This window comes from Pseudarthrobacter sp. fls2-241-R2A-127 (assembly GCF_030209355.1).
Classification (GTDB): domain Bacteria; phylum Actinomycetota; class Actinomycetes; order Actinomycetales; family Micrococcaceae; genus Arthrobacter.
In genome coordinates this window covers 1-115,343 of sequence record NZ_JARVSF010000004.1, presented here as the reverse complement: position 1 = coordinate 115,343, position 115,343 = coordinate 1, and the positions used below count along the sequence as shown (strand labels likewise).

General features: G+C 65.1%; 97 protein-coding genes, 1 tRNA gene, 1 other RNA gene and 1 riboswitch (1 of these 100 running past the window's edge). Of the genes, 40 read left to right on the top strand and 59 right to left on the bottom strand.

Features of this window, described 5'->3' with window-relative positions:
* The 6 genes from rho to argS all read right to left on the bottom strand — a co-directional run.
* A protein-coding gene (gene rho / locus QRN53_RS02330) for a transcription termination factor Rho (protein WP_285242416.1) crosses the window boundary here: on the bottom strand, nt 1–962 show its 5' end (the start). It extends 1,171 nt beyond the left edge of the window; 962 of the gene's 2,133 nt are visible here — the first part of the coding sequence; its start codon is at nt 960–962; its stop codon lies off the left edge, out of view.
* 297 nt (nt 963–1,259) lie between these two features.
* Entirely contained in the window at nt 1,260–2,234 is a 975-nt protein-coding gene (gene thrB / locus QRN53_RS02325; RefSeq protein WP_285242415.1) for a homoserine kinase, read from the bottom strand.
* A 2-nt stretch (nt 2,235–2,236) separates the two neighbouring features.
* Nucleotides 2,237–3,343: a threonine synthase gene (gene thrC / locus QRN53_RS02320; protein ID WP_285242414.1), complete on the bottom strand. Its 1,107-nt coding sequence runs from the start codon at nt 3,341–3,343 to the stop codon at nt 2,237–2,239.
* Nucleotides 3,344–4,660, bottom strand: coding sequence for a homoserine dehydrogenase (locus QRN53_RS02315; RefSeq protein WP_285242413.1), 1,317 nt, complete (start codon nt 4,658–4,660; stop codon nt 3,344–3,346). It abuts the gene before it with no gap.
* Nucleotides 4,661–6,139: a diaminopimelate decarboxylase gene (gene lysA / locus QRN53_RS02310; RefSeq protein WP_285242412.1), complete on the bottom strand. Its 1,479-nt coding sequence runs from the start codon at nt 6,137–6,139 to the stop codon at nt 4,661–4,663. It lies immediately after the preceding gene.
* A 5-nt stretch (nt 6,140–6,144) separates the two neighbouring features.
* Complete coding sequence (gene argS, locus QRN53_RS02305) at nt 6,145–7,809, bottom strand: arginine--tRNA ligase (protein ID WP_285242411.1); 1,665 nt, start codon at nt 7,807–7,809, stop codon at nt 6,145–6,147.
* Between the two features lie 143 nt (nt 7,810–7,952).
* Between argS and QRN53_RS02300 the strand changes: the two genes are divergently transcribed.
* From QRN53_RS02300 to QRN53_RS02285, 4 genes are all read left to right on the top strand, one after another.
* Nucleotides 7,953–8,474: an FMN-binding protein gene (locus QRN53_RS02300; RefSeq protein ID WP_285242410.1), complete on the top strand. Its 522-nt coding sequence runs from the start codon at nt 7,953–7,955 to the stop codon at nt 8,472–8,474.
* 3 nt (nt 8,475–8,477) lie between these two features.
* Nucleotides 8,478–9,350 carry an FAD:protein FMN transferase gene (locus QRN53_RS02295; protein WP_285242409.1) on the top strand — a complete coding sequence of 291 codons (873 nt, stop codon included), beginning with the start codon at nt 8,478–8,480 and terminating at the stop codon, nt 9,348–9,350.
* Nucleotides 9,347–10,918 (top strand): ferredoxin--NADP reductase, encoded by a 1,572-nt coding sequence (locus QRN53_RS02290; RefSeq protein ID WP_285242408.1) that lies wholly within the window; start codon nt 9,347–9,349, stop codon nt 10,916–10,918. Before QRN53_RS02295 ends, QRN53_RS02290 begins: the two co-directional genes overlap by 4 nt.
* Nucleotides 10,919–11,027: 109 nt before the next feature.
* A tRNA-Arg gene (locus tag QRN53_RS02285) sits at nt 11,028–11,103 on the top strand.
* Between the two features lie 53 nt (nt 11,104–11,156).
* On the opposite strand, the gene QRN53_RS02280 is transcribed toward QRN53_RS02285, so the two are convergent.
* Complete coding sequence (locus tag QRN53_RS02280) at nt 11,157–12,107, bottom strand: cation diffusion facilitator family transporter (protein WP_285242407.1); 951 nt, start codon at nt 12,105–12,107, stop codon at nt 11,157–11,159.
* 126 nt (nt 12,108–12,233) lie between these two features.
* Between QRN53_RS02280 and QRN53_RS02275 the strand changes: the two genes are divergently transcribed.
* The 4 genes from QRN53_RS02275 to QRN53_RS02260 all read left to right on the top strand — a co-directional run bounded on the left by QRN53_RS02275 (nt 12,234) and on the right by QRN53_RS02260 (nt 18,739).
* Nucleotides 12,234–13,286 (top strand): M4 family metallopeptidase, encoded by a 1,053-nt coding sequence (locus tag QRN53_RS02275; protein WP_285242406.1) that lies wholly within the window; start codon nt 12,234–12,236, stop codon nt 13,284–13,286.
* A gap of 61 nt (nt 13,287–13,347) precedes the next feature.
* Nucleotides 13,348–13,686 carry a protealysin inhibitor emfourin gene (locus tag QRN53_RS02270; RefSeq protein WP_285242405.1) on the top strand — a complete coding sequence of 113 codons (339 nt, stop codon included), beginning with the start codon at nt 13,348–13,350 and terminating at the stop codon, nt 13,684–13,686.
* Nucleotides 13,687–13,740: 54 nt separating this feature from the next.
* The gene (gene hrpA, locus QRN53_RS02265) at nt 13,741–17,727 is read left to right on the top strand and encodes an ATP-dependent RNA helicase HrpA (protein ID WP_285242404.1); all 3,987 of its coding nucleotides are present in this window, start codon (nt 13,741–13,743) and stop codon (nt 17,725–17,727) included.
* A gap of 28 nt (nt 17,728–17,755) precedes the next feature.
* Nucleotides 17,756–18,739 (top strand): beta-ketoacyl-ACP synthase III, encoded by a 984-nt coding sequence (locus QRN53_RS02260; protein WP_285242403.1) that lies wholly within the window; start codon nt 17,756–17,758, stop codon nt 18,737–18,739.
* A gap of 40 nt (nt 18,740–18,779) precedes the next feature.
* Here the strand turns inward: QRN53_RS02260 and QRN53_RS02255 are convergent, their stop codons facing one another.
* Genes QRN53_RS02255 through QRN53_RS02245 form a run of 3 tightly spaced genes read right to left on the bottom strand, consistent with a single transcriptional unit; the run spans nt 18,780 to nt 21,252 of the window.
* Entirely contained in the window at nt 18,780–19,208 is a 429-nt protein-coding gene (locus QRN53_RS02255) for an HIT family protein (protein ID WP_285242402.1), read from the bottom strand.
* A complete protein-coding gene (locus tag QRN53_RS02250; protein WP_285242401.1) occupies nt 19,205–20,362 on the bottom strand; it encodes an NAD(P)-dependent alcohol dehydrogenase in 1,158 nt (385 codons plus the stop codon). The genes QRN53_RS02255 and QRN53_RS02250 overlap by 4 nt, the downstream gene beginning before the upstream one ends.
* Nucleotides 20,359–21,252 carry a sulfurtransferase gene (locus QRN53_RS02245; protein ID WP_285242400.1) on the bottom strand — a complete coding sequence of 298 codons (894 nt, stop codon included), beginning with the start codon at nt 21,250–21,252 and terminating at the stop codon, nt 20,359–20,361. The genes QRN53_RS02250 and QRN53_RS02245 overlap by 4 nt, the downstream gene beginning before the upstream one ends.
* A gap of 110 nt (nt 21,253–21,362) precedes the next feature.
* Between QRN53_RS02245 and QRN53_RS02240 the strand changes: the two genes are divergently transcribed.
* Nucleotides 21,363–22,478, top strand: a complete 1,116-nt coding sequence (locus QRN53_RS02240) for a PLP-dependent cysteine synthase family protein (RefSeq protein WP_285242399.1) — start codon at nt 21,363–21,365, stop codon at nt 22,476–22,478.
* Here QRN53_RS02240 and QRN53_RS02235 read toward each other — a convergent pair.
* The gene (locus QRN53_RS02235; RefSeq protein ID WP_285242398.1) at nt 22,475–23,131 is read right to left on the bottom strand and encodes an MBL fold metallo-hydrolase; all 657 of its coding nucleotides are present in this window, start codon (nt 23,129–23,131) and stop codon (nt 22,475–22,477) included. The two genes, QRN53_RS02240 and QRN53_RS02235, sit on opposite strands and share 4 nt — an antisense overlap.
* Before the next feature lie 90 nt (nt 23,132–23,221).
* Here QRN53_RS02235 and QRN53_RS02230 point away from each other — a divergent pair, with 90 nt between their 5' ends.
* Nucleotides 23,222–23,683 (top strand): Fur family transcriptional regulator, encoded by a 462-nt coding sequence (locus tag QRN53_RS02230; protein ID WP_285242397.1) that lies wholly within the window; start codon nt 23,222–23,224, stop codon nt 23,681–23,683.
* Here the strand turns inward: QRN53_RS02230 and QRN53_RS02225 are convergent.
* The 5 genes from QRN53_RS02225 to QRN53_RS02205 all read right to left on the bottom strand — a co-directional run bounded on the left by QRN53_RS02225 (nt 23,661) and on the right by QRN53_RS02205 (nt 28,818).
* Entirely contained in the window at nt 23,661–24,545 is an 885-nt protein-coding gene (locus tag QRN53_RS02225) for a metal ABC transporter permease (RefSeq protein WP_285242396.1), read from the bottom strand. The genes QRN53_RS02230 and QRN53_RS02225 overlap by 23 nt on opposite strands.
* On the bottom strand, nt 24,545–25,363 hold the full coding sequence (locus QRN53_RS02220; protein ID WP_285242395.1) for a metal ABC transporter ATP-binding protein: 819 nt from the start codon (nt 25,361–25,363) through the stop codon (nt 24,545–24,547). Before QRN53_RS02220 ends, QRN53_RS02225 begins: the two co-directional genes overlap by 1 nt.
* Nucleotides 25,360–26,337, bottom strand: coding sequence for a metal ABC transporter solute-binding protein, Zn/Mn family (locus tag QRN53_RS02215; RefSeq protein WP_285242394.1), 978 nt, complete (start codon nt 26,335–26,337; stop codon nt 25,360–25,362). Before QRN53_RS02215 ends, QRN53_RS02220 begins: the two co-directional genes overlap by 4 nt.
* 67 nt (nt 26,338–26,404) lie before the next feature.
* On the bottom strand, nt 26,405–27,487 hold the full coding sequence (locus QRN53_RS02210; RefSeq protein WP_285242393.1) for a hemolysin family protein: 1,083 nt from the start codon (nt 27,485–27,487) through the stop codon (nt 26,405–26,407).
* Nucleotides 27,484–28,818 (bottom strand): hemolysin family protein, encoded by a 1,335-nt coding sequence (locus QRN53_RS02205; protein ID WP_285242392.1) that lies wholly within the window; start codon nt 28,816–28,818, stop codon nt 27,484–27,486. Before QRN53_RS02205 ends, QRN53_RS02210 begins: the two co-directional genes overlap by 4 nt.
* 551 nt (nt 28,819–29,369) lie before the next feature.
* On the opposite strand from QRN53_RS02205, the gene QRN53_RS02200 reads away from it, so the two are divergent.
* The 5 genes from QRN53_RS02200 to QRN53_RS21840 all read left to right on the top strand — a co-directional run bounded on the left by QRN53_RS02200 (nt 29,370) and on the right by QRN53_RS21840 (nt 35,485).
* Nucleotides 29,370–33,179: a multifunctional oxoglutarate decarboxylase/oxoglutarate dehydrogenase thiamine pyrophosphate-binding subunit/dihydrolipoyllysine-residue succinyltransferase subunit gene (locus tag QRN53_RS02200; RefSeq protein ID WP_285242391.1), complete on the top strand. Its 3,810-nt coding sequence runs from the start codon at nt 29,370–29,372 to the stop codon at nt 33,177–33,179.
* Between the two features lie 142 nt (nt 33,180–33,321).
* A complete protein-coding gene (locus QRN53_RS02195) occupies nt 33,322–33,921 on the top strand; it encodes a GDSL-type esterase/lipase family protein (protein ID WP_285242390.1) in 600 nt (199 codons plus the stop codon).
* 82 nt (nt 33,922–34,003) lie between these two features.
* Nucleotides 34,004–34,831 (top strand): DUF4097 family beta strand repeat-containing protein, encoded by an 828-nt coding sequence (locus QRN53_RS02190; RefSeq protein ID WP_285242389.1) that lies wholly within the window; start codon nt 34,004–34,006, stop codon nt 34,829–34,831.
* A complete protein-coding gene (locus QRN53_RS02185) occupies nt 34,831–35,292 on the top strand; it encodes a PadR family transcriptional regulator (RefSeq protein ID WP_285242388.1) in 462 nt (153 codons plus the stop codon). Before QRN53_RS02190 ends, QRN53_RS02185 begins: the two co-directional genes overlap by 1 nt.
* A gap of 118 nt (nt 35,293–35,410) precedes the next feature.
* Nucleotides 35,411–35,485 (top strand): 50S ribosomal protein bL37, encoded by a 75-nt coding sequence (locus QRN53_RS21840; RefSeq protein ID WP_369299106.1) that lies wholly within the window; start codon nt 35,411–35,413, stop codon nt 35,483–35,485.
* A 102-nt stretch (nt 35,486–35,587) separates the two neighbouring features.
* Here QRN53_RS21840 and rsrA read toward each other — a convergent pair whose 3' ends face one another.
* Nucleotides 35,588–35,848, bottom strand: a complete 261-nt coding sequence (gene rsrA / locus QRN53_RS02180) for a mycothiol system anti-sigma-R factor (protein WP_018760161.1) — start codon at nt 35,846–35,848, stop codon at nt 35,588–35,590.
* Nucleotides 35,845–36,657 carry a sigma-70 family RNA polymerase sigma factor gene (locus tag QRN53_RS02175; protein ID WP_502934813.1) on the bottom strand — a complete coding sequence of 271 codons (813 nt, stop codon included), beginning with the start codon at nt 36,655–36,657 and terminating at the stop codon, nt 35,845–35,847. The genes rsrA and QRN53_RS02175 overlap by 4 nt, the downstream gene beginning before the upstream one ends.
* Before the next feature lie 237 nt (nt 36,658–36,894).
* Here QRN53_RS02175 and QRN53_RS02170 point away from each other — a divergent pair, with 237 nt between their 5' ends.
* From QRN53_RS02170 to QRN53_RS02120, 11 genes are all read left to right on the top strand, one after another.
* Nucleotides 36,895–37,443, top strand: a complete 549-nt coding sequence (locus QRN53_RS02170; protein WP_285242386.1) for a DoxX family protein — start codon at nt 36,895–36,897, stop codon at nt 37,441–37,443.
* Between the two features lie 6 nt (nt 37,444–37,449).
* Nucleotides 37,450–38,838 (top strand): 3-phosphoshikimate 1-carboxyvinyltransferase, encoded by a 1,389-nt coding sequence (aroA, locus tag QRN53_RS02165; protein ID WP_285242385.1) that lies wholly within the window; start codon nt 37,450–37,452, stop codon nt 38,836–38,838.
* Nucleotides 38,822–39,937 carry a ribosome small subunit-dependent GTPase A gene (gene rsgA / locus QRN53_RS02160; protein WP_285242384.1) on the top strand — a complete coding sequence of 372 codons (1,116 nt, stop codon included), beginning with the start codon at nt 38,822–38,824 and terminating at the stop codon, nt 39,935–39,937. Before aroA ends, rsgA begins: the two co-directional genes overlap by 17 nt.
* Before the next feature lie 44 nt (nt 39,938–39,981).
* Nucleotides 39,982–40,806: a histidinol-phosphatase gene (gene hisN, locus QRN53_RS02155; RefSeq protein ID WP_285242383.1), complete on the top strand. Its 825-nt coding sequence runs from the start codon at nt 39,982–39,984 to the stop codon at nt 40,804–40,806.
* Between the two features lie 141 nt (nt 40,807–40,947).
* A riboswitch (SAM riboswitch) is annotated at nt 40,948–41,061 on the top strand.
* 35 nt (nt 41,062–41,096) lie between these two features.
* Nucleotides 41,097–42,515, top strand: a complete 1,419-nt coding sequence (locus QRN53_RS02150) for an aminotransferase class V-fold PLP-dependent enzyme (protein WP_285242382.1) — start codon at nt 41,097–41,099, stop codon at nt 42,513–42,515.
* Nucleotides 42,516–42,614: 99 nt separating this feature from the next.
* Entirely contained in the window at nt 42,615–43,373 is a 759-nt protein-coding gene (locus QRN53_RS02145; RefSeq protein WP_285242381.1) for a class I SAM-dependent methyltransferase, read from the top strand.
* Nucleotides 43,374–43,445: 72 nt separating this feature from the next.
* Nucleotides 43,446–44,150 carry a metal-dependent transcriptional regulator gene (locus tag QRN53_RS02140; protein WP_285242380.1) on the top strand — a complete coding sequence of 235 codons (705 nt, stop codon included), beginning with the start codon at nt 43,446–43,448 and terminating at the stop codon, nt 44,148–44,150.
* 81 nt (nt 44,151–44,231) lie between these two features.
* A complete protein-coding gene (locus QRN53_RS02135; protein WP_285242379.1) occupies nt 44,232–44,609 on the top strand; it encodes a hypothetical protein in 378 nt (125 codons plus the stop codon).
* Nucleotides 44,610–44,716: 107 nt separating this feature from the next.
* A complete protein-coding gene (locus QRN53_RS02130) occupies nt 44,717–45,181 on the top strand; it encodes a pyridoxamine 5'-phosphate oxidase family protein (RefSeq protein ID WP_285242378.1) in 465 nt (154 codons plus the stop codon).
* 77 nt (nt 45,182–45,258) lie between these two features.
* Complete coding sequence (locus QRN53_RS02125; protein WP_285242377.1) at nt 45,259–45,729, top strand: pyridoxamine 5'-phosphate oxidase family protein; 471 nt, start codon at nt 45,259–45,261, stop codon at nt 45,727–45,729.
* Between the two features lie 22 nt (nt 45,730–45,751).
* A complete protein-coding gene (locus tag QRN53_RS02120; protein ID WP_285242376.1) occupies nt 45,752–46,768 on the top strand; it encodes a zinc-dependent alcohol dehydrogenase family protein in 1,017 nt (338 codons plus the stop codon).
* Nucleotides 46,769–46,816: 48 nt separating this feature from the next.
* Here QRN53_RS02120 and QRN53_RS02115 read toward each other — a convergent pair whose 3' ends face one another.
* The 4 genes from QRN53_RS02115 to QRN53_RS02100 all read right to left on the bottom strand — a co-directional run bounded on the left by QRN53_RS02115 (nt 46,817) and on the right by QRN53_RS02100 (nt 51,559).
* Nucleotides 46,817–47,842, bottom strand: coding sequence for an ATP-dependent 6-phosphofructokinase (locus QRN53_RS02115; RefSeq protein WP_285242375.1), 1,026 nt, complete (start codon nt 47,840–47,842; stop codon nt 46,817–46,819).
* The gene (locus QRN53_RS02110) at nt 47,839–48,033 is read right to left on the bottom strand and encodes a glycosyl hydrolase family 65 domain-containing protein (RefSeq protein ID WP_285242374.1); all 195 of its coding nucleotides are present in this window, start codon (nt 48,031–48,033) and stop codon (nt 47,839–47,841) included. The genes QRN53_RS02115 and QRN53_RS02110 overlap by 4 nt, the downstream gene beginning before the upstream one ends.
* Nucleotides 47,948–51,025: an HAD-IA family hydrolase gene (locus QRN53_RS02105; RefSeq protein ID WP_285242373.1), complete on the bottom strand. Its 3,078-nt coding sequence runs from the start codon at nt 51,023–51,025 to the stop codon at nt 47,948–47,950. The genes QRN53_RS02110 and QRN53_RS02105 overlap by 86 nt, the downstream gene beginning before the upstream one ends.
* Nucleotides 51,026–51,094: 69 nt before the next feature.
* Nucleotides 51,095–51,559 carry a pyridoxamine 5'-phosphate oxidase family protein gene (locus tag QRN53_RS02100; RefSeq protein WP_285242372.1) on the bottom strand — a complete coding sequence of 155 codons (465 nt, stop codon included), beginning with the start codon at nt 51,557–51,559 and terminating at the stop codon, nt 51,095–51,097.
* A 412-nt stretch (nt 51,560–51,971) separates the two neighbouring features.
* On the opposite strand from QRN53_RS02100, the gene QRN53_RS02095 reads away from it, so the two are divergent.
* Nucleotides 51,972–54,122, top strand: coding sequence for an acyltransferase family protein (locus QRN53_RS02095; protein ID WP_285242371.1), 2,151 nt, complete (start codon nt 51,972–51,974; stop codon nt 54,120–54,122).
* 122 nt (nt 54,123–54,244) lie between these two features.
* Here the strand turns inward: QRN53_RS02095 and ssrA are convergent.
* From ssrA to QRN53_RS02025, 14 genes are all read right to left on the bottom strand, one after another.
* Nucleotides 54,245–54,613, bottom strand: a transfer-messenger RNA (tmRNA) gene (gene ssrA / locus QRN53_RS02090).
* A gap of 73 nt (nt 54,614–54,686) precedes the next feature.
* Entirely contained in the window at nt 54,687–55,160 is a 474-nt protein-coding gene (gene smpB, locus QRN53_RS02085) for an SsrA-binding protein SmpB (protein WP_285242370.1), read from the bottom strand.
* Nucleotides 55,161–55,241: 81 nt separating this feature from the next.
* Complete coding sequence (locus QRN53_RS02080; RefSeq protein WP_285242369.1) at nt 55,242–56,672, bottom strand: M23 family metallopeptidase; 1,431 nt, start codon at nt 56,670–56,672, stop codon at nt 55,242–55,244.
* 27 nt (nt 56,673–56,699) lie between these two features.
* A complete protein-coding gene (gene ftsX, locus QRN53_RS02075; RefSeq protein WP_285242368.1) occupies nt 56,700–57,614 on the bottom strand; it encodes a permease-like cell division protein FtsX in 915 nt (304 codons plus the stop codon).
* Nucleotides 57,611–58,399: a cell division ATP-binding protein FtsE gene (ftsE, locus tag QRN53_RS02070; protein WP_285242367.1), complete on the bottom strand. Its 789-nt coding sequence runs from the start codon at nt 58,397–58,399 to the stop codon at nt 57,611–57,613. The genes ftsX and ftsE overlap by 4 nt, the downstream gene beginning before the upstream one ends.
* A 184-nt stretch (nt 58,400–58,583) precedes the next feature.
* Nucleotides 58,584–59,699, bottom strand: coding sequence for a peptide chain release factor 2 (prfB, locus tag QRN53_RS02065; RefSeq protein ID WP_285242366.1), 1,116 nt, complete (start codon nt 59,697–59,699; stop codon nt 58,584–58,586).
* A gap of 76 nt (nt 59,700–59,775) precedes the next feature.
* Nucleotides 59,776–60,180 (bottom strand): pilus assembly protein TadG-related protein, encoded by a 405-nt coding sequence (locus QRN53_RS02060; protein WP_502934812.1) that lies wholly within the window; start codon nt 60,178–60,180, stop codon nt 59,776–59,778.
* A gap of 41 nt (nt 60,181–60,221) precedes the next feature.
* Nucleotides 60,222–60,608: a hypothetical protein gene (locus tag QRN53_RS02055; RefSeq protein ID WP_285242364.1), complete on the bottom strand. Its 387-nt coding sequence runs from the start codon at nt 60,606–60,608 to the stop codon at nt 60,222–60,224.
* Between the two features lie 187 nt (nt 60,609–60,795).
* Complete coding sequence (locus tag QRN53_RS02050) at nt 60,796–61,212, bottom strand: TadE/TadG family type IV pilus assembly protein (RefSeq protein WP_285242363.1); 417 nt, start codon at nt 61,210–61,212, stop codon at nt 60,796–60,798.
* Nucleotides 61,213–61,215: 3 nt separating this feature from the next.
* Nucleotides 61,216–61,467 carry a hypothetical protein gene (locus tag QRN53_RS02045; protein ID WP_285242362.1) on the bottom strand — a complete coding sequence of 84 codons (252 nt, stop codon included), beginning with the start codon at nt 61,465–61,467 and terminating at the stop codon, nt 61,216–61,218.
* Nucleotides 61,468–61,535: 68 nt separating this feature from the next.
* On the bottom strand, nt 61,536–62,477 hold the full coding sequence (locus QRN53_RS02040; protein ID WP_285242361.1) for a type II secretion system F family protein: 942 nt from the start codon (nt 62,475–62,477) through the stop codon (nt 61,536–61,538).
* The gene (locus tag QRN53_RS02035) at nt 62,474–63,331 is read right to left on the bottom strand and encodes a type II secretion system F family protein (protein ID WP_285242360.1); all 858 of its coding nucleotides are present in this window, start codon (nt 63,329–63,331) and stop codon (nt 62,474–62,476) included. The genes QRN53_RS02040 and QRN53_RS02035 overlap by 4 nt, the downstream gene beginning before the upstream one ends.
* Nucleotides 63,328–64,551, bottom strand: a complete 1,224-nt coding sequence (locus QRN53_RS02030) for a TadA family conjugal transfer-associated ATPase (RefSeq protein WP_285242359.1) — start codon at nt 64,549–64,551, stop codon at nt 63,328–63,330. Before QRN53_RS02030 ends, QRN53_RS02035 begins: the two co-directional genes overlap by 4 nt.
* Before the next feature lie 277 nt (nt 64,552–64,828).
* Nucleotides 64,829–66,130, bottom strand: coding sequence for a hypothetical protein (locus tag QRN53_RS02025; protein ID WP_285242358.1), 1,302 nt, complete (start codon nt 66,128–66,130; stop codon nt 64,829–64,831).
* 705 nt (nt 66,131–66,835) lie between these two features.
* Here QRN53_RS02025 and QRN53_RS02020 point away from each other — a divergent pair.
* Both QRN53_RS02020 and QRN53_RS02015 read left to right on the top strand, forming a co-directional pair.
* A complete protein-coding gene (locus tag QRN53_RS02020; RefSeq protein WP_285242357.1) occupies nt 66,836–68,893 on the top strand; it encodes a lysozyme in 2,058 nt (685 codons plus the stop codon).
* A gap of 136 nt (nt 68,894–69,029) precedes the next feature.
* A complete protein-coding gene (locus QRN53_RS02015; protein ID WP_285242356.1) occupies nt 69,030–70,307 on the top strand; it encodes a lipopolysaccharide biosynthesis protein in 1,278 nt (425 codons plus the stop codon).
* 40 nt (nt 70,308–70,347) lie between these two features.
* On the opposite strand, the gene QRN53_RS02010 is transcribed toward QRN53_RS02015, so the two are convergent.
* The 4 genes from QRN53_RS02010 to QRN53_RS01995 are packed head-to-tail and all read right to left on the bottom strand — an operon-like array spanning nt 70,348 to nt 74,562.
* Entirely contained in the window at nt 70,348–71,343 is a 996-nt protein-coding gene (locus QRN53_RS02010) for a glycosyltransferase (protein ID WP_285242355.1), read from the bottom strand.
* Between the two features lie 9 nt (nt 71,344–71,352).
* Nucleotides 71,353–72,777 carry a sugar nucleotide-binding protein gene (locus tag QRN53_RS02005; RefSeq protein ID WP_285242354.1) on the bottom strand — a complete coding sequence of 475 codons (1,425 nt, stop codon included), beginning with the start codon at nt 72,775–72,777 and terminating at the stop codon, nt 71,353–71,355.
* Nucleotides 72,778–72,780: 3 nt separating this feature from the next.
* Nucleotides 72,781–73,779 carry a dTDP-glucose 4,6-dehydratase gene (gene rfbB / locus QRN53_RS02000; protein ID WP_285242353.1) on the bottom strand — a complete coding sequence of 333 codons (999 nt, stop codon included), beginning with the start codon at nt 73,777–73,779 and terminating at the stop codon, nt 72,781–72,783.
* Nucleotides 73,780–73,809: 30 nt separating this feature from the next.
* Nucleotides 73,810–74,562, bottom strand: coding sequence for a glycosyltransferase (locus QRN53_RS01995; protein ID WP_285242352.1), 753 nt, complete (start codon nt 74,560–74,562; stop codon nt 73,810–73,812).
* 252 nt (nt 74,563–74,814) lie between these two features.
* On the opposite strand from QRN53_RS01995, the gene QRN53_RS01990 reads away from it, so the two are divergent.
* From QRN53_RS01990 to QRN53_RS01965, 6 genes are all read left to right on the top strand, one after another.
* Nucleotides 74,815–75,531: a glycosyltransferase family 2 protein gene (locus QRN53_RS01990; RefSeq protein WP_502934811.1), complete on the top strand. Its 717-nt coding sequence runs from the start codon at nt 74,815–74,817 to the stop codon at nt 75,529–75,531.
* Entirely contained in the window at nt 75,531–75,920 is a 390-nt protein-coding gene (locus QRN53_RS01985; RefSeq protein WP_285242350.1) for a DUF2304 domain-containing protein, read from the top strand. Before QRN53_RS01990 ends, QRN53_RS01985 begins: the two co-directional genes overlap by 1 nt.
* Nucleotides 75,920–76,816 (top strand): glycosyltransferase family 2 protein, encoded by an 897-nt coding sequence (locus QRN53_RS01980; RefSeq protein WP_285242349.1) that lies wholly within the window; start codon nt 75,920–75,922, stop codon nt 76,814–76,816. Before QRN53_RS01985 ends, QRN53_RS01980 begins: the two co-directional genes overlap by 1 nt.
* Nucleotides 76,816–77,739, top strand: a complete 924-nt coding sequence (locus QRN53_RS01975) for a glycosyltransferase (RefSeq protein ID WP_285242348.1) — start codon at nt 76,816–76,818, stop codon at nt 77,737–77,739. The genes QRN53_RS01980 and QRN53_RS01975 overlap by 1 nt, the downstream gene beginning before the upstream one ends.
* A gap of 43 nt (nt 77,740–77,782) precedes the next feature.
* Nucleotides 77,783–78,646 carry a glucose-1-phosphate thymidylyltransferase RfbA gene (rfbA, locus tag QRN53_RS01970; RefSeq protein ID WP_285242347.1) on the top strand — a complete coding sequence of 288 codons (864 nt, stop codon included), beginning with the start codon at nt 77,783–77,785 and terminating at the stop codon, nt 78,644–78,646.
* Nucleotides 78,647–78,708: 62 nt separating this feature from the next.
* Nucleotides 78,709–80,682, top strand: a complete 1,974-nt coding sequence (locus QRN53_RS01965; protein ID WP_285242346.1) for a DUF6541 family protein — start codon at nt 78,709–78,711, stop codon at nt 80,680–80,682.
* 102 nt (nt 80,683–80,784) lie between these two features.
* Here the strand turns inward: QRN53_RS01965 and QRN53_RS01960 are convergent, their stop codons facing one another.
* The 6 genes from QRN53_RS01960 to QRN53_RS01935 all read right to left on the bottom strand — a co-directional run bounded on the left by QRN53_RS01960 (nt 80,785) and on the right by QRN53_RS01935 (nt 88,465).
* Nucleotides 80,785–82,875 carry an acyltransferase family protein gene (locus QRN53_RS01960; protein ID WP_285242448.1) on the bottom strand — a complete coding sequence of 697 codons (2,091 nt, stop codon included), beginning with the start codon at nt 82,873–82,875 and terminating at the stop codon, nt 80,785–80,787.
* Nucleotides 82,876–82,947: 72 nt separating this feature from the next.
* A complete protein-coding gene (locus QRN53_RS01955; protein ID WP_285242345.1) occupies nt 82,948–83,673 on the bottom strand; it encodes an ABC transporter ATP-binding protein in 726 nt (241 codons plus the stop codon).
* Nucleotides 83,674–84,546: an ABC transporter permease gene (locus QRN53_RS01950; RefSeq protein WP_285242447.1), complete on the bottom strand. Its 873-nt coding sequence runs from the start codon at nt 84,544–84,546 to the stop codon at nt 83,674–83,676.
* Between the two features lie 5 nt (nt 84,547–84,551).
* Entirely contained in the window at nt 84,552–86,573 is a 2,022-nt protein-coding gene (locus tag QRN53_RS01945; RefSeq protein WP_285242344.1) for a glycosyltransferase, read from the bottom strand.
* Nucleotides 86,570–87,757 (bottom strand): UDP-galactopyranose mutase, encoded by a 1,188-nt coding sequence (gene glf, locus QRN53_RS01940; RefSeq protein ID WP_285242343.1) that lies wholly within the window; start codon nt 87,755–87,757, stop codon nt 86,570–86,572. The genes QRN53_RS01945 and glf overlap by 4 nt, the downstream gene beginning before the upstream one ends.
* A gap of 123 nt (nt 87,758–87,880) precedes the next feature.
* Nucleotides 87,881–88,465 carry an acyltransferase gene (locus QRN53_RS01935; protein WP_285242342.1) on the bottom strand — a complete coding sequence of 195 codons (585 nt, stop codon included), beginning with the start codon at nt 88,463–88,465 and terminating at the stop codon, nt 87,881–87,883.
* 180 nt (nt 88,466–88,645) lie between these two features.
* Between QRN53_RS01935 and QRN53_RS01930 the strand changes: the two genes are divergently transcribed.
* Entirely contained in the window at nt 88,646–92,725 is a 4,080-nt protein-coding gene (locus QRN53_RS01930; protein WP_285242341.1) for a type VII secretion EssC family protein, read from the top strand.
* Between the two features lie 81 nt (nt 92,726–92,806).
* On the opposite strand, the gene QRN53_RS01925 is transcribed toward QRN53_RS01930, so the two are convergent.
* The gene (locus QRN53_RS01925) at nt 92,807–93,295 is read right to left on the bottom strand and encodes a hypothetical protein (protein WP_502934809.1); all 489 of its coding nucleotides are present in this window, start codon (nt 93,293–93,295) and stop codon (nt 92,807–92,809) included.
* 230 nt (nt 93,296–93,525) lie between these two features.
* On the opposite strand from QRN53_RS01925, the gene QRN53_RS01920 reads away from it, so the two are divergent.
* Nucleotides 93,526–93,774, top strand: a complete 249-nt coding sequence (locus QRN53_RS01920; protein ID WP_003804966.1) for a WhiB family transcriptional regulator — start codon at nt 93,526–93,528, stop codon at nt 93,772–93,774.
* A gap of 148 nt (nt 93,775–93,922) precedes the next feature.
* On the opposite strand, the gene QRN53_RS01915 is transcribed toward QRN53_RS01920, so the two are convergent.
* Genes QRN53_RS01915 through QRN53_RS01900 form a run of 4 tightly spaced genes read right to left on the bottom strand, consistent with a single transcriptional unit; the run spans nt 93,923 to nt 102,268 of the window.
* Nucleotides 93,923–95,389: a sensor histidine kinase gene (locus QRN53_RS01915; protein ID WP_285242340.1), complete on the bottom strand. Its 1,467-nt coding sequence runs from the start codon at nt 95,387–95,389 to the stop codon at nt 93,923–93,925.
* A 27-nt stretch (nt 95,390–95,416) separates the two neighbouring features.
* Nucleotides 95,417–100,270 (bottom strand): NAD-glutamate dehydrogenase, encoded by a 4,854-nt coding sequence (locus QRN53_RS01910; protein ID WP_285242339.1) that lies wholly within the window; start codon nt 100,268–100,270, stop codon nt 95,417–95,419.
* 55 nt (nt 100,271–100,325) lie between these two features.
* The gene (locus QRN53_RS01905) at nt 100,326–101,630 is read right to left on the bottom strand and encodes a CpaE/TadZ family protein (RefSeq protein ID WP_285242338.1); all 1,305 of its coding nucleotides are present in this window, start codon (nt 101,628–101,630) and stop codon (nt 100,326–100,328) included.
* The gene (locus QRN53_RS01900) at nt 101,627–102,268 is read right to left on the bottom strand and encodes a hypothetical protein (protein WP_285242337.1); all 642 of its coding nucleotides are present in this window, start codon (nt 102,266–102,268) and stop codon (nt 101,627–101,629) included. Before QRN53_RS01900 ends, QRN53_RS01905 begins: the two co-directional genes overlap by 4 nt.
* Before the next feature lie 152 nt (nt 102,269–102,420).
* Here QRN53_RS01900 and QRN53_RS01895 point away from each other — a divergent pair, with 152 nt between their 5' ends.
* Complete coding sequence (locus QRN53_RS01895) at nt 102,421–102,636, top strand: helix-turn-helix domain-containing protein (protein ID WP_285242336.1); 216 nt, start codon at nt 102,421–102,423, stop codon at nt 102,634–102,636.
* A gap of 41 nt (nt 102,637–102,677) precedes the next feature.
* Here the strand turns inward: QRN53_RS01895 and QRN53_RS01890 are convergent, their stop codons facing one another.
* Entirely contained in the window at nt 102,678–103,247 is a 570-nt protein-coding gene (locus tag QRN53_RS01890) for a hypothetical protein (protein ID WP_285242335.1), read from the bottom strand.
* A gap of 140 nt (nt 103,248–103,387) precedes the next feature.
* Between QRN53_RS01890 and QRN53_RS01885 the strand changes: the two genes are divergently transcribed.
* Together QRN53_RS01885 and QRN53_RS01880 are read left to right on the top strand one after the other, a co-directional pair.
* The gene (locus tag QRN53_RS01885; protein WP_285242334.1) at nt 103,388–104,236 is read left to right on the top strand and encodes a LysM peptidoglycan-binding domain-containing protein; all 849 of its coding nucleotides are present in this window, start codon (nt 103,388–103,390) and stop codon (nt 104,234–104,236) included.
* A 54-nt stretch (nt 104,237–104,290) separates the two neighbouring features.
* A complete protein-coding gene (locus QRN53_RS01880; RefSeq protein ID WP_285242333.1) occupies nt 104,291–104,788 on the top strand; it encodes an Rv3235 family protein in 498 nt (165 codons plus the stop codon).
* Between the two features lie 99 nt (nt 104,789–104,887).
* On the opposite strand, the gene secA is transcribed toward QRN53_RS01880, so the two are convergent.
* The 7 genes from secA to mtrA form a co-directional block, all read right to left on the bottom strand.
* Entirely contained in the window at nt 104,888–107,626 is a 2,739-nt protein-coding gene (gene secA / locus QRN53_RS01875; protein ID WP_285242332.1) for a preprotein translocase subunit SecA, read from the bottom strand.
* A 42-nt stretch (nt 107,627–107,668) separates the two neighbouring features.
* Nucleotides 107,669–108,934, bottom strand: a complete 1,266-nt coding sequence (locus QRN53_RS01870; protein WP_285242331.1) for a winged helix-turn-helix domain-containing protein — start codon at nt 108,932–108,934, stop codon at nt 107,669–107,671.
* Between the two features lie 31 nt (nt 108,935–108,965).
* Entirely contained in the window at nt 108,966–109,691 is a 726-nt protein-coding gene (gene hpf, locus QRN53_RS01865; protein ID WP_285242330.1) for a ribosome hibernation-promoting factor, HPF/YfiA family, read from the bottom strand.
* A 178-nt stretch (nt 109,692–109,869) separates the two neighbouring features.
* Nucleotides 109,870–110,787: a ComF family protein gene (locus QRN53_RS01860; protein WP_285242329.1), complete on the bottom strand. Its 918-nt coding sequence runs from the start codon at nt 110,785–110,787 to the stop codon at nt 109,870–109,872.
* Between the two features lie 86 nt (nt 110,788–110,873).
* A complete protein-coding gene (locus tag QRN53_RS01855; protein WP_285242328.1) occupies nt 110,874–112,586 on the bottom strand; it encodes an LpqB family beta-propeller domain-containing protein in 1,713 nt (570 codons plus the stop codon).
* Nucleotides 112,583–114,355 (bottom strand): MtrAB system histidine kinase MtrB, encoded by a 1,773-nt coding sequence (gene mtrB, locus QRN53_RS01850; protein WP_285242445.1) that lies wholly within the window; start codon nt 114,353–114,355, stop codon nt 112,583–112,585. Before mtrB ends, QRN53_RS01855 begins: the two co-directional genes overlap by 4 nt.
* 142 nt (nt 114,356–114,497) lie before the next feature.
* Nucleotides 114,498–115,172 (bottom strand): MtrAB system response regulator MtrA, encoded by a 675-nt coding sequence (gene mtrA, locus QRN53_RS01845; protein WP_285242327.1) that lies wholly within the window; start codon nt 115,170–115,172, stop codon nt 114,498–114,500.
* Between the last annotated feature and the right edge of the window lie 171 nt (nt 115,173–115,343).

Genomic DNA, 115,343 nt, shown 5'->3' with positions numbered 1-115,343 from the left:
TCGGTGACCTCGACGTCGTCGACGTCCGGTCCCTGGGTGCGCCCGCGGCGGCGGTCGTTGCGGTCGCGGAAGCGGTCGTTGCGCGAGTTGTCCCGGTCCTGGCCGCCGGAGCGGTCGTTGCGGTCGTTCCGGTCGCGGCGGTTCCGGCGGTTGCGGCGGCTGCCGCCGTCGGTGTCGTCGTTGTTGTCACGGCCGCTGTCGCGGTTGCCGTCACGCTGGCCGGCGTCGCGGCTGCCGGCGTTGTCCCGGCCGCCGTCGGAATCCCGGGAGGTGGTGTCGCGGCCGCCGCGGGTGCGGCCGCCGTCACGGCGATCGCTGCGCTGGCCGGCGTCACCGGAGTCGGCTGCGGGAGCTTCAGTGCGCTGCTCGCCCGCACGCTGCTCCGTGGCCGGCTGCTCTGCCGGGGTTTCCACCGGAGCTTCCTGGACGGAGGCGGCAGCGGCCTCGCTGCGGCGGCGGTTGCGGGTGCGGGGCTGGCGGCGCTCGGTGGCGCCTTCCGCGCCTTCGGTGGTTTCGGAAGAAACGGCCGACGGCGCTTCGGCGGCAGGCGCAGCAGCAGCCGTTTCGACAACGGAAGCCGTGGCTGCCGGCGCAACCACGCCGTCGCTGACGGCGCGGCGGCTACGGCCACGCCCACGGGCCCGGCTGCCTTCTGCGGCGGGGGCCTCTGCGGCGGAAGCTTCCGGAGCGGCCGCCGGGGCGGCTGCGGTCTCGGGGGCCTTGACGGTTGCCTTGGCCGGGGCCTTGGCGGTGAGGGTTCCGGCGCGGTGGGCGGAAATGGCCGAGACCAAGTCCCCCTTACGCATGCGGGAGCCGCCGGAGATACCGAGCTGGCTGGCGAGGGCCTGCAGCTGGGCGAGCTTCAGGCCTGCAAGGCCGCTGCTCTTGGCGGGTGCAGCCGATGATTCGGCAGCAGAAGTTGTGTGTTCCACAGCTGGTGACAGCTCAGTGGTTTCGGTCACGAAGGATCCTTCCCCCTCGACGGCGCCCAGACGAGGAGCTGGACGCGATGATTTGATCTGGGCTGCAGTTCAGATCTGCAGCCGGGATTTTTCGGCCTTGCCGGTTGGATTTCGGCCAGCAGGGCCGGATACTGATTCACCTTGCGCTGCACTCATGGAGCAACACCGGGCTGACGGTTCAGGGGCAGTTGGATGCTGCAATTTCCTGCGACAGACCAAGCAGGCGGCACCGGAATACATTCACAGTCGGTAGATCAAAACAGCAACTGAATGCACGAGCAGATCAGATAGGCGGAATTACCGCCGGTGCAAGTCCACCTTAGCACCTTCAACGTCCACTGCGAGCTTCAGTACCCGCCAGCCGATATCCGGCGTGTTGTTTGCCGTGAAGGACTCAATGAAAGCCACCGCGTCCCCTGCTTGGGCCGCGCCGTTCGCCAGAACCAGGACGGTGGGGCCGGCCCCGGAGACCACTGCGGCGAAGCCGGATTTGCGCAGGGCCCCGATCAGGGCCGCACTGGGCCGCATGGCCTCTGCCCGGTAGCTCTGGTGCAGGTAGTCTTCGGTGCCCGGGAGCAGGTATTCCGGCTTTTGGGTAAGAGCATGGATCAGCAAGGCCGCCCGCCCGGAGTTCATTGCGGCGGCGTGGTGTCCCACTGACACAGGGAGGAGGGCGCGGGCGGCTTCCGTGGACAGTTCGAAGTCCGGCACGGCGACGACGGGGATGACGTCACCGGCCACGGTGGCACTGGTGCTGCTGTACTGCTCACTGTCCTGCCATGACAGCGCCAGTCCGCCGAATATGGCGGGTGCGACGTTGTCCGGATGGCCTTCGATTTCACTGGTGAGCTGGAGGATCCAGTCCTTTCCGCGCCGGCTGCCGGCGGGCACCATGGCGTTGGCAGCGGAGACGGCGGCCACCACGGCAGAGGCGGAGGAACCAAGCCCCCGCCCGTGCGGGTTCACGTTCTGGGCAGTCACCTTCAGGCCGCCGTGGCGGTATCCCAGCCGACCAAACGCTGCGTCCATGGCACGGATGACCAGGTGGCTGGCATCGCGGGGCAGCGTTTCGGCACCCTCGCCGTGCAGCTCGAACAAGAGTTCGTCCGTGTCCAGGCTTTCCACGGTGAGGGTGTCGTGCAGGGCCAGGGCAAGCCCCAGGCTGTCGTAGCCGGGGCCAAGATTGGCCGACGTCGCAGGGACGCGGACGGTGACGCGCTGGCCCGGCTCGATGAGGTGCAGTCCGACGGCGGCCTGCGAGGTGGTGTCCAAGGCTACTTTTCTTCCAGTCCCAGCTCAGCGGCAACGGTGACGACGTCGTTGGGCACCTTGACAGGCTGCACGTCGCTGCCGTCCTCGGTGCGAAGGGCCCACTGCGGGTCCTTGAGGCCGTGCCCGGTGACGGTGATGACGATGGTCTTCCCGCCGGGGACTTCACCTGCGGCATGCTTCTTGAGCAGGCCAGCCACGCCTGCTGCGGAGCCGGGCTCCACGAAGACGCCTTCTTTTGCGGACAGCCAGCGGTGTGCGTGCAGGATTTCCTCGTCCGTGACGGCGTCTATGAGTCCGCCGGACTCGTCACGCGCGCCGACGGCGCCGTCCCAGGATGCGGGGTTTCCGATGCGGATGGCGGTGGCAATGGTGTCCGGCTCGGTGATCGGGTGGCCGGCGACGAAGGGGGCCGCGCCGGCTGCCTGGAAGCCCCACATGGCAGGCGTCTTGGTGGAGACCGCCGGCAGCGTCCCGGCAGTTTCCGATTCAAAGGGCGCGGAGTACTCCTTGTAGCCCTTCCAGTAGGCGGTGATGTTGCCGGCGTTGCCCACCGGCAGGACGTGGATGTCCGGTGCGTCGCCCAGGGCGTCCACCACTTCGAATGCTCCGGTCTTCTGGCCCTGGATACGGGCAGGGTTGACCGAGTTGACCAGGAAGACCGGGTAGGACTCCCCCAGCTTGCGGGCGATGTCCAGGCAGTTGTCGAAGTTGCCGTCAACCTGCAGCAAGGTGGCGCCGTGCGCGATGGCCTGGCTGAGCTTGCCCATGGAGATCTTGCCTTCGGGCACCAGGACGGCGCACTGCAGGCCGGCGGCCGTGGCGTAGGCGGCCGCGGAGGCGGAGGTGTTGCCGGTGGAGGCGCACACCACGGCCTTGGCACCGGAAGCCACGGCGGCCGTCATGGCCATGGTCATGCCGCGGTCCTTGAAGGATCCGGTGGGGTTCATCCCCTCCACCTTCAGGTAGACCTGGGAGCCGGTGAGTTCGGAGAGTTTCTGCGCGTGCACCAGCGGGGTGCCGCCCTCGCCCAGGGTGATGACCCTGGTGGACTCCGTCACGGGCAGACGGTCAGCGTATTCGCGGATGACGCCGCGCCATTGGTGAGCCACTTAGACTCCTTCTACCCGCAGAACGGATGTAACTGAATTGATGACGTCCAGGCCTTTCACGGCCTCGACGGTGGCTGCAAGGGCAGCCTCGGACGCGCGGTGGGTGACGATCCGCAGCTCGGCCGACTCCACGTTGGATTCGGCGTCGCGGTGGATGGTCTGCCGCATGATTTCGATGGACACGCCGTGCTCGGCGAAAAGCTGGGCGATCCGCGCCAGCACACCGGGCTGGTCGGCGACGTCCAGGCCGATGTAGTAGCTGGTGGTTGCCGCCTCGATGGGCAGCGCCGGGACGTGGCCGGTGGTGGTCTCGGTGCGCTGCGGGCCGCCCAGGACCAGGCGTCGGGCAGCGGACACGAGGTCGCCCATCACGGCGGAGGCGGTGGGCGTGCCGCCGGCGCCTTGGCCGTAGAACATCAGCTCGCCGGCGTTTTCCGCCTCGATGAAGACGGCGTTGAAGGCGCCCCGGACAGCGGCCAGTGGGTGTTCCCGCGGCAGGAGGGTGGGGTGGACGCGGACGGACACGCCTTCCTTACCGTGGGAACCGGTCAGCTTCTCCGCGATGGCCAGCAGCTTGATGACAAAGCCGGCGTCTTTTGCCGCGGCGATGTCCGAGGCAGTGACGGCGGAAATGCCTTCGCAGTGGACGTTTTCCAGCGCGAACCGGGTGTGGAAGGAGAGCGACGCCAGGATGGCGGCCTTCGCCGCCGCGTCGTACCCTTCGACGTCGGCAGTGGGGTCCGCTTCGGCGTAGCCGAGGCGCTGGGCTTCGGCGAGGGCGTCGGCGAACTGGGCGCCGGTGCTGTCCATCTGGTCGAGGATGAAGTTCGTGGTGCCGTTCACGATGCCCAAGACCCGGGTGATCCGGTCGCCGGAGAGGCTGTCGCGGATGGGGCGGAGGATCGGGATGGCTCCGGCGACGGCGGCCTCGTAGGAGAGCTGGACGCCGGCTTTGTCTGCCGCTTCGTACAGGGTTGGGCCGTCCTGCGCCAAGAGTGCCTTGTTGCCGGTGACCACGCAGGCGCCGTTGCGCAGCGCGGTGAGGATCAGGGTGCGGGCCGGTTCGATGCCGCCCATCAGTTCAATCACCAGGTCCGCGTCCTTGACCAGGGTCTCGGCGTCGGTGGTGAACAGTTCCTGCGGCAGCTCGACGTCGCGCTTGGAGTTCACGTTGCGCACGGCGATGCCGCTGAGCTGCAGGCGCGCTCCGGCGCGGGCGGCGAGGGCGTCGGCGTCCTCCAGCAGGATCCGCGCAACCTGGGCCCCGACGTTGCCACAGCCCAGGAGGGCCACTTTCAGGGTTCGCATTTCCGTCATTCAGGCTCCCATGTCGCGGTTCAAAAGATCTTCTTCGGTTTCCCCGCGGACAATCAGCCGGGCAGATCCGTCGCGCACCGCGACAACGCCCGGCCGGGCCAGATAGTTGTAGTTGCTCGAGAGGGCCCAGCAGTAGGCGCCGGTCCCCGGTACGGCAAGCAGATCACCGGCTGCCACGTCCTCGGGCAGATATACATCTCTAACAACTATGTCGCCGCTCTCGCAATGTTTGCCCACCACGCGGGACAGCTGCGGGGCCGCGGCCGAGGTGCGGGAGGCCAGGACGGCAGAATAATCCGCGTCGTACAGCACCGGGCGGGCGTTGTCGCTCATCCCGCCGTCCACCGAAACATACCGGCGCGGATACGTAACGTTGTTGCCGCCGTCACCGTCACCGCCGGACCCCGCCGGAGCGTCCACGCGGACGGTCTTGAGCGTGCCAACCTCGTACAGGGTGAAGGTGGTGCTGCCTACGATGGCACGGCCGGGCTCGATCGAGATGCGCGGGGCGTCAATGCCCAGCTCGGCGCAGGTGGACCGCACGACGGCGGCCATCGCCGCCGCGATGTCCGCCGCGGGGCGCGGGGTGTCCACCGGCGTGTAGGCGATCCCGTAGCCGCCGCCGAGGTCAAGTTCCGGCATGGTGATGGCGTATTTTTCCTGCATGGCGGCCAGGAAACGGAGTAGCTTCTCGGCGGCCAGCGCGAAGCCGTCCGGTTCGAAGATCTGCGAGCCGATATGGCAGTGCAGGCCCAGCAACTCGATGCCGGGGTGCGCCGCGGCTGCTGCCACGGCTTCCTCGGCAGCGGAGAGGCCGGCTTCGTCGGTGGTATCCGTCGCCATGGACAGGCCGAACTTCTGGTCCTCGTGTGCGGTGGCGATGAACTCGTGGGTGTGGGCGTGCACGCCCGGGGTGAGCCGCAGCATCACCTTGGCCTGCTCACCGCGGGCCTGGGCCAGGGCGCCCACCCGGACCAGCTCGTCCAGGCTGTCCACCACGATGCGGCCCAGCTTCATGTCCAGGGCCCGGTTGATCTCGGCGTCGGACTTGTTGTTGCCGTGCAGCGCCACCCGCTCGCCCGCAATGCCGGCCCGGGCTGCCACTGCCAGCTCGCCGCCGGAGGCAGTGTCCAGGCGCAGCCCTTCCTCCTCCACCCACTTCACGACGGCGGTGCAGAGGAACGATTTCCCGGCGTAGTAGACGTCCACGCCGCCGCAGATGTCCGCGAAGGCTGCATCGAAGGAGTCCTTGAAGGCCCGGGCACGGGAGCGGAAGTCAGCCTCGTCCATGACGAACAGCGGCGTCCCGAACTGCTCCTTCAGGGCCTGGACATCCATTCCCCCGACCGTGAGGGCGCCGGCGCCGTTCCGGACCACGCTGCCGGCCCACATGGGCTCGTGCAGCGCATTGAGATCGGCCGGGACCTGCAGCCAATCAGGGGCGAGCGGGGACGCGGCGGTATTTGACGCTACAGACATGGCGGTTACATCCGTTCCGGCGCCGAAACGCCCAGCAGGTCAAGTCCGTTGGCGAGCACCTGGCTGGTGGCGTCGTTGAGCCACAGCCGCGTGCGGTTCAGGTCGGTGACCGGTTCCTCGCCCATGGGGGCGATCCGGCAGGCGTCGTACCAGCGGTGGTAGGCCCCGGCAATGGCTTCAAGGTGCCGTGCCACGCGGTGCGGTTCACGCAGTTCCGCCGCCTTCGCAACGATCGACGGGTAGCTGCCCAAGTAGGACAGCAGCTCGTTCTCCGTGGCGTGGTCCAGCAGTGACGCCTCGAAGCTGTCCTGGCCGTCCACCTGGCGTTCGACGCCGGCGGCCACCGCGTTGCGGGCAGCGCCGCGGGAACGGGCGTGGGCGTACTGGACATAGAACACGGGATTCTCGTTGCTGTTCTTCTTCAGCAGCTCGGGGTCCAGGGTCAGCGGTGAATCGGCCGGGAACCGGGCCAGCGAGTACCGGACCGCGTCCTTGCCCAGCCAGTCGATCAGGTCCTTGAGCTCGATGATGTTGCCGGCGCGCTTGGACAGCTTGGCTCCGTTGACGGAGACCAGCTGGCCAATCAGGACCTCGATGTTCACGTCGGGATCATCGCCCGCGGCAGCGGCGATCGCCTTGAGCCGGTTGATGTAACCGTGGTGGTCGGCACCCAGCAGGTAGATCTTCTCGGTGAAGCCGCGGTCCTTCTTGGACAGGTAGTAGGCGGCGTCGGCGGCGAAGTAGGTGGGCTCGCCGTTGGCGCGGACCATCACCCGGTCCTTGTCGTCGCCAAAGTCCGTGGTCCGCAGCCAGACCGCGCCGCCGTCGTCGAACACGTGGCCCTGTTCGCGCAGGCGCGCCACGGCACTTTCGATCGCGCCGGCGTCGTGCAGCTCCTGCTCGGAAAAGAAGACGTCGAACTCGACGCCGAAGTCAGCCAGCGTGGCCTTGATGTCCTTCATCTGGGCTTCATAGGCAGCGGCGCGGATGACGGGCAGCGCAGCCACCTCCGTCAGCTCGCGGATGTCCGGGTGGGCCGAGATGACCTCGTGGCCAAGATCGGCGATGTACTGCCCCGGGTAGCCGCCGTCCGGCACCGGAAGGCCGTGCAACCGGTTGTAGACGGAATGCGCAAAAGTGTTCATCTGCGACCCGGCGTCGTTGATGTAGTACTCGGCCGTGACATCGGCACCCGAAGCCCGCAGCACCCGTGCTATGGCATCCCCGAGCGCTGCCCAGCGCGTGTGGCCGATGTGCAGCGGCCCGGTGGGGTTGGCGGAGACGAACTCCATGTTGACGGTGTGCCCGGCGAGCGCGGTATTGGTGCCGTAGCTCCGGCCGGCCTCAACAATGGCCTTGGCCAGGGCTCCGGCGGCAGCGGCGTCAACGGTGATGTTCAGGAATCCCGGGCCCGCGATGTCCACCGCGGAAACACCGTTGATGGACTGCAGCCGGGTGCTGAGGATGGTGGCGAACGCGCGCGGGTTGGTTCCGGCCGGCTTGGCCAGCTGGAGGGCGATGTTGGTGGCCCAGTCGCCGTGGTCCCTGTTCTTGGGTCGCTCCACGCGCACCTCAGCAGGAATTGCTGATTCCGCAAGGGCGATTTCGCCGGCGGTGACGGCGTCCTTGAGGCAGGCGGATATGGCGAGGGAAAGTTCTTCGGGAGTCACCCCCCTAGCCTACCGGGGGCCGGTGACAGCAAAGAATTTGACGCCGGCCCGCCGCCGCGGCTGAACCTTTCGGGCGCATCCGGCGTTGTCCAAAGCGTAGCCACTGCCGCACGGCATGACCCCCGAGTGAAACGAGAGCCTTCATGAGACCCTCCACCCGCAAGAGCCCGTCCGTACCCGCAGGCCCGCCGGCAAACAACAGCGCCCTCCGCCGGACCCTCTATGCCGGAATCGCCGGGTTGTCACTGGCCGGAACCGTAGCCGGCTGCGCACCCTCGGCGGCCGACGCCCCGCCGGCGGGCAACGGCGCCGCCGGACGCACGTCCGCCGCACCATCGGGCGGGTCCACGGCACTGGCCGGCAGTGGTGGCAGCTACAAGGACGGCACGTACAGCGCGGACGGCAACTATGTCTCGCCCAACGGCACGGAGACCGTCGGCGTGCAGTTGACGCTGGCCGCCGGAAGAGTCACCGACGTGCAGATCACCCAGCACCCGTCCAACCCCAATACCCGCAAGTTCCAGGGCGAATTCGCCGGCGGCATCGCGGCGCATGTAGTGGGCAGGAACCTTGATGAGCTCAACGTTTCCAAGGTTGCCGGCTCATCGCTGACCAGCGGAGGTTTCAACCAGGCCGTGGGGAAGATCAAGTCGGAGGCGCAGTAGGCGGTGTCCGTCACGGACTGGGAGGGCTTTCCGTTCCAAGGGATTGGCACCGACTGGGAGATCTCCACTCCCCTGCTGTTGACGGCGCCGCTGCGGGCGCGGCTCCTGGACCGCGTTGAAAGATTCGACGCCGCATGGTCCCGGTTCAGGGCCGACTCCCTGATCGCCGGGATGGCGCGCAAGCCCGGGCGTTACCGGTTTCCCGACGAGGCCGCAGCGCTCGGCCGGCTGTATTCCACGCTGTACGGGTTGACCGGTGGCGCCATGACGCCGTTGATCGGCGGCAGCCTGGAGCAACTTGGATACGGTCCTGGCTACGCACTCCAACCGGCAGGTCCGCCGCTCCCCGCGCCCGCCTGGGAATCGGTGCTCAGCTGGTCAGGTGCCGACGTTGCCGCCCGCGAGCCGGTGGTGCTGGACATCGGCGCCGCAGGCAAGGGCCTGCTGGTTGACCTGCTGGCTGCCGAGCTGGAGGCTGCCGGCGCCGGCTCCTTCATCATCGACGCCAGCGGCGACCTGCTGGCCCACGGCCCCGAGCCCATCAGCGTTGCCCTCGAACACCCTTACAACCCGGAGCAGGCCATCGGCGTCGTGGAGCTGGCCGGGCGCGCCCTGTGCGCTTCCGCAGCCAACCGGCGCTCCTGGGGCGACGGACTGCACCATGTGCTTGACGGAACAACCGGGTGGCCGGTCCGGACCGCCGTCGCCACCTGGGCAGTGGCGGACACCGCGATGCTGGCCGACACCCTGGCGACGGCCCTCTTCTTCGTGCCGGGCACCGCTCTCCAGGAGGAATTCGACTTTTCCTGGCTGACCGTCTTTTCCGACGGCAGCGCCGCCTACTCAGCCGCTTTCGAAGGGACACTCTTCTCATGAACCCCGTGGAAACACCGCCGGCCGGTCCGCGTCCGGCACTGGCCGGCAGGGTGGGCACAGCCGTGGGCAAACTCACCATGTACCGCCTGATCCTGCTGGTCCTGGCCGTCCTTGCCGCCTACAGCCTGCTCCTGGACGTGCTGGGCCGGCTGGAGTTCGGCATTCCGGAGATGCTGGCGCACCTGGTACTGTGCCTGATGCTGACCTATGCCACCAACCGGGGGCTGGCAGCGCTTTTCCGCGTGAATCCCCATTCGGAATCGTCGCTGATCACGGGACTCCTGCTGTATTTCCTGTTCTGGCCGTCCGTGCAGCCGCTGGACGTTGCGGGGGTGGCGCTGGCGTGCGTCCTGGCTTCGGCGTCGAAATATGCCCTGGCGTGGCGGGGGCGGCACATTTTCAATCCGGCCGCGGCGGGGGCTTTCGTCACCGGGCTCACCGGGCTGAACATCGCCACCTGGTGGGCCGCCACTCCTGCCATGCTGTGGCTGGTGGTTCCGGGCGTGGTGTTGGTCCTGTACCGGACCCGCAAGATCCTGATGGCGTCTGTATTCACGGCGGTGGCCACGGCCATCATCACCGTTGAACTGCTCCGTGCGGGCATGACAGCCGGCATGGGCGTCTACCAGGCCCTGGCCCAGCGGCCGGTGCTGTTCTTCGTGGGATTCATGCTCACCGAACCCCTGACCCTGCCTCCGCGGCGTTGGCAGCAACTGTCCCTGGCCGCCGTGGTGGGAATCCTGTTTGCCGCCCCTTACAATCTGGGAGCCTTTGCGAATTCGCCAGAGGCGGCACTGTTGGCCGGCAACCTCCTGGCCTTCATGGCCGGCCAGCGCGGCGCGGTCAAGTTGCGGCTCGCCGGCACCCGGCCGTTGACGCCCAGCACCACTGAGTTCTCGTTTGAACCGTCCAGGCCGGTCCGGTTCGTTCCAGGACAATACATGGAACTGGATCTACCGCACCGGAAACGTGACGGCAGGGGGCGGCGCCGGGTGTTCAGCCTGACGGGCTCCCCGCGCGACCGGCTGCTCCGGTTCGGGGTCCAGACAGCCGGCCCGGTGTCCGGGGCCAAGAAGGTGCTGCTGGACCTGAGCCCGGGCGATGAAGTCACTGCCACGTCGGTGGGCGGCGACTTCGTCCTTCCCCGCGATCCCCGACGGCCCGTCCTCCTGATCGCGGCAGGAATCGGCATCACCCCGTTCGTCTCGCACCTGTCCTCCGGGGGGCTGCGGGACCGGGATGCCGTCCTCCTGCTGCTGGCCCGCAGCGGCGACGAAGTGGCGTATGCCGACGAGCTGCGGGCCTCGGGCATCCGGGTCCTGGTGCGGGTGGCGGATGGCTCCGGGCCGCCGTCGGGGCTGGCTCCCGCACCTGCCGGATCCAAAGGTGTCGGCCAGGGCACTCCGGGTCAACGGCTGGACGGAGCCACGCTCACCGCACTGGTCCCGGATATTGCCGCCCGGGAGGTCTATGTGTCCGGTTCCCCGGCGAGCGTTGCCGCCCTGCGGCGCGCAGCCCGCAGGGCCGGCGCCCGGCGTGTCCACACCGATTCCTTTTCCGGCTACTGAGGGCCCCGCCGCCAGCGCAAAGTGTGCCGCCGAGGACGGTTTTCCCTTGCGGGCCACCTTCCTGCTAAGCTCTAGGACGTCCCGCCGGCAACGGCAGGACATCCGGATTGCCCTCGTAGCTCAGGGGATAGAGCGTCTGCCTCCGGAGCAGAAGGTCGTAGGTTCGAATCCTATCGAGGGCACCACAGGAAACCCCGCCGCTTCAGTGAAGCGGCGGGGTTTTCCGTTTTTTGCCGGTTCAGAAATGCAGGGCGGCCTCGTCAGGTGTGGCCAAGGTCAGCACGGCTTCCTCCACGGTTGCGTGGTCCTCAAGTTCGCGCTCGATCCGGCGCAGGGCCACGGCCACTTCGTGCTCAGGGTGGTCGCCCTGCAAGTCCACGGCGGCAACGAGGTAGAGCTTGCGGGGCCCGACGAATTCAAGGTGCAGATACGTGAGCCTGGCGATGTCCTGGTGCTCCAGGATCCGCCGTGCCATGGACCGTTCGATGTCCGGGGTGACGCCCTGGCCGACGAGGAAGCGACGGTTGCGGTCGATCAGGAGGACGGCGACGACGGCGAGCAGCACCCCCACGAAGATGGAACCGATGGCATCGGGCAGCGGCGAGCCGGTGACCTGGTGCAGGAACACGCCAATAAAGGCCACGACAAGTCCGATCAGCGCGGCCGCATCCTCCGCGAACACGGCCCGCAGGGTGGGGTCGGAGCTGATAAGGACCTGCTCCAGGGTGTGCCGTTCCAGCTCGTGGGCCGCCTTCCGGGTTTCCCGGAAGGCCTGGATGAAGGAAATCCCTTCGAAAACGAAAGCGACGGCCAAGACCACGTAGGCCACCATGAAGTCGGCCGCGGGCTCGGGCTTAATGATCTCCTGGATCCCGTGCATGATCGAAACCACCGCACCGGCGGTGAATAGCCCAAAAGCCGCGAACATCGACCATACATACGCTTCGCGTCCGTAGCCCATGGGATGGCCCTTGTCGCGGGGCCGGGCGGACCGCCGCTCCGCGAAAAACAGGAACACCTGGTTTCCGGTGTCCGCCCAGGAATGCGCTGCCTCCGCGGCCATCGAGGCCGATCCGGACAGGACAGCCGCCACCGATTTGGCGGCCGCCACGAGGATGTTGGCCGCGAACGCGATAATAACCGTCAGCAACGTGGAACTGGACTTGGATCGCTTTTCGGTTTGCGCCATGCGCCTACCGTACCCAACCGCCGGGCTTCCGGACGCCGGCGCGGCCCATCAGGTCCGGTTCCGTGCCTGCAGCCGATTGTCACTGCCCGCTCTTAGGCTGAAGAGACCTGACTGAGGGGGTACACCATGCATGTTCCGTTCTGTTCCATCGTTCCGCCCTACCTGTTGCGGCGGCTGGCCGGGGAGGACGCCCCGGAATACTCTTCCGCGGCGAGCGCGGCCAGGAAGGCCCTGGGGCACGTCGAATCGTTCCAGGCTGCACGTGCCCAAGGGGTGCCGGCCGTCCCGGCCGGTTTACGCCAGGCAACGCCGGAACCGGTGAAGCGCAGCGTATACGACGCCGAAGGCGCCGAAACGCTGCCGGGCACCCTGGTCCGCGCGGAAGGCGCCGCTCCCTCCGGCGACGCCGCGACGGATGAGGCCTACGACGCGCTGGGCCATACGCACCGCTTATATGCCGAGGCCTTCGGACGGGACTCAGTGGATGGACGCGGCCTGAAGCTCGATGCCACGGTGCACTTCGGCAAGCTGTATGACAATGCCTTTTGGAACGGCAGCCAGATGGTGTTCGGTGATGGCGACGGCGAGGTCTTCGAACGCTTCACCAAGTCCGTCAGCGTCATCGGGCACGAACTTGCCCACGGCGTCACCCAGTATTCTGCCGGGCTCGCCTACCGGAACCAGGCGGGCGCCCTGAACGAATCGATGTCAGACGTCTTCGGCGCGCTCGTTGAACAGTTCGTCAGGAAACAGTCCGCCGCCGAGGCAAGCTGGCTGATCGGTGAGGGCCTCTTTACACCCCAGGTGCAGGGTGCCGCACTCCGCTCAATGAAAGCGCCCGGGACAGCGTACGACGACGACGTGCTCGGCAAGGACCCACAGCCGGACTCGATGGACTCCTACGTCCGGACCAGCGCGGACAACGGTGGCGTCCACATCAACTCCGGCATCCCCAACCGCGCCTTCTACCTGGTGGCCGGCGCACTCGGCGGTAATGCCTGGGAGGCGCCCGGCCGCATCTGGTACGAGACACTGACCAACGGCTCGCTGCCCGCCGCCGCCACGTTCACCATCTTTGCCCGTGCCACGGTGCGCGCTGCAGCGGACCTGTTTGGTTCCGGAACCAAGGAGCATGACGCCGTCCGTGGTGCGTGGGAAACTGTGAGGGTCAAGGTTTAGCCACTGTTCCGGCGTGCCGGCCTCCGGCCGCCGGGATATCCGAAGAGCCCGGGGGCGTGCAATGAAGATCACGGTGGAGCGCAGCGGCGGGATCGCGGCCGTCACCAGGGTGTGGACTGTTGATGCCCGGACGGACAGCGACCTTAGCCAGTGGCAGCCCCTCCTTGAGGCCTGCCCGTGGGATGCGGTTCCGCGTACCACCCGGGCGGCGGCAGCCGCCATGGATTCGCCGCAACCGGACCGCTTCTTCTACGCCATCACCGCCGGGCGGCGCAGGGCGGCCCTTCCGGAACAGGCCCTCACCGGTCCCTGGCGGATCTTGGTGGACACCGCGCGGGCCGCCGCGGAGGAGTCCGCCGGCGGCGCACATGCCGCCGGCGGGCAGGGAGACCCAGCTTGACGGCCGGGCTTCCTGCGGGTTGGTCCGCCGGCCCGCAGTAGACTGTCTGCAGCCATGACTCTTCATATTTCCTATCCCGCCGAGCTGCCGGTTTCCGAGCGCCGCGAGGACCTGATGGCAGCGATCGCCGCCAACCAGGTGACCATCATCGCCGGTGAGACCGGCTCCGGAAAGACCACCCAGATCCCCAAGATGTGCCTGGAACTGGGCTTGGGCGAGAAGGGCCTGATCGGACACACCCAGCCCCGCCGGCTGGCCGCCCGCACCGTGGCCGAGCGCATCGCCGAGGAATTGGGCGTGGAGATCGGCCAGGAGGTGGGTTTCCAGGTGCGGTTCACCGGCGAGGTCAGCAAGGAGACCAAGGTCAAGCTGATGACCGACGGCATCCTGCTCGCCGAGATCCAGCGCGATAAGCTGCTGCGCAAGTACAGCACCATCATCATTGATGAGGCCCACGAGCGAAGCCTGAACATCGACTTCATCCTGGGCTACCTGAAGCGGATCCTCCCGCAGCGTCCGGACCTGAAGGTCATCATCACCTCGGCCACCATCGATCCCGAACGGTTTGCCAACCACTTCGGCAGTCCGGACGCGCCGGCTCCCATTATCGAAGTTTCCGGCCGCACGTACCCCGTTGAAGTGCGTTACCGCCCGTTGTCGCAGCCGCGGTCGGATGAGGACGACGCCTCGGACGACGAACTCGAGGAAGACCGCGATCCCTTGGACGCAGTGTGCGACGCCGTCGACGAACTGGCGGCGGAGGCGCCCGGGGACATCCTGGTGTTCTTTTCCGGCGAGCGCGAGATCCGCGACGCGGCAGAGGCGCTCCAGCCGCGCATCCAGGCCAACCGCAAGCTGGCCAACACCGAGATCCTCCCCCTGTTCGCCCGCCTGAGCCTGCAGGAACAGCACAAAGTGTTCCACCCGGGCAGCAAGCGCCGGATCATCCTTGCCACCAACGTAGCCGAAACATCCCTGACGGTCCCGGGCATTAAGTACGTCGTCGATACCGGCACCGCCCGTATCTCCCGGTACTCGCACCGCACCAAGGTCCAGCGCCTTCCCATCGAGCGGGTCTCGCAAGCGTCAGCCAACCAGCGCTCCGGACGTTGCGGACGCGTGTCCGATGGCATCGCCATCCGCCTCTACTCCGAGGAAGACTTCGAGTCCCGGCCAAAGTTCACGGATCCGGAGATCCTGCGGACCAACCTTGCCGCCGTGATCCTACAAATGACTGCCATGGGCGTAGCCAAAAGCCCCAAGGACGTCGAGGACTTCCCATTCGTCGAACCGCCGGAAACGCGGGCCATCAACGACGGCGTCACCCTGCTCCGGGAACTGGGCGCCTTGGCCCCGCCCCGGGCGCCGCACGCCGCCGGCACCCCGGAAGCCGGCGCCAAGGGCGGGACGAAGGGCAGCGGCCTGACCGCCGTCGGGCAACAACTCGCCCAACTGCCGGTGGACCCGCGCCTGGGCCGGATGATCGTGGAGGCAGGTAAACGCGGCTGTGTCCGCGAGGTCATGGTCCTGGCCGCCGCCCTCACCATCCAGGACCCCCGCGAACGGCCCACGGACAAGCAGCAGCTGGCAGCGGAAAAGCACAACCGTTTCCGCGATGAGAACTCCGATTTCACCGGCTTCCTGAACCTCTGGAACTACCTGCAGGAGAAGCAGCAGGAACTGTCGTCGTCGGCGTTCCGCCGCCTTTGCCGTGCCGAATTCATCAACTACCTCCGCGTCAGGGAGTGGCAGGATCTCTTCGCCCAGCTTCGCCAGCTGGCCAGGCCGCTGGGTATCCCCCTGGACAACAAGCGCATCACGGATCCGGTGGGCAACCACGAGGGAATCCATATCAGCCTGCTCTCCGGGCTCCTGAGCCACATAGGAATCCTGGACGAACGCAAACGCGAGTACGCCGGCGCCCGCGGCAGCCGCTTTGCCATTTTCCCTGGCTCCGCGCTCTTCAAGAAGTCCCCCACGTTCGTGATGGCAGCGGAACTGGTGGAGACCAGCAGGCTGTGGGCGCGGGTGGCCGCGAAGTTCGATCCGGTCTGGGCTGAGCAGGTGGCCCCGGACTTGGTGAAGCGCAGCTACAGCGAACCGCACTGGTCCACGCGGCAGGGCGCAGTTATGGCGTATGAAAAGGTCACCCTCTACGGTGTGCCCATCATTGCCCAGCGCCGGATCAACTACGGCCGGGTGGACCCGGTGGTGGCGAGGGAGCTGTTCATCCGGCATGCGCTGGTTGAGGGCGACTGGCGCACACATCACAAGTTCTTCCACCGCAACCGTGCCCTGCTGCACGAGGTCGAAGAACTCGAGGCGCGCATGCGGCGCCGCGACCTGATGGTGGACGACGAGACACTGTTCGATTTCTATGACGCCCGGATCGGCTCCGAGGTGGTGTCCGAGCGGCATTTCGACAAGTGGTGGAAGGAGGCCCGGCGCGATAACCCGGACCTCCTGGACTACGACAAGTCGCTGCTGCTCAGCGATGACGCCGACGACCTTGATGAATCCGCCTATCCGAAGACCTGGCTGCACAAGGGTTTTGAACTGCCGTTGACGTACGAGTTCCATCCGGTGGCTCCGGGCGCGTTGCCCGACCCTTCCGACGGAGTCACGGCCGAAGTGCCTGTCCTGTTCCTAAACCAGCTGGACGACGCCCCGTTCCGCTGGCTGATCCCGGGCCAGCGGGTGGAACTGGTGACAGCCCTGATCAAGTCGCTGCCCAAGCAGGTCCGGAAGAATTTCGTTCCGGCCCCGGACGTTGCCCGCCAGGCCGTGGCGCTGCTCGAAACCGACTTCGACCCCGCAACGGATGAGCTGGAGCCGTCACTGGAGCTGGCGCTGCGGCGCCTCCGCGGCGCGATCATCCCGCCCGGCTCCTGGAACTGGGATTCCGTGCCCGCGCACTTGCGCGTCAGTTTCAAGGTGGTGGACAGCAAGGGAAAGGTCCTGGGCGAGGGCAAGGATCTTGCCGACCTGCAGGAGCAGCTGGCACCCGCAACGCGGCGCGCCATCGCCGAATCCCTCGGCGCCACGCCGGCGTCCACCGCGCCCGGCGGCAAAGGCCAGGCGCAGCGCCGGGGCGGCAACGCGTCCGACGACGGCCGGGCGGCCCGGCAGCAGTCCTCCGCAGTGCCGGGCCGGCAGGCGGCATCCGGGTTCGTGGAGCAGGACGGCCTGACGGAGTGGAGCTTCGGCGCGATCGAGCGCCAGGTCAGCAGCATGGTCAAGGGACACACCGTCACCGGCTACCCGGCGCTGGTGGACCACGGGCAATCAGTTTCCCTTCGCGTCTTCCAAACCCAGGAGGAGCAGCTTGAGGCGATGCGCGGCGGCGTCATCAGGTTGCTGGCACTGCGCGTGCCGGCACCGGACCGCTACGTCCTGGAGCACCTGAGCAACACGGAGAAGCTCACCTTCAGCCAGAACCCGCACGGCTCGGTCTCGGCCCTGATCGCTGACTGCGCGCTGGCAGCCATTGACAAGCTCACGCCGGCGGAGCTGCCGTGGGACCGCGCGGCATTCGATGCGCTTTACGAGGTGGTCCGCGCCGAACTGATCGACACCGTGTTCACCGTCACCGCGGTTGTCGAACGCATCCTGGCCAGCACCCGGCGGATTGAAAAGCAGCTCAAAGGTACCACCAGCCTGGCCCTGATCAGTGCGTTGAACGACGTCAGGAGCCAGCTGGAACAGCTGGTCTATCCGGGGTTTGTAGCACGCACGGGCTACGCCCAGCTCAGCCAGCTGCCGCGGTACCTCGCGGCGATCGAAAAGCGGCTCGAACGGCTGCCGGGGAACGTCCAGCGGGACGCCGTCAACATGTCCGCGGTCCAGCGGCTCGAAGACGACTACGACGACGCCGTTTCGGCCCTGATGCCCGGCCGCCGTGCCGGCCGGGAGTTAACCCAGGTGCGCTGGATGCTCGAAGAGCTTCGGGTCAGCCTCTTCGCCGTTGAGCTGGGAACGGCGTATTCGGTGTCCGAGAAACGCATCCGCACCGTGCTCAACAAAGCCCTGGCCCCGGCCTGACAGCCCCCGTTCAGAGGAGAGGAACCGAATGAAGATCACGCTTGCCCGGGGTGCTGCCGGGACGGAACTCGCCGGCCTGGGCCACGCCCAACCGGCGCATGTCATGGACAACCATGAACTTGAAGGCATGATGGAAACGAGCGACGAGTGGATCCGCCAGCGCACGGGCATCGTGACGAGGCATATTGCGGCCGAAGGTGAAACCGTGGTGGACCTTGCGGTTCCGGCTGCACGAATGGCCCTCGCTGATTCCGGGGTTGCCGCAACGGACATCGACCTGGTGGTGGTGGCCACTACCACCGCGGCGGAGCGGTCCCCCAACACCGCCGGCCGCGTCGCCGACGCCCTTGGACTTGGACGTGACGGCCGCGGCCCGGCCATCATGGACATCAACACGGCCTGCTCGGGCTTCGAGTACGCGCTCGGCGTGGCCGACCAGGCCATCCGCACCGGAAGCGCCACCCACGCCATCGTGGTCGGCGCGGAAACCCTTTCGGCCGTCACGGACTGGACGGACCGCGCGACGGCGGTCCTGACCGCCGACGGTGCCGGTGCCGCCGTCGTCCGTCCGTCCGGCACCCCGCGCATTGGCCCGGTGGTCTGGGGTTCGGAGGCCGGCATGGCCGATGCCGTCCGGATCTCCCCGCCGTTGGGCAGGTTTTCGCAGAACGGCCGGGAAGTCCTCCGGTGGGCGTTGACCAAGGCCCCTGAGCGCGCCCGCGAGGTGGTGGCCCGCGCCGGCCTGGAAATGGACGACATCCAGGTCCTCGCCGCGCACCAGGCCAACCTGCGCATCATCGAACCCCTCGCGGAGGCGTTGGGCCTGACGGACCGGATCGTGATCACCGACGTCACGGAGTCGGGGAACACCTCCGCGGCCAGTGTGCCGCTCGGATTGAGCAAGTGGTGGCATGCCGGGCGCATCCCGGAGGATGTCCCGGCCTTGTTGTTCGGGTTCGGCGGCGGTTTCACTTACGCCGGCATGGTGGCGATGACGCCGCGCCGGGGCTGAGCCTGGCGCCCGCCGCTGCAGCGGCGGGCGTTTTCGGCAGCTACTGCCCGGGCACGAACTTCCCGTGACCCGCCGCGCGGAGGCCTTCACGGAGTTTTTCTGCGTTGGCGTCCAGGACTGCCGGGTCCGGGTTCTGGTCGGCCGACCCGAAGTCGAAGTCGGCCATGCTGTTGGACGGCCATACGTGAACGTGCAGGTGGTTGACCTCGTAGCCGGCCACGATCAGGCCGGCCCGCCGGGCATTGAACGTTTCCACCTGTACGGCCCCAATGCGCCGGGCCACTTCCATGACCCGGGCCAGGGTTTCCGGCGAGGCGTCCGTCCAGCGGTCCACTTCCTCGGTCGGAACCACCAGCGTGTGGCCATCGGCGAGCGGTCCGGTGGTGAGGAACGCGGACACGTCGTCCTCGCGCCAGACGAACCTGCCGGGGATCTCGCCGTTCAGGATCCTGCTGAATAGGGTGCTCATGCGTCTGCCTCCTCGGCGGCTGCCTGCAACGTGCCGGTGTCCAGCACGAACCGGTATTTTACGTCTCCCGCAACCATTCGGTCGTAGGCGTCATTCAGTTCTCCGGCGGCCACCAGCTCGATGTCGGCCACCACACCGTGCTCGGCGCAGAAGTCCAGCATCTCCTGGGTTTCGGCGATGCCGCCGATCAGGGACCCTGCGTAGCTGATCCGGCGCCGGATCAGTGCGCCCGGGTTGACCGGGGGCATGGCTTCGGACGGCAAACCGAGCTGGAAGAGTGCCCCGTCGACGCGCAGGGTCCGGAAGTACGGGTTGAGGTCGTGCGGGGCGGCAACGGTATCGATAATGAGGTCGATGCTCCGGTCGGCACCGGCCATTGCGGCGTCGTCCCGGGAGAAGACAACCCGGTCCGCACCCAGTTCCAGGGCGGCAGCAGTCTTCGCCTCGGACGTGGTGAACACCACCACGGTGGCGCCCATAGCCTTGGCGAGCTTAACGGCCATGTGGCCCAGTCCGCCGAGGCCCACCACGCCCACGACGTCGCCTTCCTCCACACCGAAGTGCCGCAGCGGGGAGAAAGTGGTGACGCCTGCGCAGAGCAGTGGCGCGACGGCGGCGGGGTCCAGGGTTGCAGGGACCCGAAGGACGTACCGCCGGTCCACCACGATGGAGGAGGAGTATCCGCCCTGGGTGATGGCGTCGCCATTCCGCCGGTCCTTGGCGCCGTAGGTTCCGGTCATCCCGTTCTCGCAGTACTGTTCCAGGCCGTCCAGGCAGCTCTCGCATTCGCGGCAGGAGTCCACCATGCAGCCAACTCCCACGCGGTCGCCGATGGCGAAGTCGGTGACGTCGGCACCAATCCGGCTGACCGTTCCCACGATCTCGTGCCCGGGGACCAGGGGGTAGGCCTGCGTGCCCCATTCTCCGCGGGTGGCGTGCACATCCGAGTGGCAGAGGCCGCAGAATTCAATCGCGATTTCGACGTCGTCCGGCTTGGGAGCGCGCCGGGCCACGGTCAGCGGCACCAGCCCGCTGTCGCCAGAGGTTGCACCGTAGGCCGCGGCCAGACGGCCGCCGTCCTTTCCCGGCGTTTCGTCGGCGGCGGGGTCAATGGCGTGGGCAAGGGGCGGCGGCACAGGGCGTCCAGGTGTCATGGTTCGACGCTACCCTCGCCGTCGGCGAAGTTTCCAGCCCGGGTGCCGGTGCCTCCGGGTTCCGGGCCGGTTGCCACCGGCAAGTCGGGGCGGTTGGACCATTCGGAGAAGGAACCCGGGTACAGCGCGGCGGTGAAGCCTGCTAGTTCCAGCGCAGCCACCTGGTGGGCGGCGGTGACGCCGGACCCGCAGTACACGGCCACGGGCAGGCCACCGCCGGCTCCAAGGGATTCGAACCGCCGGCGCAGCTCGGCCGGCGGCAGGAAGCGCCCGGACGCGTCCACGTTGTCCGCCGTGGGCGCGCTGACCGCTCCCGGAATGTGCCCGGCACGCGGATCGACAGGTTCCACCTCGCCCCGGTATCTCTCCCCCGCCCGGGCATCAAGCAACAACCCGCGTCCGGACCAGGTGGCGGCAGCACCGGCGTCGATCACCGGCATCCCGCCGCCGCCCAGGTCAACGTCGCCGGGTACGGGTTGGACGGGACCTGATTCAACGGGCAGGCCGGCCTTTCGCCAGGCGGACAGGCCGCCGTCGAGCAGGTACGCCTCGGCAAACCCTGCGTTGCGCAGCATCCACCAAAGCCTGGCGGCCGCCATGTTGGCGCTGTCATCGTAGGCGACCACGACGTCGCCGTTCCGGATCCCCCACCGCCGTGCCGCTTCCTGGAACCGCGCGGCGTCAGGCAACGGGTGCCTCCCGCGGTCCGGGATGGCCGGATCCGCAAGCTCGGCGGCCAGGTTAACGAAAACCGCTCCCGGCAGGTGCTCCCGCAGGTAATGCTCGTGGCCGCGCGGATCCCCGAGCACCCAGCGGACGTCCAGCAGGACCGTGCGGTGGCCGGCGGCACGCCGTGACTCGAGGCCGGACACGTCCATCAGCGGTTTCATGTGAACTCCTTCAGCGGATCCGGGCCGCGGGCTCAGGATGGGTTTGTGGGTCTTGCCAACGGATTCCACTCTACGGGCGACGCGGCTGCGGGCCCGGGTAGGCTGGTCCGGTGAAGATCGAGGGCAGCGGAAACGCGGACGGCGGCCGCCACAGCGGGGCGGACCGGGACTGGGCGGACAACGCCATCCGGACCATCAGGGCGGAAAACAACAGGTCGGCTGACACCCACCTCTATGCGGTGCCGCTGCCGGAGCACTGGGGCATCGAGCTCTACCTCAAGGACGAATCGACCCACCGTTCCGGCAGCCTCAAGCACCGGCTGGCGCGGTCCCTGTTCCTGTTCGGCCTGGTCAACGGCTGGATCCGGGAGGACACCACCATCGTGGAGGCCTCCAGCGGCAGCACGGCAGTATCCGAGGCCTACTTCGCCCGGCTGCTGGGGCTTCCCTTCATCGCGGTCATGGCACGGACCACCAGCCAGGAAAAGATCGCGTTGATCGAACAATTCGGCGGCACCTGCCTCCTCGTGGAGAACGCCTCGGATGTCTATGCCGTGGCCGAAGACGTGGCTGCCACCTGCAACGGGCACTACATGGACCAGTTCACCTATGCGGAGCGGGCCACCGACTGGCGGGGCAACAACAACATCGCCGAATCGATCTTTGGCCAGCTCAGCCTGGAAGGGCACCCGGTGCCGGACTGGATCGTGGTGGGGGCGGGCACCGGCGGAACCAGTGCCACGATCGGCCGCTACCTGCGGTACCACAGCCACCCCACACGCCTGCTGGTGGTCGACCCTGAAAATTCGGCCTTCTACCCCGGCTGGATGGCGGAAACGGCCGGGCAGCCCACCGGCCTGCCATCCAGGATCGAAGGCATCGGCCGGGCGCGGATGGAGCCAAGCTTCGTCCCCACGGTGATCGACCGGATGGTCCAGGTACCGGACGCGGCGTCCGTCGCCGCCATGCGGCACCTGGACTCCTACGCCGGCCTGCACGCCGGCCCGTCCACCGGCACCAATCTGTGGGGCGTCTGGCAAACAGTGGCAAACATGCTGTCCGAGGGCCGGCGGGGCAGCATTGTGTCGTTGATGTGCGACGGCGGCGAACGCTATGCGGGCAACTATTACAACCCGGAGTGGCTGGCCTCGCAGGGGCTGGACCCGGCACCATACGAGGCCGTGATCTCGAGGTTCCTCGATACCGGCGAGTGGACGGCGGACTAGACCTCTACGGACTCGCGGGCCGCCAGATGCCTGTATTCGGTACCGTATTTCGCGCCGATTCGCTGCACGTGCCCTTCAATGAGGCCCAGCCCGATCTCGTTAAGCAAACCGTCGTGGATCTGGAACGCCCGCGGTGCCCGCACTCCAATAACGAAGTCCACTACCTCGGCAGACTTGCTCCACGGTGCATGTAACGGCACCAGCAGGGTTTTCACGCTGAGTCCGTCCGGGATGATGAACGAGTCGCCCGGGTGGTAGACATTCTGGTCCACCAGGTACGCGATATTTGCCACCATGGGGATCTGCGGATGGATCAGGGCGTGCTGTCCGCCGAAGCTGCGGATCTCGAAGCCTGCAACCTGGAACGAGGAGCCCGGTTCAACGGTATGGATCCTCGCGGCGGCGCCGGCGGCTTCGCCGAGCAGCTGTGCGGTCACGGACCCGGGCGCATAGAGTGCCAGGTCCTGGTTGCTGGTGAGGGCATCCACCACGGCCTTGGTGTCCAGGTGGTCCTGGTGCTCATGGGTCACCAGGATGGCCTGGGCCCCGGCAAGGGCCTCGGCTGATTCGGAGAAGGTGCCCGGGTCCAGGACCAGGACCCCGGATTCCTTCTCGAGCCGGACACAGGCATGGGTGTATTTGGTCAGCTTCATGGCGCCAGCCTAGGGCGCGTCCCGGAACCGTGTCCACGAGGCGCCGGCTGGTAATCTTGGTGTTTGCCCCCCACGGAAGCGAGATAGTCCATGCCGATCGGCGTCAAGGCTGATTCCGCCGCCCCATCCCCGGCAGGAGGCGGCAAGGAACAGCGCGTCACCAAGCAGCGCAAGGCGGTCAGCGCAGCCCTGGACGACCTTGATGACTTCGTCAGCACGCAGGAGCTCTACCGGATCCTGCACAACCAGGGCGTGTCCGTCTCCCTCGCCACGGCCTACCGGATCCTCCAGTCCCTCGCCGATGAGGGCCTGGTGGATGTGCTGCGCAACGGCGACGGCGAAGCCGTGTACCGGCGCTGCAACGTGACCGTGCACCACCATCACCTGCTCTGCAGGAACTGCGGCAAGGCTGTGGAGGTGGAAGCGCCCGCCGTCGAAACCTGGGCAGCGCGGACTGCAGCAGACCATGGCTTCACCGAGGTGGACCACACGGTGGAAATCTTCGGGCTGTGCCCGGACTGCACCGCCCTTAAGGCTGCCGGGCGGCTGTAAGGACCCTGCCGTTGAGTCCTCGGGAGGTGCGCACGGAACCGATGACGCGGCACACCACGTAAATCAGGAAAGACAACGTGGTGACATAGGGGCTGATCGGGATCCGTCCGCCCAGGGCCAGCAGGATCCCGCCCACCGTGGCGGTGACGGCGAAGACGACACTCAGGATTACCACCAGAACCGGCGACGAGGTCACGCGCAGTGCAGCAGCCGCGGGCGTGATCAGCAGTGCCAGCACCAGGAGGGCCCCCACCACTTGGATGGACAAGGCCACACTGACTCCCAGCAGGATCATGAACACGATGGCCAGGGTGCGGACGGGAACTCCCCGGGCCTCCGCCAGCTCCGGGTCGATGCTGGCGAAATTCAGGGGACGCCAGATGGCCATCAGGGCGAGCATCACCACCAGTGCGGCGCCGGCCAATGCCTGGAGCTGGACGGTGTCCACGGAGACGATTTGTCCCGTGAGCAGGCCGAACTTGTTCGCTGCACGGCCCTGGTAGAGGGACAGGAACAGGATGCCCAGGCCCAGGCCGAACGGCATGATCACCCCGATGATGGAGTTCTTGTCCCGGGCCCTTACCCCCATCAGGCCCAGCAGCAGTGCTGCCGCCACGGATCCGATCAGCGAGCCGAAGACCACGTCCGCGCCGATAAGGAGGGCAAAGGCCGCGCCGGCGAAGGAGAGTTCGGAAATGCCATGGACCGCGAACGCAAGATCGCGCTTCATGACGAACGTGCCCACCAGCCCGCCCAGGAGGCCCAGGACCGCGCCGGCCCAGATCGAATTCTGGACCAGGACAAGCAGCTCGCCGTAGTTGTCGAAGTTGAAGATGGCTCCCAGGATGCTGTTGGCGTCCATCACGCCACCTCCCCAGCGAGGGCGTCCGCCCCGGCGTGATGATGGTGGGTGGTGGCATCCGGCAAGCCGACGACGACGATCCGGCCGTTGGCGTGGATCACCTCCACATGGCTGCCGTACAGGTCCGAGAGCACCTCGGTGGTCATGACCTCCTCCGGCGTTCCCACCCGGAAACGTCCACCGGCGAGGTACAGCACCCGGTCCACGTAGTCGATGATCGGGTTTATCTCATGGGTGACGAAGACGACTGCACTGTTCTTCTCATGGCTTTGTTTGTTGATCAGCGCGCTGACCGCCTGCTGATGGTGCAGGTCCAAGGACAGCAGCGGCTCGTCGCAGAGCAGCACCTGGGGATCAGTGGCCAGTGCCTGTGCCACCCGGAGCCGCTGCTGTTCGCCGCCGGAGAGCTGGCCCACGGGCACCCTGGCGTAGTCGGTGGCTCCCACGAGTTCAAGGAGCTGGTCCACGCGCCGGTTGGTTCTGCCCGCAGACAGCCGGACACCCCAGCGGTGGCCGTCCACCCCCAGGCCCACCAGGTCGCGGGCGCGCATGGGTGTGTCCACCGGAAACGATTTCTGCTGTGGGATGTAGCCGATCAGGCTGCTGCCGCGTTCCACGGGACGGCCGCCCAGCGTGGCTTGCCCGGCGTGCAGCTTCTGCAGTCCCAGGAGGACTTTCAGGAAGCTGGTCTTGCCGCTTCCGTTCGGGCCCAGCACTGCGAAGAACTCGCCCGGCCTGATCTCCAGGTCAAGGTCCGACCAAAGCGTCCGCTGGCCGAACGCAAGCCCGGCGCCCTTGAGGCTGACAACGGAATTCACCGGTTGGCCTCCACGACTTTGCTGATGTTGTTCACGTTGTCCGTCATCCACTGCAGGTAGGTCTTGCCTTCGGGCAGGGTTTCGTTGAAATCCACCACCGGAACGCCGGCAGCCTCCGCCGCCTTTTTCAGCGCCTCGGTCTGTGGCCCTTCGGTCTGGGCGTTGTACGCCAGCAGCCGCACGCCCTTGGATGCCACCAGGTCAGTGGCGTCCTTCAGGACGGCAGGCGGAACATCGCTTCCCTCTTCAATCGCAGCAGTGTATTGCTCCGGCGTGGCGTTCTCCAAGCCCGCGTCCTCCAACAGGTAAAGCGGAACCGGCTCCGTGACGGCCACCTTACCGCCCGCCGCGGCAGCCTTCACGGCGTCCAGCCGGCCGTGCAAGTCGGACAACGCCGACTTGAACGAGGCTGCGTTGGAGGTGAAGGCAGCGGCAGAGGCGGGATCCAGTGTTCCGAGCTTATTGGCGATGCTGTCGGCCATACGCTCCATGGCAGGCAGGCTGTACCAGACGTGTTCGTTGAAGTCGCCGTGATCATGCGCGTCGGTGGCGGCCGGAGCGGACGCCGTTGCCTGGGCCGTGGCGTCTTCCGGGTGGGCAAGTCCGGAGATCTCGACGGCGGTGAGCACGGCCGAGCTGTCCAGCTTGCTTCCCTCCACCAGGGTGTGGAGGAAGTCGTCATAGCCGCCGCCGTTTTCGATGACCAGCTGCGCCTTGGAAACGGCGAGCCGGTCCTGCGCGGTTGCCTCGTAGGAGTGCGGGTCCTGCGCCGTGTTGTTGATGATGGCGGTGACCTTCACCTTGTCGCCGCCGATCGTCCTGGCGATGTCTCCGTAGACGTTCGTTGACGCTACGACGTTGATGCCCGCCGCCGGGTCCGGTGCCTGTGCGGACTGCGGGCTGCATGCACTGAGCAGGAGGCCAAGCCCTGCGAGGGCGGCAACGACGGAGCTGGCAGCGGCTTTACGGCGCACGGGAGATACCTCAGTTCACAGGAAGGGAAGACAACGATGCCAGCCTATACCTAAATGCGAATGATTCCTATTTAGCATTCTGATGTCCGTTGGACTGGCCCAGCCGGCGGATCCCGGTGGCCTGCGTGGCATCCCGGATTTCCCCCACAAGCTGTTCGATTACGTCCTCGAGGAACAGCACGCCGCGCGTCCTCCCGTCCGGGCCGATCACCCGGGCAAGGTGGGATCCCGTGCGCTGCATGACGGACATGGCCTTTTCGATCTCATCGTCCAGGGCCAGGTTGGCCAGCGACCGGACACGCCCCTCGGCGATCGGCAGTTCATAGCCGGACTCCGGGATGGACAACACATCCTTGACATGGAGGTAGCCGTACAGCATGTCCTCGTCATCCAGCATGGGGAACCGGGAGAACCCCGTCCGGCTGACCGCCTTCTCAAACTCCACCGGGGTGGTGGCTGCCCCCAGCATGACCAGGTTCTCCAGCGGCACCATGATGTCCTCGGCGGTGTGCTCGGAAAACTCGAGCGCGCCGTTGATAAGCCCGGCGTCGTCGTCCACCAGCCCGTGGCGGGTGGACTCCTGGACGATCGACTGGACCTCCTCCAGGGTGAACGATGACGTCACCTCGTCCTTGGGCTCGATCCGCAAAAGTTTGAGGATGTGGTTGGCGGACCAGTTCAACACTGAAATCACCGGGTGGACCAGCCGGGCCACGAAGAGCAGCGGCGGCGCCAGGAGCAGCGCGGCTTTGTCCGCCACGGAGACGGAAATGTTTTTCGGGACCATCTCGCCGAAGGTGACGTGCAGGAATGTCACCAGCAGAAGCGCCACCGCGAAGGCCGCCACACCCGCCGCCTCGGCCGGCAGGCCAACCGTCTCGAGGGGAACAGCCAGCAGGTGGTGTATGGCGGGTTCGGCCACCAGCAGGATCAGCAGGGAGCAGACGGTGATGCCCAATTGCGCGCACGCCAGCATCAACGAGACGTTCTCCATGGCGCGCAGGGTGGTCTGGGCACGTTTGGACCCGGCATCGGCCAATGGTTCTATCTGGCTGCGGCGGGCAGACATGATGGCGAACTCAGCCGCCACGAAGAAGGCATTGCCCAGCAGGAGCACGCCCAGCCACAGGATTCCGGCCCAGTCACTCATGGGTTGCTCCTGTCGCGGGCATCGGATGTTCCGGTTTCCTTCTCGGGCCGGAAGCAAATGCGATCAATCCTGCGCCCGTCCATCCTGGTCACGCTGAGTGTTCCGCCGCCGACGGGAACCGTGTCCCCCACTGCAGCGATCCTGCCAAGCTTGCTCATCACGTAACCGCCGACCGTTTCGTACGCTGCCTCGTCCGGGACGCTGAGCCCCGGGATTTGTTCGGACAGTTCGTCGGGACGGAGGAGGCCCGGGAAGTACCAGTCGCCGGAGGCGCTTTGAAGCAACCCCGGGCGGACCTTGTCATGCTCATCGGCCACTTCGCCGACAATCTCCTCCACGAGGTCCTCCAGCGTGGCGATGCCGGCGGTCCCGCCATATTCGTCCAGCACCACTGCCAGCTGGAGGTTTCCCTCCCTCAACTCGGCCAGCAGGGCATCGAGGTGGATGGTCTCGGGCACCCGCAGGACCTCGGTCATGATGGCGCCCGCTTCAAGGTTCCGCCGGCGTTCCCACGGGACGGCGACGGCCTTCTTGACGTGTACCAGCCCGCGGATGTCATCGGCCGAATCCCCGATCACGGGGAACCGGGAGTACCCGGTCCGGCGCGCGGCATCCACGACGTCGGATACCGGCTGGTCGGCATCGATCGTCTCCACCCGGATGCGGGGCGTCATCACATCCGCGGCCGTCCGGGTGGAAAAGTCCAGGGTGCGCGCAATGAAGTTGGCGGTTCCGGCGTCGAGCGTTCCCATTGCCGCGGAACGGCGGACCAGTGAGGCAAGCTCTGCCGGGGTCCGGGCGCCGGAGATTTCCTCTTTGGCTTCGAGCCCGAACACGTGCAGGACCCGGTTGGAGAATCCGTTGAGGACCAGGATGGCGGGCTTGAAGATGGCGGTGAAGACCAATTGCGGGCCGGCCAGTGCGCGGCCGACAGGGAAGGCCAGGGCGATCGCCATATTCTTGGGCACCAGCTCGCCCAGGAGCATGGACAGCAAGGTGGCCAGCACCATGGCCAGGACGAGCGACGCCGATTCCACCAGCACGGGCGGCAGTCCGACGGCGGCCAGCGGGCCCGTGAGGATATGGCCCACGGAGGGTTCCATGACGTAACCGGTCAGGAGGGTGGTCAACGTGATGCCCAGCTGGCAGCTCGAGAGCTGGGTGGACAAGGACTTCAGGCAGGTGAGCAGCGGTACCGCGCCGGCATCGCCGTCGTCAATGGCGCGTTGGACCGTGGGCTGGTCCAGCGCTATCAGGGAGAATTCGACGGCCACGAAGAAGCCCGTGCCGGCGATCAGCAGCAAACCTGCTGCGAGAAGGAGCCACTCCATTCAGCATCCCGCCCGGAGCGCAGGGAGAGCGCCAAAACCTGGAGTGGAAAAGATGTGTCGTCCCGGCGGAGGATGATCGGCCGAAACCGACCCCTGGTCCGTGCGGGTTGCGGCAAGCTGGGCCGTCTTCTGGTGATGGGCGCGTTGTCGGGGTTTGCCGGCTCTGGGGGCGGACTGCGCGGCGCTTCTCTTCAAGCTCCGCTGACAGCGCCCAGGCCGGCACCTAGATTTACTGTCCATAAGGATTTCAGTCTACAGGAGCGGCCCCGCGCAACGACGCGGCACCGGGCGGTCCCCAGCGCCCTTAATCCCGGCCGCAAGCGCTCCGTTCCGGATGTTCCGGCGGCCCCCGCCGAGCCATCCGCGGACCCCTCGATAGGGCCACCGAACGTCACTTCATGATTTGGGTCACCCTTATTGGCAGTTAACACAGGATGCTCACTAGACTTGCAAAGGTCTGGGTTCAGAGGACGCAGAGACTGGTTCGATCGAAGTGCTGAGGCACCGGGGGGCCGGAGAGAAATCAAACTCATGGAAGAGGCGTATTTCAAGTGCCAGAGCAGCCAAGCCACCGTCTACCAGAGGAATTTGGCGGAAACGAGTGGCTCGTTGACGAACTGTACGAGCAGTACCAGCAGGACAAGAACGCCGTGGACGCCAAGTGGTGGCCGCTGTTTGAATCCTTCGACTCGGGCAACGGTTCTTCTTCCAATGGAAATTCCGCACATGCAGCCCACCCCGCCACCCGGGAACTCCCGGTCGTGAAGGCGGCTCCCGCCGCGCCGGCACCGTCGCCGGCAGCAGCCCCCGCCGCTCCCCCTGCAGTACCCGCCGCTGCCGCACCCGCGGCTGCTCCGGCCCCGGTCAAGAAGGCCCCTGCCACCGAGGCCCGCGACGGCGGCACGAAGACCGGTGCAGGCACCGGCGCCCAGCCCATCCCGGCTCAGCTGCCCAAGAACGTCAAGGCCCCCACGGCTCCCGAAGAAGACGTCGTCTCGATCCTTCGCGGCCCTGCCAAGGCCATCGCCACCAACATGGTGACCAGCCTCGAGGTTCCCACCGCGACCAGCGTGCGCGCCATCCCCGCCAAGCTGCTGATCGACAACCGCGTTGTCATCAACTCCAACCTCGCCCGTGCCCGTGGCGGCAAGGTTTCCTTCACGCACCTGATCGGCTACGCCGTCATCCGCGCCCTCTCCCAGTTCCCGTCCATGAACGTGTACTACGACGAAGTGGACGGCAAGCCCGTCGCCGTCCAGCCCGCGCACGTCAACTTCGGTATCGCCATCGACATGCCCAAGCCGGACGGCACCCGCCTGCTGATGGTCCCGAACATCAAGAAGGCCGAAACCCTCAACTTCGCCGAGTTCTGGCACACCTACGAGGACCTCATCAAGCGCGCCCGCAACGGCAAGCTGACGGCTGAGGACCACCAGGGCACCACAGTGTCCCTCACCAACCCGGGCGGCATCGGTACCGTCCACTCGGTACCCCGCCTTTCGAAGGGCCAGGCCGCCATCATCGGCGTTGGCGCCCTCGACTACCCGGCCGAGTTCCAGGGCGCCAGCGAAAAGATCATTGCGCAGAACGCCATCAGCAAGGTCCTCACCTTGACCTCCACCTACGATCACCGCGTGATCCAGGGCGCAGGCAGCGGCGAGTTCCTCAAGCTGGTCCACCAGCTCCTGCTCGGCGCCCAGAACTTCTACGACGAGATCTTCGAAGCGCTCCGCATCCCGTACGAGCCCGTCCGCTGGAGCCCCGACCTCCAGGTGGACCCCGCCGACGAGATCAACAAGGTGGCCCGGATCCAGCAGCTGATCCACTCCTACCGCGTCCGCGGACACCTGATGGCGGACACCGATCCGCTGGAATACGTCCAGCGCAAGCACCCCGACCTGGACGTCCTCACCTACGGCCTGACCCTGTGGGACCTGGACCGCGAGTGGCCCACCGGCGGCTTTGGCGGCAAGCCGATGCTCAAGTTCCGCGACATCCTGGGCGTCCTGCGCGATGCCTACTGCCGCACCACCGGCATCGAGTACATGCACATCCAGGAGCCGGCCGAACGCAAATGGTTCCAGGACCAGCTTGAGCACCCCTATTCCAAGCCCAGCCGCGAAGAACAGATCCGGATCGTTTCCAAGCTCAACGCCGCCGAGGCCTTCGAGACGTTCCTCCAGACCAAGTTCGTGGGCCAGAAGCGCTTCTCGCTTGAGGGCGGCGAATCGCTGATCCCCCTGCTGGACGCCATCATGTCCGATGCTGCCGACGACGGCCTGGACGAAGTTGCCATCGGAATGGCGCACCGCGGCCGCCTTAACGTGCTGACGAACATCGCCGGCAAGACCTACGCCCAGGTGTTCCGCGAGTTCGAAGGAACCCAGGATCCGCGCTCCGTCCAGGGTTCGGGTGACGTCAAGTACCACCTGGGCACCGAGGGCACCTTCACGTCGGATAACGGCAAGGAGACCAAGGTCTACCTGGCCGCCAACCCCTCGCACCTTGAAGCCGTCGATTCCGTCCTCGAGGGCATTGTCCGTGCCAAGCAGGACCGCCTGGACCAGGGCGAGTCCTTCCCCGTGCTGCCCATCATGGTCCACGGCGACGCCGCCTTCGCCGGCCAGGGTGTCGTGGCCGAGACGCTCAACCTCTCCCAGCTGCGCGGCTACCGCACCGGTGGCACCATCCACGTGGTGGTCAACAACCAGGTGGGCTTCACCACGGCCCCGTCGTCCTCGCGTTCGTCCACGTACTCCACCGACGTCGCCAAGATGATCCAGGCACCGGTCTTCCACGTGAACGGCGACGACCCCGAGGCAGTGGTCCGCATCGGCCAGCTCGCCTACGAATTCCGGCAGCGCTTCCACAAGGACGTTGTCATCGATATGGTGTGCTACCGCCGCCGCGGCCACAACGAGGGCGATGACCCCTCGATGACCCAGCCGCTGATGTACAACCTGATCGAAGCCAAGCGCTCCGTCCGCAAGCTGTACACCGAGTCGCTGATCGGCCGCGGGGACATCACCGAGGAAGAAGCCGAGCAGTTGCTCCGCGACTACCAGGAACGGCTGGAGCGCGTCTTCGCCGAGACCCATGCCGCGCAGACCTCGCCGATCCCGATCGTGACCGCCGACTCCGCCGCCGTGTCCGATATCGAACGGCCCATGGCACAGCAGTCTGACTCCAACGTCAGCGCACCGGTCGCCACCGCCATCAGCGCTGAGACCCTTGCCCGGATTGGCAAGGCCCACGTCGAGGTCCCCGAGGGCTTCACTGTCCACGCCAAGCTCAAGCAGCTGCTCGAGAAGCGCGAGCAGATGTCCCGCGAAGGCGGCATCGACTGGGGCTTCGGCGAGATCGCAGCTTTCGGTTCCCTGATCATGGAAGGCGTTCCTGTCCGCCTCGCCGGCCAGGATTCGCGCCGCGGCACCTTCGTCCAGCGCCACGCCGTCTTCCACGACCGCGCCAACGGCAAGGAATGGCTGCCCCTGGGCAACCTCTCTGATGACCAGGCCAAGCTGTGGATCTACGACTCGCTGCTGTCCGAATACGCGGCCATGGGTTTCGAATACGGCTACTCCGTGGAGCGGCCGGACGCGCTGGTCCTGTGGGAAGCCCAGTTCGGTGACTTCGTCAACGGTGCGCAGACCATCATCGACGAGTTCATCTCCTCCGCGGAACAGAAGTGGGGCCAGCGCTCCTCGCTGGTACTGATGCTCCCGCACGGCTACGAAGGCCAGGGCCCGGACCACTCGTCGGCGAGGATCGAGCGCTTCCTGCAGCTGTGCGCGGAAGACAACATGATCGTGGCAAACCCCACCACGGCAGCCTCGCACTTCCACCTGCTGCGCCGCCAGGCGTACAGCCGCCCGCGCAAGCCGCTGATCATCTTCACGCCCAAGCAGCTGCTGCGCCTCAAGGCTGCCGCTTCGTCCGTGGAGGACTTCACCACCGGAGCCTTCCGCCCGGTCATCGGCGAGCACGAGCAGCTGCCGGCCACCGCCGTCGAACGCGTGATCCTGGTCTCCGGCCGCCTGTACTACGATCTCCTGTCCACCCGCCAGAAGACCGGTGACAAGACCACCGCGATCGTGCGCGTTGAGCAGCTCTACCCGCTGCCGCACGCCGAAATCGCGGCGGAGCTTGCCAAGTACCCGAACGCCGATGTCGTGTGGGCCCAGGACGAGCCTGCCAACCAGGGCCCGTGGCCGTTCATCGGGCTGAACCTGCCGGAAGCCCTGGACCGCCGGGTCCGCCTGGTATCCCGGCCGGCGTCCGCCTCCACGGCTGCAGGTTCGATGAAGCGGCACGCCGCGGAACAGGATCTGCTGCTGAAGCAGGCATTTGCACGGAAGTAACCCGTAAGGCTGCCCGGCCGGACGTCGAAATACCAGCGTCCGGCCGGGCAGTTCTGTTTAATGGTTGGACAGCGCCGCCCCGTACCTCCGCAGCTGCGGCGGCAACGGAGGCTGCGGCCGGTTCGGAAGTAAAGAGGAACGCGTGGAAGACAGGAAGCTGCGGATCGCAGCTGTAGGAGACGAACTGCTGGCCGGACTGGGCGACCCCCGGGCGCTGGGCTGGCTTGGCCGCGTCCTGGCCCGCACTCCCCAGGACGGCATGCTGCTGGAAAGCTATGCCCTCCCCTGTCCGCAGGAAGGTACCGAGGGGCTTGCGGCCCGGTGGTTGGACGAAGCTGGCCGGCGCTTCAGCAACCAGGCGGAGAACCGCTTGGTCATCGGCCTGTCCGGACGTGACATCGAATTCGGCCTCTCGACCGCGCGGAGCAGGCTGAACCTGGCCAACATCCTGGACTCGGCTTCGCAGAACCGCATCGAGGTCTTCGTCGTCGGACCCCCGCCCACCCTCGATCCGGCCCAGAACCGCAGGCTGGACGAACTGAACACCGCCTTCGCCGACGTCACCACCCGGCGCAAGCACCTTTACGTCGATACCTTCTCGCCACTGCTGAACCACGAACAGTGGCGCCAGGACCTCGCCGCAAACGGGGGCACCCCGGGCCAGGCCGGATATGGCCTCATGGCTTGGCTGGTGCTCCACCGCGGCTGGTTCCAGTGGCTGGGGATGGACGCCCCGCAGTAGGCATGGACAGGATGCCTTGACCGGCGCAGGGCGGCGCGGCTAGGTTGAAGGCCAACGCGATATATCGCCTCTGGAGGGGACCATGGCTGACGGAAACTGGAGTGTGCAAGGCCCGCAAACCATCGAGATCGGGGACGCCACAGCCCTGAAGCTGGGCATGGTGCGCGGCACGTTCACCGTGACGGCCCATGCCGGGCCGTATGTGCGGGTTGAGATCTCGGAGGTCCACGGGGACCCCGTGGCGGTTTCGGCCAGTGGCGGCCGGGTGGAGGTCCGGCACCAGCTGAATGGTCCGCAGGGATGGTTCAAGAATTTGATGGAAACCGTCAATCACAGCAGCGACAACTCGGCAGTGATCAGCATCTCCGTTCCACCGGGCGTCGAGGTGGAAGTTGGCACCGTCAGTGGCGAGGGAGTGGTCTCCGGCGTCGCCGCCCATGTCCGCCTCAATACGGTGTCGGGCTCCGTCGTGGCGGACGGTACCTCCGGTGACCTGCAGGTCAACACTGTCAGCGGTACGGCCGCCGTCAGGGACCACCGCGGCGTCCTCACGGTCAAGAGCGTCTCCGGGGCGGTAACCGCGTCCGGACACTTCACCAACGTGCGGACGAACACCGTCAGCGGCCACCTCAGTTTCGAACTCCTTGGCTTCACCCATGATTTCGGTTCCAACTCCGTCTCCGGAGACCTCACCATCCAGCTCCCCCACGATGTCGGCGTCGATATCGTAGCCAAGTCGGCCGGCGGAGCGGTGGTCCTTGACGGCCAGCAGTGCTTCCTGGCCAACGGAAAAGTGGAGACGATTGCCGGGCCGGACGGGCAGTTGATGCTGGTCAGGACCAACTCGGTGTCCGGCAGGACGTCCATTGTCCACGCCCCGGCCTCCGGCAGCGGGGAAGCACACGGCTGATGCCGCCCGTCTTCGCACACGGTGCGTTGCGCTTGTACCTGCTTGCCCTGCTCGAGGGCGGACCCAAGCACGGGTACGAGCTCATCAAGGCGCTCGAGGGCCGGTTCGAAGGCGCATACTCGCCCAGCGCAGGAACAATCTACCCACGGCTGGGCAAGCTTGAGGAGGAAGGACTGGTATCAACTGAGCCTTCCGGGCGACGTACCACGTACTGCATCACGGCAGCCGGAGTTGCCGAGCTGAACCGGCGCCGGGTGGACCTCGCAGCGGTGGAACGCGGCATCTCCGCGTCCGTGCAGCGGCTTGCCGTAGAGCTGATGCTGCAGCAATTCGGTGATGGCATCCGTGCGGACCTTCAAGGCCAGTCCCCGCACGGGCCCCTGAACGCGGTGGCACTTGATCAGGTCCGGCTTGTCCTTGAACAAGCCCGGTCAGCCATCAGCAGCACGCTCCACAGCTAGGCCGCGCCACTCCGCCGCACCACCGCAGGCCATCCGGCTGCTCCGGTTCGCGGGGCGCCACATCATGTGGGAGACTGGAGGGCAGCTCTTTTGAGTACCAACAGTAAGGAGGCCAGCTATGAGCAAGCGTGCACGCAAGCGTCGTGACCGTAAGCGTGGCGGCGCGAACCACGGGAAGCGCCCCAACACCTAGGCAAATGCCAGGGACTACGGTTCAAGCAAAGGACCCCGCAAGCCATTCGGCTTGCGGGGTCCTTTGCTGTCGGCGGCCAGAGTCCGCCGGTGCGTCGCTTTCCTACGCCTCCACCGGGCGGATGGCGTGGATCCGGTCCAGGATGGCGTTCTTCAGGTTGTCCGGCGCGGACTCCGTGCAGGAGCGCTTGACCATGTTGCGGATGACGCACTCCAGGTCATACTGCTGCGCACACTCAGGGCAGTCGTCCAAGTGGTTCTTGATTTCGGTCAGGTCCTCGCGGGTCAGCGCCCCGTCAAGGTATTCGTAGATGCGTTGCATCCGTGTGTCGTCGCAATCGCCCAATCCCTGGCAGTCGCTCATTTCCTGCTCTCCTGTGATTTGCTTCCTGCCGCATCCGATGCATCTGCGGCCGTTTTGAATCCGCGCTCGGCGGCGTATTCCGCGAGCATGTCCCGCAACATTCTCCGGCCGCGGTGGAGCCGGGACATCACAGTGCCGATGGGCGTATTCATGATGTCTGAGATTTCTTTGTAGGCGTAGCCCTCGACGTCGGCAAAATAGACTGCCAATCGGAATTCCTCCGGAATGTCCTGGAGCGCCCGCTTGACGTCCGAATCCGGGAGGTGGTCCAACGCCTCGGCCTCAGCCGAGCGAAGTCCGCTTGAAGTATGCGACTCCGCGCGGGCAAGCTGCCAGTCCTCGATCGTGTCCGAGTTGGACTGAAGCGGCTCGCGCTGCCTCTTGCGGTAGAGGTTGATGTAGGTGTTGGTCAGGATCCGGTACAGCCACGCTTTGAGGTTCGTGCCCGGCTTGTACTGGTGGAACGCGGAAAAAGCCTTGGTGTAGGCCTCCTGGACCAGGTCTTCGGCATCTGAGGGGTTCCGTGCCATGCGCATCGCAGCCGAGTACAGCTGGTCAACGTACTGCATGGCGTCCCGCTCGAACCGCAGGCGGCGGTCCTCGACCGTCTCCGCATCAACGTCCAGGGCGGCGTCCTCGGTGTCCGGCCCTGCGGCCGGAGCAACCACTTCCGCCGGTGCGGCAGACGCCGGCGGCGCCCCTGCCGAGCCGTTCGCTGCGCCAGGTGATGCCTCATACATGGCCGCGACGGCCGGATCCAGGGTGCTCATTGCCTTCAAGTCTACTGTCAGCCTTCCCGCCCGGGGCATGCCGTACTCAACGGGTTCGGCAGCCAGCGCTTCCACTGCCACCGGACCCGCAGGCCTCGTTCCGTCCAACACCTTCCCCAAGGGCCAACTCCGCTCTGTATCGGGTGAATGATCGTCGGGCCGCATGTCAGTGACCCGTTTGCCATAACCCCCTCCCGCAGGCAAATATTCCCCAAAAGTGCAAGACTAGGACCGACTCCGCCGCGTTCCGCGGTTCGTCCAGCCAGGAGGAAATCCATGTCCTTTGTCCGCACGCTCGCACGGCCTATGCTCGCCTCCAGTTTTGTTATTGCCGGACTGGATAAGCTCAAGAACTCCGACGACACTGCCCAGCAGCTCTCACCCCTGCTGCGCAAGGCCGCGGCTTCGCTGCCCTTCCAGGCCAGCGAAAAGACCCTTGCCCGTGTCATCGGCGGCACGCAGGTGGGCGCCGGCGTCCTGTTCGGGCTGGGCAAGTTCTCCAGGCTCTCCGCATCCCTGCTGACGGTCGTTTCCCTCTTGAACACGTTCGTTGAGTGGCGCAGCGCGGACATCAGCAGCAAGGAAGGCCGCGAGACCCGCCGGAACCAGTTGCTCAAGAACCTCTCCCTCAGCGGCGGTGCATTGCTCGCTTCGGTGGACACCGCAGGCAAGCCGGGACTGGCCTGGCGTGCCGAGCACCTGGCCGCAGGTGCCCGCCGGAACGCAACGCACCTCGCGGCAGACGCGCGCAAGACCACGAACAAGAAGCTGCACAAGGCGGACAAGGCTGTGCGCCGGGCCGTCGATCACGCCACAGGAGCATAAGCACGAATGACCGCAGCAACTGCCGCACGGGACACGTCCGGAACACCCGTCCAGCACTGGGATGCACCTTTCGCTTCCCGGCCCATCAATGCCACGGTGACGGTGCCAGGCTCGAAATCCCTGACCAACCGGTACCTTGTTCTGGCTGCGTTGGCGGACGGACCGTCCCGGTTGCGGGCGCCCCTGCATTCCAGGGATTCCGCTCTGATGATCGATGCGCTGCGGCAACTCGGCGCCACGATCACGGAGGTTCCCGGCGACGGAGCCTTCGGTCCCGACCTTGAAGTGGTTCCGCTGCCTGCACAAGCCCAGGCAACGCTGACCAGGATCGACTGCGGGCTGGCAGGCACGGTCATGCGGTTCGTGCCGCCGCTCGCTGCGCTCCGCAACGGCGCCAGCGTGTTCGACGGCGACCCGCACGCCCGCAAGCGTCCTATGGGGACCATCATCGAGGCCCTCAAGGCCCTGGGCGTAGCGGTCTCAGCCGAAGACGGGAACACCCCTGCTTCCCTCCCGTTCGTCGTGGAGGGCAGAGGCTCGGTCCGCGGCGGGCACCTGGTGATTGACGCCAGCGCCTCGTCCCAGTTTGTCTCGGCGCTCCTGCTGGTGGGGGCAAGGTTCGACGACGGCCTGCACCTTGAGCACGTCGGCAAACCGGTTCCCAGCCTGGACCACATCAACATGACGGTCGCGGTCCTGCGCGGCGCAGGCGTGTCAGTGGACGACTCCGTTCCCAACCACTGGGTGGTGGCACCCGGACCGATCCGCGCCTTCGACCAGCGGATCGAACAAGACCTTTCCAATGCAGGCCCGTTCCTGGCGGCGGCCCTCGCTTCGCGGGGAACTGTCCGGATCCCGGACTGGCCGGCGGAAACCCAGCAGGTAGGCGACCTGTGGCGCAGCATCCTCACCACCATGGGCGCCACCGTCACCCTGGCAGGCGGCGTCCTGACCGTCACCGGCGGCCCGGAGATCAAGGGTGGCAACTTCGCCGACACCAGCGAGCTCGCCCCCACCGTCGCCGCGCTGTGCGCCTTGGCTTCGGGGCCCTCCCGGCTCACCGGGATCGCGCACCTGCGCGGACACGAAACAGACAGGCTCGCCGCCTTGGTGGCGGAGATCAACCGGCTCGGCGGCGACGCCGAGGAAACCCCGGACGGACTGCTCATCCGCCCCGCCCGGCTGCACGCCGGCGTCGTGCACAGCTACGCGGACCACCGCATGGCCACTGCCGGGGCAATCCTGGGACTCGCGGTGCAAGGGGTCCAGGTGGAGGACATTGCCACCACCGCCAAGACCATGCCCGATTTTCCCCAGCTTTGGGCGGGCATGCTGGCCCAGGAAGGCACGTCCGCCACCGGACCTGAAGGGCGCGGCAGTGGCGCGCAGCACTGATTCCTGGGACGAATCGGACGTCAGGATCCGCCCAAGCAAGAAAGGCTCCCGGCCCCGCACCAAGGACCGTCCCAGCCACGACGACGCCGTAACCGGCCGGATCATCACAGTGGACCGCGGCCGGTACACCGCGGTGGTGGGCGAGGACTCGGGTGATGAGCGCGTGGTCATCGCTGCACGCGCCCGCGAGCTTCGCCGTAATCCCGTGGTGGCCGGCGACTTCGTCTCCCTGGTCGGGGACGTCTCCGGAGCGCCGGACACGCTGGCCCGACTGGTTAAGATCCAGGACCGACGCACCCTCCTGCGCCGCAGCGCCGACGACACCGATCCCGTGGAGCGCGCCGTGGTGGCAAACGCGGACCAGCTGGTCATCGTCGTGGCAGCTGCCAACCCCGAGCCCCGCACCGGCTTCATAGACCGCGCCCTGGTGGCGGCCTATGACGCCGGGATCGAGCCGATCCTCCTGGTGACCAAGGCGGACGTGAAGGACCCCGCGGAGCTCCTCTCCAATTACACGCACCTGGACTTCCCGGTCATCATCAGCAAGACCGCCGACGCGCAGGCCTCCGGAATTGACGCGCGGTCCGACGACGGCCTTTCCGCCCGGCTGGACAGCGCAGCGGTGGCGGCCCTCCGCGCCCACCTCGACGGCACAGTCACCGTCATGCTGGGTCATTCCGGGGTGGGCAAATCCACCATGGTGAACGCACTCACGGGCGCCGAGCGGGCCACCGGCGGCGTCAACGCCGTGACCGGGCGCGGCCGGCACACGTCATCTTCGGCGCTGGCACTGCGGCTGGCGGACGCGCCGCCCGGCAGCTGGATCATCGACACCCCGGGTATCCGCTCCTTTGGCCTGGCACACGTGGACCCGGACAGGATCCTGCGCTCGTTCCCGGACCTCTCCCCCGGCATCGAAAACTGCGAACGGGGCTGCAAGCACACGGCAACGGCGGTTAACTGCGGGCTGGACGAGTGGGTTAACGGCGGACACGCCGGCCCCACCGGAGCCGCCCGCCTGGCATCCCTGCGGCGGTTGCTTGGCGCCGACCCGAGGATGGAAGCACAGGAAACCAAGGAGCTCGGCAGCGTCAACTGACGCGTTCTCCCGGCAGAAACGCCCGCAGACGGTAGTTTGGAACCATGATCCAACCCGCTTCGAGTTACAACGATGACCTGCGCCTGGCCCACGTCCTGGCCGACTCCGTGGATGACCAGACGATGAGCCGGTTCAAGGCCCTGGACCTCCACGTCGAGACCAAGCCGGACCTGACGCCGGTCACCGATGCCGACAAGGCCGCCGAGGAAGCCATCCGCGGCCAGCTCTCCCGTTCCCGGCCCCGCGATGCAGTCCTGGGCGAGGAATTCGGCAGCACCGGCCACGGCTCGCGGCGCTGGATCATCGATCCCATCGACGGGACCAAGAACTTCGTCCGCGGCGTCCCGGTCTGGGCCACGCTGATCGCCCTGGTGGACGAAGGCGAGCCCGTAGTCGGCGTCGTCAGCGCACCGGCGCTCGGCAAGCGCTGGTGGGCGGCCAAAGGCATGGGTGCGTACATGGGCAGGTCCCTGGCCGCCGCCACCCGGCTCCGGGTCTCCAACGTCTCCAACCTGGCCGACGCCTCCCTCTCCTACTCCAGCCTGGGCGGCTGGAAGGAACGCGGAAACCTTGACGACTTCCTGGGCCTGACGGAGGACGTGTGGCGGACCCGGGCGTACGGGGACTTCTGGTCCTACTGCATGGTGGCCGAAGGCTCGGTGGACATCGCCTGCGAACCCGAACTGAATTTGTACGACATGGCTGCCCTGGTGCCGATCGTGGTGGAGGCCGGCGGCCGCTTCACCTCCCTCGAAGGCGAGGACGGACCGTTCGGCGGCAATGCGCTGGCCACGAACTCGATCCTGCATTCAGAGGTGCTGCACCGGCTGAACCCGGACCTCGACGACCTGCTTCAGCAGGCGCCCTGACCGCGCGAATTTCGAATAATACGACGCCGGACGCCTCTTTTTGGGGGTGTCCGGCGCCGTTTGTTCGGCAGGACGTAACAAAGGCCTTAACAATTCCCGCAGCTTTAGTCCTGGCCATTCCATGTTCTACGCTTTTATCCAGGTCACGAGTGCCAGCGCAAAACCCCGGTTTGCTGGCCGGCAACCCTCCATTCGCGGTGGGGTGCCCCGGGTGACGACCAGGCCGGTCCGGAGCGGATACGGCAAGCGCGGATTCCACTATGCCGGAGTCCTGTCCAAGTGAGGTCTCTGTGACAACTGCCACCGTCTCCCCCCAGTCCGCCATCGCCACCGCAGCCGCGGCGGATCCGCGCCAGGGCGTCGCCGGCCGGCCGCTCGCTGCGGTCACGGGCGCTGAAATCCAGGCGCCCCTCATTTCGGGCGGCCACGTCCGCTACGCGAACCTCGACTACGGTGCATCCGCCCCCGCACTGTCAGTGGTGTCCGCGTACCTGAACGAGATCCTCCCGTACTACGCGAGTGTCCACCGGGGCGCCGGGTACGCATCCCAGATCAGCACCTCCGTCTACGAAAACGCCCGCAGCATTGTCCGGGACTTCGTAGGAGGCCGCCCCGATGATTCGGTCATCTTTACCCGAAACACCACCGACTCCCTGAACCTGCTGGCCGGTTGCCTGCCGTTGGCAGACGGCCGCCCCGCCGGTGATGTGCTGTACCTGGACATCGAACACCACGCCAACCTCCTGCCGTGGCAGGGGGTCCCGCACCGCAGCATCGTCGCCGAGGACACCATCAGCGGCACGCTGGAGGCCGTCCGCGCTGAGCTGGAGCAGGGTGGCGTCAGCCTGCTGGCCATCACCGGCGCCTCGAACGTCACAGGGGAAATCCTCCCCATCCGCGCCTTCGCCGCACTGGCGCACCAGCACGGCGCCCGGATCGTGGTGGACGCCGCGCAGCTCGCGCCGCACCGCCGGGTGGACATCAGCACGGATGACGTCGACTACCTCGCTTTCTCCGGCCACAAGCTGTACGCACCGTTCGGTGCAGGCGTCCTGGTGGGACGCCCGGACTGGCTCGACGCCGGGACCCCCCACCTCGCCGGCGGCGGCGCGGTCAAGGAGGCAAGGCTCGACGGCGTCAGCTGGGCCACCGGCCCGGCCCGCCACGAGGGGGGCTCACCGAACGTCCTCGGCGCCGCCACGCTGGCCCGCGCCACGCAGGTCATCGCCGAACTGGACCAGGCCCGGTGGCACGCCCACGAAGCGGCCATCCGCTCCTTCCTGGTGGGGGGCCTGCAGGGCGTCGACGGCGTCACCGTCCACCAGATCTTCAAGGACACCAATCCGGAAACGGACACCATCGGCGTGGTCAACTTCTCGGTTGCGGGCTACGACGCCGGGCTGGTGGCCGCCTACCTCTCGGCCGAACACGGCGTGGGCCTGCGCGACGGACGCTTCTGCGCCCACCCGCTGCTGAAGCGCTTGGGCCTGCCGAACGGCTCCCTCCGGGCAAGTTTCGGCGTGGGATCACGCTTGGAGGATGCCGAACGCCTCCTGGCCGGCATCCGGGCGCTGCGCAGCGACGGACTGGGCTGGGACTATGTGGTGGACTCAGGCCGCTGGGTACCGGCCAACGATTCCCGCACCTACCCGCACTGGGCACCCAACACCCCGGGTACGGCCGGCGCTGCTCCCTGCATCGACGACTGACCCCTGGCACTTCCCTCCGCTTGTCCCTCGGCACGTTCCAAGGCGGTGCGTGCGGTAAATTCGAGGGACATCAACAGGCGGAATTGAAGGAGTCCACGCGTGGTTCGGGGTGGCCCCAAGCTTGATCACGGGCGGCGGCGGGAACTTGGCGGAAGTTTCCGCGACGGCGGACGGCATTACCAGCGCGTCCGGCCGGGATACCCCCTGGAATCTGCGCGGTGGCTGGTGCCCGCCCAGGCCCGGGACGCACTGGACGTCGGGGCTGGCACCGGAAAATTCACGGCCCTGCTGCTGGAGTTGGGGCTGGAGGTAACCGCCGTCGACCCCTCCACGGACATGCTCGCCCAACTGGCGGCGCACTGCCCCGCCGCCACGGCTGTGACGGGAACCGCGGAGGCGACGGGGCTGACCGACGCTTCCTTCGACGTCGTCACCGTGGCCCAGGCCTGGCACTGGTGCGACGCGCTGCCGGCGAGCGCCGAACTTGCCCGTGTCCTCCGTCCGCACGGAACGCTCGGCCTCATATGGAACCAACTGGATACCTCGGTGCCGTGGGTGCACAGGCTCTCCAGGATCATGCACGCCGGAGATGTATACCGGCCGGGTCACAAGCCCGTGGTGGGGCCCGAATTCACCGGACTCGAAGGGCATGTCACGCACTGGCAGGACAGGGTGACCACCACCGACCTGATGGAACTGACCAAGTCGCGCAGCTATTACCTGCGGGCCGGTGAGGCGACCCGGGCCAAAGTCCTGGCGAACCTGGACTGGTACCTCCACGACCATCTTGGCTACGGGGCGGACCAGGAACTCGACCTTCCCTACCTCACCCTGGTCTGGCGCGCCGTGAAGGCGTAACAGGATGGGATTGCCCGGCGCTGCGGGCTCCACGGACCCGGCCACGGCGCGCAACCCGGTAGGCTTGAGCCTGTGAAGACCAGCGCGCCATCCTCCTCCATTGAGGACTACGTCAAGGTCATCTATTCCTTCACTGAATGGCAGGACAAGCCCATCACGTCCTCCCAACTGGCCCAGCGGCTCGGAGTGGCGAATTCGTCCGTATCCGAGATGGTCCGCAAGCTCAAGGACCAGGGCCTGGTGGACCACAAGCCGTACAGCGCGGTAACGCTGACCGATGCAGGGCTGCGGCTTGCGCTGGCCATGGTGCGGCGCCACCGGCTGATTGAAACTTATCTTGTGCAGCGCCTGGGCTACAGCTGGGATGAAGTGCACGATGAGGCCGAACAACTGGAGCACGCGGTATCGGACACGTTCATTGAGCGCGTCGCCGCCAAACTCGGGGATCCCAGCCGGGATCCGCACGGAGACCCCATTCCCACGGCGGACGGCCAGGTGCTGATGCCGCGCGCCCACCTCCTGGCCGAGCTGGACGAGGGCCATTCCGGCAGGATCACCAGGATCAGCGACGACAACCCTGAGTTGCTCCGTTACCTGGCCTCTGAGGACATCGAGCTTGACGCCGGCGTGGAAGTGTTGGGACGGCGTCCCTTTGGCGGCGCGCTGGTGGTGCGGATCGGCGGTGCCCGGGAGTATGACCTCGCTGACGAAATCGCCGCGGCGCTGTGGGTTTCCAGCGACGCCCCGCACCCGGGCTGCGTCCTGGACCAACCCTGACCGGCGGAGCTGCCGGAACAGCAGGCTGGTGTGGCCATGGCCACCGGCGGGATTTGGCCTGCTCCCGTATCGTGGACTGTGATGATCAGCAGACGTGACGCAGCAATAGCCCTCGATGTACCCCTTGAAATGGCGCAACGCCATGGCCTGCCGAAGTGGATGTCCGAGGCCGAGCTCGGCGACATCCTGGACAATCCGCCCCCATGGCTGGTGCAGTCACGCGCCAACCGGACAGGCAAGCGGCCGGTGTGGGTCCACCTGGAATGCGCCGTGTGCGGGTATGAGGAAGCGGCACGGCCCAAGAAGTGGTGGCCGGACTTCACCTATGTGGTGTGTGATCACCACGCACCGGCCGAGGTACCACCGGTACAGCCCGGCTTCGTCCGCGGCGAGTACGACGGCGTCGGGACGCGTTTCATAGGCATCGCGGACGTCGAAGCGCCCACCCCGGGAGTTTAGCTCTTCCGGTCGCGCAACCTGCCCCGCCCTGGCTGAACACCACCCGGCGGCACAGCGTTCCCCCTCCACCGGTGCACTGCAGCTGCCCAGGCTTTAGGATCGGTACCATGACTGGTTCCCCGGCAGGCTCTCCCACGGAAATATTGGACGCTGACGAGTGCTGGGAGTACCTGAAGTCTTCCTACATCGGCCGGCTGGCAGTCATCAACGGCGACATTCCCGAGATCTTTCCGGTGAACTTCTCCGTCTCCGGCGAAATGCTGTTTTTCCGGACGGCGCCGGGAACCAAGCTTCGTGCCTTGCTGAGCGGGGCGGTGGCAGCGCTGGAGGTTGACGGACTCAATCCATACGCCACGGAGGTGTGGAGCGTGGTTGCAAAGGGCAGGCCGGAACCGTTCGACGAAACGCGCATGAGCCTGCCGGCAGTCGACGCCGACCGTGAACCCTGGGAGGCCGGGATTAAGGACCACCTGATCGCCATCTCGCCCACCGAACTCACCGGCCGCCGTTTCCCGGTCACGCCGCCCACCCGGTGGTGGCCGCCCGTGGACTTCGCCGCCGATTGGCTCTAGCCGCAAGCACATTCGTCCGCCTAGGCCGGGCCTTTGTGCCCTTTCCGGGCGCGGGCGACTTCCCTACGCTGTGCCCTATGACACAGAACACAAACGTACCGGCAGCAGAAATCCTCGATGCTGAAGAGTGCTGGTCGCTTCTTTCCCAGACCGGGGTGGGACGCCTGGCTGTCTTGGCGGATGGCCATCCTGACGTCTTTCCCGTCAATTACAAGGTGGACGGCCATACGCTTGTCTTCCGCACGGGCGGCGGCACCAAACAGCAGGCCATCGAGTCCGACGCCGTCGTGGCCCTCGAAGCAGATGCGGTCAGTTCCCAATTCGGCCTGGCATGGAGCGTCGTGGTCAAGGGCAAGGCCGTCGAGACGACGCCAACAGGCCCGGACCTCGACGACATCCGGCGCGCACTCTTCCCCTGGCAGGGGGTGGGCAAGGAATATTTCATCCGTATCACCCCCGAGTCCATCACGGGGAGGCGCTTCACCATGACAGCACCGCTGCTGTGGCAAACACCGCTGGACGACGCGACCCGCGCCGGCTTCGAGTAAGCGCCACCGGAAGGGATGTTCCGTGCGTGCATGGTGGGTGGGAAGCCCCGGCCCCATCTCCACGCATCCCCTGGTTCAGGGGGACCGGGCCACGCCCAGGCCGCGGCCGAATGAGCTCGTGGTTCAGGTCAGCGTTTGCGGCGTATGCCGCACCGACCTCCATCTCGCTGAAGGAGACCTGGCGCCCCAACACCAGCATGTGGTCCCCGGGCACGAGGCGGTCGGCGTCGTCATCGAAACGGGCGCTGACTGCTCACGGTTCCACGCCGGCGACAGGGTAGGCGTCGCCTGGCTCGGCGGAGTGTGCGGCAGGTGCGACTACTGCCGCCGCGGCGACGAAAACCTGTGCTCATCGCCGGTGTTCACCGGCTGGGACACGGACGGCGGCTTTGCCGAACGGCTGGCAGTCGCCGAGGACTTTGCCTACCCGATCCCGCCTGCCTTCTCCGATGTACAGGCCGCGCCGTTGCTGTGCTCCGGGATCATCGGGTACCGGGCCTTGAAACGCGCTGCGTTGCCGGTTGGGGGCCGCCTTGGCATTTACGGCTTCGGCAGCTCCGCCCATATCACCGCGCAGCTGGCCATCAGGCAGGGTGCTTCAGTATTCGTCATGACCCGCTCGGAGGCGGCCCGATCACTCGCACTGGAATTGGGAGCCGAGTACGCCGGCGACGCCTTTGGCCGGCCACCTGTGCCGCTGGATTCCGCCATCCTGTTCGCACCGGTGGGCGATCTCGTGCCGGTGGCGCTGGCGGCCCTCGACCGTGGCGGGACACTTGCCGTTGCCGGGATCCACCTCAGCGATATTCCGGCCCTGAATTACGGCCGGGAGCTTTTCTATGAACGCCAGCTGCGCAGCGTCACAGCCAATACCCGGGCGGACGGGCGGGAGTTTCTGGCCGTGGCAGCCCGGCTGTCACTGACCCTGAGGACAACCGAATACCCGTTCGACGCCGCCGACAAAGCGCTCGAAGATCTGGCTGCAGACAGGATCACCGGGTCCGCCGTCCTGCGCGTCCGCCCGGAGCAGCCCGGCTAGGCTCCCGTCGTGGCAGCCTCTTCCGGCCTCCCCTTCCGGCCGGTCGAATCACCCGAACAGCACCGCGGCTTCCAGGTAGCGGGCCTCGGGAACCCGCTTGAGCTCGCCCAGTGCCGCATCCAGGCCCACGTTCACGATGTCCGTGCCCCGGAGCGCAACCATGGTGTCCCACCGTCCGGCCGCGGCTGATTCGACGGCGGCCAGGCCAAGCCGGGTGGCAAGGACCCGGTCAAAAGCCGTGGGCTCGCCGCCGCGCTGGATATGGCCAAGCACGGTGGCCCGGGTTTCAATGCCGGTCCGTTCCTGCAACTGTTCCTCAAGCAGCAGCCCTATCCCGCCAAGGCGCGGCCGGCCGAAGGTGTCGAGGCCGCGCGGCGCATACGGCGCCTGCCGCCCCTCCGGAACGAAGGCCTCAGCCACCACCACCAGCGGAGCCCTGCCGCGGTCCCGCGCCGAAAGCACCCAGGCGGAGATCTGCTCGATCGAGACGGGATGTTCCGGTATCAGGATGGCGTGCGCACCCGAAGCCATGCCCGAGTGCAGTGCTATCCAGCCGGCGTTCCTTCCCATGACCTCGGCAATCATGCACCGGTGGTGGGATTCCCCCGTGGTCCGCAACCGGTCAATCGCCTCGGTGGCGGTCTGGACGGCGGTGTCGAAGCCAAAGGTGTAGTCCGTGGCGCTGAGGTCGTTGTCGATGGTTTTCGGGACACCCAGGACATTGAGCCCCTGCGTGCACAATTCCCTGGCGGCCGCCAGGGTGCCTTCTCCCCCGATGGCAATGAGGCCATCCAGCCGGTTGCGCTGGAAGCCGGCACGTACGGCCTCGATGCCGCCCGCGGCGATCGGATTGGTCCGCGATGTTCCAAGGATGGTCCCGCCGAGGCGCGAGATCCCTCGGACACCCGTCCTGGGCAGGGGAAGGACATCATCCTCAAGAACCCCACGCCATCCGTCGCGGAATCCCAGGAACTCGTAACCGTGGGCGACGTCGCCGCCCAGCACCGCTCCACGGATCACCGCATTTACTCCGGGGCAGTCGCCACCGCTCGTCAGTATGCCCAGCCGCCTCACGATGCCGCCACCCCGGTGCTCCGGGCAGGCATCGGGAACTGCCGGGTCTGGCCCGGAGGGAGGACCACGTCGGCGCCGTACACGTGCACGGTGATGGGGCCGGCGTCACCGGGGGCCGACGCGATGCTCATCTGTCCGTCCTTGAGGTGGACCCGCAGCCGGTGTCCCCGGTAGAGGACCTCGAAGGCCACCGCGCGGAGCCGTGTGGGCAGGTTGGGCGCGAACACGATGCTGTCCCCGCTGAAGCGCAGCCCGGCAAAGCTGCGCTGCACCACGTCGATGGTTCCGCCCCATGGCGCCCAAATGGATACCCGCCCGCGTGGTGCCGTGCTGGGTGTCGTCGAGATCGGCGTCGAGCGCTTCCCGGAAACTTTCCCAGGCGCGGTCGGCATCCACACCGGCCAGGACGGAGGCGTGGGCCACCCGGCTCAACGTGGATCCGTGGGCCGTCCTGGACAGGTAGTACTCGATGGTCCGGTGGAGTTGTTCCTTCGTAAAGCTGTAGTCGAGGCGCTCTAGGATTCCCAGCAGGCCTTCATGGCCCAAGAGGTACGGCAGCATCAGGACATCCGCCTGTTTTGCCAGCTTGTAGTAGTTGGTCCCGTCGTCTTCGGCTTCGAGGATCAGGTCCAGCCGCTCAATGTCGCCGTAAGCGTCGCGGTAGTGGTCCCAGTCCAGTTCCCTTAGCTGCTCATATCCCTCGAACTGGCTGATGACGCCGTCGCGGTGGAACGGGACATACATGGCGGCACCCATGGCTTCCCAGCCGGCGGCTTCCTCTTCGGCAACGCCGAGTGAGTCCATCAGGCCGGCACGCTCGCTTCCGTGCAGGTACCGAAGGATGTCCGCCGCCTGCAGGCACACCCATGCCGCCATGACGTTGGTATAGGCGTTGTCGTCCAAGCCCGGTTCGGGCCGCCCCGGATATCCCGTGTGGTATTCATCGGGGCCCACAACACCGCGCAGGTGATATCTGCCGTCCCGGAGGTCGAAGACCGCCAGGGACCGGAAGAACCGGGCCACTTCGATGACCAGGTCAGCTCCTTTTTGGAGGAGCCAGATCTTGTCGCCGGTGGCCTGGAAGTACTGCCAGGCGTTGAAGGCCACCGCGAGGCCCGAGTGGACCTGAAGATGGGAATAGTCCCGCACCCACCGGCCGGAGCGGTCGTTGTACAACCACTTTGGTGTCTCCTCGGTCCCGTCGCTGCCGCTCTGCCACGGGAACTTCGCCCCGGCCAGGCCTGCCGCGGCGGCGGCGTGCCGGGCAGCGGGCAGCCGCCGCCACCTGTACTCGATCACGGAGCGGGCCACCGCCGGGGTTCTTGAGGTGAGGACCGGGAGGACGAACAGTTCATCCCAGAAGACGTGCCCGCGGTAGCCCTCCCCGTGCAGTCCACGCGCGGTGACGCCGGCATCCAGTTCTGCCGTGTGGCGCGTCAGTGTCTGCAAGAGGTGGAAAATGTGCAGGTTGAGGACCAGGCGTACCTGGACCGGGGCATCGATTTCCACGAGGAACGGGCGCAGTTCCCGCCGCCATGCGTCCTCGTGGGACGCCAGGAGCCCGGGGAATGAGTCGCCGGCCCGCTCCAGCACCGCGCGGGCACCGGTTTCAGGGGAGGAGATGGCGCGGTCACGGGACGTCACCACCGCCACCGTCTTGGTCAGCCGGGCAGGGGTACCCGGTGTGAGGAACAGACGGAACGTCCGGTAGTGGAAGGGGCTGCTTCCGCCATCCCCCACCGGTTCCGCCGCCACGGATGTGCGCGTGCGGTAGGCCGCAGCGATACGGATGAGGCTTTGGGTTGTCTGCACTTCAACGACGGATAGGGCGTCCGGGGGCAGTTCGGCGGCGGTGCTGCGGGATGGCGTCAGGTCTGCCAAATGGATATCCGAGCCCTGGGCGCGCTCCGGCAGGTTCGCGTTGCGGACGCCGGCGTTGATGCCGCTGCGCACCTCCACGGCCCCGCTCCAGCCCAGGGCGGTGATGGTGGTTTCCAGGGCCAGGAGGTGCGGTTCGGCCATCGAAACGAAGCGGACCTGGACCACCTCAATGCGACGGCGGTCCGCGCCTTCGAGCAGCAGGCGCCGTTCCAGCACGGCCCGTCGGAGGTCCAGGACCCGGCGCTCGCGCACTACGGCCAGGCCGCCGTCGGACCACCACTGCAGTCCGGCGATCCGCAGGTCCAGCGGGAGGCAATCGGGCGCATTGACCATGTGTTCCTCGATCAGCATCTCGTCGGCGGCCTGCACCGTGACCCGGTTATACACGCCGGCAAGGTACATGCCCGCGTAGCTGAAGGGGCCGCCTTCGGGCGCCGCCCCCCGGACGCCCATGTAGCCATTGCCCAGCGTGGTCAGGGCTTCACGGTGCCCTTCGTGCCCGGCGTCGACGCCTTCGTAAACGAGGTGCCAGGCGTTGCCGATTACCAGCCCCAGGTCCAGCTCACCCACATCGTTGAGGACAATCCTCGCGCCGGCAGCCTCCAACTGGCGGCGGCTGCCGCTGCGGTCGATTCCTACCACCATGCCGAAGCCGCCCCGGCGTCCGGCTTCCACTCCCGCCGCCGAGTCCTCTATCACCACGGCGTGTGGGGGTGCGACGCCCAGCTGGGCTGCAGCGGCGAGGAAAACGTCCGGTGCCGGTTTTCCCCGCAAACCCCGGCCTGCCGCCGTCGCGCCGTCCATGACCACCGTGAACAGGTGCCTGATGCCTGCGGCTTCCAGGACCGGCGCGGCGTTGCGGCTGGAGGTGACCACTGCGGTGGGGACCGACGCGCCGGCAAGCCGCTGCAGCAGCTCCAGCGTTCCCGGGTAGCTTTGCACCCCGTCCCGGCGTAGGTGCTGGTGGAACAGTTCGTTCTTCCAGGCGCCGAGGCCAAACCCTGTCCACGCACCCGGTGCATCGGTCTCGGCTCCCCTGCCGATCTCCACCCCCCGCGCTGCCAGGAGCCGGACCACTCCATCCTCGCGCGGCATGCCGTCGATGAAGGTGAGGTACTCCGCCCGGGTCAGCGGAGCGCGGTTGGCGCCGGCGGGCATCCGCGGGTCGCGGAAGATGCGGTCGAACGCATCTTTCCATGCAGCCTGGTGGACTACTGCCGTGTTGGTGACCACCCCGTCCAGGTCGAAGATGACGGCGTCGAATGGTGGCTTGGCGGCAGCGGCGGTTGGCGACCCGGTCATAGGTTCAGTGGTACCAGCACGCAACGTGCCCCGGACAGGGCCGTTGGGCCCGCCGGCGGTTGCCGCGGCCTATGCGGTGCCGTGCGGGGTGCCGTGTCCCACGTGGTTCCACCAGGTCAGCGGCGACGTGATGGTAAAGCGCCTGCCGGTCACCGAGGCGGGCACGATCCGGACGAAATGGTCTTTCTCTCCGGCCTGCCAGGGAAACAGGGTAAGGCCCGCTCCGGCGAGGAGCTCATCGGACGGCTCCAGGACCACCGCTTTTCCCTTGACCAGGACGCTCCAGGCTTTGGCGTCGTCGTGGCCGTCGGCTTCAAGCGCGACGGCGAGTGGCCCGCCGGCGGCGCGCAGCTTGGTTCCCTCGCCCGTCCGGAAGACCAGCGACTGCTGGTCCACCTTGTAATTAATGGGAAAGACTTCCGGGTACCCGTTGACGAACACGGCGAGGTGGCCAACCGAGACACCGCGAAGGAGGTCCCAGCAGCTGTTTGCGTCCAGGATCTCCGTGGGTGTTTGCGGCGGATCGTTGTGCATACAGTCGAAGGTAGCGGCGCGCGGGAGCAGGCCGCTAGAGCATTAAGGCCCGGGCGATGTCGTGGTATCAGGGCAACGAATGGGCTGCACCTGCAAGCCGCGGAGCACCGGCAGGGGCATGACGCGGTGCTAGAGTACCCCCGGGGGGTTGCAACAGCGGCCCAAATGCAGAGCTCGCTTGTTCCATGACCTCACCGACTCCACCGCCGCCAAGGTGGCCGGTATTCGTCCAGCCGTTTCCGCCGTAAGGGGTTGCTGCCCGCAGTCCGGGAAGGGCTGCCGGCGCCGTGCTGTTTCCGGATGTCGCCGGAACACGGCAAGCAATGTGCACAGCCCTGGTGGCCCTCCGTCCATGCCGGCAACCGGAGCGGCAGGCGCGCTGCGCTCAAACGAAGATCGACAAGGAGTACCTGTGACCGGACACGTCGTCCTGCGAACCCGTGCGGAAATGCGGCGAACAGAGGCGGTCGACGCCACCCGCAAGGATATCCAGGCGCTTCGCGCACTGGCTGTTGGCCTGGTGGTCCTGAACCATTTGTGGCCGGCACGGCTTTCCGGCGGCTACGTCGGTGTCGATGTCTTCTTCGTGATCTCGGGCTATTTGATCTCCAAGCATCTTCTGGGCGAGCTGGAGCGGTCAAACCGCATCAACCTGGCACAGTTCTACGCCCGGCGGATCAGGCGTTTGCTTCCCGCCGCAACCCTCGTTGCGTCGGTTTCCCTGCTTGCGGCGTGGGCATTGCTGCCGTTCTCGCGCTGGCTGGCAATCGCCCAGGAAACCATCGGGGCCGTCCTCTACGCGGAGAACTGGGTGTTGGCAGCGAAATCGGTTGATTATTCGGCCCACAGCGAGGCCGCCTCAACGGTGCAGCACTATTGGTCCCTCTCGGTGGAGGAACAGTTCTACCTGGTATGGCCACTGCTGTTCATGGGGCTTTCGGTGGCAGTGATCCGGCTGCGACTCCGCCGGCGGGCCTTGCTGGCATTGGGAGTCACACTGGCCAGCGCTGCTGCGCTGGCATTTTGCATCTGGGTCACCTACACCAACAGGAGCCCCGCCTACTTTGTCACCCCGGCACGGGCCTGGGAGTTCGGAGCCGGTGCCTTAATTGCCATCGGCGGCCCGCATGCGATGGCAGCGCTGCGGCTTCGGCTGCCCAACCATCATCTGGCGTTGTCAGGCGCGGCGCAGTGGCTCGGCTACGGCCTGATCGCCTATTCCGCCTTTTGCTTCAACGAGCAGACCTTCTTTCCGGGCTTCGCCGCGGTGGTGCCCGTGGCCGGGACCGTGCTGGTGATCGCATCCGGTCCGACAGGACCGGTGTGGTCGCCAAACCAGGTCCTGGCCGCCCGGCCCATCCAGTTTCTGGGCGATGTGTCCTATTCCCTGTACCTGTGGCACTGGCCCATGATTGTCCTGCTCCCGGCGTTTCTGGGCCACTCCTTGGGGAACCGGGACAAGCTCGCCATCCTGGTGGGTGCGATAGCGCTTTCCTATGTCTCCAAGAAACTCGTCGAAGACCCCGGCCGCACCAGGCTCCTGCGGGGTGCCAAACCGCTCCGCGTGTTTGCGGCCATGGCAGTCACGGCGGGACTGGTCTGTGCACTGTCAGGTGGCATGCTTCTAAGCTTCGGCAAAGCCCAGGCCGCCGAGGCGGCGAAGTTGGAAAGCCTCATCGGCGAACCATGCCACGGGGCGCGCAGCCTTGACCCGCGCAATGGCTGCAGCGATCCCTTCGGTGCCGCCAAGGTCGCCAACGTGGGGCCGAACGAAGCACCATGGTTCAGCGCACCTGAATGCCACCCGTCCGCGGATCCGGTGGTCTACGAGGACCTCCAGGTCCTGGCCGAGTGCGACTTCACTGGAGGGGCGCAGCCGGAGGCGACTGTCTGGCTGGTAGGCGACTCGCATGCCGAGCAGTGGAAGGCCGGCCTGTACGAGCTGGCACGGCTGCACAAGTGGAAGGTGAAGGAATCATTGCTTGGCGGTTGTCCGTTCGTTGACGTGAAGCGGGTGACCGTGGCGGGCGCGCCTGCCACCGATCCGCATGCACAGCAGCGGTGCCTTGGGTGGAGCGCCCAGGTATCCAATCGGATCGTCAAGGAAAAGCCTGACATGGTCTTCGCGTCCTCATTCGGAGCAGGTGAAACTCTCGACGATGGCACCGGCCGGCCGCAAATGGACCAGTACAAGGATGCCGTGACGAAGAGATTGGGTGACTGGACATCGGCAGGCAGCCGGGTCTTCGTCTTCCGGGACCCGCCACTACCCCTTCACCGCACCAGCCCTGACTGCGTGGCGCTGAACCCGCAGCAACCCGTCGATTGCGCCAATGCACGCGGCGAGGCGCTGGTTCCGGACCCGGTTGCCGAAGCCGCCAAGGGCATGGGCAAGCCCAGCGTCAAGGTCCTCGACCTCTCGGACCAGTTCTGCGATGGCCAGCGCTGCTACGCGGTGATTGGCGGACTGCAAGTCTATTTCGATAATGATCATGCCGCCCGCAGCTATATCCGGTCCCTGGTCCCGGTCCTGTCCCAGCGGTTCAACGAGGCCCGGCAATAGGTGCGGGCATCCCTGGGTGCTGCCCGCTCCGTCGCCGAATAAACGAAAAACGCCCCGGTCCAGGGACCGGGGCGTTGCAACAAAGGCCGGGACATCCGTTGGAACGTCCCGGCCTTTGCCGTGGGTGGAGATGGGGGGAATTGAACCCCCGTCCGATGTCGTGTTGTCAGGGCTTCTCCGGGCGCAGTTTGCGTCGGATTTTCTCGGCCCCAGCCATGCCGCAAACAGCTGGCTGATCCGGGCCCAGTCACCTAAGAGTCCCGTTTACTCCGGTGACGGGAGCAAACAGCAGTGGCTATCTAAATGACGCCAGGATCCGGGGCGATAGCATCCCCGGGCTGACGGACTGTCTTACTGCTTAGGCAGCAAGAGCGAAGTCAGTGCGCTTAGATTCGGCACTTATTGGTTTGCAGAAAGCGTTTACGAGATAATTCTGCATCCTCGGCCCGCTTCACCTGTCGCGACTAACACCGTCGAAACCGATCATCCCCGTATTTTGTTACCAAACCGGCTGGCAAGCCTGCCGGACTACCAATACTAACGCACACCCTGCGGAAATAATTCCTAGCGGCGGCGGTTGCGCTCCCGCATCTCGCGCTGGGCCTCACGGTTGTCCTGCTGTTCCCGCAAAGTCTGCCGCTTGTCATACTCGCGCTTGCCGCGGGCAACGGCGATTTCCACCTTGGCCCGGCCGTCCACGAAGTACAGCTGGAGCGGCACGATGGTGTAACCGGCTTCCTGGACCTTGCGGGAAATCTTAATGAGCTCCTCGCGGTGCAGCAGCAGCTTACGGCGGCGGCGCGCGGCGTGGTTGGTCCAGCTGCCCTGGTTGTACTCAGGAATGTGGATTGCTTCCAACCACAGTTCGTCGTTGTAGAACGTGCAGAATCCGTCCACCATCGAAGCGTGGCCTTCGCGCAGCGACTTGACCTCGGTGCCCATCAGCGCGATGCCGGCCTCATATGTGTCCAGCACGTGGTAGTCATGCCGGGCCTTGCGGTTGGTGGCCACCACCTTACGGCCACTTTCTTTAGGCACGGGGCAACTCCTCGGGTTCAGGTTGGACTCCCCGCGCCCGGCGGCGCGGAGCTATACCAGTCTACGGCAGCAGCGTTCTTCCTAGAGCAGCCCCATGGGGTCCACGGCCTTGCCGTTGAGCCATGTCTCGAAGTGGGCGTGGCATCCGGTGGAGTTGCCGGTACTGCCCGAGTAGGCGATCAGCTGTCCCTGCGAGACGTGCTGGCCGTTCGAAACCACGATGCTCGAGTTGTGGTAATAGATCGTCGTCAGGGTGTTGCCCTGCACCACGCCGTGGTCGATCTTGACGCGCCAGCCGCCGCCGTCGGCGGAGTTCCAGCCCGAGCTGAAGACTTCACCGGCAGCTGCAGCGTACACGGGCGTACCGCAGGCCGCGCCGAAGTCGATGCCGGTGTGCATGTAGCCGCCGGTGCCATAGAAGTCGATGGTGCCCGGCGGTGTGGTGCGGTAGCCGAAGCCGGAGGTAATGGGGATGCTGCCGTCAAAGGGGTGGCGGAGGCCAAAGGCCGACGGCGATCCTGCTGCGGGCGGAACAAAGGGCTGGACGGGCGGAGCCGGGCGGTTCGCTGCCGCCGCTGCGGCGGCAGCTGCGGCAGCGGCCGCCTCAGCTTGCCTGCGCTGTTCGGCTTCCCATGCCTCCCGGGCCTTTCGGTCGCGTTCAGCGATCTCGTTGGCCACTTGGTTCTGGTTGGCCTGGACGCCCGCGAGCTGGGCCTGGATACCGGGTTTGGCCGCCTGGAGCTCCGCATCGAGGCGGGTGGTGTCGGCGATCAGCTGGTCAACCTGGGCCTTCTTGGCCGCGGCTTCGTCACGGGCAGCCTTCTCGCGTTCCAGTGCAGCATCGGCCTTGGCCTTGAGGTCGGTGATTTCCGCTTCCACAGCCTGCAACCGGGCTTCGGAGTTGACGTTGGTGGCGTTCTGCTGGTTGAGCTTGTCCATCGCCGCGTTCTGGCTTCGCATGGCTTGGTCGGCGAGGTCCATGGTGTCGGTCAGGCTGCCGCCGCCGCTGGACCCGAAGAAGAGCGAGAGGTTGGAGGGCACGCCGCCGGATTTGTAAGCCTGGGTGGCGATCTGGCCGATCAGCTTCTTGGTGTCGGCAATCTTCTGCTTGTCCGTTTCGAGCTGCTGGGTGATCTTGGCCTTGTTCTGCTGGGCCATGTCGACGCGCGCAGCCAGGGCCTCCGATTCTTTCACCGCACTGGCCACACGGCCTTGGGCGTCAAGGAGGGCCTGCTGCGCACCCGGCAACTGGCCCTGGTAGATCACCAGGTCACCGGCGGCCTTGGCGATCTTGGAATCGACGAACTCGAGGGAAGCCTGGACACGGGCAGCTTCGGCCTCGAGCGCGGCCTTGCGGTCTTCGAGGTCGTCGGCGAAGGCCACGGGCGTTGCCACGGCCATCCCCGCGGAAAGTATGACCGCCAGAACACCGCTGACGATCCCCATGCGGCGGCCGGCCGCCCGTCCCCGGCGGAACCGGGGGCGTGGAGAGGTTTGATCGGTTACGTTCATGAGCATTCCTTGGTCGGTTTGCATAGCCTAAACGCGCAAATATCTGCGAAGGGTCAAGAGAGACGAAATTCCTGCCAAGGATCCGCCAAGGATCAGCAGCGCCGGCGCGAGGATCAGTGTCTGGCCTGAAGAAATGAAGGCGGTGTCCGGGTATTGGCGGGACATGTAGTCACCCAGGAAGAACTGGGCCACGGCCCACAGGGTGCCGGAAGCCAGCGCCGCACCGATGACCGCGGCGATGACCCCCTCGAGGATGAAGGGCAACTGGATGACAGTCTTCGACGCGCCAACGAGCCGCATGATCCCGGTTTCCCGGCGCCTGCTGAACGCGGAGAGCCGAATGGTGGTGGCGATCAGCAAAATGGCGCAGACGATCATCACCCCGGCGATGCCCACTGCCACCAACGAGGCACCGTTCATCACTGAGAAGAGGCGTTCGAGCAGCTGTCGCTGGTCGATCACGGTCTCCACGCCCGGCTGGGAAGAGAAGGTCTCACTGATGATCTGGTACTTCTCGGGGTCCTTCATGTTGATCCTGAAAGACGCCGGCAACTGGTCCGGGGTGACGGAATCAACGATGGGCGAGTTGGAGAACTGGTCCTTAAAGTGTTTGTAGGCCTCGTCCCGGGACTCGAACTGGAAGTCATTGATGTACTGGGCAACGGCCGGCGACTTAAGGAGCGCGTTCAGGCCCTGCTGCTGCTCAGGCGTGACCGGCCCCGACGCGCACCCTGGCGCCGTCGAACCGTCACTGCACAGGAAGATGGCCACCTGGACCTTGTCGTACCAGTACCCCTTCATCTGGTTGATCTGCATCTGGAGCATTCCGGCCGCGCCCACGAACGTGAGGGAGACGAACGTCACCAGGATGACCGAGACCACCATCGAAAGGTTGCGGCGCAGGCCGCTGCCGATCTCGGAGAGGATGAATGCTAGCCTCATTGCCGTGCCTCACCTTCGGCACCGTTCCCCGGCAGTCCGTCGTCGGGCGCTTCCCTGCCGCTGGCGTCCTTGAGCCGCCTGGACTGGCCGACGACGGGGATCATCGAGGTGTACAAAGCCTTCGCTTCGTCGCGGATCACCACGCCGTTCTTGAGCTCGACCACCCGTTTGCGCATTTCGTTGACGATGTCGTCGTCGTGGGTGGCCATCACCACCGTGGTCCCGTTCTGGTTGATCTTGTCCAGCACGCCCATGATGCCCATGGACGTGGTGGGGTCAAGGTTTCCGGTGGGTTCATCGGCCAGGAGGATCCCGGGCCGGTTGACCACGGCCCGGGCAATGGCGACGCGCTGCTGCTCGCCGCCGGAGAGTTCGTGCGGCATGCGGTGTTCCTTGCCTTCGAGGCCAACGGTCTTGAGGACCTCGGGCACCGTATCGCGGATGACGCTGCGGCTCTTGCCGATGACCTGCATGGCGAAGGCTACGTTGGCGAAGACATTTTTTTGCGGCAGGAGGCGGAAGTCCTGGAAGACGACGCCGATACCGCGGCGGAGGCGCGGCACGCGCCAGCTCGAAATCCTGGCGACGTTTTGGCCGGCCACGTAGACGGCGCCCGAGGTTGCGCGGTCTTCCTTCAGCACCAGCCGAAGGAAGGTGGACTTTCCGGAGCCGGAGGCCCCCACCAGGAAGGCGAATTCGCCGCGATCAATCTCAAGGTTGACGGAGTCCAGCGCCGGCCGGGCTTTTTGGTCGTAGACCTTGGTGACATTTTCGAATCGGATCATGGCCCTAAGTACCCTGCAGGCATGGCTGATTGTTCTGATGCAGCCCAGTTCTGCAGCCGGTGCACGGGTTTTCGTTTGGGGGAAGTAGGGCCCCGGCCCCTCGACTATACGCAGGATGCCCGGCGCTTGGGCGGGCTTTCGGGGGCGTGTCGCCGGATCACATGGCGGCCGGCGGCCCGGCCTGCTACTTTTCGGCGTTGCGGTTGTCAGTACGCCAGCGGATGCCGGCGTCGATGAAGTCGTCGATCTCGCCGTCGAACACTGCAGACGTGTTGCCCACTTCGTGTTCCGTGCGCAGGTCTTTCACCATCTGGTAGGGGTTGAGGACGTAGGAGCGCATCTGGTCGCCCCAGGAGGCTTTGACGTCCCCGGCCAGGGCCTTCTTCTCCGCGTCTTCCTGTTCCTTCTTGAGCAGGAGGAGCCGGGATTGCAGCACGCGCATGGCCGCGGCCCGGTTTTGGAGCTGTGACTTCTCGTTCTGCATCGAGACGACGGTGCCGGTAGGAATGTGCGTGAGGCGCACCGCGGAGTCGGTGGTGTTAACCGACTGTCCGCCGGGGCCGGACGAACGGAATACATCGACCCTGATTTCGTTGTCCGGGATGTCGATGGAATCTGTCTGTTCGATCAGCGGGATGACTTCCACGGCCGCGAACGACGTCTGGCGCCGGCCCTGGTTGTCGAACGGGCTGATCCGGACCAGCCGGTGGGTTCCTGCTTCAACGCTGAGGGTGCCGTAGGCGTAGGGCGCCTTGACCTCGAACGTGGCCGATTTCAGGCCGGCTTCCTCCGCGTACGAAGTGTCCATGACCGTCGTGGGGTAACCGTGCCGTTCGGCCCAGCGGAGGTACATGCGCATCAGCATTTCGGCGAAATCTGCCGCATCGACTCCGCCCGCTCCCGCCCGGATGGAGACCACGGCTTCGCGCTCGTCATATTCCCCTGACAACAGGGTGACCACTTCCAGGTCTTTGAGGGCCTTCTTGATGGATTCCAGTTCGGTCGCGGCCTCCCCCATCGAGGCGGCGTCGTCCTCGTCCTGGCCGAGTTCCACCAGCACTTCGAGGTCGTCGATCCGTGAGGCCAGGTTGGTGAGGCGCTCCAGTTCGGACTGGCGGTGGGAGAGCCTGGAGGTGATCTTCTGGGCCGCTGCGGGGTCGTCCCACAGGTCCGGCTCCCCTGCCCGCTCGCTGAGTTCGGCGATGTCTTCACGGAGGGCATCGACGTCTGAGACGCGTTCGATGGACTCGTAGGTGGCGCGGAGAGCGCGGATTTCAGCGGAAAAATCAATATTGGCCATGGTGGTTTAAGCCTACGCTATCGGGGCAGACGGCCCTGCGCCGCCCGTGAACGGGGCTGCTCCGCCGGGCCAGGCGTCAACGGACCAGCCGGGCACGTGCCGTGGAGGACGCCTCGATGCGGATTCCGTCGGGCACCAGGAAGTTCACCACTGGCGGATGCACCGCGGCGGTAAGGACTACGACGGCGGTCGAACCGTCGGGCGATCCCGTTCCCGGGGCTACGGCAAGGCTGGAGAACCGTTGTGAGGCCGGGCTTCTGCCGATGAAGTCAGCTGCCACGTTGCGCACCCGGGCAGGGTTGAGGACAGCAGACGGGGTTCCGCCCTGTGATGAGACGTCGCCCAGTGTGTAGCTGTCGGCAGCGGCCATGGATGCTCCGTCAGCCAAGGAGAGGAGCCGCTTGTGCTCGAGGTAGACGCTGGATATTCCGATGACGACCGTGGCGACCAGCAAGGCCAGGGCCACATAGCCGACGATCATCACCGTCAGCTGGCCGTCTTCGCCGTTTTGCTCACTGGGTGTCACCGGTACCGCCCCACCAACTGGGTTGCGGAGGCCTGGACGTCCGTAGCAGACAATCCCTCCGCAAAAGGGAGGAACGGGAGCGCCACATTGAGGCTGACGGTCACCGTGACGGCGCTTCCCGCGGCGGTGCAGTCTGCAGGTTCACAGCTTGTCGTCACGTTTGCCCGCCCTGGTTCCTGCCCGAAATCGGAAAGCGCCAGGGATACTGCCCGCTCCGCCGCCGCCTGCGCGTTGACGGGGTCGGCCTGGGCAACGTACACCTTTGCCGCCTGGTCCGCGGCGCCAACCACGGCGAAGGAACCTCCTTGGATCTGCCCAACCGTGATGACGAAATACACCAGCGGAACCATCAGCAGAAGCGCCAGGAAGGTGAACTCGACCACCGCACTCCCCTGTTCGTGCTCTGTGGAGTGCCGCTGCGGGTGTCCCCGGTGCTGGAGGCCGGGGACGTTTGCATTTCCCGGGAGCCGGCCGGCGTCCCGGGGTGGTTGCCGGCAGAGTGCTTCCGCGAACCTTGTCACGAGGCGGAACGTGCTCGCGGTTCCGGGCGGCCTGTCAGGTGCGCCCGGATCACGGCTGGATGGCTGCATGCCCTTTCACCTCCAACATGTCCCGGGGGCCGATCAGGCCGATGACAGGCAGTGGTGACCTGACGGTAACTTCCAGCGTGCGCGTTCCCTGCAGATTCACTTCCCTGGTGCTGACCTGCTCGGCAAATCCGGGGTTTAGTGCAATCACAATGAGGCTGCGGGTCCGGTCCTCCGCATCTGCAGCGCTGCGGTCTGCCAAGGTCCCGTACCGGGCCCCGGACGCGGCAGCATCGATAAGTGTGTTCCGAACGTGCAGGACCAAGGTCAGCTGGATGATCGCGAGGAAGAACAACGTGAGCAGCCCGCCGACGAGGACAAAGTCCACGACGGCGGCTCCCCGCTCCCCCTGGGAGGGCAGCCCGGGACGCGCCCCGAGCCCTGGAGCGGATCGTGCCATGGATCAGTTCCCTACTTTATCCATGGCCTGGTTGAACATGGCTTCCAGTGCCGGGCCGGCGAGCGCCAGGAGAGCCGCCACCAGGACGGCGGACATGAGTGTAATCATTACCCAACCCGGCACGTCCCCACGTTCGGGGTTGTCGCCCGGAGCCATTTCCGATCGGCGCCGGTTTCCCGGGGGCTGTATTCCACACTGCAACAGAGCAGCTATTCCGATAAACAGCACGAAGAGACGGTTTCCGATCATTTTCATGTTGCATCCTTTCCTGATTTATATGTCCTTACAGGGGCCGCAGCACGACTGAGTGCCGTCCACAGCCCTTAGAAGCCCAAATTGATCGCTGCAATGCCCGGGAAGACGGCGAATACCACCGTCAGCGGGAGGACCCCGAAGACCAACGGCACCATCATCGCTATTTCTTTCCTGCCTGCGGCTTCCATGAGGTCGCGCTTGGCCGAATCACGGACATCCTGGGCTTGGGCGCGGAGCACTTCCGCAAGAGGGGTTCCCCTGTCCACTGCAACGATGATGCCGTCAACAAACCTGACCAGGGGCGCAAGGTCAGTGCGTGCCGAAAATTCCTCCAAGGCGAGGATGAGGGGTTTGCCTGCCCTTGTCTCTGCGAGGATCTTGGCAAATTCCTTGGACAGTTCTCCGTGGGCGCTGCGGCAGACCCGGTCCAATGCACCCGTCGCGCTTTCTCCCGCGCTGACGGCCAAGGCCATCAGCTCAGCCAGGCTGGGGAACTCAGCCATCATGCGGGCCTCCCGGCGTCGGACTTGGGCGCCCAACCAGTAATCCCGCAGTACAAAACCTGCTGCTGCGCTGCCGATGGTTAGGGCAGCCGCGAAGAGCGGACTGAACCTTCCTGCGGCGGCTCCAATGACTGTGAATGTCAGGGATATGGCAAACCCGGCCGCTGCCCACAGCAGCTGTTCCGCGCGGAAGTCAAGGGGCGACTTGCTGATCCCCGCCTGGGCAAGCCGCCGCTCCGTGGCTCCCGGCGACGGGTTCAACCGGGCCAATGCGGAAAGCCAGTCACGGAAGACCGGACGCAGAATCCGTTCCAGCGGCCCGAATGGTGTCAAGGTCTGTTTGCCCGCGTTCAGGAGCCGCGACTCCAGGTTCTGGGACTTAAGCTGGGGCTCGATCCGTTCAGAAAGTGTCATGGCACGCATTGGCGGGGACCTGAAGACTGCCAGCCACAAGCCGAGTCCAAGGCCCATTCCACAGACAACAGCGGCGGGCGGGATGACCATCATCGGAGCACCCTTTCGTCCTGGGGCAGGGCGCCGATCTTCAACATGACGGTGTAGCAAATGAGCGAGACAACAAGACCGCCCACCAGGACTGCCGCGCCCATGGGCGTGTTGTACGCCTGGATTGCTTCCGGTCTGGTTGCCAGCAGGACCAGTACGATCCACGGAGCGGCAACAGCAAGCCGAGCCGCGTTGATCGTCCAGGACTGCCGCGCTTCGAGCTCACTGCGTGTGCGGGCGCTTTCGCGGAGGAATTCTCCCAAGGTACCGAGCAGCCGGCCCAGATCGGAGCCGCCCACTTCACGGGTGAGCCGCAACGCTTCCACGATACGGTCTGCCACGGGGTCGGCAAGCCGGTTTTTGAGTTTGTTCAGGGAGCCGTCGAATTGGCCGCCGGCACGGTAGTCGGCGCCGAACTCCCGGAACAGAGGCCGGAGCTCTTCGGGCCCTTTGTCGCCGAGTTGGATGAGGGCTTCAGGCAGCGGGAGGCCGGCGCGGATTGCCGAGCGCAGGTGGTCAACGACGTCGGGCCAGAGCTGGCGCAGCAGCGCCGTCCTTTTTCGTGCCCGCCAGCGGAGCAGCGTGATTGGCAGCCACGCTCCGAAAAGTCCGAAGCAGCCGGCGATCGGCCATGAACGGCTGATCGCGAAGAAGGCAAGGGCAATGAACAGTCCCATGCCCAGGCAGGTCCCCACCAGTCCCCGGGCGGATACTTTCTCGACGCCGGCGGCACTGAGCAGGTCGCTGAGGCGTCCGGGCTTCCGCTCCCGGCGTCCGGTATTTGGGGTCTCCCAGGATGACCACCAGATGAGGAAGAAGCCAACCCCCGCAGTGGCCCCCAATATCGCGGAATTCATCGAGCATCCAACAGTGCGGCGACGTCGTAACCGGCCCGGGTGAATTTTTCAGCCGCCGGCATGGCGTTTGCCCTGGGCTGCAAAACGCCGTTCTCCAGGGCAAAGACAAGCGAGGATTCTATGATGCCGTTCTCCACGCGTCGCCCCAGTGAAAGGATCTGCGTTACCTGTCTCCGCCCGTCTGCCTGCCTGCTGCAGTGCACGACGAGATCGATGCATGATGCGACTGTGGGCAATACGAAGGCGCTTGAGATATTTTCCCCGGCCAGTAACGGCAGCGTGCAAATCTTGGTGACAGCGTCGTGGGCAGAGTTAGCGTGGACGGTACACATCCCGGGAAGTCCACTGTTCAGTGCAATCAGCATGTCCAGGCTCTCCGCTTCGCGGACCTCCCCCACCACCAGCCTGTCGGGCCGCATCCGCAGCGCTTCCTTCACCAGACGCCGGAGCGGGATCTCGCCTTCACCCTCCAAGTTGGGTTGGCGGCACTGGAGGCCGACCACATCGCGCAGCGGGAACTGGAGTTCGAAGATTTCTTCAACCGTGATCACGCGTTCCCGGCTGCCGATACTGGCCGCCAGGCAATTCAGCATGGTGGTCTTTCCGGCCTGTGTTGCGCCGGAAACCAGGATGTTCAGGCCGCTGGAAACTGCCGCCCCAAGGAACCGGGCAGATTGGTGCGTCAGCGTTCCGAGCTCAACAAGGTGCTCAAGTCGGCTCGCCTTCACCACGAATTTGCGGATGTTAACCGCCCAGTGGCGGCGGGTGACGTCCGGGATGACGACGTGAAGCCTGGAGCCATCCGGGAGAGCAGCATCCACGAAGGGCGACGACATGTCCAGGCGCCTGCCCGAGCTTTTCAACATACGCTCCACGAGGTCGCGCACCTGCTGCTCAGTGAGGCTCAATGACGTCAGCTCGGACTCGCCATTACGCGCCACGAAGATTTCGTTCGGGGCGTTGAGCCAAATCTCCTCGATCGAAGGATCGTCGAGCAGCGGCTGAAGCACACCGAACCCTGCAACCGCGTCGAACAGGAATCTGCGGGCTGCGTCCAGCGGCCCGATGGGCGGAAGCGGTCCGATCAAAGCCCGCTCGTCATAGTCGGTGACCGCAGCTTCCACCAGGCGCCGGACTTCGCCCGCTTGCCGGAGCGGATCCAATCCGCGGCGGCGGATAAGTTCGCGGACCTCGTCCTCAACTATTCCCAGCGCGTCCATATGTTCCCCCATACAAATGCCACCTCCATCGGAGGCAGTGCGACTGGGTAACAGCCTAGGGAGCGTACACCATGCTGCCAAGTCATATGGGTGCGCCTGTGGACAAAGACGCCCATCCTCCGGCGGCAGTCCCAGAAGATCAGCTAGCGGACGCTGGGAACACGATCTTCAATCGACAACGCCAGAACAATGCCAACATGTGCACCAGCAATGCACTGGCGTGGAATTTTCGCCGGGCTTGTCAGGCGCCGATGTTCTCCGGACCAAGCCAGGCGTTTCACCTTCGCAAGATGGCGCAAGGCACATCCACCTTCCAGTTTCCCGGCGCCGTTGCGACCGCGTGCGCAGCCATCTCCGGGTTCTCCGCGCAGGCCGCGCGGGCGTCGGCAACTCCCACAGCCCAGATGGGACCGTCTTGGCGGAATGAAAAAGAGGGGAAGAAATACAAGCACTGCAAGAGGGCGAATACGGCCAGCACCGAAGTTGCGGCCTTGGCAGAAGTTTCTTCCAAAGCGACTGCTAAGAGGGGAAGGATGGCAAGAAGGAACATGGACGGCAATACGCTGTATCGGCCCAGCAGGAATTCATGCCACTGGGCGGCCTGGAATTCCGCGTAGTTGAACTCTTTCGAGAAATTGAAAAGCACGGCCGCAGCCCAAACGCCCACGGACGCCGCAACAGCGACCAGGGCAACGAAACGATGGGCAGCAGTGCTCCTGAACAAGAGAAAGAGAAAGGCCGCGAAAAAAGGGAGGGCCGCCAACACAATAGGGAGTGCCCCAAAGTTCAAAATAAGCAGCGCAATTTGATTGGACGTACCGAACATTACTGCCGAGCTGCTGTTGAGGAACCAACCGGCCACGACAGACAGAAAGTTTGCAGGCTCAAACGGAGCGGAACGCGGATAACTTACGGTCGTGAAGACCTGGCATGCGATACCGATTAACAACCCGGCCCTGGCAGGCCATAACTTCCTTTCCCGGAACTGGTAGAGGAAGAGCGGCACGAACATCAGCGTGAGGATCTCAGTCAGGGACGCGAGCGCAGCCACAACAAATAGAACAATTCCTTCGGCCCCGTTCCGCGCCGGCTTGATGAGAAGCCAGGGAGCCAGCCAAAGCAGGTACCAGTGGAGGTTGGCAAGGTTCCCCGAGGTCTCCAGCGCCGCGGGTGCCACGAGGATCGTGATCGATGCCCACGCCAGCCTCGGCACAAGTCGTGTCGAGATGGCACTGGCACAGAGGAAGACCATGAAGGCTACGAGACCAACGATCAGGCTGCTCAGAAGTGAGATAGCCACGGCATAAGCGTCCACGGGGAAAAGCCGGACAACGAATGCGGCCGCAAGTCGAGGCACCACGTGCAAGTAACCCTGGTAAGGGGAAAAGACTCCGAGAATTCCAGGACGTGCCAGTGCATCCTGGACGAAGACAGCTCCATCTTCTGCCCAGATGGTCCCTTGGGCCGTTGGGCTCAGCCTGGCGAAGGCAATAAGGCCCGCCCCCAAAACAGCGACCGGAGCTGCTGCCATTCTCCAGCCGAGCGCCATGGAAGCTTTTGAGCCGTGGTTGCTGTTCATCGTCCCCCATGACCCGCTGCGTTGAACGCACGAAGCCAACTAGATCTGGATGCGCGGTCAATGAAAGCCATCTGCGGACGCGCCTCATGAATGGTATCGGATGCGCCGGCGATTCAATCAAAGCCCTGCTGGCGGCGATACCTCACACGAGCCCCAGCAGAAACACCCATACCACTAGTCCCCCACGCAACACGATGCTATGGTGAGCGCGTTAAGTGTCAATAACCCTGTTCCGCGCGTCCCTGGGGGGACCACCGGTGCAGCAAACCAGATGGGCGTTCGGGGGAGCGCGCATTGTCTTCCGGAGCCAATATGAAGCGGAACCTGTCTCAGTCCCGTACCCCATTCCTGAAGTACCTAGGGGTGGTTCCGCTCGCGCTTGCTCTTGTCGTTGGCCCGGGTCTCACCGGACCCGCCTTCGCTCTTGAACCGAGCCCGGCGCCCACTCCACCCGCTCCCTCGGCTTCAGCCACGGCCTCCCCTTCTGCCACGCCGCCATCCGCCGCCAGCAGCACAGCGCAGCCCTCACCGCTTCCTACGAAGAGCGCCGCGGCTGCCCCATCCCCACAACCCCAATCCATGGCCGACGCCATCGGACCCGGTGGTGCGCAAATGGGGCAGCGTTCAGCAAGGGTCACCTCTTCCAAGGCCCCGGCAAGCACCAAATCGGCCAGCATTGAAACCCTCTCAGCCCAAGGCACATGGATGCCGACATTCGGAGTCCAGGGGCTGGACGTCAGCTACTACCAGTCCGCAGTCGACTGGCAGCAGCAATGGAACATGGGAGCGCGCTTTGCCTATGTAAAAGCGTCCGAAGGCAACTACTACACGAACCCCGCCTACAGTTCCCAATACCAGGGATCCCGAAATGTAGGAATGATCCGGGGCGCCTACCATTTCGCGATTCCAAACTGGTCTTCCGGAGCCGATCAAGCCACCTATTTTGTCAACAACGGTGGAGGATGGTCCCCCGACGGATACACTCTGCCGCCGGTCCTCGACTTTGAATTCAATCCCTACGAGGGCAGGACCATCAACGGCTTCTACTTCGGCGATACCTGCTACAACATGTCGCCAGGCCAGTTGGCAGCCTGGGTCCAGGACTTTGGCAATACGGTCAAGTCACTCACCGGCAGGTTGCCCATGATCTACACCAATACGAGCTGGTGGAATCAGTGCCTTGGCACCCAGACAGGTTTCGGTGACTACCCGCTTTGGGCTGCTGCATATCCCGGCTCGCCCAGCAACGACGCCGGCGCCCTTCCCGCGAGTTGGTCGACGTACAGCGTCTGGCAATACAGCAGCACCGGCCCGATGGCCGGCGACTCGAATGTATGGAATGGTGATTACGCGTCGCTGCAACGATTTGCCGGATTTGCGTTGCCCACCGGCAGCTTCGACGACCTTTCAGTCGTCAGGAACGGGACCGACGTCGGCCTTCGGGCCAGGGGCTGGTCGGTCGATCTGGCCAATATCCCGGCCTCAAACCAGACACACGTCTACATCACCGGCCCTGATGGCACGACAACCGGCTATCCGTGGACTGCCGATGCTTCCCGTCCCGACGTCAACAATGTCTTTGGCTATGGATCGTCCCATGGCTTTGACGGCACCGTGCCCATCACCAAGTCGGGAACTTACAAGGCCTGCGCTTTCTCCATAGGTACCTTCGGGAACACCGCACTCGGCTGCAAGAGCATCACGGCTACCGGCGTTGAAGCCCCGATTGGGAATTTCGACAGCCTCAGCGAGGTCAGGACGGCTGACAAAGTCGCGGTCCAGCTACGCGGATGGGCAGTTGACCTGGCTAACCCAGCCGCCAGCACCTACGCGGATACCTACATTACGGGCCCGGACGGGGTCACGACCGGCTACCGCATGACCGCGAACACTTCCCGGCCCGATGTTCAGACAGTTACCGGCCTTGGTTCCAACCATGGCTTCGATTACCAAGTGACCTTGACGATGCCGGGGACCTATCAGGCGTGCACCTATGCAATAGGCCAGAACTCGAATCTGCCCCTTGGCTGCAAGAGCATCACTATTGCTGCCAGCCCGGCACCCATGGGTTCCTACGATGCTGTTTCGCTCGTTCAGGCGCCCAACACCGGCAACCTCCAGTTGAGCGGCTGGACTTTGGACCCGAGCTACCCGGGGAAGAACAACACGGTGAACGTGTACGTGTCGGCCAAGGACGGCACGCCCATAGCAAGTCCAGTCATGGTGACGGCCACGGCAAACCTTGCGCGGCCTGATGTGAACGCCGCCTTGAACACGATCGGCAACCACGGGTACCAAGCCCAAATCGCGATCAGCACCCCGGGCAACTACACCGTTTGCGCCAAGGCCGTCGGTGTTGCCCCCCTCTCGGCCGGCCCCACGCCGCTGGGCTGCCGCGACGTCACCGTGCGGTCGACTCCGCCCACCATGGGAAGCCTCGACGTTGCGGGCATCCAGGTCTCCAACGGCCAGGCGTCGTTGACCACCCAGGGGTGGACCCTTGATCCGGCCATGCCTGGTTCCTCAAACCCCGTGCACGTCTACATCACCTACCCTGACGGCACCACAAAGGGGTATCCGTTCACCGCCAACCTCAAACGGCCGGACGTCAATTCTGCCCTTCAGACCATCGGAGACCACGGATACTCCACCACCGTGCCAATTACTGCACGAGGCCAGTACACCGTGTGCACATACGGCGTGGCGGTCTCAGTGTTCAGTACCCTCAACACCCAACTGGGGTGCCGCAGCCTGGTGTACTAGGGCAGATCCCGGAATCACGGACAGGCAGGCGCCACCCTTGGAACGTAGGACGGACGAACGGAGCCGTCGCAGCACGCGATAGGATTCAGGACTGTACTTTGTCCGCCGGCACCTGCCGACGGACACTGTCCATCCCATGATCGGAGTCCCCACCTTGGCTGTGAAGGCCTTTCCCGCCCTGCTGACCCGCTTCGGCGGATTTGCGGCATCCCTCGTCTTCTCGACGGCCATCAATCTCCTGGCAATCCCCTTCGTCATTGTCACTCTTGGCAAAGAGACGTGGGGTGAACTGGCACTGGCCCAGGCCACTGCAGCCATCTTTGGGATCATCGTTGCGTTCGGGTGGGGAACCGTCGGAGCGGCGCTCGTCGCATCGCTGACTCCCCCGGAACGACCGCAAATGTATGTCGACTCTTTGGTCAGCAGGATCTACCTCTTCCTGATGGCGGCTCCCGTGATGTACGTCGTCATGTTGCTGATCACGCAAGACAGCCCGCAAGTGGCCGCGCTTGCATCCGTCAGTTACGTTCTGCCGTTCGTGGGCGCGTCGTGGTTCTTCATCGGCCAGGCCAAGCCGTGGAAACTGTTCTTCCTGGACGTCCTCCCGCAGGGGCTGGGGATCATCTCCGGAGTTCTGCTGATCCAGTTCGTCCCCGAGCCGATCGTATTTGTGGCCTGCTTGCTGTTTTTCAATCTCCTCGCCGTCCTGCTTGGCGCAGCCGGAGCCACCGCAAGAACAGGGCACCACGTCAAAGCCGACTTTCGCTTCACAGCCGCCATGGCGCGACTCAAGAGCCAAAAATACGGCGTCATCGCTGCCGGGACGGGCAGCCTGAACAGCAACCTCCCCATGCTGGCCGTGAACCAGGTCGTGACGGCGTCGCTCCCCCAGTACGCGCTGGCCGATAAGCTGTTCCGGTTTGCCGTTGCCGGATTCGGCCCCGTGCTGCAGGTTATCCAGGGGTGGATACCGGAAGGAGGCCCCGGTCAACGGGACCACCGTATCCGCACCGTCGCGAGACTGGCTCCCGTGGCGGGCTTGGTCGCCGGAGTACTTCTCGCAGCGCTGACGCCGTGGGCCAGTGCGTTGTTCTCAGGCGGGGAAATACTCATCGGCTACAGCCTCAGCGTCCCGTTCGGTCTGATACTCGGGGGCGTGATCGTGGCCCAGGTTGTAGGCCTCGCGTGCCTCATCCCGCTGGGAAAGGGCGCAGCCCTGGCAAAATCGACAGCTATCGGGGCAGCGTTCAACGTTCCGCTCATGTTCGCCCTGGGCATCGTCTGGGGCGCCCCCGGCGTCGCGTGGGCAGTTGGCGTTGCCGAGCTCATCGTGGCGGCCTACCAGCTCAAAGTTGTGCACGACAGTCTCCGCAGCTCTGCCCCGGTCACTGACACTGCAAGCAAGGCACCCTAAACGCCTGATGGCGAGGGGTGCGTTGCCCTGCAGTCTCCAACTAGTTCTTGCGTCCGCCCGCGCGAAAAAGCTCAACCGGGCTGCCGGCGACGAATTCGAGAAAGCATGGCCTCGCGATCTCACCGCGGCGCAACCCGGAAAGAAGCGTCCGCATGGTCGAGGCCCAGGAGTGGCCTGATTCAAAGGGAGCAAGTTCCCCACCGACACCTACACCAGCCGGCCCCACCCGTCGCACCAGCTCGTCTGCCATGGTCCGGCGCCAGCCGAAACTCAAGTCATTAGCAGTGCGAAGGAGGTCAAGGGGGCCGCTGCCCCCGCGGTACTTGCGCGACATGGCCGAGACATTCTCCAAGGACTTTGCCAGGCTCCTGCGGACCTCGACCTCGCCCAGGACGTTGGCGGCGTGCTGTACGTAATCCTGGACGATGTCGTCGACGATCAGCGCTCCCCCTGTGGCCTTGGCACACACGGCGAGCCAGTGGTCATGGACCTGGGTGATCGCCGCGAACCGGGGAAACGGCAGTGCCAGGTCCAGGAGGTCACGCCGGAAGAGGCAGAGACTTCCCGTCACCTGGTTCTGGGCGATCAACGATCCGAGGCTGACGTCCTTGCGGTACGTTGACTCGGCCACAATTTCATTCCCGGGGCGCCTGACCACACGGGCCTGCCCGGCAACGAGGCTGACGTCATCCAGGTGCGGAAGAAGCGTTTCGATCTTTGCCGGGTACCAGGAGTCGTCCTGGTCGGACAGCGCAACCCATTCGGCGTTGTCCGGGACGTGCTGGAGAACCCGCTCGAAATTTCCGTAGAACCCCAAGCGGTCCGGGAAACCGAGGACCTTGAAGCGCTGATCCCCGTTCAGCTCCCGGGCGACGAATTCCTGGACCTCAGCATGGCCGCCGTCGGCAGAAATCAGGCACTCAAAGTTGGTATGCGTCTGCGCCTGAATCGACAGCAGCTGGGCGCGGAAAAGGTCCCAGTCAGGTTTATATGCCGCCAGGGCGATGATTCCAAAGGAGCGGGAGTCAAAAGGCATGGTGAACGGCTAGACAGTCGCCGACTGCTGCGCAAGGTAAGCTTCGAGACCGTCCCGCGCAGTCCTCGGAGCGAAGCCCGCTGCCTTGATCTTCGCCAGATCCAGCACGCTGTTCAGCGGCCGCGGGGCGGCATCCTTGCCCTTGAAGTACTCTGCCGTGCTGACACCGGAAACTGCGTCACGGGACCCACCGGCCAGCGCGTAGACGTCCTTTGCGATGTCGGCCCAGGACTGCGGCTCACCGTCGTTTGTGAGGTTGTAGGTTCCATAGTCGGCTGCGTTATCGAGAAGATGCCGGATTCCCGCCGCAATGTCCTCGGTGAATGTCAGGCGGCCGATCTGGTCGTTGACCACTGACGGCTCAACCCCCCGGGCGGCGAGGGACGCCATCGTCCTGACAAAGTTGTTGCCCTCGCCGATGACCCAACTCGTGCGGAGGATGTAGTGGCGCGCAACCGTACTGACGATCGCGTCACCCGCTGCCTTGGTCTGCCCGTACACCCCCAGCGGGCTGAGAGGCTCGTCCTCGGAATGGATCGCCTCGGAACCATCGAAGACGTAGTCAGATGAGACGTGGACCAGGGTCAGGTCGTGCTCGACGGCGGTCTTGGCCAGGTGCGCGACCGCGGTCACGTTGTTGGACCAGGCGGCGACCCGGCCTTCAGGAGTCTCGGCGGCATCGACGGCCGTGTACGCGGCCGCATTGATGATGGTCGAGTAGTTCTTCCAGTTCCTGGCTGCGAATGATTCGGGATTGGTGACGTCGAACTCCGCCCGCCCGGCGAACTCCACGGACGCGTCCCCGGCGTAAAGGGTCCGCAGGGCCTTGCCCAGCTGACCGTTCGCCCCCACCACCAGCGTCTTCTTCGCAGGCATTGGCACTACGTCGGCCAACCGTGGGTGGGCTTTGTCCTTGTCGGACAGTTCGGCCTGGTCAAGCGGGATGGGCCATTGGACGGCTGCGGACTCATCGGCCAGGTTCAGGAAGGTGTATTGGCCCTGCGCATCGGCCGACCAGTGGTCATTCACCAAGTAGGTGTACGCAGTGTTGTCTTCCAGAGTCTGGAACGCGTTGCCCACCCCGCGGGGAATGAAGATGGCCTGGCTGGGGTCGAGTTCGGCCGTGAATACGCTGCCAAAAGACGGGCCTTCGCGAAGATCGACCCAGGCACCGAAGATGCGGCCGGTGGCAACGGAGATGAATTTATCCCAGGGCTCTGCATGGATCCCGCGGGTAGTGCCGGCCTTCTCGTTGAACGAGATGTTGTTCTGTACCGGCCGGAAATCGGGCAGGCCGAGGGCGAGCATCTTCTCACGCTGCCAGTTTTCCTTGAACCACCCCCTGTTGTCCCCGTGGACGGGCAGGTCGTAGACGACGACGCCGGGAATCGGGGTGTGGTGGGCGGCAAGCTTTTTAGAGAACTCGATGGTCATCGTTTACTGGCCCTGATCCTTGTACTTCGCTTCGGTCTGGGCCTTCTGGGGACGCCACCAGTCCTCGTTGGCCCGGTACCACGCAATGGTGTCCTCGATGCCCGCGTCAAAATTCGAGAACTGCGGGGACCAGCCGAGCTCGTCGCGCAGCTTGGTGGAATCGATGGCGTAGCGCAGGTCGTGGCCCGGGCGGTCCACCACGTGGTCATACGCATCCGGGGACTCACCCATGTGCTTGAGGATCAGCTCGACGACGTCTTTGTTGTTCTTCTCCCCGTCGGCGCCGATGAGGTAGGTCTCGCCGATCCGGCCCTTGGCAATGATCGCCAGGACAGCGGAAGAGTGGTCGTTGGCGTGGATCCAGTCGCGGACGTTCTCGCCCTTGCCGTAGAGCTTGGGCCGCACGCCGTCGATGATGTTCGTGATCTGGCGCGGGATGAACTTCTCCACGTGCTGATAGGGGCCGTAGTTGTTCGAGCAGTTGCTGATGGTCGCCTGCAGGCCAAAGGACCGCACCCACGCCCGCACCAGCAGATCCGAGCCCGCCTTCGTCGATGAGTAGGGACTGGACGGGTTATACGGCGTCTGCTCGGTAAAACGCTCCGGGTCATCCAGCTCAAGGTCTCCGTAGACCTCGTCCGTGGAAATGTGGTGGAAACGCTTGTTGTGCTTCCGGGCGGCCTCGATGAGGGTGTACGTGCCAATGATGTTGGTGTCCAGGAACGGACGGGGGTCGTGCAGGGAGTTGTCGTTGTGCGACTCGGCGGCATAGTGGACCACGACGTCGGCGGCGGCCACCAGCCGGTCCACCAGCTCTGCGTCGGCGATGTCACCCTGGACGAATTCGAACCTGTCCTCGGGCAGCCCCCTCAGGGATTCCATGTTGCCTGCGTACGTCAGCTTGTCCAGGACGGTTACACGGTCATCCGTGTTCTCAAGAACGTAGTGGACGAAGTTGGAACCAATGAAGCCGGCGCCGCCGGTGACAAGGAGATTCTGCATTAGCCCAGCTTAGCGTCTCGACCCTCCCCCTCACCGACCGCTGAGTCGTCGTGACGCCTCAACGACCAGCCGGGCGAGCATGAACCGTGCGGCCGCTATCCGCCGGAGCGAACGGAAGCCCGCCGGCGTCTCGTTTTGTTCATGAAGGCGCCGCAGGAGGCTCGGTGCTTCAAGGTGGGCAATCGACTGCGCAAGGTTGCCGCAGATGGCGATCCAAAGATCATGCGACTCGCGGACGTAGGACGGGATGGGGGTGACGACGTCAACAAAATCGCGTCGGAACGCCATGCCGCAACCGTAATAGGCGCGGTAACCAACCATGATTCCAACGAGGTTCGCAAGGCGCCGGCCGTTCATTTTCGCCGTCAATGGGGGGATCCATGGCCGGGGGCCGCCACCGAGCATGGCAAAGTTCGTGGCGACCACGGCTGAATCCCGGAGGCCTTCCAGCATGAGGGCGACCCGGCCGGGGACCCATACGTCGTCCTGGTCGGACAGGAAGATGAAGTTGCCCCTGCTCGCACCGATGGCAGCTTCAAACGCGCGGACGTACCCCACATTGCTGGCTCCCTGAATCAGCCGGATCCTCGGGTCGTTAAAACCGTTGATGACCTCAACGGTGTTATCGGGGGACGCGTCGTCGTAGATTACAAGCTCGTCCACGGCATCCAACTGGTCGAGTATTGAACGGATCTGGTCTGCGATGAAGGACGCACCCCGGTAGCTCGCCATGCAAACGCTGACACGGGTGGCGGAAGGAGCGCTGGGCGGGATGCTGGTCATGCAACCGACACTAACTGATTCACCCATATCTCCGGGTGTGGCAGCTGCGATGCGCTCCCGTGCCAGGTCCCGCGCCGTCGACTCGGCCGGGCCGGCCGGCACGCGCTAGGATGCGAACCACTGGCCGACTGGCTGGCGGGACCCGCCGCGGCCTGCCGGCTGCCCGCGCAGGGTACGGACGGTGCGCAATCGCCGCGTTGATATAGTTGGGACATTATGCGCAATTTGGAAAACAACCGTGTGTTGGTCATCATGCCGGCGTGGAATGAGGCTGATTGCGTAGGGGCAACCGTAGCCGAAGTGCTGAGACTCGACGAGCCCTACGACGTCCTGGTAGTCAACGACGGCTCTACCGACGGCACACCGCAGCTTGCAGCGGCGGCGGGCGCGACAGTCCTGAACCTGCCATTCAACCTCGGTGTCGGGGGTGCCATGCGGGCTGGATTCAAGTACGCCCAGCGCCTGGGCTACCGGCAAGTCATCCAGGTTGACGCAGACGGGCAGCACGACCCACGGAATATCCGCGAAGTGCTCAACGGCCTGGAATTGGCCGATATCTCCATCGGTGCCCGGTTCGCCGACCGCGGCGACTACACCGTGAAAGGCCCCCGCAAGTGGGCAATGAAGCTCCTGGCGAGCGTCCTGACCAAACTTGCCAAGACACCGCTGACGGATGTGACTTCCGGATTCCGCGCTGGAAACACCCGTGCGATTGCGCAGTATTTGGACCACTACCCGGCTGAGTATCTTGGAGACACGATCGATTCGCTGGTGGTGGCCATCCGGTCCGGCCTGAAGGTAACGCAGGTGCCCGTGGAAATGCGGCCCAGGCAGGGCGGCACGCCAAGCCACCACCCCATCAAAGCCGCCGTCTACCTCGGCCGCTCCTTCTTCGCACTCGCCTTCGCGCTCACGCGCAAGCGGTCAAACGTGGCTTTGCCCCTCCCCCTGATGGCAGGAAAGAACTGATGCCGAACATAGCCGCATTCTTCCTGGCCCTGGCCATCGTCGGGCTGGTCGCGGAGATGCTCCGGCGCAAGAAGCTGCGCGAAAAGTACGCTATCTGGTGGCTCGTCGTCGGAATTGCCACCCTGGTCCTTGCCGCCTTCCCGCAGCTCCTGGACTACGTAGCCCAGGCCGTCGGAGTCCAGCTGCCCTCCAACCTGTTGTTCATCCTCAGCATCCTCATGCTCCTGGGCGTCTGCCTGCATCTGTCCTGGGAGATCTCGGTCGTTGAAGAGGAGACCCGGGCCCTGGCCGAAGAAGTGGCCATTCTCCGGATCCAGATTGAACGGATCAACGAGGTGATGGTTGCCGGCCGCCCCGCAGGCAGCAAGGACCCGGAGGTTGAGCCCTAGTGCTGGAACCTTCGCTGGACATTTTCGTGCCCTACTGGGGCGATCCCGACTACATGAAGACCACGGTGGACAGCGTCCTTGCGCAAACGGATCCGCACTGGTTCCTGACTGTAGTGGATGACGCCTACCCGGATCCCACGGTGGAGGATTACGTACGGAAGATCAATGACCCGAGGATCACGTACATCAAGAAGGCCACGAACGAAGGCATCACCGAGAGTTTCCGGACCTCCATCCAGATGGCCAAGCAGGATCTGGTCGCCGTAGTTGGCTGCGACGACATCCTCCTGCCAAATTATGTGGAAACCGTGCTCCAGGCTTACAGCGACAACCCTGACGCGGACATCATCCAGCCAGGGGTCCAGGTGATCGATGCGGCAGGCAACCCGGCACGCACCCTCGTGGACACCGTCAAACAACGGCTCCTCAGGCCTTCGGCAGGGGCTCCCCTGCTCCTGTCCGGTGAGAGGCTTGCCACGAGCCTCCTGCACGGCGACTGGCTGTACTGGCCCTCGCTCACCTTCAAGACCTCGTCCGTTCGCACCGTCGATTTCCGCAATGAGTTCCGCATCATCCAGGACCTCGCCCTCATCATCGACATGATCCTCCAAGACCGCTCACTGCTGGTGATACCCACCGTTGCCTTCGCTTACCGGAGACATACCGAAAGCGCGTCTTCCCTTTTGCTCCAGGACGGCTCCCGCTTTGACGGCGAACGCGAGTACTTCAGCCTCGCAGCCACGCTCACCCGGTCGCGGGGCTGGCGCCGCGCGGAACGCGCCGCAAAGCTTCGCCTCACGTCGAGGCTTCATGCCTTGTCCCTCATGCCCGGACTGCTCAAAGCACGCAACCTCGGAGCAATCCGCACCATGGCCAGGCACGGGTTGGGCGCCTGATGGCTGATCGCTCCCGAAGCACCCTGACGGCCGCCGTCGTCAGCACCTTCAATCCTCACCGCAACGTCCTGGAGAATTGCGCGGCACTGCTGGACCAGTGCCTGGACGTCGTGGTCGTCGACGACGGCAGCACCGCCGCGGACGAGTCCGTCTATGCGGAACTGGAGGCACTCGGCTGCACAATTTTGCGGCTCCGGCAAAACTCCGGGATTGCGGCGGCCCTGAACAGCGGCGTCGCCCTGGCACGGTCCCGCCACCCGTCGCTTGCCTTCATCCTCACCATGGACCAGGACTCGCTGGTGCAGCCCGGATTCGTCCAGGGCCTTGAAGACGCTGCCGGCGCGGCAACCACCGCCGGGCTCGGGGTGGGGATGGTGGCCCCGGGGAAAGTCAGCGGACTGCCACGGCGGGTGGTACGAACCCAACAGGGAGTGACCATCGGGGACGAACCGGTCCAGTCAGGCCTCCTGATTCCAACGTCCGCCCTGGATGCCGTGGGGCCCTTCAATGAACAGCTGTTCATTGACGGTGTGGACAGCGAGTTCTACCTGCGCGCCAAGGCCCGACAGCTGCATTGCGTCCTTGCCCTTGACTGCTCACTGAGCCATTCGCTCGGCACCATGGTTCCGGCCCGCCTGGGTCCGTGGCCTGTCGCCTGGCGTGGACAGCCTTTGCAGGTGAGGACGGCGTCCACCTGGCGCTATTACTTCATTGTGCGCAACCGCGTCCTGCTCGCGGCCAGGTTTGCGCGCCAGGAACCTTACTGGACCGTGCGGGGATTAGTCACGGACCTCCGGCATCTGGCCATCGTCAGCATCCTTGCCCCCGGCAGGCGCCAGCGCCTCGCCGCAGCCCGCCAAGGCCTCGCGGACGGACTCCGACGGAAGTCAGGCCCAGGGCCCGCGCGGCAGCCCGGCACTTGACCCCGTTTTGGCCATGGCTGCGTCGTGGGGAATGATTGATCCCATGCGTGGAATTATTCTGGCCGGCGGAACTGGATCGCGGCTGCACCCCATTACTCTTGGCATCAGCAAGCAGCTCGTCCCGGTGTACGACAAGCCGATGATCTACTACCCCCTTTCCACGCTGATCCTTGCTGGAATCCGGGACATCCTGATCATTACCACCCCGCATGACGCCGAGCAGTTCCAGCGCCTGCTGGGTGACGGATCGCAGTTCGGCATCAACCTTTCCTACGTACAGCAGCCCTCGCCCGATGGACTCGCACAGGCCTTCATCCTTGGTGCTGACCACATCGGCGACGAGACGGTGGCGCTTGTCCTCGGCGATAACATCTTCTACGGCCAGGGCATGGGAACCCAGCTTCGGAAGCACGCCGACATCGACGGCGGCGCCGTGTTTGGCTACTGGGTGAAGGACCCCAAGGCCTACGGTGTTGTTGAGTTCGACAACGACGGCAGAGCATTGTCCCTGGAGGAAAAGCCAGAGAAGCCCCGCAGCCACTATGCAGTACCCGGCCTCTATTTCTACGACAATGATGTCGTTGAGATTGCGCGGGACCTCAAGCCTTCTCCCCGCGGCGAACTTGAGATCACGGATGTCAACCGGACTTACCTTGAGCGGGGCAAGCTGCAGGTGGAGATACTCCCCCGCGGGACCGCCTGGCTGGACACCGGAACCTTCAATGACCTCAGTGACGCATCAAACTTCATCCGTACAGTCGAGAACCGCCAGGGACTGAAGATCGGTGCGCCTGAAGAGATTGCCTGGCGCCAGGGCTTCCTGACCGACGACGACCTCCGCCAGCGTGCCGAGCCTCTGGTGAAGAGCGGCTACGGCAGCTATTTGCTGGGACTCCTGGAGGACTAGGCCGCAGTGATGGCCACCGCGCCGTCCCCGGCCGATTTCCCGTCCTCGTTCCTGGAGTTTTAATGAGCTGGTTTTCCGTCCTGCCAACCGCCATAGCGTGCCTGCTTCTTCTCTTTGTTCCCGGCACGCTCCTGTTGTTGGCCCTGGGATTGCGAAATCCTGCCTTCCTGGCCGTCGCACCTGTCCTGACCGTCAGCGTCGTCTCGGCCAGCGCCATCATTGCCCCCTATCTCGGCATCGGGTGGTCGATCCTGCCCGTGGCGGCAGCAACGGTCCTCCTTGCGGCCGTCCTCTTCGCCATCCGAAGAATCCCGGCACTCCGCCAACCGGTGCCGCCTTGGCGGACTGCGCTGGCAGGGTCGCGGCGGATGCTGCTCCTGGCGGGCGTTGGCTTTGGCATTGGCGCCCTGTCCATAGCGGTTCAACTCCGGACCGCCTTCGGCAGGCCGGACAACATCTCCCAAACGTTTGACAACGTCTTCCACCTCAATGCCGTCCGGTACGTCTTGGATACTGGCAACGCATCATCAATGACGCTGACGGCAATGACCAACGGAGACAATCCGCCATACTTTTACCCGGCGGCATGGCATGGGTTGGCCTCTCTCCTTATCCAACTGACCGGCGCCCCTTTGCCGGCCGCTGTCAATGTCCTGGACCTCTGCATCGCTGCCGCCGTCTGGACCTTGGGCTGCATGTTTCTGGTGCGAACCCTGGCCGGGTCGAACCCCTATGCCGTGGGTGCAGCGGGGGTCCTGGCGGCCGGTTTCGGCTCCTTCCCGATCCTGCTGCTCGACTTTGGCGTCCTGTACCCCAACTTCCTTTCGGTAAGCATGCTGCCGGCAGCTTTGGCTTGCGTGAGCATCTTCTTCGGGAACCGGCAGTTCGTGAACGTCGGTCCGGCAGCCCGCTTCCTGCTGGCTCCCATGGCGGCGCTTGGCGTTGCAATTGCGCACCCCAACGGTGTCATGTCACTTTTCGCGCTCTCGGTACCCGTCTTGATTGCGGCCTGGGTCTTCCTTGCCGTCGACCGGCGCAGGGCCGGGCGGCCGGTCCGGCTCACCCTGGCGGCCGGGATCGGCCTGCTTGCCACGTTCGGCATCATGGCTGTCTTGTGGAAGATCATCAGGCCTCCCGCTGTGGCGGCGTTCTGGCCGCCAATCCAGACCCAAGGCCAGGCCTTGGGCGAAGTTCTTACCAACTCAGCCATGCAACGTCCCGTTGCATGGGCGGTGAGCGCCCTGGCCATCGCAGGGCTGGCAGTCGTGTTCCGGCGTCGCGCCACAGTCTGGCTCGCGGGATCGTTCATCATCGTCGCCCTGCTCTTCGTCGTTGTGTCAGCCGGCCCGGCAGGGCGGTACAGGGACCTGCTGACGGGGGTCTGGTACAACGACAGCTATCGTCTCGCAGCCCTCCTGCCCGTCGTCGGAGTGCCGCTGGCAGCGCTCGGTGCCGCCTGGCTGATCGAACGGCTGCAGGAACAGACCCTGAGGTTCCGGGGTAAAGCGGCCGCCGTGGCGGCTCCGGGATTCCTGCACAGTGCAGGCCCCGTTATTGCCCTCGTGGCCGTTGGCCTGCTGCAGGCACCGCCCATGGTGACCCCCGTGTTGTCTGCCCAGGCGAACTACTCGACGACCCCGGATTCTCCACTGGTCAGTTCAGATGAGATGGCCATCATCGATGAACTCGACAACTACGTGCCGGCGGATGCAACCGTCGCAGTCAACCCCTGGACCGGCGGAGCCATGGCCTTTGCCATTGCCGACCGCAACACTACGTCGAAGCACACCCTCACGACCTACACGAAAGCCACCGAACTGCTGAACGACAAGTTCCGTGAAGCAGCCACCGACCCCTCGGTGTGCGCGGCTGCACGGGCCGGCAATGTCCGCTACGTCCTTGACTTCGGCACGCGCGAAGTCCACGGCGGGAATCACGGTTTCCAAGGACTGCAAATCCCCGATGCGACTCCGGGCTTCAGGCTTCTGGACCAAAAGGGCGAGGCAAAGCTTTTCCAGGTAACCGCGTGCCAGTGACCTCCGTCCGCAGCCGGTAGCCCCCTCTGCAACCAGTGGTCCTGGGCGGACGGAGCTGTCGTGGTCTCCCCTGGGCAGCCAACTTGGAACGGCGGTTCTTGCCTAGAGCCTCAGCTTCCGCGAGAGGACCGGAGCCAAGGACTTGGCAAAGGTGCTAGTCAGGTGGTTGTCACGGTACACGAGCACGTTTCCGACTACTGCGGGGCAGGTTTCCTGCCGGCAAAGATAGTCGGACATGTCCAGCACCTCAACGCCCGGCACCTGGTCAGCTGCGCGTTGCAGCGGATCGTCCCCTCCGCTCCTGGCTACCTGGCACTGCGGTGACTCCGGGCCTCTGCGCTGCACGCAGTCGGGGACTGAGAAGGTCGGGTACGGACTGTCGAGGATAACGGCGACCCTCAGACCCGCGGTCCTGAGAGGCTTGATGAGGTCAACGTAGCCTTTCACCAGCGCATCCGGGGTGTCCCACTTCCAGTGGAGTGCCTGCTCATATCCACGGGGCACCATCCCGGAGATCACCACCAGGTCCGGCCGGAGGTCCAGGATCCTTTGCAGGGATACTTGGTTCTGCGCCGAACAGTTTGAATAGACTGTTGATTCATCGGCCGGTGGCACGGCACTGAACGGACACCCGTTACGGACCATCGCATGGATCTGCCAGCCAGCCGGTTTCCCGGCGAGCACCATAGGGTCCACGAACTGGGCAGCGTGGGAGTCACCCACGATCACCATGCGCCTGGATGAGTCCGGGTCGCCATAGACGCACTTTTCGGGACCCATGGCCGCAGGATCGTAGACGCCGCAGCCATCGCCTGCCGTCATCGGGAGGTCTTTCAACGCCAGGGAGGCTTCCGGCCGTATGGGAAGTCCGGCCGGGACTGGCTTTTCCTGCCCGGGATCAAAGGCCATGGCCCCCGGGTATTCGCGGGTGTTGAGCAAACTTTGGAGCTCTTGGGCTTTGGCCTCCACGATGCCCCACGGAACCAACGCGGACCCCGAGGTTGCAACCACTACACCCGCTGCCGTCAGGAAGGTGGCTGCGGAACGAAGCCGGACCCATGTGGTCCTCGCCTGGATTCTCTTGGAACTGGGACGAACATGCCTGAACCGCTGCTCGACGAAATGGTAGGAGAGGGTTGCGCAAAGGATGCTGAGCACCACGATCGCAGCACCGTGGAAGATCCCTGGTTCGCGGCCCAGGAAGTACACGTAAAAGACGACAATCGGCCAATGCCACAGGTACAGCGAATACGAGATATCGCCAATGAAGGTTACTGGCCTCCAGCTCAACAGTGCAGGCACGGAGAGGAATCCGGGCGCCGGATCCTGGCCTCCCGCACACAGAATCAATATCGTCGCCATGACTGGGATCAAGGCCAGGTAGCCCGGAAACGCCATGGACGTGGAGAACGTCCCAGCCGCGAAAGCAATGACTGCCAGGCCGGCCCACCCGGCAAGCAGCTTGGATTTGCGTCCCGGCAGGCCAGCCTTGAGGAGCACGGCAACCAGGCCTCCTGCCCCCAGCTCCCAGATACGGGTGCTCGTGGCAAAGTAGGCAATGTCGTGATAGGAAACCGACAGGAAGATGCTGTGGACGAACGAGAAGGCTGTGAGGACGGCGAGGACAGCGACGCAGGCAGATGGTGCAGCCCTTTTGAACTTCCGTGCGAGGAGAACCCCGCCAAGAAGCAAAATGGGCATGAAGATGTAGAACTGCTCCTCAACGGCCAGGGACCAATAGTGCTGGACCGGCGAAACCAAAGCTGTGGCGTGCGCGTAGCTGTTTGCACTGAACGCCTGGTTCCAGTTCTGAACCTGCAGCCCGGACGCGATCACGTCGAGGCTGATCGACTGCCATCTGCTTTGCGGAAGGAGCATCACCGTTCCAAGGACGATGACCAGAAGCACGAGGGTAGCAGCCGGAAGCAGCCGCACGATCCTTCGTTCGTAAAAGGACCACAAGTCAAGTCTGCCGGAGTTGGAAATCTCCCGAACGAGTGAACCCACGATCAGGAATCCGGAGATCACGAAGAAGACGTCAACGCCGACAAAGCCTCCGGGGAGAGCGGCCGGCCAGATGTGGTAGACGATGACCAGTCCCACTGCGACCGCACGGAGGCCCTGGATATCAGATCGGACAGATCCAGGTGTTCGACCACCTGGTGTGGACCGGACATGGCGGCCAACAAGCATCTCTACTGTTCGGGGCATCAGAGCCGCGATCTCATGCGGGTATTCATCAGAGAGTCTGTCGCGTGCGCGGGATCAGGACCGCAGGATCGCAACCGCATCGTGGATGGAGCCGTCGAACTTAACGTTCCCGTGTTCGAGCAGGATGCCCCGTTCGCAGATCCTGGAAACGAGGTCCAGGTCGTGGCTCACTACCACCAACGTCTTGCCATCACGGGCGAGTTCCTGGATTTTGTCGATGCACTTCCGCTGGAAGGGCTCGTCGCCAACTGCGAGGATTTCGTCAATGAGGAAGACCTCAGGGTCGGTGTGGACCGCGACGGAAAAGGCCAGCCGCAAGTACATGCCGGAAGAGTAAAACTTCACTTCGGTATCGATGAACTGGCCGATCTCCGAGAATTCGACGATCTCGTCGAACCGGTCATTGACCTGCTGCTCGGTCATTCCGAGGATGGCCCCATTAAGGTAAACGTTGTCCCGGCCCGACAGGTCCGGGTGGAAGCCGGCGCCCACCTCAATCAGGCCGGCTACCCGCCCCCGCGTCTTAACGGTTCCGGTGTCCGGCAGCATCACGCCCGAGATGTGCTTGAGGAGCGTCGATTTTCCCGACCCGTTCAGGCCCAGGAGCGCCACGGTTTCACCCGCCTGGACCTCCACAGAAACGTTCTTCAACGCATGGAACTTTTCGGAAAGGTCGCCTTTGCGCCCCTTCGCCAACCACACCACAGCCTCTTTCAGGGACCTGGTGTGGCGCAACACGAATTGTTTGCTGATGTTCGAAACTTCGATCGCCGTGACCACTTAGAGCTCCTGTGCGAAACGGCCCTCAAGGCGCCGAAAGGTGTACTGACCCAGAACAACAATGACCACGGCGACCACGAGGCCGACCGGAAGCCAAAGACCGAAGAGGTTGGGCGGCATTGCCGCTGCACCGTCCGTGGTGGGGTACCAGAATGCATAGTGGAACAATTCCACCCCGATGGTGATCGGGTTCGCTTGGTAAATGGCAAATACTGTGCTTCCAAGCTTTTGCTCGACCATGGACCATGCGTACATGACGGGGGACGCCCAGGTGGCAATCATGAGGAGCATGTCCACGAGGTTTTCAGAGTCGCGGAAGTAGACGTTGGCAGAGCCGAACAACAGGCCCAGGCCGGTTGCGAGCAGTGCGACGATGATGAAGCCTGCAACGGCAGCCAACAGCTGGATGACGTTGGGGTGCCAGCCGGCGAAGACACAGCCCACCACCAGCACCACGAGCTGCGGGAAGAAGTGCACAGCAGAAACCCAAACGGATGCCACAGGGAACAGTTCGCGCGGAAGGTAGATCTTCTTGATCAGGTTTCCGTTCATCACGATGGACCGTGCAGCGTTGCCCAGGGCTTCGGAAAAGAAGTTGATCAGGACGATGCCGGAAAACAGGTAAACGGCGTAGTTTGCCAACCCGTCCGGATTCTTGGGACTCCGCTCCAATCCCAGGAAGATTCCCAGTGCCACGTAAAAGACGATGAACTGGACGCCCGGCTTCACGTAGGACCACAAAAGTCCGAGAACGGAGCCTCGGTAGCGGACTTTGAGCTCTTTCCGCACCAGCAGCTTGAGCAGGAAACTCGACTGCTTGATGTCCCGCAGTCCCCCGCCCAGCCCGGGCGTCGTCAACTCATCGGTGGAAATTACGCTCACTTGATCTCATTCTGCGTATGCTGCTCAAACGTCTTCCGCCACGACTCGATCGACGTCAGATCGTTCATCGCTGCCTTGTACTTCTTGCTGAGCGCGGGCCACTCCCGGAGCAGCGCCGCGTGGAGCCGGCCGCTTTCGGCCAGCATCGTCCGCAGCCGCTTGGGATCGCGCCGGTACCACGAGGCGCCGGTTCCCTCAGCGTTTGAGACCACGGCGCTGTCGTATTGCGCCATGCGCCACCACCGGTTGTCCTGGTGCGCCACGGTCGTCTGCGGACGTTCGGCGCTGGTTCCCGTAACCGGCTTAACAAGTTGCCGGGCGATGGTTTTGGCGGCCCAGGGCAGGAGGGTGATTCTCGAAGGCTGGGACGGGCCGTGGCCGCGGCGCGGCGGCTTGTCCATCTTCGGAGCTGGAAAGTCCTCCGGGTCCGGCCGGAAGACGGCGTCGGAATGCCCGGACATCATTTCCCGGATTTCCGGAAGCTTGGTCGACAACAGGTCGGGCAGCGCTTCCGGCCCCTTCAGCACGTCCTCCAGCGCCCACTGCCGGCCCTGGGCAGTGGCGTACTGCATGGAAACCATGTGCTTGACGTCCCCGTATTGTGAGGCCTTGACCACTTCGCCGCCGAACTCGTAGGGGCTGTGAAGCAAGGCAGCCACCACACGGTTGCGGGAATGGAAGTAGGCCTGCCAACCGACCAGGTCGTCCTTGTCGATCCAGGACACGTGCCAGACGGCGGAACCGGGAAGGGAGACTGTGGGGTATCCGTGCTCCTTTGCCCGCAGGCCATATTCGGCGTCGTCCCACTTGATGAACAGGGGAAGCGAAAGCCCGATGTCGCGGATGACCTTGGTGGGGATCAGGCACATCCACCAGCCGTTGTAGTCGACGTCGCAACGCCGGTGCAGCCAGGACGTCTGGCGCAGGTTGGACGACAGGAAGTCGTGCCCGAGGATCATGTCCTCGCTTGGGAGGGCGGGCTGGAACCGGTAAGGGTTAACGACTTCGCCAAATGTGTGCAGGACAGTCCGGTTGTAGAGGTCGAACATGTGTCCGCCAACCAGTGTCGGGGTCTTGCACCGGTCCGCGAAGGTGAGGAGCCGGATGATGCTCTCAGGCTCGACGACGATGTCGTCGTCCATCAGAAGCACGTAGTCGCTGCCGTTTTCGACGGCCTCGAACATTCCGCGTGCAAATCCGCCGGAGCCGCCCAGGTTGGACTGGTTGATAATCCTGAGTTTGCCGTTCAAGGCCTCTTTGACCGCGTCGAAGCCGGGTGCATCAGAGAGTTTCTGTGTGCCCTGGTCAACGATCAGGATCTCCTGCACGTGCGTTAGAGCCTCGGCGCTCTCGGCGAGCAGGCGCAGGTTGTTCAGGCAGAAGTCGGTCTTGTTGAGCGTGGTGATCTGGAGGGTTACCGATCCCGGGGTGCTCTCGACAGCGGGCCCCTGCCACTCTGCGTCAAGCATGATCAGGGGCTCGGTTCCGGCCAGCAGGTCGAACCAGTACCATCCGCCGTCTCCGAAGGGGGCCAGCGACAGCTCAAAGTAGCTTTCCGAGATCCCCTCGACGCGGCGGGTGTCCACCCGCTGCAGCGAACCGCGGGCGTTTGACTTGTAGACGATGACCGAGCCGGCGCCCTGGGTGCGGACCTGCAACCGGATCTTGTCCACGGTTGTCCACCGACGCCAGTAGCTGGCGGGAAACGCATTAAAGTATGTGCCGAAGGAAACGCGCTCCCCCGACCTCACGGAGGTGGAGTGCCGCGAGAGGAAGTCCTCTACGTGCGCCTCTTTCGAAGGGCTGCTGATGGTCCGGGGCTTGGCGTCCTTCGCGTCTCCGTCGCCAATGGTCGGGAGCTGGATGCCGGTGGCCGTGCCCATGTCCATATACAGCGGGGCCGTATCCATCTGGCTTGCGCTGGGCAGAATGATCCGCTGAAGGGTATTCCAGTTCGCCGACGATTCGTCAGCTGCCGCAGCCGCGGCCTTCTTCTGGTTCGCAGTTGACACGCTCATGCGTCCACGCCTCCACTTTCCAGCTTCACGCCGCTTTCGAAGTGCGGCCGGATCTTGTTATCGAACATGCTCAGCGCGGATCCAATGGCCATGTGCATGTCCAGGTATTTGTAGGTGCCCAGCCGGCCGCCAAACAGGACGTCCGATTCGGCGGCTGCAAGGTCGCGGTACTTGAGCAGTCGCTCCCTGTCGGCCGAGGTGTTGACGGGGTAGTACGGTTCGTCGCCTTTTTCTGCGAATCGCGAGAACTCCCGCATGATGACCGTCTTTTCGGTCTGGTAGTCGCGTTCAGGGTGGAAATGGCGAGGTTCGATGACGCGGGTGTAGGAGACGTCGTCGTCGTTGTAGTTGACGACGGAGGTGCCTTGGAAGTCGCCGACGTCGAGTACTTCTTCTTCGAAGTCGATGGTGCGCCAGGAAAGGTCGCCTTCAGCGTAGTCGAAGTAGCGGTCCACTGGACCGGTGTAAACCACGGGAATCTTGCCGACAACCTTGTTCTTGCTGTACTCGTGCGACTCGTCGAAGAAGTCGGTGTTCAGGCGCACCTCGATGTTCGGGTGTTCGGCCATCTTCTCGATCCACGCGGTGTAACCGTTGGTGGGGAGGCCCTCGTACTTGTCGTTGAAGTACCTGTTGTCGTAGTTGTAGCGCACGGGCAGCCGGGAAATGATGCCCGCGGGCAGGTCCTTCGGATCCGTCTGCCACTGCTTGCCGGTGTAGTGCTTGATGAAGGCCTCGTACAACGGGCGGCCGATCAGCTGGATGCCTTTGTCGTTGAGGTTCTGGGGATCGGTGCCGGCCAGCTCGCCGGCCTGTTCCTGGATGAGTTCCCGTGCCTGGCCCGGAGTCAGGTTGGCCCGGAAGAACTGGTTAATGGTGGCCAGGTTGATGGGCAGGGAGTACACCTCGCCCTTGTGGACGCCGTATACCTTGTGCACGTAGTTCGTGAAGGTGGTGAACCTGTTGACGTATTCCCACACGCGCTCATTGGATGTGTGGAACAGGTGTGCGCCGTACCGGTGGATTTCAATACCGGTCTGCTCTTCCTTTTCGCTGTAGGCGTTGCCGCCGATATGGTGGCGGCGGTCGAGGACGACGACCTTCAGGCCGAGCTCGCTAGCGGCCTGTTCTGCGATTGTCAGGCCAAAAAAGCCGGACCCTACAATGACGAGGTCAGCGGTCACAAAATCTCCTGGTTTGAATACGGGCAGCACAATGGACTGCATCGTCTGCTGTTCTAGCCTACCCGAGGGACCGCAACGTCCGTCGAATCAGCTTCGCCTCTGTGATCCGACGCACAGCCGACCTCATGCGGACCGCAGAACCCCGTCCCGTTCGAAATACGCATCCCGCGTGCCGGGACATACCCATTGGCCGCCTTCGTTTATCAACGGTTGGCCCGCCTTACCCACCCAGCCGATGCGCCGGGCGGGGACACCGGCGACGAGCGCGAAGTCCGGCACGTCCTTTGTAACCACCGCCCCGGCCGCAACCATCGCCCATGCGCCGATGGTAACGGGCGCTATGCAGACTGCACGGGCCCCGACAGCCGCTCCTTCCCGGATCGTGACACCCACTTTTTCCCAGTCTTCCTCTGTTTTGAGGGTGCCGTCCGGAGTCACAGCGCGGGGGAAGACGTCATTGGTGAGGACCACTGCGGGACCGATGAAGACCCCCGCCCCAAGAACGGCGGGTTCGTATACCAGGGCGTAATTCTGGACCTTGCAGTTATCCCCCAAAACCACACCGGGACCGATGTAGGCGCCACGGCCCACGACGCAGTTCTCCCCCAGGCGCGCCGCCTCCCGGACCTGCGCGAGATGCCACACCTTGGTGCCCGCCCCGATACTTGCGCCTGCATCAACGTCAGCACTGTCCGCGATGGTGCCCAAAGGAGACTCCTTTGCTGCTCATGGTCCGCTTTTTAGAGGGACCGGGTGTAGCGATCCTAGTCGAGCTCCAGCCGGGCAGTCAGCACTCCTTGACGGGTTTTCCACATAGGGTCCGAACCGCCTCCATATACTCCCCGTTCGTGGATAGCGTGGCGCCATACGCACGAAGGATTAGCACTTATGACCCTGCATTGCACCTTGGTTGGCGGTCCGGGATCTTCACGTCCCGGGCCCCCTCTCGAACTGTCCATCGAGGCCCCGCCCGGCACCTCGGGGGCCGACATCAACGAACAGTTGTCGAAGAAATTCGGCACAGGGCCGGTCACGGTGGACGGGCAGGATCTCCGCACATTGGTTTCCGGAGTTCCGCCCTTGGTGGGCGCGGCAATTCTTGTCGACGGGGGCACGTCGCCCCCGGGTCAACGGCCTCGTCGCACCGCGACCATTGATACGGCAGCTCCGCTGTCACTCGCCGTTCACAGCGGAGCGGCCGCGGGGACCGTGGTGCCGATCCGGCGGGGCAGCTACGCCATCGGCCGGGGCGGCACGCGCGTTGTCATCCCGGATCCGGAATTGTCCCGCGAGCACGCACGCCTTGTTGTCACGGACACGGACATCATCATGATCGACCTGGACAGTGCAAATGGCACGTATGTCGATGGTGAGCGGATCCGGAACACCGTCATCTCCACGGATTCCCGCATCCGATGCGGGCAGTCCACCATGTCGCTGGTGTTTTCGGACCTGCCGGAGCGGGTCCTGGCGGACGCGGGGAGATCCGTGGCCGAACCCATCGTGGTCTCCGGCCGGGCTGAGGCCGGCAACCGCGCCCTGCTCCTGCTGACTGCAGTTCTCCCGCTGGCTATTGGCGTGGGGCTGGCAGTCATCACCGGGATGTGGATGTTCCTTGCCTTCTCAGCGGCGTCGGCGTTTTCCGTACTCCCGCCCATCATCGCGGGCCGGCGGCAGAAGCGGGAATTGCTGGCTGCGGTGAAAGCTGCCGTCCGGGAGGACAGGGAACGCCGACGGCGGTGCGCCCCGTCCCTCGCCGTCGTTGCCTTGGCAGCGGGGCGGGGCGCACAGACGCCCGTTGCCGATTCTGCTTCCGACGGCGTCTGGCTGAGGTTGGGCGAGGCCGAACAGGCCGCCAACGTCCGGGTTGAGCCGGCAGGCGGCGTACGAACGGTTCCCCCCGCCGATCGGGTACCTGTGGTCCTTGACCCCCGCCATCCGCTCACCGTTGTGGGTGGCTCGTCGGCGGGAGTCGACGGCGTCATCCGTTCCCTTCTCCTGCAACTTGCGGGCTACCCGCTCGCCGACACAACCGGGGTGGTTATCCACGGGCGGCCGGAGAATCTGCCGTTGGCAGCCCGCTACCTTCCCGGGGTAACCCTCACCGGCACACCGGATGAAGGCCTCCGGCTCATCGGTAGAGGTCATTCCGGTTCGGAGCGCACCGTCCTGTTGATTCGCAGTGCGGGCCCGGCGGACCCGGATGACATACAGATTCGTGAAGCCGCGATGGATCGGGGATGGCAGGTTGTCCATTTCGTTCCGGAAGACACCGAATCCCCGTCAGCTGATGTGTTCGTATCCGAGCGCAGGTCGGTCATGCACCTTGGCCACCGTGAGACGGTCTTTGTTCCTGACCTTGTTCCGGAGGCAGTATTCACCACGTTTTGCCGTCGCCTGGCGAAGGCGCCGAAGCGGGAGGATGGATATGTGCGGTCGATTCCGGCCACCGTCCGTCTCAGCGAAATCCTGCCCCTGACGGCGGCGGACACCGCGCGACGCTGGGAAGCCAACGCGGAACGGCAGGGACTCCCGGTGCCGCTGGGACTGGGGGCGGCAGGCGTGAGGACCCTGGATCTCCAGGCCGACGGTCCCCATGTGCTCATTGCAGGAACTACCGGATCGGGAAAATCGGAACTGCTCCGGACTCTTATCTTGGCGCTCGCGCTGAGCTACCCTCCGGAGCGCATCAACTTTTTCTTCATCGATTTCAAAGGCGGCTCCGGCCTGGGCCCGCTCCATGGCTTGGTCCACTGTGTCGGACTCCAAACCGACCTGTCCATCGCCGAAATGGAGCGTACCCTGGTGTCCCTGCGGGCTGAGGTCAGGCTCCGGGAGAAGCGCTTCTCGGCAGCGGCGGTGCCGGACCTCAACGCGTACCGCTCCTCGCCGGCGGCCAAGGAATTCGACCTCCCCCACCTTGTCATCATCATTGATGAGTTCAGGATGCTCGTGGATGATGCACCGGAAGTGCTCCGCGAACTGTTGCGGATCGCCTCCATAGGGCGCTCGCTGGGTATCCATCTGGTGATGGCTACCCAAAGGCCCCAAGGCGCCCTGACAGCCGATATCCGGGCGAACGTCACGTCCAGCATCGCCCTCCGGGTGCAGTCCGATATGGAGTCAGTGGACATCGTCAATTCGAAGGCTGCGGCGGCCATTGGTGTTGACGCTCCGGGCCGCGCCTTCCTGGCCCGCGGTGCGGAACCTGCCGCGGAGTTCCAGGCCGCATCCCTGGCTTCCAGTTCCGAGGACCAGCTGCACGATGCTGTCATCATCCAGCCGACAAAGGCGTACCTCGCTTCCCGGGAATCAAGGGGCCCCACCCAGCCCGGCCCCGCGCCGACCCCGGCAAACGCCGCGGCTCCCCTGGTGGGACTCGTGGAATCCCTTTGCGTGGTGCAAGGGAATCGTATCCCCCGCAGACCGGTGGCCCCTCCGCTGCCGGAATACCTGGAAGAACCGGGCCCGAATTCGTCACCATCCGGGTCCCCGGCGGCCAGGTCGATGATGTCCGGTGGACCTGGGGACATAGAAGGGAACGTGCCACTGGGACTGATGGATCTGCCCCAAAAGCAAGAGGTGGTGACGCTGACCTGGAGCCGTGCCGGCCATGGCCACGCCGCCTTCCTTGGCAGTTCCGCATCCGGGGCACCGGCAGCCCTTGAACTGGCGGCGCGGAGACTGATGGCCGGCCCGGGCGAGACCCATTTCTACTTCCTGGACAGTACCGGGAGCCTTTTGCCCTTCGCGGACGCCGGCCGGACCGGGGCCCACGCCGGTATCCACGAGCTTCGCAGGGGAGTCCGAATACTGGAGCGCCTTACCCGTGAACTGGGCAGGCGCCTCAGCCGGCCGGCTGCCGGGGACGTACCGCTTGTTCTCATTGTGTCTGGCTGGGGCTCCTGGGTTTCAGCGTTCCGGTCCGGCCCGTTGGCCTGGGCCGAAGACTTGGTCCAGGACCTCGCCCGCGACGGAAGCAGGGCCGGAATAACACTGCTGCTTTCCGGTGACCGGGAACTGGTCGCAGCGAGATTCTACGGTTCCATCCCCAACCGCTTCTATTTTCCATTCGGCTCCACCGAAGAGAGCCGCGCCGCCTGGCCGCGGATGCCTTCTACTCCCCCGGTGGAGGGAAGGGCAGTGGCATTTGGCCCGGCAGCCGATGGCGGGCCGGCGGTTTGCCAGTTCTACCGACAACCCCTCGCTGGTCCAGGACAGGCCGGTCCCGGTGAGATCGGCCTGCCAGCCGCTTCGCCTCCCTTTAGGGTGGAACCCCTCCCGGCTATGATCACCACCAGCGAGGTCGTGGCACTTGCGGTCCCCGCTGCATCGCGCAACTCAGCCTCCCGGACATGTTCCCGGGAGGGGCAAGCCGCCGCTGCAAGAACCTCCGCAGTCACAAGGCAGTCCCGGGCGGTCCTGCTGGGGGTGGCGGGCGACGAGCTTGAGGCGACGGCCCTCCGGATTCCAGCAAGCGGCGTGATGGCAGTCCTCGGGGGCCCCGGAAGCGGCAAGAGCAACTTGCTGCACGCCATGAAAACGCTCAATCCCGATAAGGAATGGTGCTCCAGTCCCGTGCCGCCCAAGAGTTCCGGAGACTTTTGGAAGGGCGTGCTGCAGCAGGCGGAGGCCGGTGATCTGTCGCCCGACACGCTGCTGTTGGTTGACGATATAGATCTTCTTGACCTGCCGGCCGTGAAGGACTTGGGCCACCTGAACGCCCTGGGCCATTCCTTGGTGGTCACAGCAGGGTACAGCCCCGTATTGCCGCAACGCGTTCCTCTGATCATGAACGCCCGGGCGGCCGGCCTCGGACTTCTGTTGTGCCCACGGTCGATAGCTGACGGTGACCTGTTTGGGGTCCGGTTTGAGGTCGAGGCCAATCCACCGCCGGGAAGAGGCATCCTGGTTTCCGCAGGGCGGTCATGTGCCCTTCAAGTGGGCTGGGCAGGCGCCGCGGGCTGAACCACTGGGTCTTCCCCGCCGCCAACCTAATACGGGCGTCGATTCACCAGCCAGGGCGCCCTGGGGAGTGAACTCATGAGGTCAGAGGGCAGGTGGCGGACTGCCGGTTCGGGATGCGTGGCTGATCACCTTGTTGGAGAACAGAAGAACTATCGCGATTGCCGCCGGTACCACCATTGCCACGCCTGCGAGGACAAGGCCGCTGGTCAAGGTGGGCACACCAATCGTCAGGACGAACAGTTGGGCCACCAGCGCCGCCGCCCTGGTCCACCGGTACCCGCGGTAGAGGAAGACGGATACGGCAAAAAGCCACGCGGAAAAGGCCAAGAGGAGGCCCAGGGTGAAGACAGCTCCCCAGAAAGAAAGGACGGGGCTGCCGGTGAAAAGCTCATACCCGTACCAGGCTGCGGCAGCCAGCAGAGCGATCGCTTCGGCACCGGCAATGACGGCAACCACCGTGGCCGCGACAGGTGCGGCGCTGGGATGCGGGACGGCCGGAAGGCCGGCTCGCTCGCCGGGCTGGTCCGGAGACGATGGGGAACCTGCTGGGTTTACCGGGGGTCTTGACACACTGGCACCCTACCGGACATAGTCGGACACTGGTGAGGGCAGGAGCCGCCACTGTGATGCATCGCTCAGGTTTCCACTGATATCAGGCGTTATTACCCCTTGTTTACACAGCGTTAACATGACAGGCTTGATGCAGATGACCAAGGGGGCCCAGAGGGCCCCTTTCCTTTGTAGCCACTAGTGAATAATTTCACAAAGGGCACTTCCCAGAAATGGAGCAACTGATCAGCATGGATTGGCGTAACCGCGCAGCGTGCCTCGACAAGGACCCGGAACTGTTCTTCCCCGTCGGAAACACAGGCCCGGCCCTCCTGCAGATCGAGGAAGCCAAGAGCGTCTGCCGCCGGTGCCCTGTAGTGGACACGTGCCTCCAGTGGGCCCTTGAATCCGGCCAGGATGCCGGTGTCTGGGGCGGTATGAGCGAAGATGAGCGCCGCGCCCTGAAACGGCGCGCCGCCCGCGCACGCCGGGCCTCCTAGAAGGTCACCAGCCGGCACCGTCCAACGGACCGTTATAAACAGAGACCCCGGGCCGATCCGCAAGGATCGGCCCGGGGTCTCTCCCGTTTCCGGGCCACTCCGCACCTGGTGCCTTATCAGCCCGCAGGATCCCGAAGTGGCCCGATGCCTACTTTCCGTGCAGGCTGAGCCTGATCTTGACCTCGGTTCCGCCGCCCTCCCGGCGTTCCCAGGCGATGGTGCCGCCCAGTTCGCTCGTCACCAAAGTCCGCACGATCTGCAATCCAAGCCCTTCAACGTGGGGGGTCTCGGGGAGGCCCACGCCGTCGTCGGCAATGGTCACCGTCAACTCTTCGCCGTCTTCACCTTCGGACCTGTCGGCCAGCAGCCACACTGTCCCGGCCCGTCCCTCAAGGCCGTGCTCAACGGCATTGGTCACCAATTCGTTGATCACCAGGGCCAGCGGCGTGGCCAGGTCGCTGGGCAACTCACCAAAGGTCCCCGAGCGTTCGGTCCGTACCTGCTGCGACGGTGACGCAACTTCAGCCGAGAGCCTGAACTGGCGGCCGATCAGCTCGTCGAAATCAACACTCTGGGTCAGGCCCTGCGACAACGTTTCGTGCACCAGGGCGATGGTGGCCACACGGCGCATCGCCTGCTCCAGTCCCTGCTTCGCCTCATCACTCACCATCCGCCGGGACTGCATCCGCAAGAGAGCTGCGACAGTCTGCAGGTTGTTTTTGACCCGGTGGTGAATCTCCCGGATAGTGGCGTCCTTGGTGACCAGCTCCATCTCACGACGGCGCAGTTCAGAGACGTCGCGGCACAGTACGAGTGCACCAAACCGCTGCTGCTCATCCCGAAGCGGAATGGCCCGCAGCGACAGGCTGACCCCGCGTGACTCGATCTCGCTGCGCCACGGCATGCGGCCTGTCACCACGAGCGGCAGCGTCTCGTCAACCATCCGCCGGTCCTTGAGGAGGCCGGCCGTGACCTCGGCGAGGGACCGTCCTTCCAGGGATTCGCCGTCGCCAAGGCGGCGGAACGCGGAGACACCGTTAGGGCTGGCGTACTGCACCACACCATCGGCATCAAGCCTGATCAGGCCGTCCCCCACTCGGGGTGCGCCTCGACGCGACCCCGTGGGGGAAGCAAAATCCGGCCATAGTCCGAGGGTTCCCATACGCAGCAGGTCATACGCGCACTGGCGGTAGGTCAGCTCCAGCCGGGACGGCATCCGCGAACTGGACAAGTCCATATGCGTGGTGACCACAGCAAGCGTCCGCCCGTTCCGGACCATCGGGACAGCCTCCACCCGGAGCGCCATCTCACTGTTCCAGTTGGTTTCACTCGACCTCTCAATCGAGCGGCTGTTCCAGGCCTTGTCCACCAGAGGCTGCAGGTCCGAGCGGATCCCTTCCCCCACGAAGTCGCTGTGGAACGCAGTATGCGTGGTGGAAGGGCGCACGTGGGCGAGCGCGATATAACCAAGCTCCGGGTGGGGGAACCAGAGTGCCAGGTCGGCGAACGCCAGGTCCGCGACCATCTGCCAGTCCCCCACCAGAAGGTGCAGCCATTCGGCATCGCCCGGCCCGAAATCAGCGTGTTCCCTGATGGGGTCCGTAAAGATTGCCACTGCACCTCCAGTTTCGACGCCGCATGGCTAGCGTCGGACGATTGACCTCAAGAGCCTCAATGCTACCGACAGTGAAGCCATGTCGTCGGCCTCGAGTGCGTTCACTTCGTCGAACATGCTCTTTGCCCTGCCCAGCTGTTCGGCATTCTGGGCTTCCCAGTCCTTAAGCCGCGCCTCCGGCGAGTCGGACGGGGATGTTGCTTCCAGTACCGCCATGGTCATATCCGACACCGTCGAGTACAGATCATCTCGCAAGGCTGCCCGCGCCAGCGCCTGCCACCGGTCCTGCCGCGGCAGGCTGCTGATCCGCTCCAGCAGCGAATCCGCGTGGAACCGGTTGAACACGGTGTAGTAGGTCGCCGCGATCTCCTCCACCGGGTCCTTGCGGGTCCGCCCGATCTTGGCGATATCCAGCAGCACGAAGCTCTCGAACAGCTCGGCCCAACGCAGCGCCAGGCTTTCCGGGAGCTCCCATTCGCGGCCCTTCGCCAGCCAGTCGGCCACCCGTTCACGGTCATCGCCGCGCAGGTATTCCAGCAGGCGGGCCCGCATCGGATCCATGAGCGGCTTGAACTCGGCTACTACGTCAGCGATGGGGCGCGAAACGCTTTCCTGGCCCAGCAGCCACCGGACCGCACGGTCCAGGAGCCGGCGGATATCCAGGTGGACGGTGCTCCAATGCTCCGTGGGGAACGACGCGGGCAAGCTGTTCAGCTCTGCCACCATCGCGTCCAGTTCGTACACCTCCCGCAGCGCCACGAACGCCTTGGCGACAGCGACTTCGCTGGCCGACGTTTCTTCCATGACGCGGAAGGCGAACGTGATGCCGCCAAGGTTGATCATGTCGTTGGCCACCACGGTGGCGATGATTTCGCGACGCAGCGGATGCGTGTCCAGCTCCGCGTCGAAGCGTTCGCGCAGCTGGTGCGGGAAGTAGGAGCGCAGCGTGTCCCGGAACCAGGGGTCGTCGGCAAGATCGCTGTCCCGAAGCGCCGATGCCAGCTCGATCTTGGCATAAGCGGCCAGCACCGACAGTTCAGGGGACGTCAGGCCCTGTCCGTGCTGAAGCCGGTCACGCAGCGTTTCGGTCGTCGGCAATGCTTCGAGATCGCGCTTCAGGTCGGCGCTCTTCTCCAGCCAGTCCATGAGCCGCTCGTAGCTCGGGCTCCACTCGGCCACCCGGCTGCGGTCGTTCAGGAGCAGGATGTTCTGGTCGATGTTGTCTTCCAGGACCAGCCTGCCCACCTCGTCGGTCATGGAGGCCAGGAAGTCTGCGCGGTCGGCCGCCTGCAGCTTGCCCGCTGCGACCATCCGGTCAACGAAGATCTTGATGTTCACTTCGTGGTCGGAGCAGTCCACGCCGGCCGAGTTGTCGATCGCGTCCGTGTTGAGGATGACACCCTGCAGCGCCGCCTCGATGCGGCCGCGCTGGGTCATGCCGAGGTTTCCGCCTTCACCCACCACCTTCACGCGCAGGTCCCTGCCGTTGACGCGGATGGCGTCGTTGGCTTTGTCGCCTACCGTTGCGTTGGACTCGGAACTGGCCTTGACGTAGGTGCCGATACCACCGTTGTACAGCAGGTCGGCCGGTGCAAGGAGGATGGCCCGGAGCAGCTCCGGGGGGCTGAGTTCGGTGGTTTCGGCGGCCAGCCCCAGCGCAGCCCGTACCTGCGGGGACACGGGAATGGACTTGGCCTGCCGGGCGAAGACGCCGCCGCCCTCACTGATCAGCGACTTGTCGTAGTCGTCCCATGAAGACCTTGGCAGGTCGAATAGCCTCTGCCGCTCAGCGAACGAGGACGCCTCGTCCGGCGTGGGATCCAGGAAGATGTGCCGGTGGTCGAATGCCGCAAGAAGCCTGATGTGGCGGGACAGGAGCATCCCGTTCCCGAACACGTCACCGGACATGTCCCCCACGCCCACCACTGTGAAGGGCTCCGTCTGGGTGTCGAGGTCGAGCTCGCTGAAGTGCCGCTTTACCGACTCCCAGGCGCCCCGGGCGGTAATGCCCATGGCTTTGTGGTCGTACCCCACGGAACCGCCGGAGGCGAAGGCGTCCCCCAGCCAGAATCCGTATTCTGCCGACAATCCGTTGGCAATGTCCGAGAAAGTAGCCGTTCCCTTGTCCGCCGCAACCACAAGGTAGGAATCGTCGTCGTCATGCCTGACAACGTTCGACGGCGGCACCAGCCGCTCGCCGTCGCCTTCAGTGAGCAGGTTGTCGGTGAGGTCCAACAGGCCACGGATGAACGTCTTGTAGCTTTCGACGCCTTCCGCCATCCAGGCCGCGCGGTCGGCTGACGGATCCGGAAGCTGCTTGGCGAAGAAGCCGCCTTTGGCTCCGGTGGGAACGATGACGGCGTTCTTGACCGTCTGGGCTTTCACCAGGCCCAGGACTTCGGTACGGAAGTCCTCCCGCCTGTCAGACCAGCGCAGGCCACCGCGGGCCACCTTGCCGAATCGCAGGTGGACGCCTTCAACCCGGGGCGAGTAAACCCAGATCTCGAACATGGGCCGCGGGAACGGCAGTCCCTCGATCCGGGCCGGATCCAGCTTGAAGCTCAGGTGCGGCTTGTCCTGGAAGAAGTTGGTGCGCAGGGTGGCCTCGATGAGGTTGCCGAAAGTACGCAGCACGCGGTCGGCGTCCAGGGTGGCGACCTTCTCAATGGCAGTGGCCAGGGCCTGCCGCACGGACGCCTGCGCGCCGGCACGGCCGTCGTCGTCCAAGGACGGGTCAAAGCGGGCAGCGAAAAGCGCGATCAGGCCCTTGGTCACGTCGGCGTTCCCCAGGAGCGTGTCCGCCATGAATCCGAAGGAGCTGCTGCTGCCCATCTGGCGCATGTAGCGGGCGTAAGCACGCAGCACCGTGATCTGCCGCCAATGCAGGCCCTCCCGCAGCACCAGGCGGTCGAAGCTGTCAGACTCTGCCGCTCCAGTGACGGCCGCGCCGAAGGAATCGGCAAGCAGCTCCCCGGTGCTGACCGGATCCACCCCGGCCGGGTATTTCAACCCAAGGTCGTAAAGGAAGAAGTCCCTGTGGTCTGCGGTTTCGATCTCGAACGGGCGTTCGTCCAGGACCTCCAGTCCCAGGTTGTGGAAGTAGGGAAGGATCTGGCTCAGGCTCTTGGGCTCAAGCATGTAGAGCTTGACCCGGGCATCCTCTTCCAAGGTGGCGCCTGCCCCCTCGGGGAGGTAGACGTGGACGCCGGGTCGGTCCTGCCGGGCGCCGGTGCTCCGCTCGGCGGCGGCACCGTACTTCTCGAAGCGCGCTATATCCTCAAGTGCGTCCTCGACCTCGTAGTCCACCCGGTAGCTGGCGGGAAATGCCTCGGCCCAGATGGCCGCGAGTTCCTTGGCCTCGGCCGCGTCACGCCCTTCCCGAAGGACCTCGGTGATGCCTTCACTCCAGGACCGTGCCGCCCGCACCAGCCGTGTTTCCAGTTCGTCGCTGTTGACGTGGCTGACGTCGGCGTTCTTGGGCAAACGGATGCGGAAGAAGAGGCGGGCAAGGGCCGACTCGGTCATACGCGCTTCGTAGTCGATCGAGACGGCCTGGAATGTTTCCCGCAGTTCCTGCTCGATGCGCAGCCTGACGTTGGTGGTGTACCGGTCGCGGGGCAGGTAAACGACGGCGGACATGAACCGGCCGTAGATGTCGGGCCTGAGGAACAACCGGGTTCGGCGTCGCTCCTGGAGCTTCTGGATGCCCAGGGCCGTTGCGGCAAGGTCGGGGATTTCGATCTGGAACAGTTCGTCGCGGGGATACGTCTCGAGGATTCCCAGCAGGTCCTTGCCCGAGTGCGAGTCCGGCGGGAACCCCGCCGTTTGCAGAACGGCGTCGACCTTTTCGCGGACGATCGGAATATCCCGGACGGACCCGGCATAGGCGCTGGTGGCGAAAAGCCCGATGAATCGGCGTTCGCCGTTGACGTTGCCTGCGGCGTCGAAACTCTTGATTCCGATGTAGTCGAGGTAGGCCGAGCGGTGCACGGTCGAGCGGGAATTGGCCTTCGTAATGACCAGGGCGCGCTTTTCCCGTGCCTTCTTGCGGCCGGTGTCGGTGAGGTGCTGGATGTGGGGGGAGTCTGCGGCTGCCCGCAACAGTCCAAGCCCGCTGTCTTCACGCAGTTCGAGGACATCTTCGCCGTCAACGTTCAGGAGGTCGTATTCCCGGTAGCCGAGGAATGTGAAGTTCCCGTCGTCGAGCCAGCGGAGGAGGTCCTTGGCCTGGCGCACTTCGGCGATCTGTGCGGCGTGGGCCACCTGGTCCAGGCTCCTGGCGATCTCCAGCGCCTTCTGGCGCATCTTTGGCCAGTCCTCTACGGCGGCCCGGACGTCCTGGAGTACCCGGGTCAGGCCGGCGAGCAGGGACGACTTCGCGTCGTCCGAAATACGCTGGATTTCGACGGCGATCCACGACTCCATGTGGGAGGCATTTTCACCCTCGGCGATGAGGTGGGAGAGGTTGGGCATGGCGGCCGTGTCTCCACTTGAAATGCCAAGGTGGGCCGGGACCCTGTTGACCTTGACCAACTCGCCGGTTTCCCGGTTCCTGGTGGCGACAAAAAGCGGGTGGACCACCAGTTTGATGGCTGCATGCTGCCGGACCAGTTCCGCGTTCACTGAGTCGACAAGGAAAGGCATGTCGTCGGTGACGACGAAAATGACGGTGCTGTCCTCTTCGTCGGCCATCGAGACCGTTGCCTGTCCGGGCTGCCGGACCGACGCCGCCTTACGATGCTCCCCCGCCCGGGCCTCCAGTACCTCGCGAGGGTAGCTCCGGGCATCCTCCTCGGCCAAGTGCTGGTAGTAGTCCCCCATGAAACCTTCAAGGCCTTCAATGGAGAGGGGCTGATCCTCCACACCGGATCCAGACGACATCTACAACGCCTCCACTAGAGAAATTCGCTGCACCTTTGCAGCTCTTATGGCGAGCCTAGTCCTTTGCCTTGCGCCATGGTGTGGAAGAAAACACAGAGGATTTCGATTTTCGCTGGACGGGTGCACAAACCATTTCCCGGATGGCCCTGCGGAGTGTCGACTCCGGCGCAGCTTCGTGCAGCAGTGATCCCGCCAGGAGCGCGGCATCCGCCGCCGCGGAGTCGTACGGGAGGAAGGCGGTGAGACTAAGTGCCGGGCCGTACCTCTCCCACGCATCCTGCAACTGGCGCTCGGGGCTTCTGCCAACGGCGGAGGCACGCACCTTGTTCATGACCACTGTGGGCGCGGCCTGTGGAACCGCTGTTTCCAGTTCGGCGAGCGCCCGCACCAGCCTGGGTACACCCACCGGGTCCGCCGCCCCGACCGCATAGACGGTGTCAGCCACCTCCAGGGGGCAAAGCGTCGCCGCATTCCGCCGCGGCGCCATCGTGTCGAAGCTGAGCTCTTCATCAGCCTCCAGGCAGAAGCCGGTGTCGACCACCACCACCTCCGCCATGTGCCTGGCCCGCTCAAGGACCAGGGCCAGTGCGGTCGCACGGATTTCGGTCCACCGGTCGGCGCGGGTTATCCCCGTCAACACCTTGAAGGTTCCTGACGCGGTGGCAACGGTTGAGGCCACTTTCCGGAGCGCATCAGTGTCCAACGTCCCCTGGTCGGCGAGCCTGCACGCCTGGGCCAATCCGGCCGACTCATCCAGCAATCCCAGGACCGCCGCGACGCTTGCACCGTAGGTGTCGGCGTCGACAAGGAGGACATCCCGGCCATCAGCCGCCATTTCTCCGGCGATGTTCGCAGCAATTGTGGTTCTTCCCGGCGAACCCGCCGGACCCCATACGGCGATGATCTTTCCGCTCCCGGCATCCTCAGAACCAAGCTTGGGTTCGACCGGATCGGCGGCGAGCGCGGCTCCCGTATCAGCTTCGGCGCTGAGCGTCAGGGGACGATCCATGCCGGTCAGGCGCGCGACTGCGTCCGCTATCCTGTCCGACAGCTCCGCGGACTGAACTCCTGTCAGCGCCGAGGCCACACCGATCTTACGGAGCCTCGCGGCCTCATCGGCGTTGTCAGTCAGGGCAATGACAGCCACACCCACAGCGCCGAGGCGGTCAACCAGGGAGGCCGTCAGCCCCTCTGAACCTTCGGCCACGACGGCGGCCCTGGCGAGGCCGCTCTGGCAGGCAGCCAGCAGTTCGGGAAGTTCCGAGCATCGTCGGACCACAGTGACGGGGCCGTGCAGCCGTTCAAGGCCGCCCACCACATCCTCCCGGCTTTGGCCCACGGTGACCACGGGGATGCTCATCGGGCGCCACCGGGGTTCCACACGACGGATATCTTCGCTTCATTGGCCTGCGCGGCCAGCAACGCCGGCATCTGCTTGTCCTCCACCAAGACCATCAGCACCGTCGTCTTCGATGATCCAAGGGCCGTGGACCCCGTTGCCACCTCGGTGATCTCGGCGCCGGGCAGGAGAAGTTTCGGCTCACTGAAGCCGTTCTTGGCATCCGGCTGTGCCACCCATACATCCACCCGGGCGCCGGCAATGGCCTGTGACGGCAATGTCTGATCGATGGTGAGCGCTACGGGCTTCCTGTCCAAGCGGTCCACTTCGCCAAGGCTTGCCCGCGGAACGAGTTGATCCTTCGCGATCCGCTGCATGGCCACGACGTCCTGCGGCAACCCCTCCTCCACGGTGATGTAATGCTGCTCGGTATCTCCCAGCCGGACCCTCGCGCGCACCACGTTCTCAGGCGTGAGGCGTTCGCCCACCGCAATACCGTCACGGGCGGCGTAGACCTCGGTTGTCCGGTCCGCGCTGCCTACAAGGAAGACGACTCCGGCAATGGATACCAGGACCAGGAGTACTCCAACCAACAGCCGGGGGTCTTTCCACGATGGACGCTTGAGCCGCGCAGCACGGACGCTTGAATCAGGAACCATACCGTTCTCCCCCTTGTATCCCGGACCCTCCCCACGGTGGCCGGACTCCTCATTGTTACCGCAAGGCCGGTGGAACAAAAGTCATTTGGCTAAAACCCCCCAATATGTGGATAACGGCCACAAACCGTGCCACTTGATGGCAAAATGAGTACATGCCAAGGTTTCTCACGCTCGCAGACGTCGCTGAGCAGCTGCAGATCAATTCGCCCGCCGCGTATGCCTTGGTGCGCAGCGGCGAGCTGAAGGCCATCCAGGTGGGTGGCCGGGGCCAGTGGCGGGTCGAAGAAAAGATGCTGGAGCAGTACATCGAGGAACGCTACGCCGAGGCCAGCCGCATGATCCAGGAGTCCCGCGCCAAGTCGATGTGACAGTGTCCGCACACGTCCCAGGGCCCACAGTCGCGCCGCGGCTATAGTCCGCCCACTTTGCGTGACCTGATCATCGCCAGCCCGGCGAAGGGTATGGCAGAAACCTGGCTTACCCCTTGGCTTCTGCGGACCTCGCCGGGCATGACCACCGCCAGGTCGATGTAATCCCTTCCCACACGGTCGATCACCCCGGCCAGGTGGACCGACCCTTCCACGCCCCCGATCGTCACCGCCAGTTCCGTCCTGTCCCGCGCAAGGCCGCGGAGGGAATGGGCGAGCCCAATCGATCGGCGGACCGAGGAACTTTCTGCTTGCGCATGCCGGCCCAGCCCTACGTAACGTGCTACGGCCGCATAAGGAACAAGCACCTGATACGGGTCTTCGTCCAGTACCAGCGCATCAGCCCCGGCATGGGTGAGCTCACCGCGCGCGGATTCCCCGCAGAGAAGGTGGACGCCAATCCGGTACCCCAGGGAGGCCCGAAGCCTGTCCTCCAGCGACAGGCTTACCAGCTCGGCGCGGGTCCGCTCATTGATTTCGGCGTCCAGCGCCAGCCGGTCAGCTTCCGCAAGTTGGCTTTCGATGTCGTTGAAGAGTGCATCCCAGCGCATTCCGCCAGCGTAAGTTGCCATTCTCCCCCGGTCAACGCAACAAGGATTTTCTCTCCAACGTATGGACAAACAGTTGTTGATCGGTCCAAACTAAGGCAGACAACATCAAACAACATCAAATGACATCAAAAGGATTGATCATGAATCGTACGGGGGAAGCTCGATGGTCAGACGCCGGGGCGGCGTTTGGCTTGCTGATGCTCGGCATCGTGCTCTGTTTCCTGGGCTGCGGACTCCTCGCCCAGGCACAGGCTTCCGCCGCGCATAACCAGGACATCTCCGTGGAAGTCCTGGTGGCGGCCGCCGCAGCGGCCGCCGGCGCAGGGATTCTGCTGTGGTGGGTTGTCGCAATCCTGTGCGCCGGTTCAGGCGTCCTGCTGGAGCGCCTGGGCGGACGCCGGGCCGCGGCATCCGTGCGCCGGTTCTCTCCCGCATTCATGCAACGCGCCATGGTTGCAGCCCTTTCGGTCCAACTCCTGACCGGGGTGGCAGCACAAGCCACCGGAACCGATCCGGGACCCGCGTGGGCCCCCACACCCAGTCATTCGTCACCGGCCCCCTTCAGCTCCGCGCCCGCGGTGAGCACTCCTGAGCCTGGCGGAGAAGCCGCGAAGGCACAGCCAATAGCGGAACCACCCGGGAGCCAGGAAAGCCGCCCAGCGGCGGGACAACCCCGGACCCAACCGCCCATCGCCACGCTGGCACCCGGCTGGCGTCCTGCTCCCCAAGTGGTGGAACCCGGCCTGCTCGCAGCACCCGGGAACAGGTCCGCAGGTGGTCAGGTGACCGGGACTGAGGCTGCGACCGTGACCGTGCTGGCCGGGGACACACTGTGGGACATCGTGGCCGCCCATCTGGGCCCCGGAGCTTCGGATGTCGACATAGCTCTCGAATGGCCGCGCTGGTACTCAGCGAACCGGGGGCAAATCGGCGGCAACCCTGATGTCCTGCTGCCGGGCCAAATCCTCCAGCCACCAAAGGCATCGTGACTGCGCCCTGACTATCGGGCAGTCGAATCAGCCAACAACTCTAAGGGGAACCCAATGATCGCCGTGACACCAATACACGCCAAGCAGGACCGGGGCGCCGGGTCCAGGAACCAGAGCGGAGGAGCAGGGACCGCCGTCAACGGCGCCACGTCCGCGGAGCGTTCCCGGAGCGCCAATCCCGCACCGCTGCGGCCTCTCGATGAGGCCGCGGAAGTCAGGGCCATCACCCGCGGGACGGTCCAGGCCTCCATGGAGGTGCTGGCCGGAATCCGGCCCGTCCATCAGCTCGCACGGCGGCTTGAGCCACGGTGCCTGTCAGCCCTTCAACACCGGGCAGCACTGATCAGGCGCGAACTTACCCGGAGCGGCAATCCGGCGCTGGCCCGACTTCACCGGAATTCAGTGGTCCGCTCGGTACGCGTCTGTGAGGTGGCCGATGGAATTTACGAGGCCAGCGCCGTCGTGGTGGATGACGTGCGCGCCCGCGCCGTCGCTGTCCGACTGGAACGCAGCAAACAGATCTGGCGCGTGGTCGAACTTGTCATCGGGTGAAACAGGGAAAACTGCGGCACCCGGATATGCCGACAGGGCAGGGAACCAATGGTCCCTGCCCTGTCGGCCGATGCCTGCGCACCAGGTGTGCGTGGCGGCCTAGCGCTTCTTCTTCTTTGCGGACCGCTTGGATGCGTCCTGGGCTGCAGCCTTGGCGGGGTTGCCTGAACGTCCGCCTGAGCGGGTTTCCACCCGGGTTTCCGTTCCACCGCCTTCGCTTGGGGCCGTGTACTGGAGCTGGGCAGGCTTCTCGGGTGCTTCAAGGCCCGCCGCCCGCACTTGCGGGTCTACATGTTCCGTGTGGCCGCCGGAAGCATCCTGGACCACAACATCCTGGGCGGGGGTGACTTCCACCTCAAGGTTGAAGAGGAAGCCCACGCTTTCTTCCCTGATGGCTTCCATCATGGCCTGGAACATGGCGAAGCCTTCACGCTGGTATTCCACCAGTGGATCGCGCTGGGCCATGGCTCGCAGGCCGATGCCCTCCTTGAGGTAGTCCATCTCGTAGAGGTGTTCCTGCCACTTGCGTCCAATGACGGACAGGACCACACGGCGCTCAAGTTCGCGCATGCTTTCGGAGCCAATTGCCTCCTCACGTGCCTGGTACTGCAGGCGTGCATCCGAGAGGATTTCTTCCTTCAGCAGCTCCACGGTAACCCGGGGCTTGCCGCCGGCTTCTTCGATGATGTCTTCCGCCGTGACGCTGACGGGGTACAGCGTCTTAAGGTTGGTCCACAGCTGGTGGAAGTCCCAGTCATCGCCGTTGCCCTCCGCCGTAGCGGCATTAATCAGGGCCACGATGGTGTCCTCTACAAAGAACTGCACCTTCTCGTGCAGGTCATCGCCCTCAAGGATGCGGCGGCGGTCGCTGTAGATGGCTTCGCGCTGGCGGTTCAGGACGTCGTCGTATTTCAGGACGTTCTTGCGCTGTTCGGCATTGCGGCCTTCCACCTGGCCCTGGGCCGAGGCGATGGCCCGCGACACAAGCTTGGATTCCAGCGCGACGTCGTCCGGGACGGAGCTGTTCATCAGGCGTTCAGCGGCACCCGAGTTGAAGAGCCGCATCAGGTCATCCGTCAGGGACAGGTAGAAGCGGGATTCGCCGGGGTCGCCCTGGCGGCCGGACCGGCCGCGAAGCTGGTTATCGATGCGCCGGGATTCGTGTCGTTCGGTGCCCAGGACGTACAGGCCCCCAAGATTGAGGACTTCCTCGTGTTCGTCCTTCACTGACTGCTTGGCTGCCTCAAGCGCAGCAGGCCACGCGGCTTCGTACTCTTCGGAGTTCTCCTCCGGGTCCAGGCCACGCTTGGCGAGCTCGGCCACGGCGGTGAATTCGGCGTTGCCGCCCAGCATGATGTCCGTACCACGGCCGGCCATGTTGGTGGCCACGGTGACGGCACCCTTGCGGCCGGCCTGCGCGACAATGGCGGCCTCACGGGCATGGTTCTTGGCGTTCAGGACCTCGTGCCGGATCCCTTCCTTCGCGAGCAGCTTCGAAAGGTACTCGCTCTTTTCCACGCTGGTGGTGCCCACGAGGACGGGCTGGCCCTTTTCGTGGCGTTCGGCAATATCCCGAACGACGGCGTCGAACTTGACGACCTCGTTCTTGAACACGAGGTCCGGCTGGTCAATCCGCTGCATGTCCCGGTTGGTGGGAATCGCCACGACGCCCAGCTTGTAGGTGCTCATGAATTCGGCCGCTTCGGTTTCGGCGGTACCGGTCATGCCGGACAGCTTGCCGTACATGCGGAAGTAGTTCTGGAGCGTCACGGTCGCCAGGGTCTGGTTCTCCGCCTTGATCTCGACGCCTTCCTTGGCCTCGATCGCCTGGTGCATGCCTTCGTTGTAGCGCCGGCCGGCCAGGATGCGTCCGGTGTGCTCATCGACGATCAGCACTTCGCCGTCCAGGATGACGTAGTCCTTGTCCCGCTTGAAGAGTTCCTTTGCCTTGATGGCGTTGTTAAGGAACCCGATCAGTGGGGTGTTTGCGGATTCGTAGAGGTTCGAGATGCCGAGGTAGTCCTCAACCTTTTCGATGCCGCTCTCCAGGACACCCACCGTGCGCTTCTTTTCATCGACTTCGTAGTCCTTCTCGGGCTGCAGCCGGAGCACTACCTTGGCGAATTCGCTGTACCAGCGGTTGGTGTCACCCTGGGCCGGCCCGGAGATGATCAGCGGCGTACGGGCCTCGTCGATCAGGATGGAGTCGACTTCGTCAACGATGGCGAAGTTGTGGCCGCGCTGGACCAGTTCGTTTCGTTCCCACGCCATGTTGTCGCGCAGGTAGTCGAAGCCGAATTCGTTGTTGGTGCCGTAGGTGATGTCGGCGGCGTACTGCTGGCGGCGCACGGCCGGATCCTGGTTGGCGAGGATGACGCCGCTGGTCAGCCCGAGGAAACGGTAGACGCGGCCCATGAGTTCGGACTGGTATTCGGCGAGGTAGTCATTCACGGTGACCACGTGGACACCCTTGCCGGAGAGCGCGTTCAGGTAGGCGGGAGCGGTCGCCACCAGGGTCTTGCCTTCACCGGTCTTCATTTCTGCGATGTTGCCCAGGTGCAGGGCGGCGCCGCCCATCAGCTGGACATCGAAGTGGCGCATTCCGAGGGTCCGCGAAGAGGCTTCGCGAACGGCGGCGAAGGCTTCCGGAAGCAGGTCGTCGAGCTTCTCGCCGTCCTGGTGGCGTGCGCGGAGGCGGTCGGTCTCTTCCCGCAGCTCCGCATCGGTGAACGTCTTGAACGAGTCTTCGAGGGCGTTGATGGAGTCGGCATAGTTCCGCAGCTGCCGGAGTGTCTTTTTGTCACCCGTGCGGAGAATTTTTTCGATAAGTGATGCCACGTGAAGATGCTCCCAGTCTCATGCCGCCGAATTCTGGCGTGTTCAGTCTACGGGAGACACACCCGGCCGTTGCTCCCTTTTCCCTGAGAGCGGATAGTCCCCCAGCCGTCCAAGCTCCTGTGCCAGCCTTGCGGCGAGGTCGCCCGCCGGGCCGGCTTCCACCTCAGGCAGGCCAAGCCATTGCCCCATGAGCTTCAGCTCCGCAGCCAGTTCGACGGCGGTGTCCGCCGGGGCGTCCGGCTCAGCGAAAGCGGACCTCACCAGCAGCCGGCCCCCGGTCCGGTCCGCCTTCACGTCCACCCGGGCCACAATCCTGTCCCGCAACAGGAAGGGCAGCACGTAATACCCGAAACGCCGTTTAGGCTCCGGGGTGTAGATCTCGATCCGGTAATGGAACCCGAACAGTTCCAGCAGGCGCCGCCGCTCGAATACCAGGGAGTCGAAGGGGCTCAGCAGGGCCCGTCCGGTGGCACGCCGTGGCAGGGCAGCTTCCACGTGCCGGAAGATTTCGCGGTTCCAGCCGTTCACGGTGACGCGTTCCAGCCTGCCTTCCGCCACCAGGTTCTCGACGGCCAGTGCGGTCGCTTTCACGGGTGTCCGGAAGTAGTCGGCGAAACATCGGACGCTTCCGATCCCGTGTGCCATGGCGGCCGCATCGGTCAGCCGTTGGAGTGCGGCGGCGGGATCGGGTTCCGTGATGCTGGCCGCAAGCGGGAGGACCTTGGCTGCCAGGGTGTATTTGCGCTCGAACTGCCCGGTCCTGGAAGCTGCGGACACCGCACCTTCCTCAAAGAGGTGTTCCAGGACCCGTTTCACCGCGTTCCAGTTCCACCCCCAGTTGTCCGTATGCCGTTCCTCGACGTGGCCGATCCTGGCTGTGAGTTCCGAGGCCGTCGTGGGCCGGGACCCGGCGAGAACGGAGAGGATCTTACCGGCGATGTCACTGCGCAGCTCCGGATCCATGCGTGAGGCACCCACCCATGACCGCTTCTGCCACAGCAGGAGGTCCCGGTAGTGCTCGGGCCGGATATAGCTGGCTTCGTGTGCCCAGTACTCCACCATGCGGCGGGGAGCCTGCCCGGACATGCGGTGCAGGATTTCGCGGTCGTAATTGCCAAGGCGCGAAAAGAAGGGCAAGTAGTGGCTGCGGACCAGTACGTTGACGGAATCGATTTGGACGAGCTGGAGACGGGCAAAAGTACGGCCCACCGCCCGTGCTGTCACGGGGCCGGTGGGCCGTCCTTTGTGGAGTCCCTGTGCTGCCAATGCGATGCGCCGTGCCTGGTCAAGGCTCAGCGTTGCTGACATTCAGTCCTCTCAAGAGGTGGTGTCATCCACCCTAGGCGTTGGCGGGTGCGTCGTCGGAGCGGTACGCGAGGATCTTTTCCTCAACGATGGTGTCTCCGGGCTCGCATTCGTGGTCCAGGGTGATGACACCGTAGGTCCAGCCACGGCGGCGGTACACGACGGAGGGCGTGTTGGTGGCTTTGTCCACGAAGAGATAGAAGTCGTGCCCGACCAGTTCCATGTTGTCCACGGCATCATCGAGGGAGAGCGATGCCGCGGGAAAGACCTTGCGCCGGATCAGCACTGGTGAGTTTCCCGCCGGGATGTCGTTGTCGACATCGTAGGGGGACTTGTTGTCGGCGGCCTGCGCGGCCTCATCCCGGTGGTTTGCCTCAAGGTACAGCGGCTCGTGCGCACTGGCGGGTTCAAGCGATGCGGTTGCCTCGCGAACGGCCTTGGGTGTGTGGCGCCCGTGGTGGACCTTCTTGCGGTCCTTGGCCCGGCGGAGCCGCTCAAGCAGTTTGTTGTAGGCGAGGTCAAAGGCAGCGAATTTGTCTGCGGCGCTCGCTTCGGCACGGATTACGGGTCCGCGGCCCAGGACTGTCACCTCTACGGTCAGCTGGTCGCCGGTTTGCCGGGCATTGGTCTCCTTGGAGACTTTCGCGTCGACACGCTGGACCTTGTCACCCAGCGATTCGATTTTTGCGATTTTTTCCCCGGCATACTCGCGGAACCGGTCTGAAACGGTCAGATTTCGTCCGCTGATCATAAACTCCATGGTGCCCTCCAAATGACTTCGGTGACACGACGGCGGCACTTCCCTGGGCCGGGCTGTCTGACAGTCGAGCCCCTCTCCGAGCCGCCATCGAAAGGTACATTCTGTTCTTGGTACCCACCTTCGACGTTAGTTCATAGCCACCTGTTATTCATCCTTTCCCGGTTTATTTTTTTCTAAGTCATGGTTGCTTCGGCGGCCCCGCGCGGGCACCGGCGGCGGGCTCCGGAGCCTCGGGCGGGCGTGTCGCGGCAAGCACGACGGCGCCCCTCACCTTCGCTCCGGCCTGGTGCAGCGCACGGGCCGCTTCGCCGATCGTGGCCCCCGTTGTCAGGACGTCGTCGACGATGATGCAGGACCTCCCGGCGACCAATGGACGGGACCGGCCGCTGACCCGCATGGAACCCCTGACCCGCTGTGAGCGGGCTCCCCTGCCCAGGCCCTTCTGGCCGCCCGGCCGTCCTGGCCACGCCGGCGTCCGGGCCCCCGTCGGCCGGACCTTCCGCAGGACATCGACGACGGCGGCGCCCGGCAGGTGCCCGGCCGCTTCCTTGAGGAGCAGGTGGACAGGACTGAAGCCCCGGTTGACGTAAGCCGCCGTGCTGGTGGGGACAGGGACCAGCACGAACCCGTCGCCGTCAGCTGTTGCCGCCCGGACGGCCGCGGCCAAAGCCCTGGCCAGGCTCTCACCAACCTGGTGCTGGCCGTGCCGCTTGAACGAGAGCAGGCCCTGCGCCAGTTCTTCCCGGTAAACGCCCGCAGCCACTACGGGGAGCAGGACGGTGCCGGCCACATCCATCAGCGCGGGGGCACCGCCCTCAGCACGGAACGGCCGCCGGGTCAGGTGGCGGATGCGGCCGCTGCAGGCTGCGCAAAGGGCCTTGTCCTCCGCGCCGCAGCACACACAGTCCACCGGGACCGCCAAGGCCAGGAGCTCTCCCCCGGCGCCGGCCACCCAGTCGAAGAGCCGGAGAAGGGCGCTCGGTTGTTCCGCCCTGTGCTTTGCAGCCCACGGCAGCGGCGGATGAAGGTCCGGATCCCGCCCGGGCTCCCCGTCAGGGGACCGGACTGGGCCGATGGGTCGCGAGGTGTCGTTCACCGTTCCACTATTGCCGCACGGTTACCGGCCGGGTAAGGCCCGGGCAGCCCCATGTGGATATCCGTAGGGCCGCCGCCCGTCAGGCTTCAGCCCGGAAAAGAGGGGTCGACCGGGCCCTTGATCTGCGGTGACCAGCCGTTGCCCAGGCGCTGGAAGATCCCTTCTCCGGATTGCACATAGATGTCATCGGGACCGTTGCCGGCGCTGATGGACACCACGCCCGGCCAAGGGGCAAGCTGCTGCGGCGCGCCGGAAGTGAGGGACAACAGTTCGGGAGTGACGTTTGAGCCCGCTGCCGCCTTCATCACGGCGACAGTGGTGCTGTTGACCCAGACCCCCTGGTCGGGATCGGTGGCGGTGACCAGGGTGATGGGAGCCGTCAGTTCGCGCGGAGTGCCGTCGCTGCCGCGGATCACGCCCGCCAGCTGCACTTTGGATTTGCCGTTCTGTTCGGAGATCACCAGGGCGCGGACGCCGTCACGCGAGATCCGGAATTCCTTGACCGTGCGGCCTGCGAGCCACGACGGCACCAGGGTCACGGAGGGGACTGGCGCGCCTTCCGCAACTCCGCCGGGGTGGAACGCCACCACCTCGGTTGCCCCGGTGGCGCCGGGGCCTGCCGTCCAAACCCAGTCATAAATGCTGAAGGACGGACGGCTGAGGGTGCTCCTGGTGGTCAGGGCGCGGGCCGGCTGGCCCGGGCTGATGCTGTAGAGGGTAGTGCGCCCTTCGTTGAGGAACGCGGCAGCCTGGGACACCGGTGATTCTGCGGGGAACCGGGGGTTGAGGGCTGAGACAGGCTGCATGTCGGGCAACGGCGAAACCCGGTTGTTTTCGTACCGCACCAGCTCGCCGCCACTGATGGCAATCTGACGGGACGGCACCGTCTTATCCAGCACCGGGGGAAGAACCGAACCGTTGTCCTCCACGCGCACCAGGTCCTGGTTGGCGCGCAGCTCCACATTGACCACATCAGGCTGGGTGCGGAACGTCAGGGTCAACTGCATCTGCATGCGGAGCCGGTCTTCGGCGGACGTTTCCGTCAGCTCCTTTGCCGTCAGATCGACCTGGGCAGCCCCGGACACCACCGGCACCGACTCACGGGCCAGTTTGATCCCGGAAGGAAAGGCACTGACGACGGCGCCGCGCAGGTAGGGAGCGGGCCCGGCGAGCAGGGCGCTGGTCATGGCCTTGACGGTCTTGTTCTTGAGGAACCACCGGACGTCCGGGACCGCGTAGGTAAACGTGGGGTCGTAGAAGTAGATCGGGTAGGCGCCGTAGATCACCTTGAAGGTTTCCTCGGCGATGGCAGTTCCGTCGGGGATCGCCGAGATCCGCCATTCGCCGTCCACCTGCGTCACGGTCACGGGGATCCGTTCCACGGTTCCCGGCGGTGACTGGGTTGCGATGCCGTCAGCGTCCACGGTGTAAGAAACATCGAGCTCGTAGTTGTAAACGTTTTCGGTGCCTGTCGGCACCACCCGCGCCTCCCGGTACACCAGTGCCCGCTTGTCGGGTTTCCAGGACACCGCCGACGCCTGGGTCAGGTACTGGCGGGCGACGGCGTAATCGTCTTCATAACCGCTGCCGGCCCGGTAGAAGTAGTCGATGATGGTCTCCGGCGACGCGCCGGGTTGCGGGGCTGCGGGAAGGAACACCGGTGCGCTGACGTTGCCGGCGCTGCCTTCGCTGCTCTTCCCCACCGGGCCGGACGTCGGGATCCGGGCGCACCCGGACAGGACGATCAGCAACGCCAGGAGTGCCGCGGGGTACTTTGCGTGCAGTCCGCGCCGCGTCATGGCAACTCCTCGGGAGCCCGGGCCGGAGCGGGCCTGGTGGCGTCTGTCTGCAGCACCAGCATGTTTTTATTGTCCTGTTCTGCGGGGATGTTCCCTGGTGCTCCCGGGATGGTGACGTCCTTGGGCTCAAGCTGTACCGGCGACTCGGTGATGCCGCCATCCTGGCGCAACGGCAGGGTCAGGCGGAAGTTTGCGCCGCTGCCCTTGCGGCCCCAGGCCTGCAGCCAGCCGTGGTGCAGTTTGGTGTCCTCCATGGCAATGGACAGGCCCAGTCCGCTGCCTCCCGTGGTCCGGGCACGGGCCGGATCCGCCCGCCAAAACCTGTCGAAGACGCGGGCCGCCTCGGCCGGATCCATCCCGATGCCGTGGTCACGCACGGAAACCCCAACAGCCGTCTCGTTGGCCGCGACCGTCACCGTCACCGGCCTGCCTTCGCCGTGCTCCACGGCGTTCAGGATCAGGTTCCGCAAGATCCTGTCGGTCCGGCGGGCATCCATTTCCACCACCAGGGCGCCCTCGGGGGCCGCAAGGACGATGTCCGAGCCGTACTCGGCGGCCACCGGGGCCGCGCCTTCGATGACATGCGCAATCACCTGGAGCAGGTCCTCGGGCTCAGCATCGAGCACCGCCACGCCCGCATCGAAGCGGCTGATCTCCAGCAGGTCGGAGAGGAGGGACTGGAAACGCTCCACCTGGTTGTAGAGCAGTTCCGCGGAGCGCTTGTTGATGGGGTCGAAGTCGTCGCGCGCGTCATACAGCACTTCGGCCGCCATGCGAACGGTGGTCAGGGGTGTCCGCAACTCGTGCGAGACGTCGGAGACGAAGCGCTGCTGCATCTGGGAGAGGGTGGCCAGCTGGGTGATTTGTTCCTGCAGGCTGGCTGCCATGTGGTTGAAGGAGGCGCCCAGGCGTGCCACCTCGTCCTCGCCCCTGACCACCATGCGTTCCTGCAGTTGCCCGGCGGCCAGCTTCTCCGACACCATGGCGGCGTGGCTGACCGGGCTCACCACGTTGCGGGTGACGTACCAGGCGACGGCGCCGATCAGGAGCACCAGGACTGCGCCGCCTGCCCACAGCACGCTTTGGATCTCATTGAGCGTCTGCTGTGCCGTGTTCAGGTCGTAAATCAGGTAAAGCTCATAGACGGTGCCGTTAAAGGTCACCTTGTTTCCGACGGCGATTCCCGGCCGGTCCTCGGTGCCCACCGGAATCACGGTGGACGCCCAGAACTGTTCCTTGCCCGAGTCCTGGACTGCCTTGCGCAGGTCGGGCGGGATGACGCTGACGGTCAGTTGGTCGGAGGCGCGGGACTCCACCCAGCGGTTCCGGGGTTTTGTCTGGTTGGGCATCGCCTCGAAGACGTAACGCCGCTGGATGACAGATCCCCTGCCTTCCACTGCGCTGAGTGTGTCCGAAACCAGGGTGATGACGCTGGACTGGTCGGTGACCTGCGCGCCGTCGAAGGTGTCCTGCACCTGCTTGACGTTGTAGCGGGTTTCCGACTCCGCCTGGGTCAGCCGCTCCTGGAAGAGGTTGTTGGCAATCTGGTTGGACAGGTAGGCGCCAACCACCGCAAAGGAGGTCACGGCAAGCATCAAGGTGGTCAAGACCGTCCGGAACTGCAACGAGCGGCGCCAGCGTTTTTGCAGGGCCCGGCCGAGGTACCGGAGGCCAGGAAGGAACCGCACCACACCGGTCCGCACCAGCCTCAGCACCCGCAGGGAGACGATCAGGGCACGGCGCTGCCAGATCCTTGCGCGGAACACCACGTGCGGCAAACCCGGAGGCGGGGATTCGGCAAGCCCGGGCCCGCCCTCGCCGGGGTTGCCGGTCCGTCCGTCGGCGGGCTCCGGCGGCGCCTGCCCGGAGGCTGCGATGCTCCGCTCAGGTCCCCCGTCCTGCGCGGCGGGGTCAGACCCCTGCTTTGTAGCCGACACCACGCACCGTCAATACGACTTCCGGGGCTTCCGGGTCCTGCTCGATCTTGGACCGCAGCCGCTGGACATGGACGTTGACCAGCCTGGTATCGGCGGCGTGCCGGTAGCCCCAGACTTGCTCCAGCAGCAGTTCCCGCGTGAACACCTGCCAGGGTTTGCGGGCCAGAGCCACCAGGAGGTCGAATTCCAGCGGCGTCAGCGAGATCCGGTCACTGCCCCTGCTGACGGTGTGGCCCGCGACGTCGATGGTGATGTCCGCGATCCGGAGGGTCTCGGGCGCCTTCTGGTCCCCTGGGCGGAGCCTGGCGCGCACCCGGGCCACCAATTCGGCCGGTTTAAAGGGCTTCGGCACATAGTCGTCAGCGCCGGACTCAAGCCCGCGGACGACGTCGGAGGTATCCGACTTGGCTGTAAGCATGACAATAGGCACATCCGATTCGGCACGGACCTGGCGGCAAACTTCGATACCGTCCATGCCGGGAAGCATGAGGTCAAGCAGGACCAGGTCCGGCCGGGAAGACCGGAAGATGTCCAGTGCCTGGGCGCCGTCGGCGCAAAAGACGGGCTCGAAGCCGTCATTACGGAGGACAATTCCAATCATCTCGGCCAGCGCTTCGTCATCATCTACAACCAGAATGCGTGCCTTCATAGTTATATATTCCCTTATCAGGATGGCTTTGTCCTGTTCAGCGGCTTCCGGCATGGCGGGGCACTAGATGAGTAAGTCCTATTGCGTAGGACGGGTGAGAAGCCTTTTAAAGTAAAGCGGAGAGTGTTAAACCCGGTATGTGAACCCCGAACTAAACACTCTCCTGACCAC

Bases quoted from the DNA above. Each gene is read 5' to 3' on its own strand.
- QRN53_RS02315 (WP_285242413.1), bottom strand. From the start codon at position 4,660: ATGACGGAAATGCGAACCCTGAAAGTGGCCCTCCTGGGCTGTGGCAAC.
- lysA (WP_285242412.1), bottom strand. From the start codon at position 6,139: ATGTCTGTAGCGTCAAATACCGCCGCGTCCCCGCTCGCCCCTGATTGG.
- QRN53_RS02300 (WP_285242410.1), top strand. From the start codon at position 7,953: ATGAGACCCTCCACCCGCAAGAGCCCGTCCGTACCCGCAGGCCCGCCG.
- QRN53_RS02290 (WP_285242408.1), top strand. From the start codon at position 9,347: ATGAACCCCGTGGAAACACCGCCGGCCGGTCCGCGTCCGGCACTGGCC.
- QRN53_RS02280 (WP_285242407.1), bottom strand. From the start codon at position 12,107: ATGGCGCAAACCGAAAAGCGATCCAAGTCCAGTTCCACGTTGCTGACG.
- QRN53_RS02275 (WP_285242406.1), top strand. From the start codon at position 12,234: ATGCATGTTCCGTTCTGTTCCATCGTTCCGCCCTACCTGTTGCGGCGG.
- QRN53_RS02270 (WP_285242405.1), top strand. From the start codon at position 13,348: ATGAAGATCACGGTGGAGCGCAGCGGCGGGATCGCGGCCGTCACCAGG.
- hrpA (WP_285242404.1), top strand. From the start codon at position 13,741: ATGACTCTTCATATTTCCTATCCCGCCGAGCTGCCGGTTTCCGAGCGC.
- QRN53_RS02260 (WP_285242403.1), top strand. From the start codon at position 17,756: ATGAAGATCACGCTTGCCCGGGGTGCTGCCGGGACGGAACTCGCCGGC.
- QRN53_RS02255 (WP_285242402.1), bottom strand. From the start codon at position 19,208: ATGAGCACCCTATTCAGCAGGATCCTGAACGGCGAGATCCCCGGCAGG.
- QRN53_RS02250 (WP_285242401.1), bottom strand. From the start codon at position 20,362: ATGACACCTGGACGCCCTGTGCCGCCGCCCCTTGCCCACGCCATTGAC.
- QRN53_RS02245 (WP_285242400.1), bottom strand. From the start codon at position 21,252: ATGAAACCGCTGATGGACGTGTCCGGCCTCGAGTCACGGCGTGCCGCC.
- QRN53_RS02235 (WP_285242398.1), bottom strand. From the start codon at position 23,131: ATGAAGCTGACCAAATACACCCATGCCTGTGTCCGGCTCGAGAAGGAA.
- QRN53_RS02230 (WP_285242397.1), top strand. From the start codon at position 23,222: ATGCCGATCGGCGTCAAGGCTGATTCCGCCGCCCCATCCCCGGCAGGA.
- QRN53_RS02225 (WP_285242396.1), bottom strand. From the start codon at position 24,545: ATGGACGCCAACAGCATCCTGGGAGCCATCTTCAACTTCGACAACTAC.
- QRN53_RS02210 (WP_285242393.1), bottom strand. From the start codon at position 27,487: ATGAGTGACTGGGCCGGAATCCTGTGGCTGGGCGTGCTCCTGCTGGGC.
- QRN53_RS02205 (WP_285242392.1), bottom strand. From the start codon at position 28,818: ATGGAGTGGCTCCTTCTCGCAGCAGGTTTGCTGCTGATCGCCGGCACG.
- QRN53_RS02190 (WP_285242389.1), top strand. From the start codon at position 34,004: ATGGCTGACGGAAACTGGAGTGTGCAAGGCCCGCAAACCATCGAGATC.
- QRN53_RS02185 (WP_285242388.1), top strand. From the start codon at position 34,831: ATGCCGCCCGTCTTCGCACACGGTGCGTTGCGCTTGTACCTGCTTGCC.
- rsrA (WP_018760161.1), bottom strand. From the start codon at position 35,848: ATGAGCGACTGCCAGGGATTGGGCGATTGCGACGACACACGGATGCAA.
- QRN53_RS02175 (WP_502934813.1), bottom strand. From the start codon at position 36,657: ATGCCCCGGGCGGGAAGGCTGACAGTAGACTTGAAGGCAATGAGCACC.
- QRN53_RS02170 (WP_285242386.1), top strand. From the start codon at position 36,895: ATGTCCTTTGTCCGCACGCTCGCACGGCCTATGCTCGCCTCCAGTTTT.
- aroA (WP_285242385.1), top strand. From the start codon at position 37,450: ATGACCGCAGCAACTGCCGCACGGGACACGTCCGGAACACCCGTCCAG.
- hisN (WP_285242383.1), top strand. From the start codon at position 39,982: ATGATCCAACCCGCTTCGAGTTACAACGATGACCTGCGCCTGGCCCAC.
- QRN53_RS02135 (WP_285242379.1), top strand. From the start codon at position 44,232: ATGATCAGCAGACGTGACGCAGCAATAGCCCTCGATGTACCCCTTGAA.
- QRN53_RS02130 (WP_285242378.1), top strand. From the start codon at position 44,717: ATGACTGGTTCCCCGGCAGGCTCTCCCACGGAAATATTGGACGCTGAC.
- QRN53_RS02125 (WP_285242377.1), top strand. From the start codon at position 45,259: ATGACACAGAACACAAACGTACCGGCAGCAGAAATCCTCGATGCTGAA.
- QRN53_RS02105 (WP_285242373.1), bottom strand. From the start codon at position 51,025: ATGACCGGGTCGCCAACCGCCGCTGCCGCCAAGCCACCATTCGACGCC.
- QRN53_RS02100 (WP_285242372.1), bottom strand. From the start codon at position 51,559: ATGCACAACGATCCGCCGCAAACACCCACGGAGATCCTGGACGCAAAC.
- QRN53_RS02080 (WP_285242369.1), bottom strand. From the start codon at position 56,672: ATGAACGTAACCGATCAAACCTCTCCACGCCCCCGGTTCCGCCGGGGA.
- ftsX (WP_285242368.1), bottom strand. From the start codon at position 57,614: ATGAGGCTAGCATTCATCCTCTCCGAGATCGGCAGCGGCCTGCGCCGC.
- ftsE (WP_285242367.1), bottom strand. From the start codon at position 58,399: ATGATCCGATTCGAAAATGTCACCAAGGTCTACGACCAAAAAGCCCGG.
- prfB (WP_285242366.1), bottom strand. From the start codon at position 59,699: ATGGCCAATATTGATTTTTCCGCTGAAATCCGCGCTCTCCGCGCCACC.
- QRN53_RS02060 (WP_502934812.1), bottom strand. From the start codon at position 60,180: ATGATCGTCGGCTATGTGGCCCTGGCCTTGCTGGTCGCCACGGTCGTC.
- QRN53_RS02050 (WP_285242363.1), bottom strand. From the start codon at position 61,212: ATGGCACGATCCGCTCCAGGGCTCGGGGCGCGTCCCGGGCTGCCCTCC.
- QRN53_RS02045 (WP_285242362.1), bottom strand. From the start codon at position 61,467: ATGAAAATGATCGGAAACCGTCTCTTCGTGCTGTTTATCGGAATAGCT.
- QRN53_RS02040 (WP_285242361.1), bottom strand. From the start codon at position 62,477: ATGATGGTCATCCCGCCCGCCGCTGTTGTCTGTGGAATGGGCCTTGGA.
- QRN53_RS02035 (WP_285242360.1), bottom strand. From the start codon at position 63,331: ATGAATTCCGCGATATTGGGGGCCACTGCGGGGGTTGGCTTCTTCCTC.
- QRN53_RS02030 (WP_285242359.1), bottom strand. From the start codon at position 64,551: ATGGACGCGCTGGGAATAGTTGAGGACGAGGTCCGCGAACTTATCCGC.
- QRN53_RS02025 (WP_285242358.1), bottom strand. From the start codon at position 66,130: ATGAACAGCAACCACGGCTCAAAAGCTTCCATGGCGCTCGGCTGGAGA.
- QRN53_RS02020 (WP_285242357.1), top strand. From the start codon at position 66,836: ATGCCGACATTCGGAGTCCAGGGGCTGGACGTCAGCTACTACCAGTCC.
- QRN53_RS02015 (WP_285242356.1), top strand. From the start codon at position 69,030: ATGATCGGAGTCCCCACCTTGGCTGTGAAGGCCTTTCCCGCCCTGCTG.
- QRN53_RS02010 (WP_285242355.1), bottom strand. From the start codon at position 71,343: ATGCCTTTTGACTCCCGCTCCTTTGGAATCATCGCCCTGGCGGCATAT.
- QRN53_RS02005 (WP_285242354.1), bottom strand. From the start codon at position 72,777: ATGACCATCGAGTTCTCTAAAAAGCTTGCCGCCCACCACACCCCGATT.
- rfbB (WP_285242353.1), bottom strand. From the start codon at position 73,779: ATGCAGAATCTCCTTGTCACCGGCGGCGCCGGCTTCATTGGTTCCAAC.
- QRN53_RS01995 (WP_285242352.1), bottom strand. From the start codon at position 74,562: ATGACCAGCATCCCGCCCAGCGCTCCTTCCGCCACCCGTGTCAGCGTT.
- QRN53_RS01990 (WP_502934811.1), top strand. From the start codon at position 74,815: ATGCCGGCGTGGAATGAGGCTGATTGCGTAGGGGCAACCGTAGCCGAA.
- QRN53_RS01985 (WP_285242350.1), top strand. From the start codon at position 75,531: ATGCCGAACATAGCCGCATTCTTCCTGGCCCTGGCCATCGTCGGGCTG.
- QRN53_RS01975 (WP_285242348.1), top strand. From the start codon at position 76,816: ATGGCTGATCGCTCCCGAAGCACCCTGACGGCCGCCGTCGTCAGCACC.
- rfbA (WP_285242347.1), top strand. From the start codon at position 77,783: ATGCGTGGAATTATTCTGGCCGGCGGAACTGGATCGCGGCTGCACCCC.
- QRN53_RS01965 (WP_285242346.1), top strand. From the start codon at position 78,709: ATGAGCTGGTTTTCCGTCCTGCCAACCGCCATAGCGTGCCTGCTTCTT.
- QRN53_RS01960 (WP_285242448.1), bottom strand. From the start codon at position 82,875: ATGCTTGTTGGCCGCCATGTCCGGTCCACACCAGGTGGTCGAACACCT.
- QRN53_RS01945 (WP_285242344.1), bottom strand. From the start codon at position 86,573: ATGAGCGTGTCAACTGCGAACCAGAAGAAGGCCGCGGCTGCGGCAGCT.
- QRN53_RS01930 (WP_285242341.1), top strand. From the start codon at position 88,646: ATGACCCTGCATTGCACCTTGGTTGGCGGTCCGGGATCTTCACGTCCC.
- QRN53_RS01920 (WP_003804966.1), top strand. From the start codon at position 93,526: ATGGATTGGCGTAACCGCGCAGCGTGCCTCGACAAGGACCCGGAACTG.
- QRN53_RS01910 (WP_285242339.1), bottom strand. From the start codon at position 100,270: ATGTCGTCTGGATCCGGTGTGGAGGATCAGCCCCTCTCCATTGAAGGC.
- QRN53_RS01905 (WP_285242338.1), bottom strand. From the start codon at position 101,630: ATGAGCATCCCCGTGGTCACCGTGGGCCAAAGCCGGGAGGATGTGGTG.
- QRN53_RS01900 (WP_285242337.1), bottom strand. From the start codon at position 102,268: ATGGTTCCTGATTCAAGCGTCCGTGCTGCGCGGCTCAAGCGTCCATCG.
- QRN53_RS01895 (WP_285242336.1), top strand. From the start codon at position 102,421: ATGCCAAGGTTTCTCACGCTCGCAGACGTCGCTGAGCAGCTGCAGATC.
- QRN53_RS01890 (WP_285242335.1), bottom strand. From the start codon at position 103,247: ATGCGCTGGGATGCACTCTTCAACGACATCGAAAGCCAACTTGCGGAA.
- QRN53_RS01885 (WP_285242334.1), top strand. From the start codon at position 103,388: ATGAATCGTACGGGGGAAGCTCGATGGTCAGACGCCGGGGCGGCGTTT.
- QRN53_RS01880 (WP_285242333.1), top strand. From the start codon at position 104,291: ATGATCGCCGTGACACCAATACACGCCAAGCAGGACCGGGGCGCCGGG.
- QRN53_RS01870 (WP_285242331.1), bottom strand. From the start codon at position 108,934: ATGTCAGCAACGCTGAGCCTTGACCAGGCACGGCGCATCGCATTGGCA.
- hpf (WP_285242330.1), bottom strand. From the start codon at position 109,691: ATGGAGTTTATGATCAGCGGACGAAATCTGACCGTTTCAGACCGGTTC.
- QRN53_RS01855 (WP_285242328.1), bottom strand. From the start codon at position 112,586: ATGACGCGGCGCGGACTGCACGCAAAGTACCCCGCGGCACTCCTGGCG.
- mtrA (WP_285242327.1), bottom strand. From the start codon at position 115,172: ATGAAGGCACGCATTCTGGTTGTAGATGATGACGAAGCGCTGGCCGAG.